We start from the raw sequence: 102,868 nt of genomic DNA on the forward strand, positions 1-102,868 counted from the left end.
AGCGACTTCTGTTCTTCAAGGGCCTTGGAGATCGTCTCACCCGCCGCCAGGGCGATATCGATGACCGACTGGCCACGATTGATGGAGTTCTTGACCGAGTTCAGGGCCCCCATGTCCGCGCGCATATTGGATGCGATCGCGAAGATGGCGCCGTTGTCCTTGGCCGTCGAAACGATCTTCCCGGTGTTCACCCGGTTTTGGGCGATATCGAGAGCACGACTGGTTTCGTTCAGATTTTGCAGCGCGACGAGCGAGCCGACATTTGAGTTGATACTATTTGGCACTTTTGGCTTTCCTTCAGTCTTTGACATGACCGACGCCGTTTTGGCCGTCGGAGGCATTCTACCCGACCGGGGTCACGCAAGGATGGAACCAGCGGCGGGCGGACCGTGCCAGACACCCGTTCGTTGAATTTCTTGCGGTACTTCTCGTTCATACCCTTTCCTGCCCGGCATGTTTTGCCGGGGTCCCGGCAGGATTTGCCGGGTGGTCGGCAGTCCCTGCCGGGGTAGCCACAGCCGAACGGTCGACCGGTTGCCGGATCGGGCCGGCCGCAAAACGAAATCGGCCCCGGCGGACAGGGTCCGCCGGGGCTCGAGGATCGGTTCGGGTCGAAAAGACCCGGACGCTTCCGGATTTAGCGGAACAGGCTGAGCAGGATGGAGCCCGACTGGTTGGCGATGCCCAGGGCCTGGACACCCAGCTGCTGCTTGGTCTGCAGGGCCGTCAGGCGGGCGCTTTCCTTGGCCAGATCGGCATCGACCAGGTTGCCAACACCGGATTCCAGGGCGTCCTGCATCTTGCTGGTGAAGGTCAGCTGCCGCTCCAGGGATTTGGAATGGCTGCCGAGCGACGCCAGTTTGGCATTGAAGGCCGCACCGGCAGTATCGACCGCCGCAACGGTCGCACCGGCCCGGAGAATCGCTCCGGTCGCGGTCGCAACGGTGGTCGCAGCGTCGGTCGTGGAATGCACCGTGTAGGTCCCGGCGATGCTCGTTTGAACCACCAGATTGTTGGCGGCCGAACCGGCGGCGTAGATGTTCGTCCCGTCGAAAGTCGCCCCGGCGAGCGCCGCCGTGATTTCAGTGCCGAGGGCGTTGAAGTCAGCGAGATAGGCCGTTTCGGATGCAGAGCCTGCGGCGGAGGACTGGATGGCGACTGCCAGTGCCTTCTGTTCTTCAATCGCCTTGGTGATCGTCTCACCGGCCGCCAGGGCGATGTCGATGACCGCCTGGCCGCGCTGGATGGAGTTCTTGACCGCGGTCAGGGCACCCATGTCTGCGCGCATGTTGGATGCGACCGCAAAGATGGCGCCGTTGTCTTTCGCGTTTGCCACCGCCAGGCCGGTGTTGACCCGATTTTGCGCGACCGTCAGCTCACGGTTGGTCGCGTTCAGGTTCTGGAGCGCAACCATGGCGCCGACGTTCGTATTGATGCTGTTAGCCATTTTGGCTGTCCCTTTGTCTTTGACATTGTCCGACGCCATTTTGGCTGCCGGGAGCGTTCTGCTCGGGATGACTGGGAGCAAGGACGGGGCCAGCGATCAATTGGACAGGCCGGGGCCTTCTGACGCTGTTTTTATTGATTTTTTTATTCTTCCGGCCCGGTTCCGCCGGGCAGAACCTGCCAAGCCCGGGCACGTTCTGCCGGGTAGTCGGCACTGGGTGCCGGCAGAAAAATGCCGGGCGCAGCACCTGTCAGGGCCGGATCAGCGTCCTGCGCCGGGCATCAGCTTCACCTCGCCACCGGTCCTGCAGCGCCCGTTCGGCCAACAGGGTTGCGACGGCAGAGGCCCGGGCGTTTTCGCAAGCGACCAGACGTTCCCCCCGCACCATATAGGCGACTTCAAGATCGGCGAGGGTCGGGGTCTCCGGCAGCCTCTCCAGGACGCACGGCGTCGTCACCGATGCCGGCAGGATCAACCGGGGCGGCTCCGCAGACGGCAGGCGCGAGACGGCACAGCTCGCGGTCATGAGCGGAAAGGCGAGCCATACGGCCCGGTTCCAGCGGCGTTTCAGCATCATGGGCCCTCCTGGCCTCGGCTGCGGCCCGCGCGGTCGTCCGTGCGACCGCGACGGTCTGTTGATGAAGCCGGTCGAGGCGCTGCATCTGTCCTTCAGCCCCCTCGACCTCGAGTCGGCGTGCGGCAGCCTCTGCCCTGGCGAGCGACGCCGCCGCTTCGGCCGCCTGGAGCCGGTGTCTGGCCAGTCCGAAGGGATCCCAGCGGAAACCGAGCCCCGAGAGAACGATCAGGCTCACCCCCAGAAGCCCGACCAGACCCAATGCCCAACCTCTCGGGGTCAGGATCCGGAGCATCGACAGGACCCTCAAGGGAACACCTTTCGATCCAGCTCGAAATGCGGACCGTCCTTCAGACTGCTCCAGTCACCACCCCAGACAATCGCCGTGCCCTGCCGCACGGCGGCGGCCTTGAACGCGGCGGCGATGCGCGGATACAGGGGCCAGTCCCAGCGCACCTGCCCCTCCACCAAAGCCGCCACATCGACCGCATGGCCCGTCAGGTGACGCGACCGCTTCGTCCGGCTCGCGCCTGCCCTCACGAGCGCGGCCTGACGCTCCGGCGTGCGCAGACCTTCAGTGACCATGAATTCCACCGGGCTCAGGGCCGCGGCTTCGCGCACCAGTGCGACCAGGCGGGGGTGGACCCCCGTCAGCCGCCTGAGCGATCGCTCCGACAACCGAAAGCTCATGCCGGCTCCTCCCCGACAGGGCGCGGCCGCAGGACCGCCAGGGTCGCGATCAACTGCTGGGCCGTCGGCGCGACGAGATAGATCACGAGCACCAGCGCCAGCAGGAGCATCAGGGCCTGCGCCAGCCCCGGCGTGGCCTCGGGCGGCACCGCGGCAATCAGGCGGTCGAGCAACAGCCAGGCGACCGCGCTGGTTGCGAACACATACAGTCTTCGCCACAGCCACCGGCCTTCGGCCAGCAGCGGGGCATCCGGTGTGGAAGGCATGGTCATCGGTCATCCTCCGGGTCATCAAGGGGAGCGGCACTGCGTCGCCAGCCGGGGCTGGCCTCGGCGAACAGATCCAGGTCGGTCAGACGGCCGGGGCTGTCCCAGGCCTCCGCGTCCAGCAGCGAGGCATCGGCGCGTTCATGGGAGAGGGTCATGGTGCGGCTCATCCGACCGCCACCAGCCAGACGACGCCCGGGGCACCGTCACCGCCGACGCCGCCCACGGAGACACCCGCTCCGCCGCCGCCTCCACCGCCGCCATAGGCTCCACCCGACGCGCCGGCATGGCCCGCCCCCGACGCCGCCGCGCCGCCTCCGCCTCCGCCACCCCCCGCCGGGGCCAGGGTCGGCCGGGGGGCCGCCGTCCCGGCCGAGCCCGCGGCGCCCGCCCCACCGGCCCCGCCGGCGGCCCTGATCGTGGTCCAGCCTCCGTCGCCGCCAGAGCCACCCGCCCGGGCCGAACCCGCACTGTCGAGCCCGCCACCGGCCCCGCCGCCGCCCGACGCATCCGGCCGGTCAAGACTTTGGCCCGCCTGACCTGCAGCCGCGATACTGGAGGCACCCCCGGCGTTGGCGGGTGGTGCGCCCCGACCTCCTGCGCCGGCTGCGCCACCCCGGCCGTCACCCAGCCCGCCGCCGCTACCCCCCAAGGCTGCCAGCAGGGTCGTTCCGCCCAGTGCAACACTGCTGCTGCCGCCGCCCCGGCCCGTGGCACCCCGGCCACCGGAACCACCGATCCCCACCGCCACGTCCAGGGTTCCACCCAGCAGCTCGGCCGGCCATTCAGCCCGCCCGATTCCGCCCGCGCCACCGCCGCCGCCGCCGAAACGCGAGCCAGAGGCACCGAAGGCCCCGGCCCCGCCGCCCCCGCCGCCGCCAACCGCAAAGACCTCGACGCTGCGCGCCCACCGGGGCACCGGATAGCTTCCGTTGGCGGTGAAGACCGTCACCGACCGGCGGCCGGCACCCTGGCCGACCGTTAGTCGACCGGTGGCGCGATCGACGGTGAAGACGTCATTCCAGACCGAACCGTCCGCGCTGACCTTCAGCCTGAAATCGTCGTCCCCGATCAGCCCCAGCTCCGCCCGCCCGCCCCAGCCGCTCTGGAACAGCAGGGACAGGACATCGCCGGACGCCTCCTTGTTCAGGGTCAGGCGCAGGTCGCCCGTGCCTCCGGACCCGGCTTCCCGCGCCGTCCAGAGTGCGTTGTTCAGCCGGGCCGCAAAGGGATTCGCCGCATCCGCCGTGGTGCCGAGCCCGAGCCGGCCCAGGGCCTGGGCCACACCCAGACGCTCACCCAGCCTGACCCAGTCGCCGCCATGCCGCACCACGACCTCACCGGCGTCCGCGACCAGGGCAATCAGGCCGTCCCCGGCCGGCACGCGCGTCCAGCCACCGCCCTCGGCCCGCAGCAGCGCGCCGGTCGGCTGGCGGCCCCAGTCCGCTCCCGTCGCTCCCGCCGGCAGGATCCACAGCGCCCCGTCCGCCGGCGCGTTTGGCTGGACGGTCATGGTTCGGCTGACCACGACCGTCTGGACCAGGGCGTCCAGCCGGGTCAGCGCCTCGTTGACGGTGACATGCTTCTGCATCTGCCCGGCCGCCAGATAGGGCAGGGCCAGCCGGGCGCTGTGGTCGTCGCTCATGGAAATCTCCGAAATCGTGTCGGAGATCAGTCTGGCCGGGCGGCTTCCTCAGGCGGGCTCATGACGCTGTCGGCGTCAGGAAACGTCCCGAGATCAGGGACTTGAGACGACGGGATATGCTGGCAATCGGCGAAAGGGTAGCGGAGCGACTCCCGGCTAGAGCCGCTGGAACGCCCCCCGGGCCACCACGGGGCCGTCCGGTCGGTCCGCCGCGGGCGTATGGCCGGGTGCTTCCATGGAGACGGCGACGGCCTTGGCCGCGCCGGCCGGGCCGGACAGGGCCCGACCGAGGCTGTGATGCGAAGTGGTCGAACCATCGATGGCCCCGACCAGCTGCACATCGCCCTCGGGCATGACCAGCCACAGGTGCGGCACACGGGTGTCGCCCGCCATCTCATTCGTCGGGGCCAGGTAGAGCTCCCCGGTGCCGGCGTCATAGGCCAGCGTCATCGCCGCCACGCCGCTCTCCAGCGTCAGGGTCGCCACCCGGACGACCGCCGGCGGCGGGGCAGTGGCCACTTCCGGGGCCGGCACCGGTTGCGCCGCCAGCATGACCACCACTGCCAGGCTCGCCGCCAGCAGACCGGTCGAACCGATCGCCCAGCGCCGCCAGAAGACGACCCTGTTGTCATTCGCCGCAACCGGCGCCGTCAGACCGGCCTCGACCCGCGGCCAGACCCCGGCCGACGGCTCGACCGGGACAATCCCGTCGGCCAGGCCGCCCAGACGCTCGTTCCAGGCCTCGACATGCGTCGCGAAGGCTGGCTCTGCAGACGCCCGGGCGCGGGCTGCCGCCTCGTCCTCCGGCGAGAGGACCCTCAGGGCAAGCTCGCCCGCAAGGGCCAGATCTTCGTCCAGACGGCTGTTTTCGGTGTGATCGGTCATGATTCCAGACACATCCTGAGCCGCATCATGCCTCGACGGATCCAGCTCTTCATCGTGCCCAACGGCACATTCTCGCGCGCTGCCAGGGCGTCATAGGTCATGCCGTCCATGAAGGCCGTGCGGATGGCGCCGCCGGTCCTGTCGTCCAACTGGCCGAGACAGTCGTTGAGGCGGCGCACGTCGTCGCGGGTCTCAAGTGACTCGGCCGGCGAGGGCCCCTCGTCGGCGATCACGGTGACCGCCTCGTCGATCGGTGTCGACCTGCGCATGGCCGCCCCCGACCGCAGGCGGTCAATCGCCCGGTTGCGGGCGATGGTCACCAGCCATGTAATGGGGCTTGCACGGGAGGCATCAAAGCTCGCGGCCTTCCGCCATACGGTCAGATAGGTGTCCTGCAAGACGTCCTCGGCGAGCTGTCGGTCGGCCAAGATACGCAGGGTCACGCCCAGTAGCTTCGCCGAGGTCGCATCATAGACACGGCGGAAGGCGGCTCGATCCCCCTCGCCGGCACGGCCGAGCGCCTGGGCCAGTTCATCTCGGGTCAGGATCGCGCTCATTCAGGGGTCCGGCAATGGAGAGGTTCGACTTGGCGGGCACGCCGGTCGTTCGTCAAGCGGTTCAATCGTGCAGATAGACAATGCGTCGCAGCTTGGGATTTCGGCGCATGTCGGCGACGTGCCCTTCATGCGCCCCGGCCGCACGCGCCTCCCGCTCATTGGCCTCGACCCAGTGGGTGGTCTCGATATCCTTCTGCAACGCCCTTGCCGCCATCAGGTGGCCGGGAAACAGGAGGTCGACGATATCGGGTGCGAACGGTACCACCTCCCCGACTGCCGTGGTCGCAGTGTCCAACCCGAGGTAGCTGACCATCTGCAGCAGCGTCCCCGGCGCGGCCCGCGCCCGCAGTCCCTGCATCAGCAGCCAGGCCGCAGCCCCGACACTGTAGACCGTGCCCACGACGGGGACCCAGGTCAGCAGGCCGTCCAGACCGATGCCGAACGGACCGATGCCCACCGCCCGGTCCGAGAGCTTCTTGACGCCCTCGACATTGGACCAGATTTTCTCGATATCCGCGACCGACCGTCTGGCCATGCCTGCCCTCCCGAAGCGAGACCGTAACGTGCCATGACGAACCTCGTTCAGCCGGAAAGGCAAGGTCCCTTCGCAAAAGCGATCATGTGGGCAGGCAGGTTTTCACTGGCGGGGCTGGTCGCATTGCCGACCTTCATGGCCCTGGTGGCGCTCACCGGAATGCGCAACCAGTACGCTGATCTGATGGCCCAGTTCACCGCGCCCGCCTTCTTCGCCAGCGTGGGCCTGGGGGTCGCCTTCCTGCTCTTCCGTCAACGGCGCTGGGCTGCCGCGAGTCTCGCGCCGGCGGCCCTGCTGTTGCTCGCCGCGTCTCCCCAGTGGTTCCCGCCGGCCGCTCGACCCGAGACCGGTGCGGCCTCGATCCGGCTCTATTCGGCCAATCTCTGGGTCCGCAACCGCGACGTCGAGGCCATCGCCGCCTCCATCCGCCAGGCGGACGCCGATATCGTCATGCTGATCGAGCTGGGCGACGCCACCGCGCCCCATCTGGACGCTTTGATCGGTGACTATCCCCACCGGATCGCCGGCCCCCGGATCGATCGTCCAAACGGCGACGTCCGTTCGGTGATCGCATCCCGATTTCCGCTCGTCGCGCTCCCGCGTCCTGACACGTTCGAAGCGGTCGGTGCCACGGCCATGACCCCGCTCGGTCCGGTCAATCTGGTCAGCGTCCATCTCACCCGACCCTGGCCCTTCGAGGAATCATGGGGCCAGATCAGCCAGACCATGGCCCTCGACGGGATGCTTGAGAACCTGAGCGGCCCCGTTGTCGTCGCCGGTGATTTCAACAGTGTCTCGAGTGCCCGCATCGGCAAGATGGTCCAGCGCGACATCGGCCTGCGTCCGGCCGCGGGGTTCCCCGGGACCTGGCCGGCGGCCTTGCCGTCCCCGCTCGGGATCACCATCGACCAGGTCTATGCCTCGCCCGATCTCGCCTTCATCAGCCGCCGCCTCGGCCAACCCACGGGCTCGGACCACCGCCCCGTGGTGACGGAAATCACCCGCGCGGCGCCCTGACCAGGGCGGCCAGCCGTTCGGCATGGCCCTCTGACGGAAAGTCGTCGGCGATCCAGCCGTCCTCGAACGCCTTCAGGATTCGCCCGGTCTCCGGCCCGGGCTCCACGCCGAGCCTCGCCAGTTCCCGGCCTCCGACCGGCATGGACGGCCGTCGCCAGCCCTCGGCCAGAGCCAGCAACCGCTGCGCATCGGCGTCCCCGGCCGGGTTCTCCGCCCGACGACGGTTCAGGGCGTCAGCCACCGCACGCACGCCGAAACGATAGGCCGCGGCGCGGACGTCGGGATCGCTCATCACCAGGCTGACCACGGGGTCTGCCACGGCGGCGGCGGCCAGCCGGTCGCGGGTTGAGTTTGGCAACCGAAGCCGCGTCGCGGCCTCCCTCACGACTCGCTCGTCGCTCGGGAGCAGGGTCATCAGCCGGATCACCGGATCGCCGCCCTGCGCCACGGCCGCATCGAACTGCGGACCGGCCGCGGCCTCCGGCAGGATCTGCGCCAGCACCCCGGCGGCCGACATGGCCGCCATGGCCTCGCGGGGGTCAGGGGCCGCCAACAGGGTCATCAGCTCTTTTGAGACCCGCTCGGCCGACAGCCGTGTCATTCCGGCTGCCAGCGCCCCGCAGGCCGTCAGGGCCGCAGCATCGGGTTCACCCCGACCGTACCAGGCGAAGAAGCGGAAGAACCGCAGGATCCGCAGATAGTCCTCCCGAATCCGCGTCTCCGGATCGCCCACGAAGACGATCCGTCCTGCGACCGCATCCGAAACCCCGGCTCCGGTCGGATCGAACACCTGCCCCTCGCCATCGGCATAGAGGGCGTTGAGCCGGAAATCCCGGCGAGCGGCGTCCTCGGCCCAGTCGTCGGTAAAGGCCACGGTCGCATTGCGGCCGTCCGTCGTGACGTCGCGGCGCAGGGTCGTGATCTCGAACGGCTGGTGCGCCGACACCGCCGTCACCGTGCCATGGGCCATGCCGGTCGGCACGGCCTTCAGCCCGGCGGCGCGGATCGCCCGGTCGGTCTCCTCGGGCTTCAGCGTCGTGGCGATATCGATGTCCGCGACCGGGGCCCCGATCAGGGCATTGCGCACGCATCCGCCGACGAAGCGCGCGCAGTCAGGACCACCCGCCGCCTCCAGCGCCGCCATGACTGCGCGCGTGGCCGGGGCCGTCAGCCATGGCTGGTCGTCGAGCCGCCTCACGCCGCATCCTCCGCCACCGCGACCTGCGGCAACGCCTCCTCGCCGTAAAGCCGCGTCCGCAGCGCCCGCACGATCCCCGCCGTCACGCCCCAGATGTAGCGCTGCCCATGCGTCATGGACCAGTACCACCGGCGGGGCTGACCTTCGCGGTCATAGGAGTCGCGGCTGTGGTTGGACGGGTCCATCAGGAAATCCCACGGCACCTCAAACACCTCGGCCACCTCATCCGGCGACGGTGTCGTCTGGGGCCGGGCGGTCAGCCAGCCGACCACCGGGGTCACCAGAAAGCCGGTTCCGGTCTCATAGGCATCACCGACCCCCAGCACCTCGACCAGCGCCGGGTCCAGCGCCACCTCCTCGAAGGCCTCGCGCAGGGCGGCCTCGACCGCCGTCTCGCCGGGGTCCAGCCGCCCGCCCGGAAAGGCGATCTGGCCGGTGTGGCTGGCGAGGCTGTCGGAGCGGCGGGTCATCAGCACCGTCGCCCCCTCCGGCCCTGCGATGACCGGAATCAGGACGGCTGCGGGGCGCAGGGTTCGCTCGGGCCGCTCGGCACCCGGGTTGAGATCAAAGTCCGATCGCGCAGGCGGACGACCGGGCGTCCAGGCGGCGGCCGGCTCAAGCTGGTCGATCAGCCTTTCCCTCAGGCTTGAGAGACTCATGCCACGCCCGCCCCATCCGGCCCCAGCGCAAAGCCGACGCCGCCCGACCGAACCGTCAGCCGCCCGTCCTCGACTTCCGCCATCTCGACCAGTTCATAAAAGACCGGCCGTGTGATCCGCGCCCACAGGTCCGCCCGGACATGCACCGACGGCGACGGCTCGCCTGTCTCCGGGTCGGTATCGACGCGGATCGGATGCTCCGGGCCCGCCTCGGCCTCGTCACCGACATCGGTGGTGAAGACCAGCCCGTCCCCGCGCCGCACCACACTGACAGCCCGGAACGGCAGGTCCTCAACCCGGATCGACAGCTTCTCGCCCGGCGTGACCAGCACATAGCCGTCGTCGTCCTTGCGCAGCACGGTCGAGAACAGTCGCACCAGCTCCGCCCGCCCGATCGGCGAGCCCTCGTGCATCCACAGGCCGTCGCGGCGGATGACGATGTCGATCTCGCCACAATGGGCCGGGTGCCAGAGGTGCACGGGCGGCAGGTCACGACCGGGCGCCTGCTTCGCCGCCGCCGCGACGCCCGCCAGTCCGGTCTTGCTGTCCGCGGATTCAGCCATGCGCCAGACTTAGGCTGCGTTTCCCTGTTCGGAAAGGCGCGGGATCCGCCGTCAGGCGGGCGCGACCGGTCCCGACGGCTCGCCCGCGCCACGCCACAGCACCCGACGCTGATCGACCGGACCGGCCAGGCTGACATCCGCTGCGGGCCGAAAGCCAAACCGGCCGAACCAGGGAAGATCGCCGACCAGCAGAATACCGGCGTCCCCGGCATGGTCGACGCAGGCCTGCACCAGATCGGCACCCAGCCCTGCCCGACGGCTGGCGGCTGAAACCGCGATCGGACCGAGGAACAGGGCGGGCTCCCCGCCGATGGTGATGGCCCACAGCCGCACCGAACCGATGACACGCCCGTCCTCACGCGCGACAAGGCCGACAGCCACTCGCGCCCGCTCCCGCAGCCGTTCCGCCGTCTTGGCGAAGCGGCCGGGGCCGAAGGCGGCCAGAACCAGCGCCTCGACCGCCGATGCATCGGCGGGGGCTTCGATCTCGATGCGCCAGGAGGCTTCCCGGAGCGTTTGTCTGGCTGGGGCGACGATCATGAGGGCGCGCAACTAGGGCTCGCCGCTCCGTGAATCAACCGGCTTTCGAGAAATCCGGCGCGCGCTTCTGGCTGAAGGCCATGAAGGCCTCCATCGCCTCGGGGCTCGACATCTGGCTGCCGAAGGCCTCGCCCTCGCGCAGCATCAGCGCCCAGAGGTGTTCGGCGTCCCGCATCAGCCGCTTGGTCTTGCGGATGGAATTGGGGGCCCGCGCCGCCAGCCTGCCTGCGAGATCGGCCGCCACGGCATCGACCTGGTCCGCCGGCACGGCCCGGTTCGCCAGGCCCCAGGCCATGGCGGTTCGACCGTCGATCGGCTCGCCGAGGGCGAAAATCTCGAACGCCCGTTGATGGCCGACGACCGCCGGCAGCAGCATCGACGATGCCGCCTCGGGGGCCAGCGCCAGATTGATGAAGGGGGCCGAAAGCAGGGCATCCTCGGCCACCACCACCATGTCGCAATGCAGCAGCAGGGTCAGGCCGATGCCGACCGCCCGGCCCCGGACAGCGGCCACCGCCGGCTTGTCGAGATCGGCCAGGGCCCGCAGGAAATGGAATACGGGCGCGTCGATCACCTGCCCCCCGCCCTGCGATCCGATGGCGATGAAGTCGGCGATATCGTTGCCGGCGGAGAAGCTGTCGCCCTCACTCCGGAACATCAGCACCCGAACGGCGTCGTCCGTCCGCGCGCGCTGCGTCGCCTCGGCCAGCGCCGCATACATGGCCTGGGTGATGGCGTTCTTCTTCTCCGGCCGCGCCAGGGTGACGGTCAGGACGCCGCCTGCCAGCTCGGTCTGAATTTGGTCGGTCACGCTGCCTCTTCCCCTTGGATCATTGTCCACCAGTCCACGCCGTCTGCATCGCGCGTCCGGCTCACCCGGCCCCGATGCAGCAGATAGTTCAGATGCGCGATCGCTTCGCCCGTGGCCATACCGCGCGCGCCGTCCCCGACCGTCCGCGCGAACAGGGCGCCGAAGACATCGACCGCCCGCTTCGGGGTCTGCAAGGTCTTCTCCAGCCGCTTCAGCGACACCTCATGGCCCCGGATCAGGGCGTCCAGCCGCGTATGCACACCGAAAAACGGCTCACCATGTGACGGCAGGATCAGGCCGTCATGGGGCAGGATGCCCTTCATCCGCTCCAGCGAGTCCAGCCAGTCGCCCAGCGGATCGGCGGCCGGCTCGGTCGGCCAGACCGACACATTCGACGATATCCGCGGCAGGATCTGGTCTCCGCCCAGCACCACGCCGTCGGCCTCGCGCCACAGACAGGCATGTTCGGGGCTGTGGCCCTCGCCGATCACGACCCGCCAGTCCTGCCCGCCGATCTTCAGCCGATCGCCCTCGCGCATCCGCACATAGCCCGTCGGCATCGGTGACACGGCCCGGCCGAACTGCCCGAACTCACGCCGCCAGGTCTCGACCTGCCCCGCGTCCCAGCCGGCGGCGCGATAGTGGATCGCCCCCGCCTCCGGTGCCGGCTGTCCGGTGTCCGCCAGCAGCATCCGCGCAGTGACATATTCGACCCGCGTCATGACCAGCGGCGCGCCCGTCCGCTCACACAGCCAGCCGGCCAGGCCGATATGGTCGGGATGCATATGGGTGCAGATCACCCGCGTGACCGGCTTCCCGCCCAGGGGGCCCGCCAGCATGGCGTCCCAGCGGTCGCGCGAGTCCGGAATGTTCAGCCCGGTATCGACCAGCACCCAGCCGTCACCGTCCTCAACGGCATAGACATTGATGTGGTTCAGGGCGATCGGCATCGACAGCCGCATCCACAGCACACCCGGCGCGACCGTCACGGCCTCACCGAAGCCGGGCGGTACGGGATGCGGATAGGTCAGCCCGCGTCGGTCGCGCGCCGCCTGATCGCTATCCACCGGGGCGACTCCGTCCGCCAAGTCCGTCTCCAATTGCAACGCATCGACCTGATACCCTCAAGCGGCGGGTCCCGTCCAGCCGCTCATGCCCCCGACCGCTCGCCTGACGCCTTGACCCCGCCACATCACCCCGCCAAGGGTGGGCGAAACGGTTTTCCTGCCCGGAGTGTTCTCGTGTTCCACAAAAACTTGCTCGCACTGGCGGGCGGAGCCCTGGCCCTCGCCCTGATCGCGACCCAGCCCGCCTTTGCGCAGGACGTCCCCGATAATCCCGATCCGGGCGGTCGTTCGGAATCCGACCGGGCCTCCGGCAACGTCCGCGGCGAAAGCGTGCTGCCGGGCCGGATCGGCGGCGGTCGCCCTGACCGCCCCCAGGACAACCGTGCGACCCGCAATCGCAACGCCCCGCCGCCCCCGCCGACGCCCGAGCAGATCCTCGCCGAGGCCCAGGCCATCGTCACCGCCGCCGGCTCGACCTGTTCCGTGACCGAAGCCATCCAGCCCGGCGTCGATCCCGAACGGCGGAAAATCTACGAAGCCGCCTGCGCCGAAGGCCCGGGCTACATCCTGGTCGCGGCCACCCCGGCCCAGGCCTTCGACTGCCTCGAGCTGGCCGGGACGGCCGCGACCGCCCGCCTGCGCGACCCGGCCGCCGACGTCGGCCAGCAGTGCACGCTCCCTGCCAACCAGAACGGCCTGGCCGTCATCGGTGGCTGGGCCCGCACCGCCGGCGTCAGCTGCACGATCGATCAGGCCATCGCCATCGGCAAGAGCGACGCCGACAACATCGTCTATGAGGTCGGCTGCGCCGGGGTGGACGGCTACTGGCTCGAAAAGGTCGGCACCGGCTGGAAGCTTCAGGACTGCCTGCAGATCGCCTCTGTCGGCGGAACCTGCCGCTTCACCACCGGTCAGGAGCAGGCCGACGGCTTCGAGCCCAAACTGGCCGGCACCGACGCCGCCGCCTGCGACGTCACCCAGGTTCGCCTGATGGGCCAGAATGCCAACGGCCGCTTCTATGAGGCCAAATGCGCCGCCGAGGGCGAGGGCTATATCGCCCGCATCAACGCCGAGGGCGTGACCCAGCAGATCTATCCCTGCGCCACAGCCCAGCGCATCGGCGGCGGCTGCCGCCTCACCCCGGCCCCGGCGGCACCCGCCCCGACCGAGTAACCGGACGGCAGTTCCATCGAAACGACGCCCCGGGGTTCGCTCCGGGGCGTTTTTCGTTACAGCGATCCCCGCTTCACAGACCGCCCCGACGCGCCTTAAGCAGGGCCTATGCGTATCGCCACCTGGAACGTGAACTCCGTCAACGCCCGCCTGCCGACGGTGCTGGCCTGGCTGGAGGCGGCCCGGCCCGACGTGGTCGGCTTCCAGGAGATCAAATGCCTCGACGAGAAATTCCCCCGCGAGGCCTTTGAGTCGCTCGGCTACAATGTCGAGACCAACGGCCAGAAGACCTACAACGGCGTCGCCCTGCTCTCGAAATACCCGCTCAGCGACGTGCGCCGCGGCCTGCCCGGCGTCGACGCCTCGGGCTTCGAGGCGGAATTTGAACAGGCCCGATATATCGAGGCCGTGATCGAATGCCCGCGCCCGGTCCGCGTCGGTTGCCTCTACCTGCCCAACGGCAACCCGATCGGCACCGAGAAATTCGCCTACAAACTGGCCTGGATGGACCGGCTGCAGGCCCATGCGAAGGCCCTGCTCCGGCAGGAAGAGGCCTTCACCCTCTGCGGCGACTACAATGTCATCCCGACCTCGGACGACGCGAAGAACCCGGCCGCCTGGACCGGTGACGCCCTGTTCCAGCCCGAAAGCCGCGCCGCCTTCCGGGCCCTGACCCATCTCGGCCTGTCCGAGGCCGGCGCCCTGGGCAAACAGCCGCCCGGGACCTACACCTTCTGGGACTATCAGGCCGGGGCCTGGCAGCGCGACCACGGCATCCGTATCGACTTCCACCTGCTCTCGCCCCAGGCGGCCGACCGCTTCATCGGGGTCGAGACCCATCGCGACGCCCGCGACATGGACAAGCCGTCGGACCACGTCCCCGTGGTCGTCGAGCTGGAGGACTGAGCTTGGCCGATGTCCTCAGGGTCATACTGCTGGTCGCCCTTGCGGCCGCGGCCCTGACCACGGGGGCCCTGGTGCTGAACTGGTGGATGGAGCCGGTCCGCCGCATGCGCCGGGCCCTGCTGAAATCGCTGGGTGTCACCCCCGAGGCCGAGGCCCTGTCCCCCGCCGAGGGCCGCGCCGCCGGCCTCGACTTCGACGGTGCCCAGGTCGCCGTGCTCTGGAACCGCGGCAGCGCCGGCCTGGTCTATGCCTTCGAGGAGATCGAGGGCGGCGAGATCATCGTCGACGGCCACGTCGTCGCCCGCGTCCGCCGCGGCGAGGCTCGCAAGGCGCTGGACCTCATGGCCCCCGAAGCCGAACAGGTGGTGCTGCGACTGATGTTCGCAGATGCCCGCCATCCCGAGTTCGAACTGGCCCTCTGGGACGCCACCCTGCCGGTCCAGACCGGCTCCCCCGGCGAAGCCCTCCGCCTCGGCCGCCGCTGGCTCTCCCATCTGGAAGCGCTGCTGAAGGGCTGACCAAAGACCCCGCGCGTCAGCGCGTGAGGGTTCATCACAACGGGCACGGCGAGGGCACAACGGACACGACGGGACCGTGGGCTCGTCGAGGCCGGCGGCATTCGCCATAGCCATGGTATCGCGGCGTTCGCCGCATACGCTGATCGAGGCCTTGGCCTCGATCCAGAGGCTTCCCGGTGTTCGGGAGCGAGTTCGGCCCTGTCCATCATCTCCGGACCCGTCGTGTCCGTTGTGCCCGCGTTGTGCCCGTTGTGAAGAACCTGCCTCCGCCAGGGCGAGGGCACCAAGGGGCCACGCAACTCACACGGTTGACAGCGGCAGCCCTTCCGCCCCCGCCCCCGGCCCGCTAGAAACCCCCATCCCCGTTCCCGAGTTCCCTGAGGAGCCCCCGTGGCCCGCCTGTTCGACGCCTACATCATCGCTGACTGGACCGCCGCCGAGGGCAAGAAGCTCGGTGATACGTCCCTGTGGATCGGCGTGGCCAAACGCGACGTACGCTTCCGGCTCTATTCCGAGACCCACAATGTCGCGACCCGGGCCGAGGGCGAGGCCCTGCTGGCCTCCCTGCTGGCCGAGCACCGCAAGCGCGGCGACCGGGTGCTGGTCGGCTTCGACTTCAATTTCGGCTTCCCCGCCGGCACGGCCGAACGGCTCAAACTGACCGGGACCCCATGGTCGGCGATGTGGAAATTCCTCGCCTCGAACGTGGTCGACAAGCCCGACAACACCAACAACCGCTATCAGGTCGCGGCCAAGATCAACCGTCTGATGACCGATGAGGCCTGGCCCATGTGGGGTGCCCCGGCCAATCAGGCCCAGCGCTGGCTGACCACCACCAAGCCGCCCGCCGGTTCAGGTGCCGACATCCCCGAATACCGCGCGACGCAGGACGCCGTCCGCAAGGGCAAGCTCCAGCCCAAATCGGTCTGGCAGATGCACGGCGCCGGCGCCGTCGGCGGCCAGACCCTGGTCGGCGTCCCCGCCGTTCGCCGTCTGCTGGAAAAGCTCGGCCCCTCGGGCGCCGTCTGGCCCTTCGGCACCGGCTGGCGCGCCCTGGACGCCGCCGACGTCGAGCCGCTCTCGGCCCTGCTGGTCGAGGTCTACCCCTCGATGTTCGACGCCAGACCCAATGAGGGCGAGTTCAAGGACCAGGCCCAGGTCCGCGTCACCGCCGAACATTTCGCCGCCCTCGACGAGGCCGGCACCCTGTCGACCGCCTTCGCCCCGCCCAAGGGCGCAGACGAGGCCCTGATCGCGAAGGTCGAGCAGGAAGAAGGCTGGATTCTGGGGGCGTAGCTGCCACCCCGTCACTGCTATCGTCATTCCGGGCGCAGAGTCGCGCAGCGGCTCGGAGACCCGGAACCCAGCGGCGCCGCGACGGCGGCGAAACGCCGGCCTGTGCAAAGAGATCCTCGCCATCGGTGCTCCCGACAGCTTCGCGCTCTCGCGCGCCGCTGGGTTCCGGGTCTTCGCTGCGCTTCGCCCGGAATGACGAAAGCAAAAACAGCCGCCGTCATCCCCCCGTCACCGCCCGCCCCTATCCCCGGCGCATGATCCGGCTCATCCTGCTCACCATCGCCCTCCTCACCGCGAGCCCCGCGCTGGCCCAGACATCCCATCCCCTCATCATCGCCCACCGCGGGGCCTCCGGCGAACGCCCGGAGCACACCCGCGCGGCCTATGACCTCGCCATCCGGCAGGGGGCCGACGTCATCGAGCCCGATCTGGTCATCAGCCGCGACGGCGTCCTGATCGTGCGCCATGAGAATGAGATCGGCGGCACCACCGACGTCGCCGACCGTCCCGAATTCGCCGCCCGCCGCGCCACCAAAGCCATCGACGGCGAGACCCTGACCGGCTGGTTCACCGAGGACTTCACCCTGGCCGAGCTCAGGACCCTGCGCGCCCGCGAACGCCTGCCCGAGCTCCGCCCCGCCAACACCGCCTTCGACGGGCAGGAGCCGATCCTGACCTTTGACGAGGCCCTCGACATCGCCGCTGCGGCGGGCGTCGGCATCGCCCCCGAGCTGAAACACCCGACGTATTTCGCCGCCCTCGGCCTGCCGATGGAGGATGCCTTCGTCGCCGTGCTGGAAAGGCGCGGCCTGACCGGCGCCGACGCCCCCGTGATCGTCCAGTGTTTCGAGGTCGGCCCCCTGCAACGCCTGCGCGCCCGTATCGCGACGCCGCTGCTGCAGCTGGTCGCCGCCGGTGGCGGCCCGGCCGACCGCCCGGACCTGTCATATGCCGCCATGACCACGCCGCAGGGACTCGCCGACATCGCCAGATACGCAGACTGGATCGGCACCGACACGGCCCTGATCGAACCGACCCCCGGCACGCCCTCAGCCCTCATCACCGACGCCCACAGAGCAGGCCTCAAGGTCGCCGCCTGGACCTTCCGCGCCGAAAACGCCTTCCTGCCCGAAGCCGACCGCCTCGGCACAGACCCCGCCGCCCACGGCCGCCTGCGCGAACGCCTCGCCCGGTTCGCGGCCTACGGCCTGGACGCCGCCTTCATGGACCAGCCGGTTCTGGGCCGCTGAAGCCACCCTTCCCGCCCCCAATCCTCCGTCCCCTTCCGACCCCCAACCGTGCCTTCTCGCCCCTGTTCGAAATTTTTTTCCTCAGCGCGCGTTGCAGCCCCCGTACAATAGACACCGTCGGTCCCCGAACCGCCGCCGATCTTTGACAATCCACCCCCCCGCGACCGCCCCAGGCGCGGTGAACCCCCGGCCCAGCTGTGCCTGGCCGACGCCCCGAGAGGGTCGAGAAGACAGCTTTTCGGCATTTTTCGGGGGGCGCGTCGGGCAGCAGACCGGAAAGAGGTTGGCTCTTGTCATCCCGGCCGAACCCCGGCGAAAGCCGGGGGGAGAGCCGGGACGGGCCAGCACACAGACTTTTTGCTCCCGGACGCTGCGTCAGCAGCGAGCCGGGAGACAGGTCAGGCCAAAGCGCGGCACCCACCCGTCTCCCGGATAATCGAAGGCGATTTCCGGGAGGCTTTCTTAAGTGGGGGCCGCCGTCCCGGCTCTCCCCCCGGCTTTCGCCGGGGTTCGGCCGGGATGACAAGCTCTCACCGGGAAAGGATTACCCCCCGACCCTCCCGAAGTCCGCCACCCGGCCCATCACGCTGCGAACCTGCCCCAGCAGTTTCAGCCGGTTGTCCCGCTCTTCGGCGACGTCCGAATTGACCATCACCTTGTCGAAGAAGGCATCCACCGGGGCCCGCAGCCGCGACAGCGCGGTCATGGCGGCGGCGAAATCCTCGGTCTCCAGGGCGGCGTCCACGGCGGTCGCAGCGGCGGCGGCGGCCAGCGCCAGGGTGGTCTCCGGCTCCGGCTGTCCCGGCAGGCCGGTCCGCACCTCGCCGGTCGGCACGCCCCCCTTCTTCTCCTCGGCCTTGAGGATGTTGGACGCCCGCTTGTACCCGGCCAACAGATTGGCCCCGTCGTCCGTGGCGAGGAACCCGTCCAGCGCCTCCACCCGCCGCACGATGCGGACGAGGTCATCGTCGCCCAGCGCGAAGACCGCATCGACGAGATCATGGCGCTTGCCCTGATCGCGGAGGAGAACCTTCAGGCGGTCGGCGAAGAAGGCGAGGACGTCGTCCGCGACGCCACGGCTCATTTCCCAGCCCGGCATACGCTTTCCGTCGGCGACATCGGCAATCTCAGTTGAAAACTCTTGCCCAAAATCTTCGTCGTTTCGGACCTTGAACCAGCGACGTTGGAAATCGCGGGCTTCACGCAGTCCGGGCTCCTCACCCGAGTAGTTGGCCAGCACCCGCTGGGTATGGCCCCAAAGATTCGTCCAGAACAATCGGGCTGCAGGTCCACGACTGAATCGAACCGTATTCTCCAACACCAGCCGGATCACCCCCAGCGCCGCCCGTCGCAGCGCGAACGGGTCCTTCGACCCCGTCGGCTTTTCATCAATCGCGAAGAACCCGACCAGCGTGTCCAGCTTGTCCGCCAGCGCCACCGCCACCGTCAGCGGCGCGGTCGGCACGGAGTCCGCCGGTCCCTGCGGCTTGTAGTGATCCCGCACGGCGTCGGCGACGCCCTCAACATAGCCCTCCCCCTCGACGGGGGAGGGTTGGGAGGGGGTGGAGGCAGGCGATCGGTCGGCGGGCGCGGATGGGCTCGGGCGGTCAGACGACGACGCCTCCTGCGCCCTGTCCTGACGCGACGCGGCTCCACCCCAGCCCCCGACCCCTTCCCCGTCGAGGGGAAGGGGAGAAGAAAGGGCGCGGGCGTAGTAGCCGCCCATGACCCCCTGCAGTTCCGGGAACTCCCCGACCATGGCCGAAGCCAGATCGGCCTTCGCCAACCGCGCGGCAACCTCCGCCTGATCCGGATCGGCCCCCACCAGCGGCGCGATCTCCCGCGCCAGCGCCGCAATCCGCTCGACCCGCTCGGCCAGCGTCCCCAGTTTGGCGTGGAAGGTCACGCCTTCCAGCTTCTTCGACCAGACGTCGAAGCCGGTCTTCAGGTCCTCGTCCCAGAAGAAGCGGGCGTCATCCAGACGGGCCGACAGGACGCGACTGTTGCCGGCGGCCAGCGCCTTGCCGCCGTCCGTCGCCTCGACATTGGCCACCACCACAAAATGCGGAGCGAGGCCGTGCTTGGCCGGATCACGCACCGCAAAGTATTTCTGGTGCACCTTCATCGACAGCCGGACCACCTCGGGCGGCAGGCTGAGGAAGGCCGGGTCCATGTCGCCCAGGATCGGCGTCGGCCATTCGGCCAGCCCCGCCACCTCGTCCAGCAGGCCGTCGTCGTCTACCAGCGCCAGACCCCGGTCGGCACAGACCTTCTGCGCCGCTTCCAGGATCTTCAGCCGCCGGTCGGCCGCGTCCAGCAGGACGAAATCGCTCTCCAGCTTCGCGCGATAGTCGGCGAAATCCTTGACCGCGAACGGCCGGCCGCAGCCGAGGAAACGATGCCCCTCGGTCAGGTCGCCGCTCTCAATCCCGTCGATCCCGAACGGCACGACATGGCCGTCGAACAGGGCGACGATCCGCTTCAGCGGCCGCACCCAGCGCAGGCTGCCCGAACCCCAGCGCATCGATTTGGGCCAGGGGAAGCCGCGCACGATCTGGTCGACCATCTCCGGAATCAGGGCCGCCGTCGGCTGGCCCTGGCTGCTGAGGACGGCGAAGAAGACGCCGTCCCGCTCGACCAGCTGGTCCCTCATCAGGCCGGTCTTCCGCAGAAAGCCCTCCAGCGCCTGCTCCGGCGCATTGGCCCGCGGTCCCTTGACCTCTTCCTCGCGGTCCGGCGTCGCCTTGGGCAGCCCCTCGACCACCAGCGTCAGCCGCCGCGGCCCCGCAAAGGTCGTCAGCGCCTCATACGTCAGCCCGGCGGCCTTCAGCCGCTCGGCGGCCATCCGCTCCAGATCACGCGCCGCCCCGCCCTGCATGCGGGCCGGGATCTCTTCGGAGAACAGTTCGATCAGCAGCTGGGCCATCAGACGCGCCCCCTTTCCTGCTCGACCCATTCGGTCGCGCAAGCCTTGCAGAGATCGCGGATGCGCCCGATGTAGCTCTGCCGCTCCGCCACCGCGATCGCCCCGCGCGCGTCCATCAGGTTGAACAGGTGACTGGCCTTCAGCACCTGGTCATAGGCCGGCAGCACCAGCGCCTGATCCTGCGGCCCCTTCATCGCCAAAAGGCGCGAAACCTCGCCGACCATGTCCTCGAACCGCCGCTTCAGCCCGTCGACGTCATAACCATGAAAATTGGCCTCTGACTGCTGGCGCTCGTTCTCGAGGAAGACCTCCCCATAGGTCAGCCCCTCCTTGGTGAACTTCAGGTCGTAGACGTTGTCGACGCCCTGGACATACATCGCCAGCCGCTCCAGCCCATAGGTCAGCTCGCCCGAGACCACATCGACCTCGATCCCGCCCACGCCCTGGAAATAGGTGAACTGGGTCACCTCCATCCCGTCGCACCAGACCTCCCAGCCCAGCCCCCAGGCCCCGACCGTGGGGTTCTCCCAGTCGTCCTCAACGAAGCGGATGTCGTGCAGTTTCGGATCGATCCCGATCGCCTCCAGCGACCCCAGATACAGGGCCTGAAGGTCGTCCGGGTTCGGCTTCAGGATCACCTGATATTGGTAATAGTGCTGTAATCTATTGGGATTTTCGCCATAGCGCCCGTCGCCCGGCCGCCGCGACGGCTGCACATAGGCCGCCTTCCACGGACGCGGCCCCAGCGCCCTTAGCACCGTCGCAGGATGCAGGGTCCCCGCCCCGACCTCGATGTCATAGGGCTGCAGGATCGCGCAGCCCTGATCGCCCCAGTATTTGTGGAGCGTCAGGATGAGGTCCTGGAAGGCGAGCGGTTCGGTGGTCACGTCAGGCTGTTCGCAGTCGCAAAATGAGAGGCGCGGACCCTAGACGGGCGGCCCTTTGGCGGCAAGGCAAAGCCCCGCCAAACCCTTCCTTAAGCGCGCCCGGGCTATGACCGCGCCATGAAGCAGATCGACCAGATGCGCCGGCGGGCCGCGCGCTATCTCGACATCGACCCGGTGACCATCGCGCCGGCGCGCGGCGTGTTCTCGCTGAGCTTCGACGACTTCCCGGCCAGCGCCTGGACGGAGGCCGGGCCGGTCCTCGCCGCCCATGGTGTGAAAGCCACCTACTACGTCTGCGGCGGCCTCGCGGACGGGCTCAATATGGACCGCGACCAGTTCCGGGTTCCGCATCTGCAGGCCCTGCACGCCGCCGGTCATGAGGTGGGCTGTCACACCTTCGGCCATACCAGCGCCCTGCGCATGGATACCGAAGCCCTCCGCCTCAGCCTCGACGCCAACGCCGCCTGGGTCGCCGAGCGGCTGGACGGCCACCGCATGACCACCTTCGCCTGGCCGTTCGGCGATGCCACGGTCGGGGCCAAGCGGGTCGTCCGACAGCGCTTCGCCATGGCCCGCGGCGTCCGCGACGGCGTCAACGCCGGCCCCGAGGACCGGGCCCTGATCAAGAGCATCGGCCTCGAAAGCCGCCGCCTCCCCGGCTACGACCTCGAAGGCCTGATGGCCGAAACGGCCGCGTCGAAAGGCTGGCTGACGGCCTACGGGCACGATGTGAGCGACAGGCCCACGGACTACGGCTGCACCCCGGCCGATCTAGACCGGGTGCTGCGGGCTGCCAAGGCGGCCGGGTTGGAGATCGCGCCGGTCGGCGAGGCCTGGGCCAGCATCACCCGATAGCGAAAGAGAGCTAGGCCGCTTCGCGCATCATCGCCGCCTTGCGCCCCTCCGCCCACTTGATCAGGGCGGCGCGCGGGAAGGCCACGATCCAGGAACGCGCCGTGTATTCGTCCTTTTCGATCAGGGCGGCGCGGGTCGGCGAGCTGGTGGCGGCACGCTGGGTGTGAATCTCGCCCGGCCCCTGATGCACCAGGAAGGCCCCGTGCTTCAGCAGGTTGAGCCGCAGATAGGCCAGACGCGGGCTGATCTGCTCCAGCGGCGGATCATAGAACCAGCTGGAGCCCAGCATGCCCGCCATCTCGGGGCGGCGTTTGCAGATCTCGGCCGCGGTGGCCCAGGCGCGGTCCCAGCCGGCCTCGTTGAAGTCCGACAGTTCGCGGCTCTCGGTATGAACCTCCAGCCACGGCTTCCAGGCCTGGGCGGCGGCATAGGCCGGGATCACCGACCAGCCCCAGCCCTCGCGGGCGTGGCGCAGCACCTGCCCCGGCCCCAACGGCGAGCTCAGGTCGATCATCTGGGTACGCGCACCGGGCACGCTGAGGACCAGCGAGATGCGCACATCCTTGGCCCAGAAGTCGCGGTCATAGGGATCGGCGGCGGCCGTCAGGAAGTCGGCCAGACGGCCGATCCACTCCGGATAGAGCTCCAGCACAGCGTCCGGCAGGTCGGCGGCCTGAATGCGCGCCGGCATCTCCAGCGCCCACAGCGCGACCAGCGCGCGGCGGTGATCGTCGGTCAGCGCGGGGCCGAAGGCCTCGGCTAGGGCCGCTTCGGCACGATGGCCCGGCTGGTCGAAATCCCAGTGCGTGGCTGAGGCGGCGGCCGCAGCGGCGGCGGCGTCCTTGAGGGCGTGAAGCCGGACTCGATCCTCGATCGGGACCTTGTTGAGCACGGCTTCAAAGGCGGCGATCCGAGCAGGCGAGAGCGTTTCCATACGACCAGTCTGCCAGAGACGCGTTTGCCTGCGGTTAAGGCGACGACCGGCGGCTATCGCAGCGTGGTCGCGCGAATCCACCAGCCCGGCTGAACCGCCGAAAGGGCCTCCCCAGCGGCCTTCGCGGCGGCGATCGTGTCGAACAGGGCGAAGACGGTGGCCCCCGAGCCCGACATCCGCGTCAGGCGCACGCCGGACAGGGCAGCGGTGACCGAAAGGGCCTCGCCGATGGCAGGAGCGAGGGTCACGGCCGGTGCCTGCAGGTCGTTTCGCTGGCCAGCCAGCCAGTCGATGACGGAGGAGAGCCGCCAGTCCGCGGGCGGCGCGGGGCGGTCGGCGCGGCCTGACGGTTCGGCGTCAAAGGCGCGATAGACCGCACCGGTCGCGGACGGAACGCCGGGATTGACCAGCAAGGCAGGGAGCGGCGGCAGGCCGGTTTCGAACGTCAGGACGTCACCCCGCCCCTCGGCCCAGGCGGCACGGGCATGCAGGCACATGGGGCCGTCGGCACCGATACCTGCGGCGATCCCCGCCAGCGCCGCATCGTCCAGCGCCAAGCCCAGCACATCGCGCGCCAGCTTCAGCGCGGCTCCGGCATCCGACGAGCCACCGCCCAGCCCGGCGGCGACGGGCAGTTGCTTGTCGAGAGTGATGGCCAACCCCGGTTCCCCGATCCCGGCCGCGGTGCCCAGCGCCCGCGCCGCTCGCAGCACCAGATTGTCATCCGTGCCGTCGAGCGCCCCGGCGAAGGATCCGGCAACGGTCAGCGACAGCCGGTCCGCGCGCTCCACCGTCAACCCGTCGCCGACGTCCGCGAAGGCGACCAGACTGGCCAGTGGGTGATAGCCGTCCGCCTCGAGCGGCCCGACATGCAGGAACAGATTGACCTTGGCAGGCGCGAGCCCGCTGACCTCGGCCATCCCTCAGAACTGGCCGGCGGCCACCGGCGGCGCGATCGACAGGCCGTTGGCCAGCTTCTGCTCGACCTCGGCCCGGCGCTCGGCGTCCGGCTCCAGGGTCAGGACCCGGTTCCACTGCCACCGGGCCTCACGACGGCGACCGACCTGCCAGTAGGCATCGCCGAGGTGATCGTTGATCTCGGCGCTGGCCGGCTCCTTGCTGACGGCACCCTCCAGCGTCTCGACGGCGATATCGTACTGACCCTGACGGAATTGGGCCCAGCCTAGCGAGACCTGGATGTTGCCGTTCTCCGGCTCGGCCGCATGGGCCCGGGCCAGCATCTCGGCACCCTGTTCGACGCGTCTCCCGGTATCGACCCACATATAGCCGAGAGAGTTGAGCAAGGAGGCATTGTCCGGGGCGGCCTGCAGCGCCGCCCATAGCTCGGCCTCGGCCTCCTCAACCCGGCCGAGCGACAGGAGCGTGAGGCCGCGGATTTCGCGAATCTCCGGACGGGCCCGGGCAGCGTTCGCGCTCGGGTCGTCGATGACGCCAAGCGCTTCCTCATGACGGCCGAGGCCTTTCAGCTGGATCGCCAGCAGTCTGAGAACCTGCGCATCGCCCGGTGCCGCCCGGTTCGCGCGTTGGAAGGCCGCGAGAGCCTCGATCGGGCGCTGCTCGCTCGCATAGCTCAACCCGATGCCGAACTGCGCCTCGGAATAGCGGATCGGGTTGTCCGGCCTGACACGTTCAAACGCCGTGCGAGCCTCGTCCTGCTGGGTTCCAGCAGCCAGCACCTGCCCAAGCTGAAGGGCGATCTCGTCGTCGTCGTGAAGAGCCTCCGCCATCCTGAGGTAGGCCACAACATGCGAACGGGCCTGAGGGTTGGGGCCGAGAAAGATCGCCGCATATCTGAGGCCCTGGGCCGCCAGCTCGGTCGCCGTGGGCGCAGCCGGAGGGCGGGTCTGCATCAGTTCACGGGCTTCCGCTGCTGTATCCGCCCCGGTCGGCGATACGGAGTCAAACACATGCTGATAGTAGGCAAGCGCCTCGGCATTCCGGCCGCGGCGTTTCAGGAAGTCGGCATAGTCCCTTGCGAACAGCTGGGTGGCAATCGGAACCTCGAGCAGGGTCTGAAAGGCCGCCTCCGCCTCGGCGTAGCGGCGGCGTGCTTCCAGCAGACGGGCATGTTGATGCAGCAGGATCAGGGTGGCCGGGTCGCTGGTCGACAGCGACACCGGCCGGAGGGCTGCGGTCCAGTCGTTCGCTGCGGCGGCGACCGGTGCGCGCATCAGGCGCGCCGCAAGGGCGAACGCCGGATCAAAATCACCCGAGTCCAGGATCGCCAGTCCGGACTTCGCATCGCCGCGTTGAACGGCAAAGACCGCGCCGGCCAGCCTGGACGCATCAGCGAGTTCCGGGTCGCTCAAAAGCTCGGGTGAAATCCGGACGATGACATCAAGGTCACCGGCCAGCAGGCCGGCGCGGAAGGTGTCGAATCCGACGCGCGGCTGCTCCGGGACCAGACTCTGGCTCTGCGCCAGCAGGTCCGTGCCCTGGGTGTAGTCGCCACGGTAACTGGCCAGCAGACCTGACAGATAAAGGCCATAGGCGGACTGCCCCGCCGCATCGACGGGCACCGGTGCCCAGACCAAAGGAATGGGCAACGTGGCGGGTTCGGCGGGCTCTTCCGCAGCCGGCCCGGCCGGACTCGCGAGGGGCACCGCATCCTGTGCAGAAACAGGCGCGGCCAGCGCCGTCAGGGCGCAGGCGGTCAGGAGCAGGGTCAGGCGGGAAAGGCGCATAACCACGAACCTTCCCGCTTTATGAGGCGGCGACAAGGCCTCTCGCCCGCCCCATGAAGTTTTGGCGTCACATATTCGGATAGTTCGGCCCGCCGCCGCCCTCGGGGGTCGTCCAGACGATGTTCTGCGACGGATCCTTGATGTCGCAGGTTTTGCAGTGGACGCAGTTCTGGGCGTTGATCTGGAAGCGCGGATTGGACTTGCCGTCCTCGTCGTAGAGGACCTCGTAGACGCCTGCCGGGCAGTAGAGCCGCGCCGGCTCGCCGTATTCCGGCAGATTGACCCGGATGGGGATGGACGGGTCGAGCAGCCTCAGATGGGCCGGCTGTTCCTCGGCGTGGTTGGTGTTCGAGATGAACACCGACGAGAGCTTGTCGAACGAAAGCTTTCCGTCCGGTTTCGGATAGGCGATCGGCTTGTGCTTCGAGGCCTTTTCGGTCGAGGCGGCGTCGGTCTTTCCGTGCTTCAGCGTCCACGGCAGGTTCACGCGGAAGATCGACGAGAACCACATGTCGATGAGGCCCGCGGCCCCGCCGAGCGTGGTTCCCAGCTTCGACAGATAGGGTTTGGCGTTCCGGACCTGCTTCAGTTCCTTGTAGACCCAGCTCTTCTCGTACGCGGTCTGGTATTCGACCAGCTGGTCGCCCGCGCGCCCGGCCTGCACGGCGTCATAGGCGGCGTCGGCGGCCAGCATGCCGGTCTTCATGGCGTTGTGGCTGCCCTTGATGCGCGGGACGTTCACGAAGCCGGCCGAACAGCCGATCAGGACGCCGCCGGGGAAGCTGAGCTTCGGCACCGACTGGAAACCGCCCTCGGTGATGGCACGCGCGCCGTAGGAGATGCGGGTTCCGCCCTCCAGGTGCTCGGCGATGGCGGGGTGATGTTTGAACCGCTGGAACTCGTCGAACGGCGACAGATGCGGGTTCTTGTAGTTCAGGTGCACGACATAGCCGATGGCCACGTAGCGGTCGCCGAAATGGTACATGAAACTGCCGCCGCCGGTGAACTCGTCCAGCGGCCAGCCGGTCGTGTGCTGGGCCAGGCCGGGGCGGTGCTGTTCGGCCGGGACCTGCCACAACTCCTTGAGGCCGATGCCGTATTTCTGCGGCTGGGCCTCATCACACAGCTTGTGGCGGGCCATGATGGTCTTGGCCAGCGAGCCACGAACACCCTCGGCGATGAAGACGTATTTGCCGTGCAGTTCGATGCCGGGCTGGAAGTCGTCGGTCGGCTTGCCGTGGCGGTCGATGCCGAAGACGCCGGCGACGACGCCCTTCACCCGGCCGGAGGGCTCGCCCCAGACCACATGGCTGGCGGCCATGCCGGGATAGACCTCGACGCCCAGCGCCTCGGCCTGTTCGCCCAGCCAGCGCGCCACATTGCCCAGCGAGGCGATGTAGCAGCCGTCATTGTGCATGATCGGCGGCAGCAGGGGCATGGGCAGGGAGGCCTGGCCCATCGGTCCCAGAATCATGAACCGGTCCTCGGTGACCGGCGTCTCCAGCGGGGCCCCGCGTTCCTTCCAGTCGGGGAACAGCTCGTTCAACGCCTTCGGATCGATCACCGCACCGGACAGGATGTGTCCACCGACCTCAGCCGACTTCTCCAGCACCGCGACGGAGATCTCCTTGCCGTCCTTCTCCGCCCGCTGCTTCAGGCGGATGGCCGCGGAAAGGCCGGCCGGGCCACCACCGACGATAACGACGTCATATTCCATGACCTCGCGCTCGACTCCGGCCAGAGCCTCGGCCGGCGGCAGCTTGTCGATTACGGCCTCCTGCCAGGCGTTGGTTGCGCCGCCTTCGATGGCGTTGTCGGCCATGACCAAAATCCTCGGTGCCGGCCATTCCTGCTTTGGATTTGATCAAATCAAATCCCGGGAATGGCCTCGTTGAACATGCTGGAGCGAAGATCTGAGATCATCCGCGAGGCGGATGATCCGATTTCGCTCCGGGGGTCTTGCTGTTTTCCGCTTATCCGAAGGTGACGCAAGGGTGGTCAAGGACTATCCCTGTGCTGACCACCATGAACCCTCATTCTCTTGACCTCGCAAAAGCTGAAAGCCTGCTCGCCTTCTGGCGCGACGCAGGGGTCGACGCCTGCTTCGAGGACGCCCCGGTCGACCGCACCCACGTTGCCCCGCCCCCGGCCGTAAAGGCTGTGGCAAAGGCTACGGCCTCGGTCACGCCGATCGTCGCAACCGGTGACGCCCTGTCCGAGGCGAGACACCTGGCGGCCGGGGCGGACACGCTGGAGGCGCTCGGCCTGGCCATCGCGGGCTTCGAGGGCTGTCCGCTGCGCGGCATGGGCGCGAAACAGGCGGTGTTTTGTCGCGGCAATCCCGAGGCCGAGGTACTGATCATCGGCGAGGGCCCCGGCGCCGAAGAGGACGAGCGCGGCCAGCCCTTCATCGGCAAGGCGGGGCAGCTGCTGGACCGAATGCTGGCTGAAGCCGGTCTGGAAGGCCGGGTGTTCATCACCAATACCGTCTTCTGGCGTCCGCCCGGCAACCGCACACCGACGGCGGCTGAACAGGCGGTATGCGCGCCTTTCGTCGAGCGGGCCTTCGCCCTGCTCAAGCCCAAGGCCGTGCTGCTGCTGGGCGCGGCTGCGGCGAGGTCGGTCCTGACGACCGATGAGGGCATCATGCGGATGCGTGGACAGTGGCGCGAATGGCGGCTGGCGGAGGGTGCCGTCTCGGCCCCTGCCCTGCCGACCCTTCACCCCGCCTTCCTGCTGCGCCAACCCATCGCCAAGCGCGATGTATGGGCCGATCTGCTGTCATTGGCGGCACGGATTGAGCCCTGACCCCCGGGCTCGCTCAACCCTCAGACTCAAAACCGCCCCAAAAGGGGTGAAATCTTGACTCGGGTCGAGGCCGTGGTGCCTTTCTGGCCTCACGACCAAATGACCAGCGTGGGCTGACCCGGTTCAAAACGGGTCGTTCGATGCTCTCAGGGGGGCCGCCTCAGGTGCGATCTTGTATTCGTCGCGCGATTTTTGCACCGACCATCGCATTGGCGCTGGCTGCCCTGGCCACTGCGGGTCACGCCGAAGACGGCCAACGCCGCGTTCCATCCACGCTCAGCGCAGCGGACCGGCTGAACTACACCACCGCCTTCGACGCCCTGCGCCGCGGTGATCTGGAAGTCGCACGCGAGTCGGCGCGGCAGGCCAATGACCACGTGCTGTTGGGACAGGTCGAGTTCGAGCGTCTTTTCCACGCCGACTATACCGCCACCTTTGAAGAGCTTGCCGCCTGGCTGGAGGCGTATTCCGATCTTCCCGTGGCGCAACGGGCCTGGAACCTGGCCATGCGCCGCCGGCCCGACGGGGCACCCGAGCCGCGTCAACCTTCCCGGACGGACGGTGGACTCTACTGGAACCGCCTGGGGCCCGCCGGTGGAAACACCGAGGCTGATCCGACCAAGGCGGCCCGTGTCGCCCTGAACCGCGACGACCTTGCCGGCGCAATCAGGATCGGCGAACAAATCGGCGACTGGTGGACGGTCGGCCTGGCCCAATACCGGCTTGGCGACCTTGCTGCGGCCAGGGTCGCCTTCGGACGTGTTCTGGATGATCCGACCGAAGACGGCTGGGTCCGCTCGGGTGCAGCCTTCTGGGCCGCCCGTTCGGCGGGCGGTTCAGGCCAGCAGGACCAGGTGCAACCTCTGCTGCGTCGCGCAGCCTCCTGGCCGGCAACCTTCTATGGCCAGATCGCCCTGCGCCAGCTGGGCGAGGAGCCCGCCATCGAGAACATGGGGCCGACGCCCTATCTTTCCGGGGCAAACACACGCGTCCCTTCCCCCGTCGAGGAGCCCATCGGCGTCGACGCGGCCGAGCTGGACGATTTCATCCGCTCGGAGCCTCGCGCGCGGCGAACCGTGGCCTTTTTCGAGGTCGGTCGTCGCGCCGACGCCCGCGACGAACTGCGCACCGGTCTGCGCGCTGCAGTCACCGATCGAGGCCGACAGCTATGGGCCGCCCTGGGCCGGGCCCTGGGTCCGCGGGTGACCGGTTCGGGCGACGACCTGCGCCGCATCGACGCTGACCATTATGCCCAGCCTGTGATCGAGCCGGAGGGTGGCTTCACCATTGAGCGGTCACTGGTCTATGCCATCGCGCGCAAGGAAACCGGGTTCAACGCCCGCGCCCGGTCGGACGCCGGTGCCTATGGCCTGATGCAGGTGATGCCGACGACCGCCGCCGAACTGACCGGCGACCCCGCCTTCGTGAGCGAGCCCGAACGCCTTTTTGAGGCCAACCTCAACGCCCGTCTCGGACAGGCCTATGTGAACCGAGTGCTGGCCATGCCGGCGATCAATGGCGACCTGCTGCGCGCAACGGCGTCCTACAATGCAGGGCCGGGTCCCATGGTCAGCGCCGTGCGCAAGCTCGGCCCGGACGCCGATCCGCTGCTGCTGATAGAGACGATCGACGTGCCACAGGCCCGGGAATATGTGGAAAAGGTCGTAGCGGCCTACTGGATCTACCAGCGCATGAACGGTCGTCCGCTGAACACCCTTGACGCCGTGGCCTCAGGCGCCGCTGTGATCCCGCTGTCGCTGGACTATGTCCCGCCGCCGCCAACGCCGACAGAGGCACCCGCCATCGAGGTGGCCTCGACCGTGGCCGAAGGCTCCCGCTAGATATTGACGAGCAGCAGCGCCGGCAGGCAGCAGGCGATCACGATCATCAGGCCGTAGACCAGCAGGCTTGGACGGCGTGCACCGGGCTGTTCGACGGGCATGGACATCGGCGGTCCCCTGGGCGCTTCTGCGTTCCTTGACGAAGTTGCATACCGTCGTTGTCTTAAGACCGGGTTCCACCGGGCGGTTAACGCTCCGACAGCGCCTGCGCAGACCATTCGAGGAAATCCGGCTGGGCCAGCAGGGCGTCGCGATAGGCCGCAGCCGTCCCGTCGTCCCCATGGGCGGCGAGGTCGATCTGATAATGGCGGAACCGCGCGGCTACCGGGGTGAAAAAGGCGTCAGGCACGGACCATTCGCCGAACAGCCACGGACCACCGGCCCCGAAGCGGCGACGCATCTCCTGCCACAGGCTGACGATCCGCCGGATATCACGGGCGACGGCCTCGCCAGACGGCGGCGATGAACGGTCCGGTCCGACCATGGTGTGATCGGGTCCCATGCCGCATTCCGTCCTGAGCGCCATGAAGCCCCCATGCATCTCGCAGGCGGCTGACCGGGCAAGCCAACGGGCATGCGGATCCGCGGGCCACAGCCGGGCGTCCGGATAGCGTTCAGCGCACCAGACCGAAATGGCCATGGAATCCCAGATCGTCTCGCCGTCGACCTTGAGCAGCGGCACAAGCCGCGAGGGCGAGATCAGCGCAAGCTCTGCCTGACCTTCGGGCGAATAGATGTCGATCTCGCGCACGCTGAAATCGGCTTTGCAGTGTTTCAGCACCAACCAGGGCCGCAGCGACCAGGTCGAATACAGCCGGGGGCCGATGATCAGTTCCATGGCAAACACTCTCGAGCTCAGACGGGGGCGAAGATCGAAGTGCGATCACGCCAGCTGCCTTCGGTGAAGTCCGGGAAGTCGACGGTCCTGTTCCCTGCGGCGATGGAGGCCTCGGACAGCGGCGTGATGGCGCTCCAGGTGACGGCGTCATAGATGTCGATCGGCATCGGAGCGCCGGCCTTCAGCGCCTCGATAAATGCATGGATGACAAAGAAATCCATGCCGCCATGGCCCGCCCCCTCGGCTTCGGCGGCATGCGCCTTCCAGAGCGGGTGGTCGTACCGGTCCAGCCAGGCCTGCGCCTCCTCCCACCGGTGCGCCCTCGGACTCTGCCCTTCGACATAGATGGACTTGTTGACGTCCATCCACAGACCCTTCTCTCCCTGAACCCGAAAGCCGAGGGAGTAGGGCCGCGGCAGGTTGGTATCGTGGCTGAGCAGAACGGTCTCCCCGTTCTCACAGCCGATCATCGTCTGGACCACGTCGCCGAGACGGAAATCCACCCGCGCGTTCGGGTGATCCGGACCGCCCTTCGCCACGACGTGATTGTGCAGGCCCCGCGCCTTGGAGGCATAGCTGGTCAAATGGGTGAAGCGGTTGCCGCGATTGATGTTGGCCCACATGGCGCAGGGCCCGATGCCATGGCTGGGGTAGAGGTCGCCGTTGCGGTCGACCGAATGCTGGGTGCGCCAGCGCGCCTCGGACCAGCCGCTCCGGCCGAACTCAACCCCGCCGCCGTAGGCTTCTCCGGGGATTCCGGCATTGAACTTCACCTCACGCAGATCGTGCTGATAGCCGCCTTCCAGATGGATCATCTCGCCGAACACACCCTGGCGGACCATGTTCAGGACCGCCATCACATCCCGGCGGAAGCAGACGTTCTCCAGCAGCATATAGGGCGTGCCGGTCTCCTGCTGGGTCCGTAACACCCGCCAGTGGTCATCCATCGTGATTCCGGCCACGACCTCGCAGGCCACGGCGACACGCGCGCGCATGGCACCGATGGCCATCGGTGCGTGAAGCTCCCACGGGGTGGCGATGATGACACCGTCGAGATCCGCCGTGGCCAGCATCTCACGCCAGGCCTCGTTCGACCCGGTGTAGAGACGGGGGGTCGGACGGCCGGCCTCGGTGAATTGCGTCAGCGCCTCATTGAGCGTGAAGGCCTCAATGTCGCACAGGCCCACGACCTCGACGTCGTCGCGGCGCACCAGCTCGCGCAGCAGGACCCGGCCCCGCATACCGACACCGATCATGCCCAGCCTCAGGCGACCCGAGGCCCGCGTCGCTCCGGTAGCGCCCGTGGGGAGGGTCAGGGCCCCACCGGTCACAGCGGTGGCAGTGGCGATCAATTCGCGCCGATTCATCGAGTCCTCCGGGCAGCCTGGGCCATCGGACCAGACCCGAATTCACGCACCCGAACAAGCCGCCGGTTGACTCAGGGCCGCTTGAGACCGACACCCCGCGCCCATGATCAGCCGCTATTCCCGCCCCGCCGCCGTCGCCATCTGGTCGCAGGAGACCAAATACCGGATCTGGTTCGAGATCGAGGCGCATGCCGCCACGAAGATGGCCGAACTGGGCACGATTCCCGCCAGCGCCGCCGAGGCGATCTGGGCCAAGGGCAAGGATGTCGTGTTCGACGCCGACCGGATCGACGAGATCGAGCGGACCACCAAACACGACGTTATCGCCTTCCTGACCCATGTGTCCGAGATTGTGGGCGAGGAAGCCCGCTTCCTGCACCAGGGCATGACATCTTCCGACGTGCTCGACACCTGTTTCGCCGTCCAGCTGGCGCGCGCGTCAGACCTGCTCATCGAAGGCGTCGACCGCGTTCTGGCCGCACTCGAGACCCGGGCGAAGGAACACAAGTTCACGCCGTGCGTGGGCCGCAGCCACGGTATCCATGCCGAGCCGGTGACCTTCGGACTGAAACTGGCCGGCTATCACGCCGAGTTCCAGCGTGCGCGCCGCCGTCTGGTTACGGCGAAGGAAGAAATCGCCACCTGCGCCATCTCGGGTGCCGTCGGCACCTTCGCCAATGTCGATCCGGCGGTGGAGGCCTATGTCGCCGGGCAGATGGGGCTTCAGGTCGAGCCGGTCTCGACCCAGGTGATCCCACGCGACCGCCACGCCGCCTTCTTCGCAGCACTCGGAATCGTCGCCTCGTCGATCGAACGTCTGGCGACCGAAATCCGCCACCTGCAGCGCACCGAGGTGCTGGAGGCCGAGGAATTCTTCGACAAGGGCCAGAAGGGCTCGTCGGCCATGCCGCACAAGCGCAACCCGATCCTGACCGAGAACCTGACCGGCCTCGCGCGGCTGGTCCGCTCGGCCGTGGTCCCGGCAATGGAGAATGTCGCCCTCTGGCACGAGCGCGACATCAGCCATTCCTCGGTCGAGCGCGGCATCGGCCCGGACGCCACCATCCACCTCGACTTCGCCCTGCACCGGCTGGCCGGCGTGGTCGAGCGGCTGAACGTCTATCCGGCCAATATGGAAAAGAACCTCAACCTGCTGGGCGGACTGGTGCATTCCCAGCGGGTGATGCTGGCCCTGACCCAGGCAGGGGTGTCGCGCGAAGACGCCTATGCCGCGGTGCAGGAGAACGCCATGAAGGTCTGGCGCGGCGAGGGCCGGTTCCTCGACTTCCTCAAGGCGGATGCGCGGGTCACCCTGCCGGAACCGCAGCTCGAGGCGCTGTTCGATCTGGGCTACCACACCAAACACGTGGACACGGTGTTCGCGCGGGTGTTCGGAGCCGCGTGAGCCTGAAACGCGCCTTCGATCCGGTCGTCGACGCGCACACGCGACTCCTGATCCTCGGCAGCCTGCCCGGTGACGCCTCGCTGAAGGCCGGCCAGTACTATGGCCATCCGCAGAACGGCTTCTGGCGACTGATCGGCGGCGTGACCGGGCTCGAACTGGTTTCACTGCCCTACCCCGACCGGCTGGCGGCCCTGAAGGCGGCGGGCGTCGGTCTGTGGGATGTGATTGCCAGCGCCGAGCGGCCGGGCAGTCTGGACGGATCCATTCGCAGGGCCGAGGCCGCCGATCTGAACCGGCTCATTGACGACCTGCCGTCCCTGCGAGCCGTGGCCTTCAACGGCGGAACCGCCGCCCGCCGCGGCAGGCTGACCCTGATACCCCGCCCCGGACTCGCCCTCATCGACCTGCCGTCATCAAGTCCGGCCTATACGCGGCCCCTGATCGAAAAGGCCGTCGCATGGGCCGTGCTCGGCAGATTCATCCTTCGCCCCTGACCGGGGTGCGGTCACCTGTCGCAGCCGAATCCGCCGCGAGGCTGCATCCTTTCCGGCGTTGAGCAGTAACTCCCTCTCGAACCGCCCGCACGGCGGTCGCCCAGGAGAGTCAATGCCATGAAAACTGCCAGAACTGCCACGTTTGCAGGCGTATCGATCGCCGCCCTGCTGGCCCTCACGGCCTGCAACAGCGCCGAGGAAGCCGCCCCGGCCGATGCATCGGCAACCGAAGCTGCCGCCACGACCCCGGATGCCGCCGGCACCGTCGTCGCTGTCGCCCAGGGCAACCCTGACTTCAGCACCCTCGTCTCCGCTGTTGTCGCCGCCGATCTCGCCGGCACCCTCGGCGGCACCGGACCCTTCACGGTCTTCGCCCCCACCAACGCCGCCTTCGCCAAGCTCCCGGCAGCCACGCTGTCGACCCTGCTGACCCCGGCCGGCAAGGCCGACCTGACCAGGATCCTGACCTATCACGTGGTGGCGGGTCGGGTAGACGCTGCGGCCCTGACGCAGCAGATCCAGGCCGGTGGCGGCAGCGCCGCCCTGACCACCGTCCAGGGCGGTACGCTCACGGCCCGGGTCGGCACCGACGGAGCCGTGACGCTGACCGATAGCAAGGGCGGCGTCTCGCGCGTCGTTCAGGCCGACGTCCCCGCCTCAAATGGCGTCATCCACGCCATCGACACGGTGGTGATGCCCTGACCTTCTGACCTTCCGGTGAGAAGTCCATGGGGGCCGCAGCTGGCGACAGCTGCGGCCTTCGTTTTGTTTAATCGATTGTTTTTTAACATTTTTTAATGTTGCGCATCTCATCCGTCGCGCCGGTCAGGCCGTAGATTGAAGGCCGCTCATCGGGAGCGGACCCAGCCCAGAGAGCCCTGACCATGACACGCCTCAATTCCGGATTCTGCCTTCTTGCCGCGACGCTCGCCATCACGGCGGGAACAGCCACTGTCGCCGTCGCCCACGACCGCCAGCATTCGCCCGCCCGGGCCGACCATCACCACCGCGCCGCCCAGACTCTCGTGGGCGTTGCTGCCGGCAATGCCGACTTCTCCACCCTTGTCACGGCGGTTCAGGCAGCCGGACTGGTAGACACCCTGAACAGCGCAGGTCCGTTTACGGTCTTTGCACCGACCAATGACGCCTTTGCCGAACTCCCGGCCGGGACGGTGGACAGCCTGCTTCGCCCGTCCCAGCGAGCGGCGTTGTCACGAATCCTGACCTATCATGTGGTGCCCGGCCGGATCACGGCGGCAGACCTGACCACTGCCGTGCGCGTCGGCGGGGGCTCCGCGACCCTGACCACGGTAGAAGGGGGCCGACTTGTGGCCACGGTCAGGCGTGGGAAGCTGACCCTTACCGACGCCGCGGGCAACCGTATCGGCGTCACGGCCGCCGACATTCCGGCCTCGAATGGCCTGATCCATGTTCTTGACGGCGTGTTGACGCCGCACTGACCGGTGCAGCCCCGGGGTCACAGACCTGCGGCCCCGGCGGCTTATCCGTCGTTGCGGATCTGCTCGCGCGCCACCGAGGACAGCTCGTCCATCTTGCGGCGGATTTCCCCTTCGGAGACGGTCAGGCCGGCCCCTTCGAGGTCCTGGGCGATCTTGCGGTAAACGTCTTCCTCGCCCGGCTGTTCGAAGTCAGCCTTGACGATGGCCCGGCCGTATTCCTCAGCGCGATCAGCGTTCAGCCCCATCTTCTCCGCAGCCCAGAGGCCCAGCAGCTTGTTGCGCCGGGCAACCGCCTTGAACTCCTGCTCCTGATCGAGGGCGTATTTGGACTCGAAGCCTTTTTCCCGATCGTCAAAGGTCGTCATGGGCTTGGCCGGGCTCCGTTTGGGCGGCCGGAACGCACGGCCGCAGTCGAGCTGGTCTATAGCCGCCCCATGGACGAACGCAACTGCAACTCGCGGGGTTGCGACACCGCGGCGAACGGCACGGTCGCGACGCCCCCGGTTTGTGTCGCGGTGTCGCATCCGCTAAGGGTTCGCGCGACTTTTTCCAGCCCGCCCGATTCCGGATTGAGCCGCCCAGATCTCCGTCTGGTCGAGCGATAGCCGTTTCCGTCGCCCCCGCCCGGACCAACCATCATGAACGTCAAGCGCAAGAAGATTTACGAGGGCAAGGCCAAGATCCTCTACGAGGGACCCGAGCCCGGCACCCTGATCCAGTATTTCAAGGACGACGCCACCGCCTTCAACGGCGAGAAAAAGGCCCAGCTGGAAGGCAAGGGCGTCATCAACAACCGTATCAGCGAGTTCATCATGTCGCGCCTGAACGGCATCGGCGTGACCAACCATTTCATCAAGCGGCTGAACCTGCGCGAACAGCTGATCCGCGAGGTCGAGATCATTCCGCTTGAGGTCGTTTGCCGCAACATCGTCGCCGGTTCGATGAGCCAGCGGCTCGGCATCGACGAGGGCACGCCCCTGCCCCGCTCGATCATCGAATTCTATCTGAAGAAGGATGAGCTCAACGACCCCATGGTCACCGAAGAGCACATCACCGCCTTCAACTGGGCCACGACCCAGGAGCTCGACGACATGCTGGCCATGACCGTGCGGGTGAACGACTATCTGTCGGGCATGTTCGGCGCGGTCGGGATCACCCTCGTGGACTTCAAGATCGAGTTCGGCCGGGTCTGGGAGAACGATTTCTCGCGCGTGTTGCTGGCCGACGAGATCAGCCCGGACTCCTGCCGCCTTTGGGACACCAATACGGGCGAGAAGCTGGACAAGGACCGCTTCCGTCGCGATCTGGGCAATGTCATCGAGAGCTACACCGAGGTGGCCCGCCGCCTCGGCATCATGAAGGATATGCCGACCGTGATTCAGGGGGGATTGCACTGATGGCGAAGGTCAGGGTTCACGTCTTCCTCAAACCCGGCGTGCTCGACGTCCAGGGCAAGGCCGTAGAAGGGGCCCTGCACGGCCTGGGCTGGGCTGATGTTTCGAACGCCCGCGTCGGCAAGTTGATCGAGTTCGACCTCGGCGACGGCGTCGAGGACAAGGCCGCCGAGGTCAAGCGCATGTGCGACACCCTGCTGGCCAACACCGTGATCGAAAGCTACCGCATCGAGGTCGCATGAAGCGGCTGATCCGATTCTCGGTCGCGGCCTTCGTTCTGGTCGGTGTGCTGATCTTCGCCGCCGCCCTGGCGGGAGGGCTGACGGACGATTCGGCCTTTACGCCTGCAGCCAGGGAAGCGGCCCACTAGCGACGCACGGCGCGATGATTCGCCCGGGCCAGCCCTATTGAGGAACACGCCATGACCTTCACCGTCACCTCAACCAGCTTCACGGATGGCAGTACCCTGCCCGATGCCCAGGTTTACGCCAAAGGCAACCGCTCGCCGCAGCTGAGCTGGTCCGACGCGCCGGAGGGAACCCGCAGCTTCGCCATCACCTGTTTCGACCCCGATGCGCCGACGGGCTCGGGTTTCTGGCACTGGACGGTCGCCAATATCCCCGCCGATGTGACCGCACTGGCCGAAGGCGCATCGTCCGCCGGCCTGCCGAATGCCGCGGTCGAAGGCCGCACCGATTTCGGACCTCCGGGCTTCGGAGGGGCTGCCCCGCCGCTGGGCCATGGCCCACACCGTTACATTTTCACGGTCTTCGCGGTCGATGCGGAAAGGCTTGATGTGACGCCCGATAGCTCGGGAGCCATCTTCGGCTTCAACCTGCATTTCCACACCCTGGCCCGAGCCTCGATCACCGGGATTTACGAGAACAGGGGCTGAGTCGGCCGCCACCGCCTGACAAGCCGTCCGAACGCTGCTAGAGGCCCCCGCCATGAGCGCCGCCGTCATCGTCTTTCCGGGTTCCAACTGCGACCGTGACTGCAAGGTCGCCGTCGAACGCTCCACCGGCGAGCGGGTCGACATGGTCTGGCATCAGGAGACGGAACTCCCGTCGGGCCTCGACCTGATCGTCCTGCCGGGCGGCTTCTCCTACGGCGACTATCTGCGCTGTGGCGCCATGGCGGTGCAGTCGCCGGTGATGCAGGCGGTCAGGAAGGCCGCCGACGACGGTGTGGCCGTGGTCGGCATCTGCAACGGCTTCCAGATCCTGTGCGAGGCCGGAATGCTGCCCGGTGCCCTGTTGCGGAACGCGGGGCTGAAATATGTCTGCAAGCCCATCGCCCTGACCGTCGCCAACGGCCAGACCCGGTTCACCGCCGGCTATCAGGGCCAGCGCGAGGTGGTCATGACCCAGGGCAATGGCGACGGAAACTATTTCGCTGACGCAGAAACCCTGGCCCGGATTGAGGGCGAGGGACAGGTGGTGTTCCGCTATGTCGACAATCCGAACGGCTCGGTCGCAGACATCGCCGGCCTCCAGAATGCGCGCGGCAATGTGCTGGGCCTGATGCCCCACCCCGACCGGGCGTTCGAGGAAGAGCTTGGCTCCGCCGACGGTGCGACCCTGTTCCGCAGCATCTTCGCCGCCGCCTAGGTCGACTGCGGGCTTGACCCGCGCTGTCCGAACGTTCGATCTCACCTCACCGGGGCGGGGACAGACCGATGTTCATGAGCGAACGCCAGAAGATGATTTCGGGCCTGCCGTACGATCCCGGCGATCCCGAGCTTCAGGCCGACCAGACCGCCGCCCGGCAATGGATGGCCCGCTACAACGCCGCCATGGGGGCCAGCCCCGCTGAACGACGCGACCTGTTGCGTCAGAGGATGGGCGAAGTCGGCGAGGGCGCGATCATCCGCCCGCCGTTCCACTGCGACTATGGCTACAATATTCGGCTGGGCCGCGGCGTCTTCCTGAATTTCAACTGCATCATCCTCGACGTCTGTGAGGTCGGGATCGGCGATCAGACGCAGATCGGTCCGGCGGTGCAGATCCTCACGGCCGACCACCCGCGCGACGCCGTCGAGCGGGCCGCTGGCATTGAGTTCGGCCGGCCCGTCACCATCGGCCGGAACGTCTGGATCGGCGGCGGAGCCATCATCCTGCCCGGCGTCACGATCGGCGATGACGCGGTGATCGGTGCCGGCTCGGTCGTGACCCGTGACGTGCCCGAGGGCGCGACCGCCGTGGGCAATCCGGCCCGGGTGAGGACCTAGACCCCCCAGGCCTGACCGCCCGCGCCGTAGCCGTCGACAGCCTGGAACAGGGCCGAGACGAGCGCCCGCTCCTCCTCACTCATCTCCGGTTTCCAGACATCGAAGATCAGGATGGTGCGATCCTGACCGCTGTCATTGGCGGCTTCATGCTCGATCGTGTCGTCAAAGGCCCAGGCCTGGCCCTCGCGCCAGTCGCGGACGTCATTGCCGACCCGGAAGCGGCTGCCGGGCGGGGCTATCAGGGGCAGGTGGCAGATCAGCCGGGTATTGATCAGCCCGTGGTGCGGCGGGATGCGAGCCCCCGGCGTCAGTTTTGAGAACAGGATCGACGGCGTCCGCCCCGGCACCCGACACAGCGGCACCTCGGCGAGCGCGGCCAATGTGCGCGGGCAGCGTCGGGCGAGCTCCGGCTGTTCCACCCCGTCCTTCCACAGAAACAGGGCGCTCCAGTCGGGGTTGGCCAACATGCCCGAGGCGTCGGTATTGGGCCGGTCAACGCGCGGTTCGACATAGGGACGGAACAGCGCCGGCTCGGCCAGCAGGCCGTCAAGTTCAGCGCGAATCTCCCCCGTCGCCGCCTCGATCGCCGCCAGCCAGGGCAGGGTCTCGCGCGGCTGGAACTGGACCTGCGGCAGGCCGGGGAACAGATAGAAGCGCGGCTCCTGCTGATACAGCCGCTTTCGCCCCGCCATCAGGTCCAGCGACAGGGCGAACCGGTCGCTTGAGGTTGCCGCATCAAAGCCGGCCGCGGCGAGACTCGTCGCCAGATGCGCCTCAAACCGCTGCGCCTGGGCCTGGACGGCGGCCTGGGCGCGCCGCAGCTCGGTGATGACCGAAGGCGCCAGTCCCTTGCCGTCCCCCGCTACGCGCAGGGCCGAACTGTAGAAGCTGGCGGCGGCGCGGCCATCCCCCAGGCCGGCAAGGGCGTCCCCCTTGGCGATCAAGGCCGCAAGATTTCTCGGATCAGCGACCAGCGCGCGGTCTGCCGCTTCGAGGTCGGCGCGGTGGCCCTGTTCGGTTTTCGACATGGGGTGATCGGAAGCGTTCAGGACCGCGTCCGTCAAGCCGAAAGCGTCAAACCCGGTCGACGCATTTTCGACGACAAAAAACCGGGCGGAGTTGAACCTTCGCCGTTCCGGCGCGTAGTCATGGTCAACAGCTGTGGAGCCGCCATGTCTATTCTCCGTCCGAACGCTTCCCAGAAGGCCCGTCGCCTGATGGTGCTGGCCGCCACCGTCTTCGCCATCGTGATCGGCCAGGCCCAGGTGCTGCTCGGCTGGGGCCAGTCCCCCGCCGAATTCTCGGCCGACAGCGACGCCACACTGCGGGTCGCGGGCTATGCCTTCGCCATCTGGGGGGTGATCTATCTCTGGCTGCTGGTTTACGCCGTGCGCCAGGCGCTGCCGCAGACCGGCGAAAGCCGGTTGATCAACCGGCTGGGCTGGCCCTCGCTCGCCGCCCTGCTGGGCATCGGCGCATGGGTCGTCGCGGCAGCCTATGACTGGGAGGCAGCGACGGTTGTCCTGATTTTCGGCTCGCTGCTGTTCCTGCTGTTTCCCCTGCTGGCCAACGCCGGCACGATCCGGGCGCTCCCCCGCGGGGACCGCGACCGCTGGATGACGGTCTGGCCGCTCAGCCTCCTGGCAGGGTGGCTGACCGTGGCCTCTCCCCTGAACCTGATTACGGTGGTTACCGGTGACGGCCTCCTTCCGGAAATGCTGCCTCCGACGGCCTGGGCGATCCTGGCGGTCATCGCGATTGTCGCGGTAGCGCTGGCCGTCACCCAACGACTCCGGACCCTCGCCTACAGCCTGCCGATCGCCTGGGGTCTTGCAGGGGCGTTTGTGGCCGAGCAGACCCGCAATCCGACCCTGTCCTATGCCGCTCTTGCGGCGGCGGTGACCGTACTGGTCGGTGCCGCCATCCTGACCTTCACCGCGCGACGCCCGGCTCCGCAGGCCTTCGGCCTCGATGATGTGTCCGCCGGTGGCTGACACGACTCTGTTCAGGGGCTAGAAGGCGCGCCCATGACCGCGCCCCAGAACACCGCCCCGAAGACCATGGCCGAACTGGCCGCCGAATACGGCCTGGCCCCCAATGAATACCAGGTCGTCCTCGACCGGCTGGGACGAGAGCCCAACCACGTCGAGCTGGGCGTCTTCTCGGTGATGTGGTCCGAGCACTGCTCCTACAAATCCTCGAAGGTCCACCTCGGCAAATTCCCGACCAAGGGCCCGCGCGTCATCTGCGGCCCGGGCGAGAACGCCGGGGTTATCGACATCGACGACGGCGACGCCTGCATCTTCAAGATGGAGAGCCACAACCACCCCAGCTTCATCGAGCCCTATCAGGGCGCGGCGACCGGCGTGGGCGGGATCATGCGCGATGTCTTCACCATGGGTGCCCGCCCCGTAGCCCTGCTGAACGCCCTGCGCTTCGGCGATCCGTCGCACGAGAAGACCCGGCGGCTGGTCAAGGGTGTAGTCTCCGGCATTGGCGGTTACGGCAATTGCGTCGGTGTGCCGACCGTGGCCGGCGAGACCAATTTCCACCGGGGCTACAACGGCAACATCCTGGTCAACGCCATGTGCGTCGGCATCGCCAAGGCCGACGCCCTGTTCTATTCGGCCGCGCCCGCTCCGGGCCTTTCGGTGGTCTATTTCGGCTCCAAGACCGGCCGCGACGGCATCCACGGCGCGACCATGTCCTCGGCCGAATTCGACGACGAATCGGATTCGAAACGCCCGACGGTCCAGGTCGGCGATCCCTTCGCCGAGAAGCTGCTGATCGAGGCGACCCTGGAGCTGATGGCCTCGGGTGCCGTCGCCGCCATCCAGGACATGGGAGCCGCGGGCCTGACCTCTTCGTCGGTGGAAATGGCCGGCAAGGGCGGGGTCGGCATCGAGCTGATCATGGACCAGGTGCCCCAGCGCGAAACCGGCATGACGGCCTATGAGATGATGCTGTCGGAAAGCCAGGAGCGGATGCTGGCCGTGCTGAAGCCGGGCCGCGAGGAAGACGGCCACCGGATCTTCAAGAAGTGGGGACTGGACGCCGCCGTCATCGGCCAGACCACCGACACCGGCCGGCTAGTGCTGAAGCATCACGGCGAGACGGTCTGCGACGTGCCGCTGGCCCCGCTGTTCGACGATGCACCGCTGTATGACCGGCCCTGGGTCCAGCCCGCCCTGCAGCCGCGCCTGGCCCCGGCCGATGTGCCTGCGCCGGAAAGCTGGGTCGATGCGGTGATCAAGGTCCTGACCTGCCCGGACATGGCCTCCAAACGCTGGATCTGGGAGCAGTACGATCGCCACGTCATGGCCGACACCCTGCACGACTCCGCCACCGCCGCCGACGCCGGCGTGGTGCGGGTGCACGGCACGGACAAGGGTCTGGCCATGACCTCGGACTGCACCCCCCGCTATGTGCTGGCCGATCCCTATGAGGGCGGCAAACAGGCCGTGGCCGAGGCCTGGCGCAATCTGACCGCCGTGGGTTCACGGCCCATCGCAATCACCGACAACCTGAATTTCGGTAATCCGCAGCGGCCCGAGATCATGGGTCAGATCGTGCGCGCCATCGACGGCATGGCCGAGGCCTGCCGGGTGCTGGACTTCCCGGTCGTGAGCGGCAACGTCAGCCTCTACAACGAGACCAATGGCGCGGCCATTCCGCCGACCCCGACGGTCGGGGCGGTCGGCCTGCTGACCAACTATGACATCGTCGTCGGCTTCGGCGGCATGGTCGAGGGCGATGTGCTGGTCCTGATCGGCGAGACCCGGGGCGAACTGGGCTCCTCCCTCTATCTGCGCGAAGTGCTGGGCCGCGAGGACGGCGCCCCGCCCCCGGTCGATCTGGCGCTGGAGCGGAAGACGGGTGACTTCGTGCGCGAACAGATCGAGGCGGGTGCCCTGACCTGTGTGCACGACCTGTCCGATGGCGGCCTGATCGGGGCGGCGGCGGACATTGCCCTGGCCTCGGATTGCGGCGTCGAGCTGGACGGCGGCCCGGACGCCCATGCCCACGCCCGGCTCTTCGGTGAGGATCAGGCCCGCTATCTGGTCGCTGTAGCCGATGCGACCGAGGTCATCGCCGCCGCCCAGGTGGCCGGCCTGAGCGCCTCGGTGGTCGGCCGCGCCAGGGGCCGCGACTTCGCCGCGATTGGCCCGGCCGGCGATCTCTTCCGCCTGCCGCTGGATCACCTTCGCGAGATGCACGAGGGCTGGATGCCGACCTGGATTGAAGGACACGCCTGATGCGCTTCGCACCGATCGCCCTGACCACCCTCGCCCTGACCCTCGCCGCCTGTGAAGGCGGCGGCGATCCTGTCGAGCAGGCCCTGCGCGACACCGCGTCCAAGAACCACGCCGCGAGGGTGCAGGAGGGCGTCGTCTCGGCCCCGGCCCACACCGGCGCTCATGGTACGGGCACCACCACCGCGGGCGACGCAGCCTTCGCCGCCTCCGAGGCTGCAATGCACGCCGGCATGGCCCGGGCGTCCGGCGAGACGGTCGATGAGGCCTATATCGCCAAGATGATCGAACACCACCGCGGTGCCGTGGCCATGGCGGAGGTTGCGCTGAAGGAGTCTCGCGATCCGGAGGTCCGGCGCATGGCTCAGGTCGTGGTCGACACCCAGACCCGCGAGATCGCGGAAATGCAGGCCTGGAAGCCGGCCCCGGCGAACTGAATCGGGCCGCCGACGCGGCTCCGCCCCAAGGGACAGGCCCCAGGTCCTGCCGTGCGCGTGGAACGGGGTGACGCCCGTCACAATTCCGGTCTAGGTCGGGTTATCCAGTCTGGAGGTCTTGATGCTGCGCCCGTTCGAAACCCTGTCCCGTCGCGGCCTGCTGCTGACCCTCGGCGCGGGCGGAGTCCTTGCCGGCTCGGGCCGTCAGGCGCTCGCCGATCCGGTGTTCGCCGAATATCCCTTCCAGCTCGGGATTGCGGCGGGCGACCCGACCCACGACGGCTTCGTCATCTGGACCCGCCTCGCGCCCCGCCCGATGGAAATCGGCCACGGCATGCCCTCCGCCCCGGTGCCGGTGAAATGGGAGGTCGCGACCTCGCGCGGCTTCGGCAACACCGTGGTTCGCTCCGGCGAGGCCGTGGCCCGCCCCGAACTGGCCCATGCGGTCCATGTCGAGGTCGAGGGGCTGGAGCCCGCCCGCGAGTATTTCTACCGCTTCAGTGCCGGCCTCGAACGCACCCCCAGCGGCCGTGCGAAGACCGCGCCGGCCGCCGGTGCCACGACCGCACAGGCGCGCTTCGGCGTGCTGGGCTGCCAGGCCTATGAGCAGGGCTTCTACACCGCCCACCGCAAGGCGGCGGAAGAGAACCTCGACTTCATCTACTGCTACGGCGACTACATCTATGAGGGCCGTGGCAACCGCACCTACACCGGCTCCGGCGGCACGATGGAAAACCCGCGCCAGCATGTCGGGGGCGAGGCCTACAGCCTCGACGACTATCGTCGGCGCTATGCCCAGTACAAGCTCGACGCCGACCTGCAGTCCAGCCACGCCTCCACGGCCTGGTTCTGCACCTGGGACGACCACGAGATCGACAACAACTGGGTCCAGGCGCTGGATCAGGATGGTACGCCGCCCGAAATCTTCATGCTGCGCCAGCAGGCGGCGATGCAGGCCTGGTACGAGCATATGCCGGTCCGGCGCTCGGCCTTCCCACGGGGCGCGGTCACCCAGGTGTATCGCCATGCCAGCTGGGGAGACCTGCTGGACCTGAATTTCCTCGATACGCGTCAGTATCGTTCGAACCAGCCCTGCAACGAGGCCTGGGCATCGACCTGCCCCGGTGTTTCGGCCGCCGATGCCCATGTGCTTGGCCAGGCACAGGAGGCCTGGCTCTACCAGAACCTCGACCGGTCGCAGGCGCACTGGAAGGTGCTGGCGCAGCAGATCATGGTGATGGACCTCGACCGGAAGGAAGGGCCCGAGCCCGGCTTCAACCTCGACAGCTGGGCCGGCTATGCGATCCCGCGCCAGCGCCTGCTGGACCGGCTGCGTGAGCGCCGCATCGGCAACACCGTCATCCTGACCGGCGATGAACATCAGAACTACGCCGGGGAACTCTACCGCGACAGCCGCAATCCCGAGGGCGCGCCGGTCGCCACCGAGTTCGTCGCCACCTCGATCAGCTCGTCCGGCGACGGTCAGGATCAGCGGGCCGACGGGCGGCGCTACCTCGCGGACAATCCGTTCCTGAAGTTCAACAACGCCCAGCGTGGCTATGTCGTCTGCGACGTGACGCCCGAGCGGTGGCAGACCGAGTTCAAGGTGCTGGACAAGGTGTCGGAACGCGGCGGGACCCTGACGACGCGGGCGAAATTCGCGGTGGCCAGCGGCGACGCGCGGGTGGTGCCGGCCTGATCACAGGTCGAGCCGGTCCGCCAGCAGGGCGACAAGGCGGTCCGGTTTGCCGTCAAACAGCCGGTCCAGCAGGTCCTGGACCTCGCCCTCCACATAGGCCTGACGGTCGAACACAGCGTGGTAGCGCTGGCGGCCGTCTTCCTTCTGCGATCGCACGGCCCCCTTCTGCATCAGGCGATGCAGAAGGGTCTTGATGGTCGCGTCGCCCCAGGCGTTGGCGGCCTTCACCTCCTCGATCAGCGAGGCGAAGGACAACGGGCCGCGTCGCCAGAGCGCGGCGAGCACGGCGCTCTCGGCCTCAGTGACCGAAATGCGCGCCGGGTTCAGGATTGCAGCACCGTGCGGTCGATGCGGGCCTCAATGATCCAGTGGCAGACCACGCCGACAACGCCCGCGATCAGGCCGAGAAGGAACAGCAGGGCCGCCTCGGCGAAGCCCGGGGCCAATACCGGCATCGGGACCGGTCCGAAATTGGCGATGCCGATAAAGCCCATCAGCACCACGAAGGCTGCACCGACCAAGCCCATCAGGGGCCCGCCCAGTCGAAGCGCGGAGACGAAGGCCGAGCCTCCATTCAACCGCTTTCCGGACGCCAGCTTCAGGCCAGTGACGACGATCGCAGCCAGGGAGGCCGCGACGAGCGCGATCATCAGGAACTGCATTGTCTCGTCAGCATCGAGGAAAACCTTTGCGATGGTGAGGCGCGGCGCCGCGGCGGCGGTGATCGGGAGAGACGCAAGCATCAGGCCGGCGACGACGGGAGACAGGGATGGACGCACGGCGAGACCTCCAGACTACATTTGTAATCCTATAAGATTACGTGCGTAAACTTTCTCGTCAAGCCAGAACGGGAATCGCCTGGCTCAGCCGCCCCCCGACCCGGATCGGCTCGACCCGCGTGGCCAGGCCGGTCCTGTCATCGGTCTCGACATAGACGCCGCAGATCGTCGCCGGCCCATGCGCCGGAACATACCGCCCGCCCGACAGCCGGGTGGTGAAGCGCCGCAGGGGCTCTTCCTTCTCGTTGCCGATCACGGAGTCATAGTCGCAGCAGCCGCCGGCGTCGGTCTGGTAGGCCGTGCCGCCCGGCAGGATCTGGCAGTCTGCGGTCGGCACATGGGTATGGGTGCCGACCACCAGCGAGGCGCGGCCGTCGCAGAAATGACCCATGGCCATCTTCTCGGAGGTCGCCTCGCAATGCATGTCGACGATGATGGCGTCGGCGGCGACGCCCATGGGACAGGCCGCCAGCTCTTTCTCGACGGCGCTGAAGGGGCAATCCATCGGGTCCATGTGAATTCGGCCCAGCACATTCATGACCAGCACCGTCTTGCCGCTCTGGGTCTCGAACAGATTGGCCCCGGCACCGGGGGCATCCATCAGGCGCGGATAGTTGGCGGGGCGGATCAGGCGCGGTTCGCGCACGATATAGGTCAGGGCCTCGCGCTGGTCCCAGCTGTGGTTGCCGAGCGTCAGACAGTCGGCCCCGGCCATGAACAGCTCGCGCGCCGTGTTCTCGGTAATGCCGAAACCGCCGGCCGCGTTCTCGGCATTGACCACGACGAAATCGAGTTTCAGGTCGCGCTTCAGACCCGGGAGGTGATCGCTCAGCCCGTCCCGTCCGGACTTGCCGACGACATCACCGAAAAAAGCCAGTCTCATGCGAAGGGTCTATAGCCGGTCTCGGTCAGAACGCCATGCAGACGGATATCGTGGGGCTCGGCCGGCAGGTCAGCGATTTCCTGGCCCGCATAGGCGAATCCGATCCGGGTGACATCGGGCCGCGCGGCAAAGGTCCGGTCGTAATAGCCGCCGCCCTGCCCCAGCCGGCCGCCCCGGGCGTCAAAAGCCAGCAATGGGGCAAGGATCAGGTGAGGATCGACGACCTCGGCCAGCGGGAAGGGCGCGGGAACCCCCGCCTCGTCCAGCTCGAGCGGCTCGCCGGGAGACCACCGCCGGAAGATCATCGGCGCGTCCCGCTCGATGACGACCGGCAGGCAGAGTTCGCGACCGGCCTCGATCAGCGCCAGCGAAAGGGCCTCAACGTCCAGTTCCGAGCCGATCGCGCGATAGACGGCGACGATACGGCCCGACGGCAGGGCATCCGCCTGTTCAGCGGCGCGGTCGGCCGCGCCGGCATCCAGCGCGGCCAGACGCTTGCGCATCGCCCGCATGACCGATCTGAGTTCGCGCTTATCGATCATGGGAGAGAAAAATGTTGGCGGCGCCACAAGAGCCGTGAAGGGCGTTTAAATCCTCTCGACCTGGGTAGCCAGGTGGGCGCCGTGTGCCCAGGCCCACGGGCCTGATCAGGGACAGCTCCCTTCGAGTGAATTAAGGTCGCGAGGAAATGTTGCCTTCGACGAGAGCCGCAGCAGGACCCGCCGCGGAGGAAGATAGTCCCTAAGCCCGGACGGAACAATGGCCGGGGGTCAAAGACCCTGGGCGATCTTCTCCAGCCGGGCCGCCACAGCATTCAGCGCCTCGGCCACGCCGTCGGTGGAGGCGGAGGCGGCAACCGGGGACGCCACCGGATTGCCGAGCCGGACCTCATGCAGTTCGTCGGCCAGCATCAGGCCGGCCATCAGGAACAGCCGGAGGTCGCCGACATGGCCGACCTCCGCCGAAACCTGGCGCACATGGCCATCGAACTGTTTTGCCAGGATGCGGACCCGCTCCTCCTGGCCGTCGGCACAACCGACAGCATAGGAGCGGCCGTTGATCTCGACGGTCACGGTCGCCATCAGCGCGCCTCCTGTTCCGCCAGGGCGGCGCGGATGGCGTCGGCGGCGTGGGACAGGGTTTCGGCAGCATCGCGGCCCGCGGCCTCCAGCTCGTGGATGCGCGCGCGGTCGGTCTCGGTCGAGGGTTCAGGCGCGAACAGGTCGTCGTCCGGCACCCGGCTGGCCCCGGCCGCCCGACTCTTGAGATCGAGCAGGCGGCGCTCCAGCAGCGCCAGCGCGCGGTCGACACGGTCCTTGGCGGCCGATGCAGCGTCCATTCCGGTCACATCCTCCAGAATCCGTATAGAACCCGCCGACGCGTCGGGGTAAAGCGGCGCGCCTCCCTTTTTCCGCCTCTCGACGAAAGTGCCGCCCGTGGCCGACAGCAAGACCGTATCCGAAAAAGCCACGCCCAGGCAGATGGCCGACGCCATCCGGGTGCTCTCGATGGACGGTGTCGAAAAGGCAAAAAGCGGCCACCCCGGCATGCCCATGGGCATGGCCGATGTGGCTACGGTGCTTTTCTCGAAATTTCTCAAGTTCGACGCCAGCCGCCCGGACTGGGCCGACCGCGACCGCTTCATCCTGTCGGCGGGCCACGGCTCGATGCTGATCTACAGCCTGCTGCATCTGACCGGCTACAAGGCGGCGACCAGGGAAGAGCTGTCGAACTTCCGTCAGTGGGGTTCGAGGACAGCGGGTCACCCCGAGTTCGGCCATATGCCGGGCGTCGAGACCACCACCGGGCCGCTGGGTCAGGGCCTGGCCAACAGCGTCGGCTTCGCCATGGCCGAGCGCCATCTGGCGGCCAAATACGGGGCTGACCTCGTCGACCACCGCACCTGGGTCATCGCCGGCGACGGCTGCCTGATGGAGGGCGTGTCGCAGGAAGCCATCGCCCTGGCCGGGCGCTATCAGCTCAACAAGCTGACCGTGCTGTGGGACGACAATGCCATCACCATCGACGGGGCCGTGTCCCTGTCGGACGCCACCGACCAGAAGGCGCGCTTCAAGGCCGCCGGCTGGGCGGTCAAGGTCATCGACGGCCACGACATGAAGGCCATCAAATCGGCCCTGCAGTGGGCGACCCGGCAGGACAGGCCGACCCTGATCGCCTGCAAGACGAAGATCGGCCGTGGTGCCGCCACCATGGAAGGCAGCCACAAGACCCACGGCGCGGCGCTCGGCGCGGCGGAAGTCGCCGCCACGCGGCTGGGCCTGGCATGGACGCACGCACCGTTCGAACTGCCCGAGGCGATCGACAAGGCCTGGAAGAAGGTCGGCCGGCGCGGCGCGAAAGAGCGGAAGGCCTGGGAGGCCCGGTTGAAAGCCTCGTCACAGGCGGCGGACTTCACCCGCGCCATGAAGGGAGACCTGCCCGCCGGGGCCTTCGACGCCCTGCATGCGAAGATCGCCGAACTGGTCGAGACGAAGCCGGCCCAGGCCACGCGCCAGTCGTCGGGTGCGGCGCTGGACGAACTGTTCGCCGCCATCCCCGAACTGGTCGGCGGCTCGGCCGACCTGACCGGCTCGAACAATACCTTCGTCAAGGGCACGCCGATCTTCGACGCCCCGACCTATGAGGGTCGATACGTCAACTGGGGCATCCGCGAGTTCGGCATGGCCGCAGCCATGAACGGCATGGCCCTGCACGGCGGCATCATCCCCTACGGCGGCACCTTCATGGTGTTCTCGGACTACAGCCGCCCGGCGATCCGCCTCGGTGCCCTGATGGGCGTTCGGGCGATCCACGTCCTGACCCACGACAGTATCGGCCTCGGCGAAGACGGGCCGACCCACCAGCCGGTCGAACATCTGGCAGCCCTGCGCGCCATCCCGAACCTGCTGGTCTTCCGCCCTGCCGATACGGTCGAGGCGATGGAGTGCTGGCAGGCGGCGCTGGAGCACAAGCATGCCCCCTCGGCCCTGGCCCTTTCGCGCCAGAAGACCCCGGCGGTGCGCACCGTGGCCTCGGACGGCAATCTGTCGGCGAAGGGTGCCTATGAGATCCGCGCCGCAAAGGGCGCGGCGAAGGTCACCCTGTTCGGCACCGGCACGGAACTGGCGCTGGCGCTGGCCGCCGCCGATGTTCTGGAGTCCGAAGGCGTGCCGACCCGCGTCGTCTCGGTCCCCTGTTTCGAGCTCTTCTTCCAGCAGCCGAAGACATACCAGGACAGCGTCATCGGCCGCGGCACCGTCCGCGTCGCCGTCGAGGCCGCCGTCCAGCAGGGCTGGGAACGGTTCATCGGCGAGGACGGGGCCTTCGTCGGCATGACCGGCTTCGGCGCCAGCGCCCCGGCCGAGGTCCTGTACGAGAGATTCGGCATCACGACGGACGCGGTGGTCGCGGCGGTGAAGGGGCGGCTCTGACCATGCGCCTCGGCACGCCCCTCTCCGACTCGGCCGTCCGCGTCATGCTTCTCGGCGCCGGAGAGCTCGGCAAGGAAGTCGCCATCGAGCTGCAGCGGCTGGGTGCCGAGGTCATCGCCGTCGACCGCTATCCCAACGCCCCGGCCATGCAGGTGGCGCACCGCAGCCACGTCATCCCGATGACCGATCCGCATATCCTCAATGGCGTCATCATGGCCGAGGCCCCGCACATCATCGTGCCGGAGATCGAGGCGATCGCCACGGATGTGCTGGCACAGATCGAGGCGGCGGGGCTGGCGACCGTCATCCCCACCGCGCGGGCAACACAGCTGACCATGAACCGGGAAGGAATCCGGCGGCTGGCGGCCGAGGAACTTGGCCTGCCGACCAGCCCCTATGCCTTCGCCACGTCCGCCGCCGAACTGGCCGAGGCCGCGCACCGCATCGGCCTGCCTGTCTTCATCAAGCCGGTCATGTCGTCCTCGGGCAAGGGCCAGTCGATGATCGATGCGATCGAGGACGCCGCCAACGCCTGGGCCTATGCCCAGTCCGGCGGACGGGTCGAGACGGCGACCGTGATCGTCGAAGGCCGCATCGATTTCGACTTCGAGATCACCCTGCTGACCGTCCGCTCGCTGCGGGACGGCACCGTGTGCACCGACTTCTGTGCCCCCATCGGCCACCGTCAGGTCAAGGGCGACTATGTCGAGAGCTGGCAGCCGCAAGCCATGACGCCTGCCGCCCTCGCCTCGGCCCGGGACATCGCCCGCAAGGTCACCGATGCGCTGGGCGGCCTCGGCGTGTTCGGGGTCGAACTGTTCGTGAAGGGCGACCAGGTCTGGTTCTCGGAGGTGTCGCCTCGCCCGCACGACACCGGTCTGGTGACCCTGGCCACCCAGACCATGAGCGAGTTTGCCCTGCACGCCCGCGCCATCCTCGGCCTGCCCGTCGATGTCAGCCAGCGCGACATCGGCGCCAGTGCGGTCATCTATGGCGGCATGGACGCGGTCGGGGTGGCCTATGAGGGCGTGGCTGAGGCCCTGTCGGTGCCGACAGCCGATCTGCGCCTGTTCGGCAAGCCCGAAAGCTTCGTCACCCGCCGCATGGGCGTGGCCACGGCGCGCGGCGAGACGGTGGAGCAGGCCCGCGAGCGGGCGCGAGAGGCGGCATCCCGGGTCAGGGTCGTCGCGGGCTAGAGCGCCGGGGCGGCCTGAAGTGCCATCGCGGGCTGGGAACGGGGCTCGGCCAAGGCCGCCAGGGCGGCGTCCAGACCGGGATCCCGACCGGCAAGCCGATCCTCCAGAGTCACAGGCGCGTCCACATCGGGCGTGACGCCGCGCTTTTCCAGTCGGACCCCGCCCGAGGTGACGAAGTCGGCACGGCTGAGGCTCAGGCGTCCGCCGTCCGGCAGCCGCGTTTCCTGCGATATCAGCACAGCCCCTGCGGTCGGGGCTCCAACAACGATCGCCCGGCGCGCCTCCTGAAGGGCAGCGGGGGTCAGTTCAGCGGCGCTGCGGCTGTTGCCGTCGACGAGCACGGCCACGTCATTCGCGACCGGCACCTGCAGCGTCCCGCATCCACCCGCCGTGCGCAGCTCCATGCGCCGACCCGACCGCCCCGTCCGGGCGGCCCACGGCCGGTCAAGCGGCAGGAAGCAGCTGAGCACCGCATCTGCCTCGGCCAGCCGTCCGCCGGGATTGCCCCGCAGGTCGATGACGACATCCGTCTCAGGCGACAGGTCTTGCAGCTGCTCGCCCATCCAGCGACCCAGCCCCAGCTCAAAGCCTTCCACCGTCAGCACCAGCACACCCGGTCGTGAACGGTCGGCAACGAAGGCGGGGGTCGGCTCCATCATGCGAGGGGTCAGGGCGATGGGCCGCGCGGCACCGTCGCCGTCGATCAGCGACAGGGTCACGGACTGGCCCTCGGCGATATCCTGATCCGGCGTCCAAAGCGCCCCCTCGCCGGTCATCAGCCTCCAGCCCGCCTCCACCCCCGCCTCGGCGGCCGGTGAACCCGGCCGGACCTCCTCAATCAGCCAGGTCTCGCCCGAGGGTTCCGCCCGCAGGGAGAGGCCGATGGCCGGGCGGCGCTTGCGCAAGCTGTCCTGACGGCGGGCCACAGCCGGCGAAGCGGCACCGGCATGATCGTCATCCAGCAAGTCCAGCATGTCACCGATCGCCCGATACAGGGTCCGGTCGTCCGGGGCTGCGAGCGCAACCGGCCGCCAGGTCCGGCGTGCGGCGTTCCAGTCCACCCCATGCAGGCCGGGATCGTAATACTGGCTGCGCACCTCGTTCCAGACCCGGTCGAAGACCCGCTGGTTCATCCGCGCCCGCTCAGGGCTGACGGCGGCAGGGGCGGTCAAGACAACAGTGGGCACCCCCGAGCCGGCCGCAGAAACGGGCGCGGCGATGAGCGCAAGACTCATCGCCGCCGGGACCATCAGCATCCGAAAGAGGCGTCGCAGGATCATGGCGCCATTAGAAGGCACCGGGCCCTTGGTTCAATCCACCAGGCCGCCGTACGGATCAGTCTTCACTATTCTGTCGCATTTCAAAGCGGTGAACGAAGACCTCGGTGCCATTACCGGAGCCGCGCTCGCCCGGCTCGATGAAGCCCGAACGATCCGCGTCCATCCGCGCGAACGCCTCACGCACAGGCGCACTGAACTCGGCCTCGCTGACCTTGCCGTCGTTGTCGGAGTCCATGTCGTTCTCACCGCCGGGGCCACCGACGCGCCTGATCTCGATCCTTTGGCCGGGCCCGCCCTCGCCCGGGGTCCCGATGAGCTCAGCCAGACCCTCGGGGCCCGAGAAGACCATCACCCGGGGCTCACCGCCCGATCCGTCTGCGCGGCGCAGCTCGATCCGTGGCGGTGCGCCGGCTGGCCCGTGACCACCGCCCGGCTGTTGACCCCGACGGGCCGACCATTCGGCCCAGGTTTCGCGGCGCCCCTCTGCACCGGGGGGGGCTTCCGGACCGCCAGGTCCGCCGTGGATCACGATCTCACGCCGGCCGTCTGCACCGGGCTCGCCATCGACGAAGATTGTCTGGGTTACCACCCGCTCGACGCGGGAACCCGGTTCGCCACCATCGACACGACGCATTTCGATATGCCGTTCGCCCGGGCCACCCGGACCATGCATCATCATGATGTCGTGACCCTCGCCTGCCATCGCGACATGACCGGCAGACAGTTCCTCGGTCGACAGGCGACCGTCGCTGTTCGCGTCCATACGGTCGAAATGATCGTTCATCGGCGCAGCGAACTCCTCGCGCGTGATCTGGCCGTCGCCGTCCTTGTCCAGGGTGCCGGGTCCGTCAGCGCCCATCAGCATGATCCGGGTACGGACCTCGGGCGGTGCCGGCGGAGCCGGCGGGGCCGGTGTCTGCTGCATCAGGGCGGCGGAAAGGGCGATCAGGGTCAGCATGAGCGGTCGGCTCCCGTTGTTGGTCTGCCCCTGTTCGACCACAGCCGGCTTGCCGGAGTGTTTCAGCCGTCGCGCCGATTGTTTCAAAGCTGAAATGACGGCGAGCGTCAGGTTCGTCACAATGGGTCCATGTCAGCCGACACCGCTCCTCGTATTCTCGTCGTCGACGACGACCCCGGCATCCGCGAGGTGCTGTGCGACTATCTGGTCCTGCACGGCTATGAGGCCGTCGGCGCGGCCTCGGCCGCCGAGATGGACAGGGCCCTGGCGCAACAGGCCCCCGACCTGATCGTTCTGGATCTGATGATGCCGGGCGAGGACGGGCTGTCGGTCTGCCGTCGCCTGGCCGGCAAGGGGCCACCGATCGTCATGCTGTCGGCCATGGGCGAGGACACCGACCGGATCATCGGGCTGGAGCTGGGGGCCGACGACTATCTGGCCAAGCCCTGCAACCCCCGCGAACTGCTGGCCCGGGTCCGCGCCGTACTGCGCCGCCCACGCGATGAGGCCGTCGCCGAAGGGCCGGCTCTCACCTTTGCCGGCTGGCGGCTGGACCTCCTGCGCCGCGACCTTACTAGGCCGGATGGCCGCGCTGTCGCCCTGTCGGCCGGGGAGTTCGCCCTGCTGCGCGCCTTTGCCGAGCGCCCGGGCCGGTTGTTGACGCGCGACCAGTTGCTGGAACGGGCGCGCGGTGCCGACGCCGATGTCTTCGATCGCGCCATGGACGTGCAGATCAGCCGCCTGCGTAAGAAGCTCGACGACGGCTCGGGCCTGGCGATGATCCAGACCCTGCGCGGTGAGGGCTATATGTTCGATGTGCGGGTGGAGCGCCAGAACGGCCCGGTCCGGGGTGCCGCATGAGGCGGCCGTCATCCTTCCCGGTCATGGTGCAGGTGGCTGCCCTGGCCGTGCTGGCGGTGATCATGTCCCAGGCGGTGGCCTTCGGCGTGGTGGTTCTGGCCCCCGAGCCGCGTCCCGCCGGCTTCAGCATCGGGGCTGCGGCAGACGCCCTGAAGGGCGAGCCGGCCGAGACCGCCGACGGCCGCGCCCTCCGCCGCCGGATCGTCGACCGCCCGCCGGAGCCGGAGATCGACAATGGGCTGGATCCCATGGCCCTGGCGATCCGCGCCGGGCTCGCGCAGCGGCTGGGGGTGGAGCCGGAGGCTGTCAGGGTCACGGTCGACCACGGCCAGGGTCGCCGACGCGCGCCGGGCCCGGCTGAGGACGTCTCCGTCAACGGGCGCGTGGACTTCGTCCTGGTGCGCCCTGAACTCCGCCCCGACGAAGGTCCGGACAGGGCCGGGCCGGAAGCGCCACCCGCCCCATCGGCTCCAGCGACCGGTGTCGTGATCCCTGTTCCGCCACCCTCGTCCGAACCGACGGTGATCGTGCGGCGCGGTGCCGACATCGAGGCCCGGCTGCGGATGCACCACAACGGGCCGCCCGGTCCGGAGGGCGAGGCCTTCATCATCGACCGGGAGACCCGTCAATTCACCGTCCGGGCCGACCGCCTGACCTTCGCCCCCTTCTCGGCCTCGGTCCGTCAGCCGGATGGTCGCTGGGCCACCGTCGAGCCGCCGCGCGGCCTGCTGTCGCCCTGGCAGCAACGGATTCTGCTGGCCCTGGCCATCTCCCTGCTGCTGCTGGCTCCGCTGGTTTGGTGGATGGCGCGACGGCTGACCCGGCCGATCCGGGTGTTCGCCGAGGCTGCCGAACGCCTGGGTGCCGACCCCGAGGCCGAGCCCCTGACCCCGTCCGGCCCGTCCGAGGTGCGCACCGCCATCCATGCCTTCAATGACATGCAGGCCTCGCTCCGAGACCACATGCGCCGGCGCACCCAGACCGTCGCCGCCATCGCCCACGACCTGCGCACCCCCCTGACCCGTCTCCGCTTCCGCGCCGAACAGGCCCCCGGGGCCGTGCGCGACCGCATGGCCGCCGATATCGAGGAGATGGACGCCCTGATCGGCCAGGCCATGGCCTATGTCCGCGGCGAGGCGACGCCGGACCGGTCCGAGGCCTTCGACCTCGACGCCCTGGCGGCCGACTGCGCTGAGGGATTTTCTGAAACCGGCGGTGCCGTGACCTTCGACGGCGGCGGCGAACTGCCGGTCGAGGCCGATCCCGCCGCCCTGCGCCGCGCCCTCGCCAATCTGATCGCCAACGCCGTCAAATACGGCGGCGCGGCCCGGGTGAAGGCCTTCGCACAGGACGACTGCGCCGTGGTCACGGTCGAGGATGACGGCCCCGGCCTGCCCGACGACGAACTCGAGGCCGTGTTCGAACCCTTCCACCGGGCGGAACGCTCGCGCAGTCGCGAGACCGGCGGGGCGGGGCTCGGCCTGACCGTCGCCCGTCAGGCGGCACGCGCCCACGGCGGTGACGTGACCCTTGCGAACCGGAGCGAGGGCGGCCTCGTCGCGCGGCTGGAACTGCCCCTCCGCACCGGCGACTGACCGCCGAAAGCGTTACAGTCGATCACGCCTTGTTACAGGCGCGGGGTTGATCACCGCGCCCGTCGGCTTCATTGAAGCGCCAACCCTGACACCGCTTCTTCCGGAGACCGCCCCATGACCGTCCGCGTCGCCATCAATGGTTTCGGCCGCATCGGCCGCCTCGTCCTGCGCTCGATCGTCGAGCACGGCCGTCGCGACATCGAGGTGGTGGCGATCAACGATCTGGGCCCGGTCGAGACCAACGCCCATCTGCTGAAGTATGACTCCGTCCACGGCCGCTTCCCCGGCACGATCGAACACGGCGACGGCTGGATCGATGTGGGCATGGGCAAGATCAGGGTCACCGCCGAACGCGACCCGTCCAGGCTCCCGCACAAGGAACTGAACGTCGACATCGCCTTCGAATGCACCGGCATCTTCACGACCAAGGAAAAGGCCTCGGCCCACCTGACCGCCGGCGCCAAGCGGGTGCTGGTCTCGGCCCCCTGCGACGGTGCCGACAAGACCATCGTCTACAAGGTCAATCATGAGACCCTGACCGCCGAGGACATCATCGTCTCCAACGGCTCGTGCACCACCAACGCCCTGGCCCCGGTGGCCAAGGTCCTGCACGACCTGTTCGGCATCGAGCGCGGCTATATGACCACCATCCACGCCTACACCGGCGACCAGCCGACGCTGGATACGATGCACAAGGACCTCTACCGCGGCCGCGCCGCCGCCCTGTCGATGATCCCGACCTCGACCGGCGCCGCCAAGGCCCTCGGCCTGGTCCTTCCGGCCCTGAAGGGCAAGCTGGACGGCTCCTCGATCCGCGTCCCGACCCCGAACGTCTCGGTCGTCGACCTGAAGGTCGTCGCCGGCCGCGAGGTCACGGTCGAAGAAATCAACGCTGCCATCCAGGCCGCCGCCGACGGCCCGATGAAGGGCGTTCTGGCCACCACCGACGAGGCCCTGGTCTCCACCGATCTCAACCACATCGCCGCCTCCTCCACAGCCGCCCTGCCCCAGACCCAGGTCGTCGACGGCAAGCTGGCCCGCGTCCTGACCTGGTACGACAACGAATGGGGCTTCGCGACGCGGATGGCCGACACGGCGCTGGTGATGAGCAAGCTGATCTGATGGGCCGCATCGGCCCGAATGGCCGACGCGTTCTCGAGGCCGTCATCCTTGCGATGGCCGGCCTTATTGCGAGCATGGGCGTTACGTTCGGCTGCCTGATCCGCAACATTATCCTTTGGCCGGCGGAGTTTGCGCACATTTTCGGCGCGTCTGACCCGGCCGGGTCCCGCGCCTTACTGCATGGACGCATGCCTGGCACGAGTTTGTTCGACATGGGGATGACGCTTGTCTTCGCCCTGCTGATGCTGGTCTGGATCTGGGCCTTCGTATCGTTCGTGCGCCGTGAACCTCGGTCGCCCTTCACCTGGGTTTCCGGGTCTTTGATTGGCGCTGGCTTTGTCTGGTTCTGCTGGCAGAACTGGCTCATGGCCTATCCCGTCTGCAATGCCTTTTGATTGACCACCGGCGGTGCCGGACGAATCTCGAGAAATATGATGACCTTCCGCACCCTCGACGACGCCCGACTACAAAGCCCTTCCCCTCGACGGGGAAGGGTTGGGATGGGGTGGAGGCAGGATGGTTGTCGTGTTGCTCCGATGGGCTCGATCCAGGGAACCGACGCTGCCGCCCGCGCCCTGTCCTGAAACACACTGCCACCACCCCATCCCCGACCCTTCCCCATCGAGGGGAAGGGAGAAGGAACGAAACACCCATGACCTTCCGCACCCTCGACGACGCCGCAAAACCTGATGGGGGCCTCGCCGGCAAGACCGCCCTCGTCCGCGTCGACTTCAACGTCCCGATGGAGGACGGCAAGGTCACCGAGGACACCCGGCTGCGCGTCGCCCTGCCGACCATCAACACGCTGCGCGACGCCGGGGCCCGGGTCGCCCTGCTCGCCCATTTCGACCGGCCCAAGGGCAAGGTCGTCCCGTCCATGAGCCTGCAGCCCGTGGTCGATGACCTCGAACACCTGCTCGGCGCCCCGGTCCGGTTCGCGACCGACTGCGTCGGCGATGAGGCGAAGGCCGTGATCGCCGACCTGCCGCTGGGCGGCGTGGTCCTGCTCGAGAATGTCCGCTTCCACGCGGGCGAGGAAGCCAACGACCCCGCCTTCGCCGCGCAATTGGCGGAACTCGGCGACGTCTATGTCAATGACGCCTTCTCCGCCGCCCACCGCGCCCACGCCTCGACCGAGGGCCTCGCCCGCCTGCTGCCCGCCTATGCCGGCGAGTCGATGCGCCGTGAGCTCGACGCCCTCGACGCCGCCCTGGGCCGGCCGCAGAAGCCGGTCATCGGCATCGTCGGCGGGGCCAAGGTCTCGACCAAGCTGGACCTGCTCAAGAACCTCGTCGGCAAGCTGGACCGCCTCGCTATCGGTGGCGGCATGGCCAACACCTTCCTGTTCGCGCAAGGCATCGACATCGGCGGCTCCCTGGCCGAGCGCGACATGGCCGACACCGCCCTCGAAATCCTGGCCGAGGCGAAGGCCCGCGGCTGTGAAATCCTGCTGCCCGTCGACTTCGTCGTGGCCACTGAGGTCAAGCCGGGTGCCGCCGCCCGCGCCGTTGCAGCAGGCCAGCCACTGTCGGCCGAAGACAAGATCCTCGACGCCGGCCCGGCCACGGTCGCCCGCCTGACCGCTGCCATCGACGCCTCGAAGACCCTGATCTGGAACGGCCCGCTGGGCGTGTTCGAGGTCCCGCCCTTTGACGCCGCCACGGTCGCCGTGGCCCACCATGTGGCGGCGCGCGCCCGGAGCGGACATCTCGTCGCAGTCGGCGGCGGCGGCGACACGGTCGCGGCCCTGCATCATGCGGGCGTGGCCGACGACATGACCTTCGTCTCCACCGCCGGCGGGGCCTTCCTCGAGTGGATGGAGGGCAAGCCCCTGCCCGGCGTCGAGGCGCTGCGGGCCTGACATGGGCTGGAACCAAAAGTACTGGGACTTGATCGACCAACTCTACTGGACGCCCGGCTACATGGGCCTTCAATCGATCAACCGACGTGAATGGCGGCTCGAAGGTGATCGCATCAGCGTGCCGGCTTCGCTGGTCAACCGGTCTGGTCCTCTCTACTCGCGAGGCCTTCGGATTGATGCCCTTGTTGGCGATCTCCACCGCATGGAGGAGCCGCTCAATCAGATTTTCAACCTCACATTCGCTCTGGCACCGGACGCGCTGATTCAGCGGATGTTTGTCCAGAGTTTGGGCTTTTCTGATTCGGGGCCGTTCGAAAGCATCGGCCGCGAAACCCATGTCCGTTACGGCTGGAATCCCAATGAGAACATCACTCAGCATGATGCGTTGTTTGTCAGTGCGACCTCGGCAATTGCGGTCGAGTTGAAGCTCGGCTCGTCGACCTGGCCCGGCCAGGTGATGAAATACGCCGCCTTGCTCGCATGGGAGGAAATGGTCTGTGGTCCAAAATCCAACCTAGGTCTGCTCTTTGTCGCACCTGAACGAGCGCGATCGAGCCATTGGAAGAAGTGCGGACTGTCATCATCCGCAATCGACCGGTCTTTCATGGACCAAAGCTGGGCCAAGCCGCTGCCCGCGCCCATTCGGGGCTTGATGCTGGATCACCGTGAACGAGTAGCTTCTGTCCTTGATCGTTTGCAGTTGGGATTCATGAGTTGGCCAGAAGCTGCCGCGCGAATGAGCGCCTTTTCCAATGAAATCTCGTCAGAAAGCCCCGGCGACCAAACCCTAAGGAAACTCATCGCTGGTTTCTTGGATCAGTTGATCCGGCATGAGATGACTGGTTACGACAAAGCCTCGGCCCTGTAACAATGCGTGACTTCGCGCGCCTGTGACGCTAGACCACCGGCAAAACAGACGGTCCCAGGAGACACCCCATGGCGCGCATCACGCTGCGACAGCTTCTCGATCACGCGGCTGAAAACGACTACGGCCTGCCCGCCTACAACATCAACAATATGGAACAGGGCCTGGCCATCATGGAGGCCGCCGAGGCGGTCAACGCCCCGGTCATCATCCAGGCCAGCCGCGGCGCACGCAGCTACGCCAATGACATCGTCCTGGCCAAGCTGATCGACGCCCTCGCCGAACTGTATCCGCACATCCCGGTCTGCATGCACCAGGATCACGGCAACGGCCCCGCCACATGCGCCACCGCCATCCAGTACGGCTTCACCTCGGTGATGATGGACGGCTCGCTGGAAGAGGACGCCAAGACCCCCGCCAGCTACGAATACAATGTCGACGTCACCCGCCGGGTGGTTCAGATGGCCCACGCCTGCGGCGTCTCGGTCGAGGGCGAACTGGGTGTGCTCGGCTCGCTGGAAACCGGGATGGGCGAGGCCGAGGACGGCCACGGCTTCGAGGGCAAGCTGGACCACTCCGCCCTGCTGACCGACCCGGACCAGGCCGTGGACTTCGTCGGCCAGACCAAGGTCGACGCCCTCGCCATCGCCATGGGCACCAGCCACGGGGCCTACAAATTCAGCCGCAAGCCGGACGGTGCCGTCCTGGCCATGAATGTGATCGAGGAAATCCACCGTCGCCTGCCGGACACCCATCTGGTCATGCACGGCTCGTCCTCGGTGCCGCAGGACCTGCAGGACATCATCAACGCCTATGGCGGCCAGATGCCCCAGACCTGGGGCGTGCCGGTCGAGGAGATCCAGCGCGGCATCAAACACGGCGTGCGCAAGATCAACATCGACACCGACAACCGCATGGCGATGACCGGCGCGGTGCGCAAACTGCTGGCGGAAAAACCGGGCGAGTTCGATCCGCGCGCCTGGCTGAAGCCCGCCAAGGAGGCGATGCGCAAGGTCTGCCAGCAGCGCTTCCAGGAGTTCGGCTGCGAGGGCCAGGCCTCAAAAATCCGGCCGCTCTCCACCGCCCAGATGGCCAAACGCTATGCCAACGGCGAGCTGAATCCGCATTTCGGGGCCTCCGCCACCAAGGCCGCCTGAAGTCAAAGGGCGTTCGCTTGTAAGCAGCGACGGACTATGATTATCTCGTAACCCGCTGTTATTGTGATCTGTTCGCAGTCATGAGGGGGTGGGGGAATTGTCAGACCAGAAGCGACCGGATCGCCGATCCTTCCTTGCACGCATCCTCGGCGGAGTGGTGGTGGCCGGCGGTGCCATGGGTGCCGTGACCGGCACCGCCTCAGCCCAGTCCTATACGGGCCGGACAGACTCTGACAGTCGCGACGCCGCCAACTATGGCCGCGGATGGACAGGCCGGACCGACTCGGACTCGAGCGACGCGTCCGGCAGTGGCCGGGGCGGCAGAACCGGCCTGACCGACTCGGATTCCGGTGACACCGCCGGCAACGGCAGGGGCAACCGCACGGGTCTGACCGACTCGGATTCGAGTGATTCCGCCGGCAACGGCAGAGGCAACCGCACCGGACTGACCGACTCGGATTCAAGCGATTCCGCCGGCAACGGCAGGGGCTACCGCACCGGCCTGACCGACTCGGATTCGAGCGATTCCGCCGGCAACGGCAGAGGCAACCGCACCGGCCTGACCGACTCGGACTCCAGCGACGCTGTGGGCAATGGCCGGGGCAGGCGGACCGGTCTGACGGACGCAGATACGTCCGATACCAGCGGTAACGGACGCGGCACCGGCCTGACCGACTCTGATGCAACCGACGCGGCCGGCAATGGACGCGGTGGGCGTCGGTCGCCCAAATGATCGCCATCAAGGCGTGACGGTCGCGGGGCAACACCATCTCGAAGACCCGCTTGGATGGCTCCTCGGTCCGGCGGCGAAGGGATTTCTCGGCGGCGCATTCGAGCGCGAACCGGTCATCGTTCACCACGATGACCCCCTGCGTTTCCGGTCGCTCCTGTCCGTCGCAGCTGTAGATCGCAAGGTTGCTGAACAGGACCTGCGCGAAGGTATGCTCGCCATGGTCGACGCATCCCGATCCGTGGATGCCTCAGATTTCGTGGCGAGTTCCGGTGCGATCGACCGTGTCGCCGTTGCGCGACTCTACAGTCGCGGCGCCACGATCATCCTGAACCAGGTGCACCAGTCCGACATCGCACTGGCTACGTTCTGCCGGTCTGTGGAGCGGGTTTTTTCCTGTCACGTCCAGACCAACATCTATCTCACCCCCCCGGGCTCCCAGGGGTTCCATACCCACTATGACAACCATGACGTCTTCGTCCTGCAGATCGAGGGCGAAAAAACCTGGCGGCTCTACGATCAGGCGATCGAGGCACCCTACCGCGGCGAGCGGTTCGAGCCGGGCAGACATTCCATCGGCGAACCCAGTCACAGCTTCGTTCTGAAAGCGGGCGATTGCGCCTATGTGCCTCGCGGCCTGATGCATGATGCCTCTGCATCCGGCGACTCGGCTTCGCTGCACGTCACATGCGGCCTGTTGGCCCGCACCTGGGCAGACCTGGTGCTGGAGGCGATTTCGGAGGTCTGTGTCAATGATCCGGCGTTCCGGAGAAGCCTGCCTCCGGGGTTTGCCAATCGCGATTTTGATCGGGCCGGGGCACGGGAACATTTTCGGGCGCTTGTCGCGGATATTCCGATGCGGGCGCGGCTCGACGGTGCGCTCGACCTGTTGACCGACCAGTTCATCCGGTCGCGCGAACCGGATGTTCTGGGCGCTGTGGAGAGCGGGTCGGGTCCGCGCGGAGGCCGCTATCAGGCCCGCCCCTCGCTCTGGCGACTTCTCGATGAGGACGGCGGCCTGCGCCTGATCGCGCCCGGCGGCGACATGACCTTCAGTCGCGCGCCGCGCGCAGTGATTGAACGCGCCCTGTCAGGCCAACCCTTCAGTCACGAGGATATGGGTCCTGACCAGGCCGACGAATTGATCCGCCGGCTGACCGTAGCCGGCCTGATCGAACGGATCGATTAAGCGCGCAATCCGTCTCTACCAGGGGCCGTACTGCCCCTGAAACCGCCGACGCACATCGCGCACACCGAATTCGGCCTCATCGACCGCATCCTGCGCCCGGTGCCAGTCGCGTTCGGTGTCCGCACGCTCGCGGCGGATTTCCTGAATCCGGTCGCGGATCGCGCCGCGCTGTTCGTCGGTCAGACCTTCAGCGCGCGCTTCGGCCTGTTTGGCCCTGATCTTGTCGTCCAGCTCTTCGAGCCGGGAGCCGAGGCTGGAGACACTGCTGCGGGCGCTGCTCAGTGCCTGCTCAGCCGCATGGACGATCTGGCCGTCGCGATAGGCGGGCAGGAATTCGTCCTCCTGCGCGGGTGTACAGACCCCATGATAGGTGTCGCCGTTGCGTCCCTCCTCGAAGCCGCGCTCCCAACGGCAATAGCCGTTCAGCCCGTCCGCGCGGGCAGAGCGATAGGCCACCGGATCCGGCGCCACGCCATATTCGGCGCAGGCGCTCTCATGGTCCGCCAGCACGCTCATCGGCCGGCCTTCAGAGCCGTCCCGGTAGCCGACCTCGCCCCAGGCACCGGCGAGGCACTGGTCCTTGGACATGGTGGCGCAGCTGGCGACGGCGAGCGCCGCGCCGCCGGCGGCGGCAAGAAGCAAAAGTCTCATGGCTGGCTCATCTCCGTCATCATGGTGTGACCATGGCCCAGCTTGGCCGTTCCGCCAAGCACGTCCATTGCCCGCAGGGGCTCACGCCATGCTAGACCGCCCTGCCGCCCGACCTGAGCGGCGGAGCGCGCCGTGTCCGACGACCCCCTGATCGAAGATTTCGCCGTCGACGAAGACCTCCCATCGGTTCTGGAGGCCCGTCTCGAGACCGGTGGTGCCCGGCTCGACAAGGCCCTGTCGGACCTTTTTCCGTCCCTGTCCCGCGCCCGCGTCCAGGCCCTGCTGGCCGAGGGCGTCGTGACCCGCGACGGCCAGCCCGTCACGACCGCCTCGGCCAAGGCCCTGCCCGGCCTCTATGCCGTCGCCCTGCCCGCCGTCATCTCCGCCATCCCCCAGCCGGAGGACATCCCCCTCTCCGTCCTGTTCGAGGACACCCATCTGATCGTGATCGACAAGCCGGCCGGCATGGCCGTGCATCCCGCGCCGGGCAGCGAGACCGGCACCCTGGTCAACGCCCTGCTGCACCATTGCGCCGCGTCTCTGTCCGGCATCGGCGGCGTCGCCCGTCCCGGCATCGTCCACCGGCTCGACAAACACACCTCCGGCGTCATGGTCGCGGCCAAGTCCGACGCGGCCCACGCCGGTCTCTCGGCCCTGTTCGCCGCCCACGACATCGAGCGGACCTACATCGCCCTGGTCCGTGGCGCGCCCCAGCCGGAACGGGGCCGCATCATCTCCAACCTCGGGCGCTCGACCGGCGACCGCAAGAAGATGGCGGTGCTTCGGGTCGGCGGTCGCGAAGCCATCACCGACTATGTTGTCGACGCCACGTTCGGCGCGGCACCGAGAAAGGGCAGTCGCCCGGCCGCTCCACCGCTCGCCGCCCGCGTTGCCTGCACCCTGCACACCGGCCGCACCCACCAGATCCGGGTGCACATGGCCTCGAAGGGTTCGCCGCTGCTGGGCGACCCGGTCTATGGCACGGGCAGTCCCGCGCAAGCCGTGCGGGAGGCGATCACCGCCGCCGGCCTGACACGGCAGGCGCTGCATGCGGCGATTTTGGGCTTCGTGCATCCGGTCACAGGTGCAGCGCTGCGGTTCGAGACGGCCCCGCCGGAAGACATGCGCTTGCTCGAAGAGGGCCTTGCCGGACTCTAGAAACAGGGTCCGTCTTGATTAAGGACTGACCATTCGGTAAGGTGTCGTCATCTGGTGCCGTGGCGCCGGGGCCACGGTCACGCTTTCGTGTGACCATCCGCCACTGACAAGTGCGGAAACCCGACCCTATGTCATCCGTTGAGGGGTGAGGCGGCGGTGCACATCGGGTGGCCGTTTCCGAAGGACCCGCTCGTTTACACGGTCGGAGGGACCAAATGGCTGTTGCTAGATCACTCGCGGTTATGTCGCCTGAACAGGGGCTGTCGCGATACCTGACGGAAATCCGCAAGTTTCCCATGCTTGCGAAAGACGAAGAATTCATGCTCGCCAAACGCTGGACCGAGCACCAGGACCCCGAGGCCGCGCATCGCCTCGTCACCTCGCACCTGCGCCTCGTGGCCAAGATCGCCATGGGCTATCGCGGCTACGGCCTGCCGATCGGCGAAGTGATTTCCGAGGGCAACGTCGGCCTCATGCAGGCCGTCAAGAAATTCGATCCCGACAAGGGCTTCCGCCTGGCCACCTACGCCATGTGGTGGATCCGCGCCTCGATCCAGGAATACATCCTGCGCAGCTGGTCGCTTGTGAAGATGGGCACCACCGCGGCGCAGAAGAAGCTGTTCTTCAACCTGCGCAAGGCCAAGAGCCAGATCTCGGCCTTCGAGGAAGGCGACCTGCGGCCCGAACATCTCTCGGCCATCGCCACCAAACTGGGCGTGTCGGAGGAGGAGGTCACCAATATGAACCGCCGCCTCGGCGGCGACGCCTCCCTCAACGCGCCCCTGCGCGCCGACGGCGAGAGCGAGTGGCAAGACTGGCTGGCCGACGACACGGCGGTCTCCCAGGAGACCCACCTGGCCGAAAGCGAGGAAAAGTCGATCCGCATGGGCCTGCTTCAGGAAGCCATGGAAGAACTGACGGACCGCGAAAAGCACATCCTGACGGAGCGTCGCCTCAAGGACGATCCTGTCACGCTTGAGGAATTGGCCGGCCAGTACGGCGTGTCGCGCGAACGCGTCCGCCAGATCGAGGTCCGCGCCTTCGAGAAACTGCAAAAGGCCATGCGGGCCGCGGCAGAAGAGCGGAACCTGGTCGACGCCTGATCCCCGGGCCGGGCGATCCCGACGGGTCGCCCGGACTCAGGTCACCGTCGCAACGGTCTGATAGCGCGGGTCACGCCAGCTCTCCGCATCCAGAACCTCGCCCAGCACCTCGACGGCATCCCAGACGTCGACCCGGCGCACATAGAGCGGCGCGAAGCCGAACCGGATCACGTCCGGACTGCGGAAATCGCCGATGACCCCGCGCGCGATCAAATTCTGCATCACCGCCCACCCCTGCGGATGCCGGAACGAGACCTGCCCCCCTCTCGTCGTCGCATCTCGTGGACTGGCCAGCGCCAGACCCTTGCCGGCGCATCGCGCCTCGACCCGTTCGATGAACAGATCGCCCAGCGCCCCCGCCTTGGCCCGGACCACCGCCATGTCCAAGCCGCTGAAGGCATCCAGCGCAGCGTCGAGGGCGGTCAGGCTCAGAATCGGCGGCGTCCCGCACAGCCAGCGATCGATCCCCGGTGCCGGTGCATAGTCATCCACGAAATCGAACGGCCGTGCATGACCCATCCAGCCGGACAGGGGATTGCGCAGCGCCGCCTGATGCCGCCTCGCCACAAACAGATACGCCGGTGCCCCCGGACCGCCGCTGAGATATTTGTAGCCGCAACCGGCTGCAAGATCGGCCCCCGCGCGGTTCAGGTCGACATCCAGAACGCCGGCACTGTGGCTCAGGTCCCAGAGGCTCAACGCGCCGGCGGCCCGGATTGTCGTGCTCAGTCCCGCCATGTCGCGCACCGCGCCGCTGCGATAGTGAACATGGCTCAGCAGGACCACGGCCACCCGGTCGTCGAGGGCCGCCTCGATTCCGCCCGGCTCAACCACCCTCAACTCGACCTCCGGCATCATCCCGGCGAGGCCCTGGAGGATGTACAGGTCCGTCGGAAAGTCTCCGCCTTCGGTCAGCACCACCCGCCGCCCGCCCCGGGCACCGACCGCCGCTGCCGCCAGCTTGAACAGGTTCACGGATACGGAGTCCGCCGCCACGACCTCGTCCGCCCCGGCACCGATCAGGGGCGCGATCCTGCCCCCGACCCTTTGCGGCAGACCGATCCAGCCATGCTTGTTCCAGCTGGCGATCAGGTCTTCGCCCCACTGCCGCCTGACGGCCTCATCCACGGCCCTGGCAGCCGCAACCGGCAAGGCTCCCAGCGAATTGCCGTCCAGATAGATCACCCCGTCCGGCAGGCTGAACCGTTCCCGCACCGCGCCAAGCGGATCAACGGCGTCCAGTTCGACACAGTCCTGTCGGGTCGTCATTCTCTCTGGCTCCGGTTGCCGAACGGCCCCTGCTCTCTACAGTGAGCCGCCGCGCCGGTGAAACGGTGACTTCGACAGGATCGCCTGATGCGCCTGATGACTGCCGCCCTTGCCGGCCTTCTGGCATCCACCGCCTGCGCGCCCTCACCGGCGCTGATCGCCCCTGTCGAGACCCGCGCGCCCATCACCTTCAGCCAGTTGCTGGCCCATCCCCGCACCGTCGCCGACGAACGCGTCGCCTACGGCCCGGACGCCCTCCAGTTCGGCGAACTCTGGCTGCCGCGCCGACAGGGTCCTCATCCCGTCATTGTCCTGATCCATGGCGGCTGCTGGCGCGCCGACCTGCCGGGCCTCGAGCTGATGGACTATATGGCCGCCGACCTGCGCGACCACGGCTATGCGGTCTGGAACCTCGAATACCGTCGCATCGGTCACCCCGGTGGCGGCTATCCGGGCACCTTCCGGGACGTTGCTGCGGGCGTCGACCATCTGCGCACGATCGCCGCACAACACAGCCTCGACCTGCGCAGGGTGGCCCTCGCGGGCCATTCCGCCGGCGGCCATCTGGCGCTCTGGGCAGCCGCGCGGGATCGCCTGCCGGCCGAGAGTCCGCTGCACACGGCGCGCCCCCTGCCGATCCGGGGCGTCGTTTCCCTCGCGGGGATCGCCGACCTCGACGCCTACCGGCAGACGGGGCCCGATGCCTGCGGGGGGCCTTCAGTCATCGACGGGCTTGTGGGGGTTCAACAGCCCGGAGGCCGGAACGTCTTCGCGGACACCTCACCGCCCGCCCTCCTGCCGCTGGGCGATCGTCAGGTGATCATCTCCGGCGCACGGGATGCGATCGTTCCGCCCCGCTTCGGCCAGGACTACGCGGCTGCGGCGGCCCAAAGGGGCGATCGCGCCGACTCGATCGTGTTCGAAGGGGCCGGACATTTCGAGCTCATCGACCCGACGTCTGCGGTCTGGCCCCGCGTGCGGGACGCCTTCGCAGGGCTTCTTCGCTAGCGGCTTCCGCCCGCCTTCGCGAGGGGCTCGGCCCTGTGCATGGCCAGAAGGGCTTCGATCGGAGCGGCCAGCGCTGCCTTTGTCAGCGGCGCACCCGCCATCGACATTTCCAGGTCATCGACCGCCACGGCGAGGCCCGGGTCCGCAGGCCTCATGGCCAGCGCCTTCAGCGTTGCCGCCTGCTCGCGGATCGCGCGAGCCGCCTGCATCGGATCGCTGTCGAAGCGTTCCAGCGCCGTCGCCAGAATCCGCATGGCCTGATCCTTGACACCGGCCTGTCCTCCGAAATCCATCTCGAACCGATCGGCCTTGCGCTTTTTCTTGCCCGAGAACTCGCCGGAGTTGAACCGCCGGCGGTCGGGACCAACATAGCCCATCGCCTCGACCCAGCCGCGCGGCTTGAGCGCCACGTTTGTAATCCGCTTGTACAAATCCGTGCTGGTGAATGGCTTGCGCAGGAACTCGTGCACCCCCGAATCCCGGGCACCCCGGATCGCGCGCTCGGTGGCATCGGCTGTGACCATGATGATCGCGGCGCGGCGGCACTGCATGTGCGAGCGCCGCAGCGCCCTCGCCAGGGATTCGCCGTCCAGACCCTCACCGCTGCGTTCGATAAAGATGAGGCCGGGTTCCATTTCCTCCGCCGCCATCAGGGCCAGGGTCTGGTCCGGCTGGACCACGACATCGCGCGAACCCAGACCCTTCATGATCTCGGTCAGCAGGCGTGCGGCGTGCATATTGGGGTCGACAACCAGCACCCGCTGAACCACGGGTTCCAGCTTCGCCAGCGAACGACGATCAACTGCGAACAAGACACACCTCATCCCAAATCGGGAGGATGTTCCTAACCGAAGCCGGTTAAGGTCGCTTGAACAACAACATCCTTGCTTGGTTAACGGTGAGGCCTACCCGCGGAACGGGTCGTGCATCATGATCGTGTCGTCGCGCTCGGGGCTGGTCGACAGGAGCGCCACCGGAGCGCCGATCAATTCTTCGATCCGGCGGACATATTTGACCGCATTGGCGTTCAGGTCGCGGAAACTGCGCGCGCCGGCGGTGCTTTCGCTCCAGCCCTCCATTTCCTCAAAGACCGGCTCGGCGGCTGCCTGCGCCTTGAGGCTCGACGGCAGATAGTCCAGCACCTGTCCATCAATCCGGTAGCCGGTGCAGATCTTGAGCGTCTTCAACCCGTCCAGCACGTCCAGCTTGGTCAGGGCGATGCCGTCGATGCCGTTGATGGCCACCGACTGGCGCACCAGCACCGCATCGAACCAGCCGCAGCGGCGCGCCCGGCCTGTATTGACCCCGACCTCACGTCCCACGGTCGCCAGATGGGTTCCGACCGCGTCACTCAGCTCGCAGGCAAACGGCCCCTCGCCGACGCGCGTGGTGTAGGCCTTGACGATCCCCAGCACATAGCCGACGCCGCGCGGGCCGATACCCGAGCCGGCCGCAGCCTGACCCGCAACGGTGTTTGAGCTGGTCACATAGGGATAGGTGCCGTGGTCCACGTCCAGGAAGGCCCCCTGGGCCCCCTCGAACAGCACCCGTTTGCCGTCCCGTCTAGCCTGCTCCAGCACCCGCCAGGCCGGTTGCACATAGGGCAGGATCCTCGGCGCGATCTCAAGCAGTTGCGCCAGGAGCGCCTCGGGGTCGATCGGCTCCAGCCCCAGGCCGGCGCGCAGGGGATCATGGTGCGAACGCAGCCGGTCAATCTTGACCTTCAGGTCGTCCGCATTCGCCAGATCGCAGACCCGGATCGCGCGCCGCCCCACCTTGTCTTCATAGGCAGGACCAATCCCGCGTCCGGTCGTGCCGATCCGCGCGCCGGGGGCGCTCGCGGCGGCTTCCCGCGCGACGTCCAGTGCCGGATGGATGGGCAGGATCAGACAGGCATTGTCGGCCACGATCAGCACGTCCGGACTGATCCGGATGCCCTGCGCCTCGATCTTCTCGATCTCGCCGACCAGATGCCAGGGATCGACAACCACGCCATTGCCGATGATCGAGGGCTTGCCCTGCACCACGCCTGACGGCAGCAGCGCCAACTTGTAGACCTTGCCGTCGACCACCAGCGTATGGCCGGCGTTGTGCCCGCCCTGGAACCGCACGACCATATCGGCCCGGTTCGACAGCCAGTCGACAATCTTGCCCTTGCCCTCGTCACCCCACTGGGCACCGACCACCGCAACGTTCGCCAAGACTGTTCTCCGCTGTCCGGGATTTCGGAATGCGGGCGCAGCCTATAGCCGGGGAATCAGCGGGTGTCCCGCGATCGGGCGATTATTCCGACAGCGCAGTCTCGAAGGCCCAGTCCAGCCACGGCGTCAGTGCCTCGATATCGGCGGTCTCGACTGTACAGCCGCACCAGATGCGCAGGCCCGCAGGCGCATTTCGGTGGGCCTCAATGTCAAACGCAGCACCCTCACCTTCGACCAGGGCCTTCATCCGCATCACCAGCGCCTGACGTGCCTCATCGGTCATGGCGGTGACGCGCGGATCGACAATCCTGAGACAGACCGACGTCGTCGACCGCGTCGCCGGGTCCACGGCGAGATAGTCGATCCAGGGGGTTCGCCCGACCCAGGCCTCGACCGCCGCCGCATTGGCATTGGTCCGCGCGATCAGGGTCTCCAGCCCGCCGACCGACAGTCCCCACTCGACCGCATCGATCCAGTCCTCGATCGTCCAGACCGAAAAGGTGTTCAGCATGGACCCGGTGGCCAGCAGCCGGTCGAAACCGTTGGCGTCGCGCAGCCGCAGCACCTTCGGCACCGGCCTCGGCGGCGCATAGCGATCCAGCCGCTCGACGGCGCGCGGCGAAAGGGCAGCGACGCCGAGACCGGCCTCCCCGCCCAGCGCCTTCTGGAAGCTGAAGGTCACCACATCCAGCTTGTTCCAGGGCAGAGGCATGGCAAAGGCCGCCGAGGTCGCGTCGCAGATCACGATCCCCTCACGGTCGTCCGCGATGAAGTCCGCATTGGGCGCGCGCACGCCCGACGTCGTCCCGTTCCAGGGAAACACCAGATCCTTCGCCGGATCGACCGCCGAAGTGTCGGGCCAATCGCCCCAGGGGGCCGCAATCACCTCGGGGTCCAGTTTCAGATGCTCGACCGCATCCGTCGCCCACACCTTGCCGAAATTCTCGAATGCCAGAACCTGAACCGGCCGCTCGCCCAGCATCGACCACATGGCGGCCTCGACCGCCCCGGTGTCGGATCCCGGTACATAGACCAGCACCCAGTCGGTCGGGACCTGCAGCAGCGCCTGCGTCTGTCTCAGTCCGTGGGCGAACCGCTCCACCACCTCGGGCGCGCGGATGCCACGGCCCAGCAGATCCTGCGGGATCGCCTGTGAGGACCAACCCGGGCGTTTCGCTGTCGGCCCGGACGAGAACCACGGACGCTGCGGCTTGAGGTTCGGCCGGTTCGCCATCAGTCGCGAAACGGCCTGATCGGCCCCCTGTCGCGTGCGCCCTGCGCCAGCTTCACCAGCGCCGCGCTGTCCTCCGGCAGGATGATCATGAGCTTGGCCAGCAGGTCGCCGCGCCGGCCGTCGGCGAACGCGCCCCGTCCCTTAAGCCGCAACACCTTGCCCGAGTTGGAACCGGCCGGGATGGTCATGCTGACCGTCCCCTCCGGCGTGCGCACCGGAACCTTGCCACCCAGTACGGCGTCATACAGCGCCACGGGCTGATCCATCGTCAGGTCCGCGCCGTCCTGGGTGAAGACCGGATGTTTCGCCAGCTTCAACTCGATCAGGGCGTCGCCGGGGAGGCCACCCCGCCCCGGCGCGCCCTGGCCCTTCAGCCGTATCATCTGGCCGTCGCCTGCGCCCTTCGGGATCGCCACATCCAGCATCCGCCCGTCCGAAAACTGGATGCGCCGCGTGGCGCCCGAGATCGAGTCTTCCAGACTGATTTCCAGCGTCGCCTTGACGTCCTGGCCCTTGCCCGGAAAGCCCCCGGGCCGGGCACCACCCGGCCGCGCGCCGCCGCCGAACATGCCGCCGAACAGCTCATCCAGGTCGATGTTCTCGAAGCCCTGCTGCCGGGCACCGCCCTGGCCGAACGGATTTCCACCCGGACCGCCTCGCGCACCGCCGGGGCCGCCGCCGAAACCGCGGAATTGCTCACGCCCGTCCGCGTCGATCTCGCCCCGGTCGAATTTCGCCCGCTTGTCCTTGTCCCCCAGCAGGTCAAAAGCGGCCGTGATCCGCTTGAACCGCTCGTCGGCAACCGTATTGCCGGGGTTCTTGTCAGGATGGAGTTCCTTGGCGAGCTTTCGGAACGCCTTCTTGATTTCGTCCGCGCTTGCGCCCCTCGAAACGCCCAGTTCCTTGTAGGGATCGCCCGCCACGTCGAATACCGCTCCATCAAAGGCCGAGATCGTCAGTTAGGGCATCGCGTGCGCCGCGCAAAGGGCGATGCGCAAATCAGGCCGTCAGAACAACAGACGCCTCACGCCCCCAGCCGTAGCCGTCGCCCCATTGCGCCACGGCTATGCGAGACCACCCGTCCAGTCCGGCCGGAAAGTCCACGGCCCGGTCGGCGGCGGTATAGGTGGCCGCGTCCGTCCCGACCTCGAACGCCCGTTTCTCGCCCGCTCCGTCCAGCACCCGAATGCGAAAGCGCGGCGACGCGGACGCCAATGCCTCGCCCTCCCAGCGATCCCCGTCAATCCGGGCCCGCGCGATCCAGCCGAGGTCGAAGCCCCCGTCCACGCGCGCCCTCGCCCGCAGGTGCGCCGGCGACCAGGGCCGCTCATACAGGCCGGTGACTGTGAACCCGACCTCGCTCACACCCGATCCCCCGGCGGGTCCGCCCGCGGCACCGGCCCGCCAGATCAACGGCAGGCCGCGCTCGGCCCGGGACGCGTCCACCCGGGCCGGGGCCTGGTCCAGGACCACCACGACCGCCCCACGCGCCGCGCCCATGGCCTCCGTTCCCTGCTGCCCCCGCAACAGGCCGGTCAGCCGCCAGACCCCCTCCCCCACGAGGGTCGCCGACCGGAACTGCACCAGCTCCCAGCCCGCGGCGGTCTCGATCGCCACAGCATTGCCGCCGGCGAACACCGCAGCGTCCGAACGGCTCTCCGGTGCCCGCCCCTCGATCCGGACCATCACGGTATTCACCGTGTCCCAGCGATGCCGCACACCGGCCCCCAGCGCCTCGACCAGCACCCCGACGGTGGCCGGTCGGGCGACATCTCCCCGCACCGTCAGCGCCGTTGCATCCACCCCGGCGAACACACGCATGGGCCGCCAGGGATCGTTCGCCACGACCACAATCGGCCGACCGTCGTCCTCGGCGCCGATCAGCGGCGGCAGTTCCATCATCCGCAGGAAGGGCGCACCGGAAATGCGCGACGCCTCGCCCGAGGCCGGGCGTCCGTGATCCTCGCCGACCCGGACGGCCGAAACCGGCTCCAGCACCGCCGACGGCGTCTCATCCCTGTCCAGCCGCATGATCCGCCAAACGCCGCTCCGACCCTCGACCGTCACCGTATCGCCCGGCTCCAGCGCCAGGGCCTGCAAAGGGCCCGGCGTCACCGACAGCCGCTCCTTTCCCCCGGCCACGAGGGCGCGCTCGGCAGCCGCCCGCGCCAGCGCATCCGAACACACCGCCGGCAGGTCAAGATCGACGCAGCCGCCCTCACCCGCCGTCCGCACGACCGCCGCACCGGTCTCATAACCCGCGTCACCGTCGATATAGCGCACCCGGGCCGTGCCCGGCCTCCGCTCCAGGACACGCTCGGCCTTCAGGCTCTCGCCGTCATCCGGCAAGGCCAGAGATTCCACCTTCAGCGCAGTGCTGGCCGATGTGCCGTCATCCATGACCGCAACCCGGCCGTCCCGTTCCGCCGCGATCAGGCCCAGGCCGGCCAGCAGCGGCTCAAGCGCATCCCTTGTCCGCATGGGCCGATCGATGATGTAGCCCTGCACCGCATCCAAGGTGGCGCAGACCTCGAACTCATCCTCGCCCAGTCCGCCACGCCCGAGGACCGCTGCGATCAGGTCACGCGTCTCCCCGGCCAGTCGCCCGTTCAGCCAATGGCCGGTGCGCCAGGCACCCGCGTCCGCCCAGACGTCCCCCCGCGCGGGAAACGCCGGCCAGGGTCGCGCATCCCAGCACCAGACATCCGCCGCCTCGACCATGGGCCCGCCATAGACCGGCGAGACCGGATTGTTGTCGGCCTCGGCGAAATGCCCCAGCACCGCCTCCAGTGCCCGCCGCTGCATCCGGTCGTCCCGCGCGCCGGTCGAGAACGGCGGCAGGCCGTTTTCAGCGCTCTTCGGGTCCTGGAACAGGTTCGGGGCATTGCCGCCCCGGTCCACCGCCGCGCAACCGAACTCCGTCAACCGGACCGGCTTCATCCCGGCGACCCAGGCCGTCGGCAACGGACTCCGGACGCCGCCCGGCCGGTCATGGTGCGCATTGGCCCACCAGCCCTTCAGATCCTTGATCCGGAACACCCGGTCCTCGCCGTGCGCCGTGTCCGCGATCGGGGTCCGGACCTGCGCCGACCGGTCCGCCTCGGTGGCGTAGAACCAGTCATACCCCTCGCCACCCGCCACCTGCATGGCCAGATAGGCGGGATCGACCGGCCCGGCGAAGGCGGCGCCGTCCAGGCCCCCGTCACCCGCCCGCCAGTCTCCAAGCGGCGGGTACCAGTCGATCCCCACGTAGTCGATATCCGGATCGGCCCACAGCGGATCGAGGTGGAACACCACCTCGCCCCCGCGTCGCACCCCCGCATACTCCGACCAGTCCGCCGCATAGCTGAGCGCGACATCGGGCCCGACGACCGCCCGGCATTCCGCCGCCAGCGCCCGAAACCCTGCCACCGCGGGAAACCCGCCGCCGGCATCCCGCATCATCGTCAGCCCGCGCATCTCGGACCCGATCAGCAGCCCGTCGGCCCCTGTTTCCGCCGCCAGGGCTGCATAGTGCAGCGCGAACCGCCGCAGCCCCCAGCCGCCGGCCGTTCCGAACAGGGCGGCGACCGCCGCCGCAGCGCCCTCGCCGTCAGGACCCGTAACGCGCCCCCGCCAGGGATAGGCCGCCTGGTCCGGCCCTCCGTACGGATCCGGCAAGCCGTTCCCCGCCGGCACATCCATGAACAGGAACGGATAAAGGGTGACCTCCAGCCCGCGCGACTTCAGCTCTGCCACGGCCTGGCGAACGGTCTCGTCCGATGGCGTTCCGCCATAGGCCGGGCCGCCATGGCTCTGCGAGATCCGATGCGCCCCGGTCCGTCCCAGTCCCGCCACCGACCAGCGCAGGGGCTCCGTCGCCTTGTCGATCCGCTCGACCCCGGGCCGGATGGTGCAATGCCCGGCCCGCAGATCATTGCCGAACCAGCCGACCACCAGACTGACCCGCTTGAGGTTCGGGCACTGCGCCTGAAGTTGATCCAGCGACGCCGCCAGGTCCGTCCGCCCCTCGCCTGTATGCAGGTTCTCCGCCGTGGTGCGGGTCAGTCCGTCGCGCCGCATGACCGCTTCGGTCGCGAGGACGAACTCCCCGGCCCCCGGTATCAGACAGACCCCCTCCAGCCGGTCTTCCAGCCGGGGCACCGTCCCGCGCGCCCGGCGGAACACCTCGAATCCCAGTTGCGGCACCCGGTTGCCATAGGGTCCCAGCGGCAAGTCCTCGAACACCACATAGGCCGTGCCCCGATAGGCCGGAGCGGCCCCCTCCACCGCCTCGATCAGCGGATCCGGCGTCTGCCCGGCCCCGCCCCTGTGCAACCGCATCGTCACACCCGACAGGTCCATCGGCTGCCCGTCCGCCCAGACCCGGCCAATCCCGTCGACCTCGCCCTCGCACAGGGCCACCGCGAAGCTCAGCGAATAGTCGTATTCCACCGTCCGCGGGCCACCCTTGCCGGCGGAGGACGTCCGGCGTCCCTCGAGGAAGCGCGCGGCCCAGATCACCTGACCGGTCACCCGCGCCCGCCCGAACACACAGGCCATGGGCGCGCCCTCCGCCGAGCCCTGCACCCTCAGCGTTTCCAGCCGCGGCCCCCGCTGTCGCGCGGGCTCAAGACCGGAAACCACCCGCTGATCGACGACCCGCCCAAGGCTCGCCCCGATGACGGCCCCGACCGGGCCTCCGATCGCCTGGCCGACCGTACCCAGAATCATCTGCGCCATGGTCAGGCCTCTCCCGCAGGTTCAACGCCGGGCAGGCGAAAGGCCGCGACCAGCCTTCGACGCCACCACGAGCCCATCCAGCTCTCCACCACCGACCGCCCCCAATAGGCGTGGATCATCCTCGGCTCGGCACCGGTCATGTCGCTCAGGATCGCGCAATGCTTGGCCGGACAGCCGGGCGCCATGCGGAACAGCAGCACGTCACCCGCAAACGCAGCCTCCACAGGTATCTCCTTGAGCCACCGCCGCGCCGCTGCCAGCAGGGTCTCCTCGCCGCCGACCTCGGCCCAGTCGGGCCGGTAGGGCGGCGGGGCCTCGGGCTCGGGCCCGATCAGCTCGCGCCACACCCCGCGCACCAGACCCAGACAGTCCGCCCCCTCGCCCCGCACACTCGCCTGATGCCGGTAGGGTGTGCCCAGCCAACCGCGCGCCGCCGCCACGATCGCGGCCCTCATCGCCGGCTCCCGCCGTCATGGCGTCCCCCCTCGACCGGCGTTGCGGTCAGGAAGTCGTCGCCGGGCGTATCCGGAAAGCCCTGGAAATTGACCCCATTGGCAAAGGTCCCGACACAGGTCGCCCATCGCTTGTCACAGGTCAGGCCGCGAAAGGCGTCCGGATCAACGCCACATCGCCGGTCCCCGAAGATCGCATCGCAGTCCCGGCCATAGGTTCGGCCGACAACCCGCTCCAGCTTCGCCAGGGGGCCTTCCAGTTCAGCACGGAACCGGCCCCCCTCGCACAGGATCCGGGCCAGTGTCGCCGTCCACAGCCGCACCCGCAGATCCGGGCGATCCCAGTCCACCCGCCACAGCGCCACCGACGCCCCGTCATAGAGCCCGGCCTCGATATCCGCCCCGGTGATGGCCGCATCATCCAGCCCGCCTGCGACCGCCGCCGATCCGGCGCTCAGCCCCACGGCGCTGTCCGCCGCCCCGGTCGTCCAGCCGCTGCTCGCCCGGCACAGGACGCCCTCAAGGGTCAGGTCCCGGTCATGATCGGTGAACCCCAGGTCCAGCCCGTCGGTCCGTCGCAGCACCCAGGCATGACAAAGCATCGCCGCCCCGCCTTCGATGCGGGCGGCCAGTTCGTTCGGTATCGTTCTCATGGCCTAGACCCGCACCTCGATCAGCGGCACGGCCGCCATCCGTCCTGCGTCGAAACTCTCCAGCGTGACCTCGATCCGGTCGGCGTCGAACCGCACCGGGGTGTCGAACTCGAACCCGGCCGTCACGACAGCACCCCTGCCGGGCGCGGCCGCCAGGCGGGCCTCACCCGTCGTCGTATCGACCAGGAACCCCGACGCCGGCAGTTCGACGCCTGCCACCGCAATCCGCACCGTCCCCCCGACCGGCTTGGTGATCCGCCGCTCGGGCGTATCGATCCCGGCCCCGTAGCGTTTGATCAGGGGGAACACCGTCCGCGTCCCGTCACCCTCGCCCAGAACCTGATCCCGCGGACCGATCGCGGCCCCCGGCGCGCAGGATTTGCAGTCCGCAAAATCCCGGAACCGGAAGCCGTACAACCGGCCCCTCCGCGCCTCGAAGAACCCGGTCAGGGCCGCCATATCGTCCAGCGACCGCAGATTGGTCCCGATCAGATAGCGCCGCCGCCCCTGGGCCCAGGGCGTGGACCGCCGCTCGAACCCGGAGCCCAGCGTCACAATCTCCGTCCGCCGCTCCACCCCGCCGGTCGATCCAAACGCCAGCCGCGCGGGCAACCGCACCTCGTGAAAACTCATCCGTCCCTCCCGCACACCGCCCTGTCATCTCCGCGAAAGCGGGGACCTCACCTCATGATTGGCCATCGGCCACCGCCCTGTGCTGCAGGCCCCCCGACATCGGCTTTCGCTTGTCGGGCGAGCAGCGTTCGGTCATCCTCCCGGATACGGACGCGATGTCCGGCGCGCGGGAGAACGACATGACGACGGAAAATTCTCACCAGATTCAGAGCTTTGACTGGCAGAAGCTGCTGTTTTCGTTCGAGGGCCGGACACGACGCTCGCATTTCTGGATCGGCTGGCTGATCTGCCTCGGCGTCGGCGTCGTCGCGGGCTGGCTTCCCCTGATCGGCTTCTTCATCTCGATCGCGCTGATCTGGCCCAACCTGGCCATCGCCGTGAAACGCCTGCACGACATGGGTCAGAGCGGCTGGCTGATCGCCCTGCCCTGGGTGGTCAGCATCGTCGGCATTTTCGTCGCCATCGGCATGATCGGCATTGCGGCCCTCGGCAATGTCGCCGCACTCGAACGCGAGGACCCGGCCGCCATCCTGGCGCTCATCACACCCGTGCTGGGTCTTTTCGGGCTGCTGACGCTGGTCAATCTGGGCTTCCTGCTCTGGATCGGTCTTGCCGACAGCCAGCGGGGTGAGAACCGCTTCGGGCCCAATCCCAAGGGCTACTGACCGCGCAACCGCCGCCACGGCTCAGAGCCGGCGCGCGCCCAGCGATACGGCGCGCGCCAGCATCTGGGCGATCTGCGCCTCGGAGCGCAGCAGCCCCGGCGCCCCGCCGTCCACCCGCACATTGACGGTGACGCCGCCACCGCCCCCGGTGGGCTCGATCATGCCGGCGCCGGCAGGCCGGAACACCTCCGGCCCGCGCTCACCGACCAGATAGGCCCCGCCGCCCAGCACGGCGCCACCGTCAGCCCGGGCCCCGGAAAAGGCCGACTGCACCACCCGGGCGATCGCCTCGCCCAGCCCGCCGCCGCCGCTCGACCCTGACGCCGCATTCACCGCCGCCAGCACCGCCCGCGCCAGCTCGGCCAGGCTGACCTCACCATCCGCCGCCGCCCGCGCCAGCGACCGGACCAGCCCGTCTCCGGCCCGGCCGAAGGCGTCCTCGATCGAGGCCGCCGCCCGCGCCGCCGGCTCGCGCAACGCCTCCAGCGCCGCCGCCGCCTCCGCCGCCTTGCGCGGCACGCCGTCCAGGCCGGTTGGTTCCACTGTCTCAGTCATCCGGCCACGCCTCCGCCATCCGCTCAAAGTCCAGCCGCCCCAACGGTTCCGCACCGCCCGGCCGCTCCGTCAGCATCCGCCACTCCCGCAGCGACAACCGCCAGAAGGCCTCAGGCCCGATACCGAGCCGCACCGCCGCCCGCAGCATCTCACCCCAGTCGGGTCTCCTCCCCGCCTCGCGGGGAGAGGGACCACCCGAAGGGTGGTGGAGGGGCGCCTGCGCCATCCGCACGCTCACCGGGTCGCCGCCGCAAACGCCTTCGCCACCGCCTCCGCGGCCTCGCGCGGATCAATGGCCGCCTGGTCGAGTTCATCCGCAAGCGCCCGCTCGCCCCCGCCCCGCAACAGCGCCGCCAGCACGACCGTCAGATCCCGCGCCGACAGCGCCCGCATCCGCTCCGCCAGGCCGGACAACCCCTCCAGCCCCAGCCCCGTCTCGATCTCCGCCAGCGCCCCCAGCGTCAGGCACAGTCGCCGCTCCGCCCCGGCCAGCACCACGACCACCTCGCCCCGCGCGCCATTGGCCACCATCACAGGGCCTCGAACGAAATCTCACCCGCGCTCGCCAGGCTGATCGCGAACGTCGCCTCACCCTCGTGCTCGCCGGCGTATTCCAGCGCCGCAACCAGAAACGGCCCCTTCAGGACGCCGAAGTCCGGCACGATCAGCCGCCACACGCTCGCCGCCTGGGAAAAGAAGGCCTCACGGATCAGGGCATCGGACGCCACATCGCGGAAGATCCCCTGCCCCGCCACCGCCGCCGACCGGACGCCCGCCCCGCCCAGCAGCTCGCGCCACCGCCCGGCGCTGTCGCCGTCGGTCGCATCCACCGTCCGCGCGTTCAGCGAAATCGTCCTCGCCCTCAGTCCCGCCACCGTCGTGAACACGCCCGGCGCGCCCTCGATCTTCAGCAATATGTCCCTGCCCCGTTGAGCGGTCATTCCGTATCTCCTCGTCATCCTCGGCCAACGGAGCGGGCGCAGGCCCGCGCAGGCCGAGCCGAGGACCCAGCCAGTTCCGTGATGTCCCGATTGTGATCACACCTCTTCTGTCACGGCGCGCACCCGCAGCACCGCAAATGTCCGCGCCGCGTCGGCGCCCGGGAACACATCGGCGAACGTCACCCTCAGGTTCACCGTCCGCACCCCGTCGGCCTCCAGGACCGTCTCGTTCAGCGACAGGCGCACCGCCGCCAGCACCGCCTTGGCCTCCTCGGTCCCGCGGAACCGCGACACCACCGTCAGGGTCAGAGCCTGCTCGACCCCGCCTCCGTCTGCCCCGACCGGCCGGCTCTCGCTCCGCCCGATCAGCAGATGCGGAAAGGCCGCGTCGATCGGCGCTGTGTCCCAGATCCGCGCCGGCTGTCCGAGCAGGGCCTGCACCGCCGCATCCGCCTTCAGATGCCCGAGCAGTGCCTTCTGCAGCGCCAGTTCGTGCGCGCTCATCGCACCCGCTCCAGGTTCAGGATCGCCCGCCCGCCGACCGTCTCGCCCGAGACGATCCGCCAGTCGCCGCCGCCGAATCCCAGCACCCGGCCCTCGGCCAGCCGTGCGTCCGACCGCGTCTCCGCCGTCACCGTCTCGACCACCCGCAACCCGCCCGGCTCGCTCTTCTCGCGCCGCCGCCGCGACCCCAGCTTCAGCCAGGCCCAGCCGAGGGGCTCCCAGCTGACCGCCCGACCGCCATAGGGCGTCTCGCTCTCGACGCCCTGAAGCAACTCCGCCAGCACCTTCACAGCCGCACCACGCGATAAGGCGCGATCCAGCCCTCGACCGGCGCAACCGGCATCTCCGCCTCGCCCCGCTCATAGGCCCTCAGGGCCAGCATCAGGATCGCCAGCCGCAAGGCCGCCGGCGAGGTCGAGCTCAATGTCAGCCCGACATCCCCCTCGACCCGCGCCCGGGCCGCATCGATCAATGTCTGGATCAGCCCGTCCTCCGCCGCATGCTCGACGCGCAGGAACAGCTTCGCTTCCGCCAGCAGGACGGGTGCGGTCATGGGAAACCTCGAATTTCGATAAGAAAACGAGGGCTTAGGGCTTGGGTCGTAGGGCTTGTTCCGCCCCTCTTCCCAAGCCCCAAGCCCTACGCCCTAAGCCCTCGCGAGCGTCAGCTCGCGCTGAACCTCATCACCTTGATCGCGTCGAAATTCTGCACCCCGCCGCCGACGCGTTTGGTGGTGTAGAACAGCACATAGGGCTTGGCGGAATAAGGGTCCCGCAGCACCCGCACCCCGGCCCGGTCGACGATCAGATAGCCGCGCTGGAAATCGCCGAAGGCGATGGCCGCGCTGTTGGCGGCGATGTCCGGCATGGTCTCGATCTCGGTCACCCGATAGCCCAGCAGGCTGGCGGTCTCGCCCGCCCGCTGCGCCGGCTGCCAGATGTAGTTGCCATCGGCATCCTTGAATTTGCGCACCGCCGAGACCGTCTTGCGGTTCATCACGAACCGCCCGTTCGGCCGGAACTGGGCCCTGGGCGCATAGACCAGGTCGATCAGCCGGTCGGTCGGGCTGGTCGGGGCGAAGGCCCCCGCCGCGCCCGAGGCGACATAGCCGAGCTGGCCCCAGACCGCGCTCGCATCCGCCACGATCGGATAGTTGAGGAAGCCCTTCGGCTTGTTGACTCCGTCGCCGTTGACGAAGGCCTGGGTCTCCTGCGCCGCAAAGGCGTCCTCGACCTCGGCTGCCAGCCATTCGTCCAGATCGATCAGGGCGTCATCCAGCAGCGACTGGGTCGCCGCCGGACTGGCGTACAGATCGGCCGACGGGAACTGCAGCAGCGCCAGGGTCGCCGGATCCGTCTCGGGCCGCGCCGCCGTCTCGGCCACCCAGCCCGAGGCCACGCCCGCCGTCGACACCGGCTTCATGAACACCCCGGCTCCGACCGTCCTCACCGTGGCGATCTCGCGCATCGGCGACCCCGCCATCAGCCGCCGCTCGATCGCCCGCTCGGTCTGCTCCGGCACCACAAAGCCGGCCGAATTCGACGCCGTCGAAAGCCCCGCCTTCAACTCCAGCCCGAACGACGCGCCGGTCTTGAGATAGCCGTCAAACGCACTCTTCTCCTCCCCCTTCATGGGGGAGGTGGCGGCGAAGCCGCCGGAGGGGGAGCCGCCGCACAGTTCCGGCCGCCGCCCCTCGCTCACCACCCGGTCCAGCCGTGCCTGCGCCGCCCCGACCGCCTGGTCGATCCGCGCCACCTTCTCCTCGAGCAGCGCATCCACCGAACGCTTCCGCTCGATCTCGTCCAGCCGGGCGTCATTGGCCCCTTTGAACGCCTCGAACGCCGCCATCATCTCATGCATGGCGGCGCGCGCCTCGGGCGTGCCCGAGACGGTTTTGGTCTCTTTCATGGTATCTCCGGTTTCAGTGTCTCCCTCCCCTTCATGGGGAGTAGAGGAAGGGTCAGCGGCGCTGACCCAACCTTGGGCGAGGCGGAGCCGAGCCCGGGTGGGGCAGTGGGCCACCGCTTCGGTCGTTGTGGTTCGTCGTGCCCCACCCGGATCGGCTGTCGCCGATCGTCCCGCCTCGTAAAGGGGAGGGAGAGCCCGTTCCTCGTTCCGGTCATTCGGGTTAGGGTCCGCCCGTGACCCGCTTCACCCCCCTCGAATCCGACATTCTCGACGCCCTCGCCTGGGACCTGCGCGACATCGCGCCCGATCTCGCCGGCCAGTTCGCCGAGTCCCTGCCCGGCTCACGCCGCAACACCGGCTCCGGCCTGTTCACCGAGCTGATCGTCGACCGGTCCCGGCCCCCGCCCCTGACCACCCCGACCGGCCGGTTCGGCACGGTCCACGCCATGGTCGGCGACCTGCCGGACCCCATCGCCTTTCAGGCCGAGCTGCGCGAGGGCCGGCTGCTGGCCCTGCATGGTGACGCCTATGGCCAGGACACCCGCGCCATCGACTTCGCCCGCGTCCCCTTCGACCAGGTCTTCACCCTCGACGAGCAGGGCGAGTCCATCGCCTTCGATCCCGCGGCCCTGATGCCGCCCAGCCCCCTGCTGGACCTGCACCGGCACACCGACCACGAGCCGCCGCTTCCCGTCTCCCGCCCAGCACCCATGACGGTTGCCGAGGTGCAGAAGCTCCAGAACGAGAAGCTGCAGGGCCTCATCGCCCTGTTCGGCAAGGTCGTACCCGCATCTCCCGAGGCCGCGGCCGACGAGAGCCCGCCGGACAAGACCGACCGGACCACCGTCCTCATAGGCCTGTGGGTCTTCCTGGGCGCCTTCACATTTCTGGCCGTCGTCCTCTTCGACGTTCCGTTCCTCTTCGCCCTCTTCCTCGCCGGTGTCCTCGGCCAGACGCTGCACAAGCCGAAGGTCCTGGACGCCCTCACCCGGGCGACCCGTCGTCTCGGCCAGTACGAATACCGCCCGCCCGAGCGCTGAAATCCGCGAGCCTGCGCGCGATTGACACCCACCGGACGTCGTGGTCTCCGTTAACCACGGTCAAGTTTGGGATGGCTTTAATGTCCAGAGTTCTCGCCGCGACGGCCACGGTCGCCGCCCTCCTCTCCGCCGGTGCCGTCCAGGCCGCCGACCGCTGCGGGGCCGCGACGCATATGCGGTTCGGCGAGACCCGCGCCTATTTCGGCCATACGCTCGCAGCCTGCCGCCCCGACGGCTATTGCTCGGCCGTCGTGGCCATCGCCGACCCCACGGGTCAGACCGCCTGGCGGCATCAGCTGCGCGTCGCCCGGCCCAGCCCCGGCGCCGACTATCTGGTCGAGCTGGCCGCGACCGACCCCATGCCCGTCGCCGGCGTCATGCGCTTCACCACCCCCGGCCAGACCGTCGACCCCGGCCCCTGGCTGGTCCCCACCTCGCCCGGCTCCAATGAATACCGCGTCAGCGATCCGATCCTGACCCGCTCCCTCGTTTCCGGCCTGCGCCGCCAGCGCATCGCCCGCTGGAACTACCAGTCGGCCGACGGCCCGGCCGAGGCCTATTTCTCCCTCATGGGCATGACCGCCGCCCTCAACTGGATCGACTGCCGGGGCGCCGGAAGCGCGTCCTGATCCGGACTGGCGGCCGCCCGCCAGGCCCGGCATAGTCGGCCCCTCACGTCAGGGATTTCCGATGCGCCTTTCGATCCTCACGACCGCCCTGCTCCTGGCCTGCGCCACGCCCGTCGCTGCGCAGACGCCCCCTGCCTCGCCACCAGCCGCGCCGGCCGCGCCCGCCCCCGCACCCGCACCCGCACCCGCCGATGTGGCCTCGCCCGAGGCCATCGTCGCAGCCCTCTATCAGGTCATCTCCGGCGATGCCGGCGTGGCCCGCGACTGGGATCGCTTCCGCGCCCTGTTCCATCCGACCGCCCGGCTCATGCCCTCGGGCCAGAACGCCCAGGGCGTCGGCGTGGTCCGTTCGATCACCCCGGACGAATACATCGCCCTCGCCGAGTCCGCCCTCGTCGGCCAGGGCTTCCATGAGCGCGAGATCGCCCGACGCAGCGAGCGGTTCGGCCATATCGTCCACGTCTGGACCACCTACGAAGGCCTGCACAGCCTCTCGGATCCCCGGCCCTTCGTCCGCGGCATCAACAGCATCCAGCTGTTCCATGACGGCACCCGCTGGTGGATCCTCAGCGTCTACTGGCAGGGCGAAACCCCGACCGAACCGATCCCGCCGGAATATCTCCCCGCCGCGGGCTGACGCTCAGCCCGTCCGGAACCGCGCGCCCGGCAGCATTGGAAACGTCACCAGCGACACCTCCCACAGCTCGACCTCGACCAGCACCCGCAGCCGCCCTTCCCGGCGCGCCCGGCGGCTGCGGAAGCCGATCGACAGCCCGTCCAGCGCCCCCGCCCGCGACAGCGCAAAAGCGAACCGGCTCTCGGCCGACCAGTCCATGATCCGTCCACGGACGAACAGGCCGCGTTCGTCCTCGACCATAAGGTCCCAGACCCCGACCGCCGCCCGGCCCTCGTGCTGATGCAGCATCCGAACACCACCGGCACCCGTCTTCGCCAGACTGGCCGCAAACGCACCCCGCGAGACCACATCCCCGTTCAGATCGGCCACGCCCCACAGGGAGGCATAGCCATGGACCGGCAGGGACGAGGGTCGGAGGTCAAGGGTCGAAAGCGAGCCCGCATCCACCTTGCCTTCCCCGCCCCTCACTTCGCCCCCTCCAGCCTGCGCTCCACCCGCTCCACCGCGGCCCGCGTCGCCAGACTCTGCTCCTCCAGCCGGGCCAGCCGCTCGGCCACCAGCCGCTGCTCCCCGACCTGTTCCTCCAGCGTCGCAATCCGCGCCGCCGCCCCCCCGGCCCAGACCAGGCCGCCGACCGTCTGCACCGCCAGCGCCGCGATCACGGCGACGGGGATTTTCCGCAGCGCCTCCGTCACGCCCCCACCCCCGCCATTCGCCGCCGCTCCTCGTCCGTCAGGAAAGTCGCCGCATTCAGCCGCGCCCAGAGCGCATCGCGCTCCGGCTGCAGCGCCGGCAAGCCATCCAGATCAGCCTCAATCCGGGCGACTCCCGATCCAGCCGTCGCGAACCTTTCCCCCAGCCATCCTGTCAGCGCCGCCGCCGTCTTCCTCACCAGGGGCACCACCGTCCCCCGCCAGAAGGCCGCATTGGCCTCGCGATAGTTGGCATAGGTCGCGTCCCCGGGAATGCCCAGCAGCTGTGGCGGCACGCCGAAGGCCAGGGCGATCTCGCGCGCCGCAGCGTGTTTCCCGGCGATGAAATCCATGTCGGCCGGGGTCCAGCTCATCGGCTTCCAGTCCAGCCCGCCCTCCAGGATCATCGGCCGTCCGGCGTTCAGCGTCCCCGCATGGCTCGCCTCGACCTGCCCGCGCAGCGCCTCGAACTGTTCGGCGGTCAGCCGCTCCCCGTCCTTCGCCCCATAGACCAGCGCCCCGCTGGGCCGCGCCGCATTGTCCAGCAGCGCCTTGTTCCAGGCCCCCGAGGCGTTGTGCACATCGATCGCGAACGCCGCCGCCTCGAGCGGCGAAAACCCGTAGTGATCGTCCGTCGGATGAAACAGTTTCAGCTGCATCACGGGCGACCAGCCGTCCGCCGCCCGCCCGATCCGCACCGACCGTCCGTCTACGGAATACTCCCAGGCCTCGGGCCAGCCGGCCCGACCCGGCACCACCTTCACCCGGTCCGGCCGCAGGGTCCAAAGCTCCTCGGGTGCCTCATCCCCGACCGCCTCTGCATAGGCATTTCCCGCCGTCTGCAGGGCACCGTAAAGCGCCTCCAGCCACTCAGCCCCCGACTGCTCCGGGTTCGGCCTTGCCAGCAGCGCCGCCAGCGGATGATCGTCGCGCCGCACCCCGTCGGCGAACACCACCAACGGCGTCGACGCCGCCGCCTCCGCGATCATCCGCACACAGCGATAGGCCACCGCGTTCCTGGCAAACCCTTCCTCGGCCAGATGGGCATAGTCCCGCGGCGTCCACCGCGCCCGCCCGCCGGCCGTCAGCGCAATCAGCGGCCCGACCCGGCTGTCCTTGATCTCGGGCGCAGAAGCGCGCCGCCGGCCCTCGAAGGGCCGTCGCCAGTTCAGCATCACAATCTCCGTAGTTGGACCAACACAGTCCGGTCAGTTGGACCAACTCGTGATCCATGTTAGGTTGGCGTCATGACGCTTCAGGTCAACATCGCCGAGGCCAAGGCCCGCCTGTCCGAACTGGTCGCTCGCGCCGAGGCCGGCGAGGAAGTCGTTCTCGCCCGGTCGGGAAAGCCCATTCTTCGCCTTCAAACCCTGTCGCGGCCTGTCCGGAAGAAGAAACATCGTTTCATCGGTGCCCTGGCGCATCTGGGGCCTCTCACTGACGAGGAAGCGAACCTTTTTCTGGAGCCTGATCCAGAGTTCGAGGCTGCGGCCCGCTCCGAGGATGAGGATCACCTCTACAAGTGAGTGCGGTCCTTCTCGATACCCACGTCCTTGTCTGGAGCTTGTTCGATCGCCCCGAACTGACGGCCTCCGCGCGCGGGTGGATCGAGGATGCATCCACCATCTATGTCAGCGTGGTCAGCATCTATGAGATCGACTTCAAGCGACGGCGAGGTGGGCTGCGGGCGAAGGACTCGTTCCTTCAGCGGATGCCGCAGAATATGCCGGAGGCCCTTCCCTCGTTTGGCTTCAGGATTGTGGACATCTCCGCCGAAATCGCCTGGCGCGCCGCCCGGCTTCCCATCGACCATCCGGACCCTTGGGACCGAATTCTGGTCGCCCAGGCCATGGCGCTGGAAGCACCCCTGATCAGCAACGACAAGCCCTTGCGCGCCTCCGTCGATGGCCAGCCGAAGACTCGCGGCGTCATAGTATTCTGACCCGCGGCCCCGCCCTCGGCGCGGGAAGCAGATGCGTCACCGCCCACACCAGGGCGTCGGCCCGGTCGGGACTACGCCCGCCACCGTCCGCCGACCCCAGCGCCATCAGTTCCTCTTCCAGCGCCGGAAACGCCCCGCAGTGGACGACCCGGCCCTGTTCATAGAGCGCCGCCACCGGCTCGGCCCGCGCCGTCTTGCCCCGGCTGGCATGGACCAGTCTGATCGGGACCTCACAGCCGCCGTGGGCCAGCACGGTCCGCACCATTTCGCCACCCTGGTTCTTCTCGGCCACAATCTCGCGCGCACCGAACTCCCGCGCCGTCTGCGCCACGAGGGTGGCCCAGCCCTGCGGCGACTCCCCGCCCCTCGACCGGTCGGCCAGCACATAGGCGCATCTGTCCCTGCGTCCGACGACCACGATCCCGCAGGCATCACCGCCCGCGCTCGCCGGCGGATCGACCGCCACCACGATCTGCTCCAGCGACGCCGGCCGATGGCCGCGCGCCCGCGCCAGATCCTCGGCCCGGAACAGCGCCCCCTCGGCCTCGACCATCAACCCCTCCAGCTCCTGAGCCTCCAGCCGTGTCCCGGCGTAGAGCGCGCGCAGATGCGCCAGAAACCCCGGCGACAGATGATCGGCATTCGCCTGCGTCCCGGCCCGGTCCACCACCACGCGTGTCTCCCCCAGCAGCCGGCGCAGCGCCGGGATCGGGCGCGGCGTGGTGGTCACCACCAGGCGCGGATCATCGCCCAGTCTCAGCCCCAGCCTCAGATTGCCGAGCACCAGCTCCGGCCTCCGCCAGGCGCAGAATTCATCGGCCCAGCCATGGTGGAACTGCGGGCCTCTCAGGCTGTCGGGGTCCTCGGCAGAAAAGGCGTGGGCCTCACTGCCGTTCGGCCAGACCAGACGCCGCCGCCCCGCTTCCCAGCGCGGGCGTTTCGCCCGCTCCGGCAAGGCTTTCAGCCCCGAGGGGCCCTCCACCATCACCTCGCGCACATCATGCAGCGTCGCCCCGACGAGGGCGAACCGCCGGTCCTTTATCTCGGCAAGGTGGTTGATCCACCAGGCCCCGGCAAACGTCTTGCCGGCCCCGCGTCCGCCCAGCAGCACCCAGGTGCCCCAGTCCTTTGACGCAGCCGGTGCCTGATGTTCATGCAGGCTGAACCGGCTCGCGCACACTTCGTGCAACTGGCCAGCATCCAGGCTCGACAACGATTCCCTTCGCTTCCAGAACGGCGTTGAGGCGATCGAGACGGGTCTCCAGTTCGGCCCGCATGCGTTCGAGATTTTCGGGGGTATCGTCACGATGTTTCATCTCACCCTCTTCCAGCTGACGACCGCCTGATTGCAGCGGTGGCGACAGCGCCACGACGGCCCGACCCGAACGGGCGAAGACGCCCACGGTCCGCACCCGTCGCTCCGCCGCGGCCAGGTCGCCCGACGTCGGGGCGGCCGCCTTCACGACCGCCAGGTCCGCATCCATGATCGCCATAAGGTCATCCTGCAGCGCGTCGGACCATGCCGCCGCCCGCGCCGCCCTGTCCTGATTTCCCGTCATGCCCAAAGAATAGGCGACCAGCGGAGTCCGGCGGGCAAATCGCCGGAACAAAACTTCAATATCCTGATTCAGAACAGTTTTATTGCGCAAACCCGACTATGGATTCGCGAAAGGTCAGCACAGCGTCATACCGCTGGACGGCGGATCTTCAGGGCCTTGCCCGGGCCGGCTGTCCGTCTGCGGAGTCATCCGGCGTGAGGGCTGCGCCCAGGGCACCGAGCAGCGTGCTCACCTGGATCGGCTTGCCGACATGCCCGTCCATGCCCGCCTCCCGGCATCGCTGAACCTGCTCCGGCTGAACATTGGCCGTCAGGGCAATGATCGGCGTCCGTCCGATGGCACCGCCCAGGGCCCGGATGGCCCGGGTCGCATCCAGCCCGTCCATGACCGGCATATGCACGTCCATCAGGATCAGGTCATAGGCGCCGGTCCGGGCGGCCTCGACCGCCTCGGCTCCGTTGCACACCGTCTCCATCGCCAGACCAAGCCCGCCCAGGATCGCCGTCACCAGTTCCCGGTTCGGCGCCGCATCATCGGCAATGAGGATTTTTATCCCGCCCGGGATCGCGCGGGCTGTCGATTCCGGTGCGTCCGGCGTCGCCACGGTTTCAACCATGGGCACTTCGAACCAGAAGGTCGACCCCAGGCCCGGCCGGCTGTCCACCCCGATCTCGCCCTCCATCATCTCGATCAGGCGGCGCGAGATGGCCAGGCCCAGCCCGGTGCCGCCATAGACCCGCGTGGTCGAGGCGTCGGCCTGGATGAACCGGTTGAACAGGGCGTCGATCTTGTCCGGGGCAACCCCGATGCCGCTGTCCGTCACCGCGACTCTCAGACGGCCGTTCGCCGCCACCGACATCTCCAGTCGAACGCCGCCGGCGGCCGTGAATTTCAGGGCATTGGACAGGAAGTTCAGCGTCACCTGCCGCAGTCGGCCCGCATCCCCCATCAGTCGGGCGGGCAGGTCGGCGGCAATCACCGTCTCCAGCTTCAGACCCTTGGCCTCGCACTGGGTTTCCACCATGGCGACAGCGTCCTCGGCCAGGGCACGCGGATCAAACGGCTCCGGGTCCAGATCAACCGCATCGGCCTCCAGCTTGGAATAGTCGAGAATGTCGTTGATCACGCCGAGCAGCACCTCGCTGGCCGTAGCGATCCGGTCCGCATATCTGCGCTCGGTCTCAGGCAGGTTCGGGCTGTCCTGCAACAGGCCCGAGAAGCCGATCACACTGGTCAGCGGCGTCCTCAGCTCATGGCTCATATTGGCCAGGAACTCCGACTTGGTCCGGGCTCCGGCCTCCGCGACATCGCGTGCCGCGATCAGCTGGTCTTCCAGCGCCTTGGTCTGCGACACGTCGCGAACAACGTCCTGAAACTCCAGCGCCCGACCCTTGGCGTCTCGGATCACCTTCGGATGGGCCTCCAGCCAGACCGTCCCGCCGTCCTTGCGCAGGCCGCGATAGGGCACGCGCGGCGAGGGTGCGCCCGGTCCCGCCTTGGCATAGGCGGCGAAGGCACGCCGCGCGCCGGCGACGTCGTCAGGGTGCATGAACCTCCAGAACGGGCGGCCCACCAGCTCCTCGGGCCGATAGCCCATGGCCTCCTCGAGGGAGGGCGAAACATAGCGGAAAACGCCGTCCATCCCGTAGGTGGCAATGATGTCCGTCGCATTGTCCGCCAGCAGCCTGAACCGCGCCTCGCTGGCGGCGATCTGCTCGTGGGCACGGAGGCTGTCGGTGACGTCCTGGAAGACGCCGAACAGGGCAACGACCGCACCCGTTTCATCGCATTCCGGGCGACACTGGGACGATACAATCCGCGTTTCTCCATCCTCCCGGATGAGTCGCAGCTGGAACCCTCCACCGATCCCGGTCTCGATCGCCTGCCGGCAGCAATCCGCCACCGTCTGGCGATCGTCCGGGTGGTAACAGCCGATCGCGTCATCAAGATTGGGATCGAAGCTGTCCCGGCTCTTGCCATGGATCCGGTAGACCTCGTCTGACCAGGTGACCGCCCCGCTCGCCGCATCAAGCCGCCAGCTGCCGACGCCCCCCAGCGCCTCCGCCATGCCCAGGGTCTCGACCAGTTTGGTCTGCACCCGTTCGGCTTCCTTTCGGGCCGTGATGTCCCGGACATGGTCGTGAATCTCGAACAGCCCGCCGTTCGGATCGAAAATCGGCCGGGGTGATGCCTCAAGCCAGACGACAGACCCGTCCTGTTTCAGGGCCCTGTATTCGAACCGCGGCTTTTCGGCGGGACCGGCCGCCACACTGTTTGCAAGATCGGCGCGGACCTGCGGAAGGTCATCGGGGTGGACGAAATCGGCCCAGTTCCGGCCGATCATCCCGGCGGGCGCCCGGCCCAGAACCGCTTCCACCGAAGGCGAGAGATAACGGAACGTCCCGTCCGGCCCATAGCAGGCAATGATGTCCGTCGCCGTCTCGCTCATCAGCCGGAACAGGGATTCGCTGCGTTCCAGCCGCTCCCTCGAGCGCACCGCCTCGGTCACATCCTGGAACACACCGAACAGGGCGACGGTCCGGCCCGCCGGATCCTGCTCGGTCGCGGCCCGGGTCACGACGAGACGTTCCCCGAGAGCGGGGGTCCGGAGCCGCAATTCGAGGTCATAGCCCTCACCGGTCGCGATGGCCCGCGACACGGCGTCGGCCAGCACCCTGGCATCGTCGGGATGATAGGATGCCAGAAGGGCCTCGCGGTTGGGCGCGATCTCCTGCGGCGCATAGCCGTGGATTCTGTAGACCTCGTCTGACCAGGTGACCTCGCCGGTCTCGACCTCGTATCGCCAGTTGCCGACCCCGGACATCTGCTCTGCGAGGCGAAGGAGATTCAGCTCCTCTGTCTGACCCCGCTGGGCGGCCGTCTGTTCGAACATTCTTCCGGCGATCGCCGCGATCTGGTCGAGCGTCGCCAGTTCAGAGGCGACCGGGGCCGGCCTCGGCTTCGAATCCATGATGCCGACCGCACCCACCGGTTCACCCTTGCGGGTGCTCACCGTAGCGCCCGCAAAGAACCTCAGGAACGGCTCTCCGGCGACCATCGGATGATCCTTCAGGACCGGATGAAGCGTCAGATCCTCAATCACCAGATGAGCGCCCGGCCCCATCCCGACCAGAAGATTGCTGACGCTGAGGTTCCGCGGCAGGACGCCTTCTCCCGCCGCGCCCCCTGAACGAAACACCGCAAGGTCGTACTGGATGAAGGACACAAGCCCGAACGGAACCTCGAACTGGCTGCGGAGCAGGGCCGTCAGATGGTCGAACGGCGTATCGAGTTCCAGACTGTGCTGTCGATTCACCTTGGCCGCCTCGTCCCGGTTACGGATCACAGAAGACCACAGGGAAGCGAACGTTTGGTTAGCGGCCGGGCGGAATCACCCGCCCCGTTCCAGGTTCCACTCCGGCGCCTCGAAATCCAGCGCATCCTCGGGATCCTTCAGGGCCAGTTCCGACACGGTCTGACCACGGACGGAAACGCCCGCCGCATGCACACTCTCGGGATCGCCCGAGATCAGCGGATGCCAGTCGGCCAGTCCCCGCCCCTCATGGATCCGCCGATAGCCGCATGACTTCGGCATCCACCCCAGCTGTTCGATGTTCCACGGCGTCAGCTTGATGCAGTCAGGCACCTGGGCGCGCCGGTTGGCATAGTCGACACAGGTGCACCGATCGCTGTCGAACAGTTTGCAGTGCACCCGGGTGGGCACGACCTTGCCAGTATCCTCGTCCTCGAACCGCACCAGGCAGCACAGGCCACAGCCGTCGCACAGACTCTCCCACTCCTCGCGGGACATCTGTTCCAGACGCTTGGTTTGCCAGAAGGGCCGTTCCATCGGCGGCCTCTTACCCGGATCGGTCGGCCCTGTCGCCGTCCGCGCGCCCGGACACCCCGGGGCGCACAGCCGGTGGCCACAGGACCCTGCACCGCCTATATGGCCGCCTTCAGCCGCGCAGCCTCCCCGCTGTGCCGCCTATCCAGGTTTCGCATGGCTCCCCGTCCTCCGCTCGTCGCCCTCAAGAACGTCCGTCTCCAGGACGGCCAGCGCCCGCTGTTCGACGGGGTCGACATCGCCATCGAGCCGCGCACCCGGGCCGCCCTCGTGGGCCGCAACGGGGCCGGCAAATCGACCCTGATGAAGATGGTCATGGGTCTGATCGAGCCCGATGCCGGTGACCGCTCCGTCCAGGCCGGCACCCGCTTCGCCTATGTCGCCCAGGAGCCCGTCCTCACCGGCGAGACCCTGCTCGACTACGCCGCCTCGGAAGGGGCCGAGCGCTGGACCGCCGAGGCCTGGCTGGCGACCTTCGGCCTCGATCCGGCAAAGCCTGCCGTCAACCTGTCCGGCGGCGAGATCCGCCGCGCCGCCCTGGCCAAGGCCTTCGCCGAAGAGCCCGACCTGCTGCTGCTCGACGAGCCGACCAACCACCTCGACATCCTGGCCATCGAACTGCTGGAGGAGGAGCTGCTCCAGGCCCGCTTCTCGGTCCTGGTCGTCAGCCACGACCGCGCCTTCCTCAACCGCGTCACCCAGTCCTGCCACTGGCTCGAAGGCCGCCGCGTCCGCACCCTCAACAAGGGCTTCGCCGCCTTCGACGAATGGGCCGGCAAGGTCATGGAGGAGGAGGCCGAATCCCTGCGCCGCCTGAACAAGGCCATCGAGCGCGAGACCTACACCTTCTACCGCTCCATCACCGCCCAGCGCACCCGCAACGAGGGCCGCGCCCGCGCCCTCAACGCCATGCGCGAGGACCGTGCCGAACGGGTCAGGGACCTCCCGCGCGAGCTCAACCTCGGCGTCGATTCCGGCGGCCTGTCAGGCAAGCTGGTGGCCGAACTCAAGGGCGTGACCAAGGGCTTCGGCGAGCGAACCGTCATCAAGCCGTTCAGCACCCGCGTCATCCGCGGCGACCGGCTGGCCATCGTCGGCCCCAACGGCGCGGGCAAGACCACCCTGGTCAAAATCCTGCTCGGCCAGCTCAAGCCGGACGAGGGTTCGGTCCGCCTCGGCGCCAATCTGGAGCCCGTCTATCTCGACCAGTCGCGCGAGGGCCTGCGCAGCGACATGACCCTGTGGGACGCCCTGACTCCCGGCGGCGGCGACAGCGTCCTGGTGCGCGGCGTCTCCAAACACGTCGCCGCCTATGCCAAGGACTTCCTGTTCCAGGAAGGCCAGCTCCGCCAGCCGATCTCGACCCTCTCGGGCGGCGAGCGCAACCGCCTGCTGCTCGCCCGCGCCCTGGCCAAGCCGGCCAATATGCTGGTCCTCGACGAGCCGACCAACGACCTCGACATGGACACGCTCGACAAGCTGGAAGAGCTGCTCGAGACCTATGACGGCACCCTGATCCTGGTCAGCCACGACCGCGACTTCGTCGACCGTCTGGCCACCTCGACAATCGCCATGAACGGCCGCGGCGACATCGTCGAAACCCCCGGCGGCTGGACCGACTTCATCCGCCAGAACCCCGGCTTCCTCCAGCCCGGCGCCAACCCCCGCCCGCAGGACAAGGATGCCGCCCAGCGCGCGGCCGCCGCCGACGAGGCGCGTCGGGTCGAGAAGGCGGAGCCTTCTGACCGCGCCTCAACAAGGAAGCCCGGCAAACTGACCTTCAAGGACGCCCACCGTCTGAAGGAGCTCGAGGGCCTGCTGGTATCCCTGCCCGAGGACATCGCCCGCCACGACGCGACCCTGTCCGACCCCGACCTCTACGCCCGCGACCGCAAGGCCTTCGACCGCGCCACCGCCAACGCCGACCGCGCCCGGTCGCTGCTGGCTGCGGCTGAGGAAGAATGGCTGGAGCTGGAGGCGAAGCGGGAAGCCCTGGCAGGTTGAGCCCTGGTCGCCTGTCCGGGATGCCCGAGGTTGATCGGAGGAAGCCGTCCTGTCGCGTGACGTCTCGGCTGGGCTTCCGTAGAGTCCCGCCATGTCTCTGACGGTTCATTCCCTGGAACTGACTCCCGCTCAGGCGAGGGCCGCCCGGCGGATCAATGCGGCTTTGGCGCTCGCCCCCCGACTCAAGACCGACGGCTGGCAACTGGCCGTCGGCCAGCGCCTGAACGGCGTGCTCAGCCGCGCGGCGGGCACCGTCACTGAAGCGGCCCTGAAGCGGCGTGGTGTCACGGTCTCCAATACGTCGATCACAGGTCCGGACGGTCCCCTGCCCCTCAGGATTCTCCAGCCGTCCGGCCCTTCCCGCGCCCTGATCGTGGATCTGCACGGCGGCGGCTGGGTGGTCGGCAGCGCCGCCCTGAACGACCGCTTGACCGGCCATCTCGCGGAGGCCGGCCTCGCTGTCGCCTCCGTCGACTATCGGCTGCTGGATGAAACGCGCGGCGTGTTGATGCCGGACGCGGTCGCCGACTGCGAGACGGCCCTTCGCTGGGCCCTGGGAGCAGGCTCGCAAAGCTTCGGCACCGATCGTGTTTTCGTCGTAGGCGAGTCTGCGGGCGCGCACCTGGCCGCGCTGGCGGCGCTGACCCTGCGCGACCATGCCCCCGCCACCGGCCTGTCCGGGTGCATCTTCGTACAGGGCGTCTTCGATCTGTCGGCGACCCCGTCAGTGCGTGCGGCGGATTCTGAAACCCTGTTGTTTGACGGTCCGAACCTGGCCCGGGACCTTGGGCGGCTTACCCCGGGCCGGGACGAGACGGCTCGACAGCATGCGGACGTCTCGCCCCTCTACGCCGACCTGTCCGGTATGCCGCCGGCACTGTTCATCATGGGCGAGGCCGATCCCTTCCGCGATGACAGCCGGCTGATGGCCGAGGCCTGGGCATGTCATGCGCCGGCCACCTTGTTGTCCGTTCCGGACGCCCCCCACGGCTTTCAGCATTTCGGCGCGCCCACGGCGGCGCTCGCACAGGCCTTTGTTCGCCGCTGGATCGCTGAGATCAGCGCCTGAATCCACTTTTTCGACCCGTTTTCGCGCGCCTGTGCAGAAGTCACAAGACTTTCACATGTCGAAGAAAATTCGAAGAATGACACAGGTCTCTGCCCGCCCTGCACGATTTATCCCCAAGACCGCCCACAGACGGTCGTTCCGGACCGCTTGCCACATCTGCGGATCGGAGCGAGCTTGATCAGGCCGAGGGACACGGCGGCGCGGAAACCCGGGGAGACCCGGGGATCAAGGCGGACCGGCCCGGCTCTCTGATCGAACGCACCGGGGGGTTTCGACCCTGACGGACGGGAGACAGGATCAAGGCCCAAGGGACCCTTCAAAGGCTTCGGCCGGAGAAGACCGGAGGGAACCGGATCGGGATCGATGGACGGCGCGGGGCTCGACCTCGTGGAACGCCGGAGACCAGGAGCGCGACAGGATACAGCTGACCATCACCGGGGTTCGCCTCGCTGATGCCGAAGCCAGGGCCCTGAACCTCAATGGCCAAGTCCAACCCGGACTTGGCGAGGGGACGAGGAAAACCGGTTCGCCGGGGCTCTTCGTCCCCTCGCTCAATTCTGGTTGGCGCTATCGCTCGCCGCGCGGCGGCTCGCTGCTTGAGCGCGGTCCATCGTCATCCCCCGACTTGATCGGGGGATCGCGACGCGGTCGCTCGCCGCTTGAGGGCGGTCCATCGTCATCCCCCGACTTGATCGGGGGATCGCCGCGCGGCGGCTTGCTGCTTGAGCGCGGTCTTCTCCTCCCCCTCCCGGGGGAGGTGGCACGGCGCGCCTTCGCGCCGTGACGGAGGGGGCAGGGCCGCACCGTCCTTCCATCGCCCCCCTTCCCCTTCGCATGCCCGGGCCGTAAACCTCGGCCATGACCTTGCGTGGGAATCGCCCAGCCTCGCCTCGCCGCCGCGCCCTTCTGGCCGGTGCCGGAGCCCTCGCGGCCACGGCAGCCCTCACCGGCTGCCAGCGCGCCGAGGCGCCCGTCGACGAGGCGGGCCGCGTGCGCCTGCGCTTCGCCACCGACTGGCGGGCCCAGGCCGAGCACGGCGGCTTCTACCAGGCCCTGGCCTCGGGGGCCTATGCCAGGCGCGGCCTCAACGTCGAGATCATCCAGGGCGGCCCGGGCGTGAATGTGCCCCAGCTTCTGGCCTCGGGGGCCGTCGAGCTGGGCATGGGCTCCAACAGCTTCATCCCGATGAACCTGGTCGCCGAGGGGGCTCCGGTGAAGGCCGTCGCCGCCTTCTTCCAGAAGGACCCCCAGGTCCTGATCGCCCACCCGGACCCGGCGCTGGAAACCATCGCCGACCTCGCGGACCGCCCGTTCCTGCTCGCCACCGCCTCGCGCGACGCCTTCTGGGTCTGGCTCAAGGCGAAATACGGTTTCACCGACGATCAGGTCCGGACCTATAATTTCAACCCCGCGCCCTTCCTCGCCGACGAGCGGGCGGTGCAGCAGGGCTATCTGACCTCCGAGCCCTACAGCATTGAACAGGCCGCGGGCTTCGCCCCCAGGGTCTTCCTGCTGGCCGACGAGGGCTATCCCTCCTACGCCGCCATGGTTCTGGCCCCCAATGCCTTCGCCCGCGACAACGCCGCGGCCCTGCGCAGCTTCATCGCCGCCTCGGCCGAGGGCTGGCGCGACTATATCCAGGGGGATGGCCAGACGCCGCAGAACCGGGCCGCCGACACCCTGATCCGCAAGGCCAATCCCGAGATGACCCAGGCCATCCTCGACCAGGCCCGGGCCAGGCTGAAGGCCAACGGCATCGTCGACGGCGGCGACGCCGCCCTCTACGGCCTCGGCACCATGACCGCCGAACGCTGGCAGGCCTTCTTCGATGTCACCGCCCAGGCCGGGGTCTATCCGCCCAATCTGGACTGGCGTCAGGCCTTCACCACCCAGTATCTGCCCGGCCGTGGCTGAGGCACGGACGGGTGCCGCGGCGTCCCTGGACGGCGTCCGGGTCCACTATACCGGCCGCCCCCCGCTCGGCCCCCTGGACCTGACCATAGCCCCCGGTGAGATCGTCGCCATGGTCGGCGCCTCGGGGGCCGGAAAGTCCACCGTCCTGCGGCTGCTGGCCGGGCTCGAGCCGCCTTCGGCGGGCACGGTTCACCTGACGGGCGGACGCACCGGCTTCGTCTTCCAGTCGGCCACCCTGATGCCCTGGGCCGACGCCCTCGCCAATGTCGCCCTGCCGCTTGAGCTGGCCGGCATGGCGCGCGCCGAAGCCCGCGACCGCGCAGCCGAAGCCCTGACCGCCGTGGCACTCGGCGACCGGCTCAACGCCCGCCCGCGCCAGCTGTCCGGCGGCATGGCCATGCGCGTGGCCCTCGCCCGCGCCCTCGTCACCGAACCGGATCTCCTGCTCCTGGACGAGCCCTTCGCCGCCCTCGACAGCGTCACCCGCCGCCGGCTGATCGAGGATCTGCACCGCCTCTGGGCCGCCCGCCACCCGCGCCCGGCCATCGTCTTCGTCACCCATGACGTCGAGGAGGCCGTCTATCTCGCCGACCGGGTCGTCGTGCTCGATGCGGCAACCGGCCGGGTGGCTGCGACGCGCGTTTCACCCGGCTCGCTGCCGAGGCCGTCCGGCTGGCGTGCCGACGCCGGCTATCGCGCGGCCGTTGAGGCGCTGGCGGCCGACCTGGCCGAGGCCATGCCGTCCCTTTCGGAGGTCGGCAGATGACCCGGCTTCTGCCACCCCTGCTCCTGACCGCCGCCATCCTGCTGGGATGGGAAATCGCCTGCCGCCTGCTGCAGGTCCCGCCCTGGTTCCTGCCCCCGCCCAGCGCCGTGGCGACCGCCCTGATCGCGCGCGCGCCCCTCCTTGCCGCCTCCGCCGGCGCCACCTTCTGGATGGCCTTGCAGGCCCTGATCCTCGCGGCAGTGCTCGGCGGCGGTCTGGCCCTCGCCGTCTCCCTGAGCCGCCCGGCCGAACAGGCGGTCCGCCCCCTCGCCGTAGCCCTTCAGGTCACGCCCGTGGTCGCCATCGCCCCGCTGGTCATGATCTGGGCCGGACTGGACAACGCCGACCGGGCCGTGGTCGCGCTCGCAGCGGCCGTCGCCTTCTTCCCGCTGTTTTCCGGGGTCCTGACCGGGCTGAAGTCCGCGGATCCGGACCTCGAGCGGCTGTTCGACCTCTACGGTGCCACCCCGGTCCAGCGCCTGATCCGCCTGCGCCTGCCGACCGCCCTGCCCTTCATGCTGGAGGGTCTGCGCGTGGCCGCCGGCCTGGCGGTGATCGGTGCCGTAGTGGCCGAGTTCGTCTCCGGCTCCGGGGCCACCCAGGGGCTGGCCTGGCGGCTGCTGGAAGCCGGAAACCGGCTGCGCACGGCCGACATGCTGGCCGCCCTGACCTGTCTGATGATCATGGGCCTCTTGCTCAACGCCGCGGTCGGTCTGCTGGAACGGGCGGTTCGGCGCAGACTTGCCTGAGCCGGACCCGGGCGTGGAGAGAAACGGCGTTAGCGGTGGGTTAAGCGGCGCGTGACTATAAGACCGCTCCCTCCCCAGGTCCGGAGCGCCTCCCTTGCGCCGCCAACTGCATGTGACGACTGCCCTGCTCGCCGCCGCAGGCGGGGTGCTGTTTGCCGGCCATGCCTCGGCGCAGAGCGTTCCAGCGCCGACGGGTGAAGTCCACAGCCTGCGCTATGTGGCATGGAGCGGACGCGACGAGACGGTTTCGGCACCCCGCCCGGCCGCTGTTGCATCGGCCGGCCCGATCCGGCGTGACCTCAGACGCCCCAACCCCGTCATTCCGCACGGCGGCACGACCTCGAACGCCCCCGCGGCTCCGACCCGGCCCGGTCTGACGCCCGCCCCCGGCTTGCGCCGCACCCTGACCCCCGCCGGCGACTGGACGAATCCCGTCGCCCCGGCCCCGGCTCCCGCACCCCGGCCCCGTGCGGCCCCCGATGCCCTGCCCGATACCCGCTACCCGGTGGTGTCGGCCGAAAGGATTGAGGCGCAGCCTGCCCCGGCGGCCCCGCTCGCGCCTCCGCCGCCGCCGGCCCGGACCGAGCCCTTCGACCCCATGGCCCCGCGACGCGACGCGCCGATCTTCAGAATGCAACAGGACGGGCCCGTCCCCGTTCCGACCGCCGCCCTCCCGGGCAGCCGGCCGGACGCCATCGCGCCGCCCGAGGAGCCCCAGCCCCCTCGTGTCACTGACGTCCGCGAGAGCGGCAACCGTCCCCAGACCCAGGGCGGCCGCTACTATTCGGTGCACCGGCAGAATGGTCGGCAACCGGACAGACTCGAGATGCCGGCACCGAACTATGTGGACGCCCTGGCAGTGACCATGCCCGAAACCATAGCCTCGCAGGACCTCGCCGCCCCCCAGCCGGGACCGACCCTGATCCGCGACGCCCAGGGCCGTGTCCGCCCGATGCCTGCAGCCACCGACGGGGACTATCAGTGACATCTCGTCTGCCTGAATTGATCGCCATGGCCGAGGAGGGGTCGAGCGAGAAACGCCGCGCCCTGTTGCGCGAACTGACCGAGCATTTTTTCGGTTCTGCGACCCGCACCGCCTCCGAGGACGCCCTCTATGGCTCGGTCCTGGCCCGGCTGGCGACCGACATGGAGGCCGCGGTTCGCACCGAACTGTCCGTCCGGTTCGCCCAGGCGTCCGACGCCCCCCATGCCCTGATCCACCACCTCGCCAATGACGATGCCGCCGTCGCCTCGGCCGTCCTGACCGCTTCGCCGGTCCTGACCGATGAAGACCTGCTGGGTGTTGTCCGCAAACACGGGCAGGAGCATCTGCGCGCCGTCTCGTCCCGCCCCTCGGTGTCCGAGGTCCTGTCCGAGGTCATCGTCGAACGCGGCGACGACGAGACCCTGGGCACCCTGCTGCGCAACGACGGAGCCCGGCTGTCCCGCAAGTCGTCGGAGGTCGCGGTCGAGCGGGCCAAGGTCAATCCGGCGCTGCATGAGGCGGCCGTCTCGCGCGTCGGCCTGCCGCCCGACCTGCTGAATGAGATGTATTTTGTCGTCGAGGCCCGGTTGCGGACCCGCATCCTCGAACAGAACGCCCGCATGGACCCCGCCCTGCTGGAGAGCGCTCTTGCCGCCGGCCGCGACCGGATCGCCACCAACGACGGTGCCCTGCCCGCCGACTACGCCGAATGCTTCGCCTATGTTGAAGAACTGAGAGCCGCCGGTCAGTTGACGCCGCAGATGCTGGCGCGGTTCCTGCGCTCGGGCAGCCGGACCTCGTTCCTGATCGCCCTGGCCCAGATGTCCGACATCGACTTCCATACCGCCCGCCAGATCATTGAGCGCCGGGACCTGGACGCCCTGGCCGTGGTCTGCAAGTCGGCCGACCTCGATCGTGCCCTGTTCCTGACCTATGCCCTCGTGCTGCTCAACGACGACGGCGGGGCCATGGCCAAGGCTCAGTCCTTCGCCGGGATGTATACCGAGTTGACGAAGGACGCCGCGCTCAGGACCCTGCGCTTCTGGCGCATGCGCCGCGGAGCCGCCGCAGCCTAGAGCAATCGGCGCTCCAGTTGACGCATTGGCCTCCAGCGACAAGGGTTCATCACAACGAGCACAACGGGCCACAGCGGACACGACGGGATCGAGACGGTGGCACCATCGGGGATCGCTTCCTTCAGGCTCGATTTTTCGTCGGAGGAAGGTTCGGCGGCAAAGCCGCCCTTGTCTCGTTTCGTTGCCGGGAAGGATCGACACACGCGGCAACCGCACGGTCCCGTCGTGTCCGTTGTGACCGCGTTGTGCTCGCCGTGATGAACCT

At 68.5% G+C, this 102,868-nt stretch carries 110 protein-coding genes and 1 other RNA gene; 50 read left to right on the forward strand and 61 right to left on the reverse strand.

Annotated elements, in window-relative coordinates:
• From Q0053_RS09825 to Q0053_RS09870, 10 genes are all read right to left on the reverse strand, one after another.
• The coding region (locus Q0053_RS09825; RefSeq protein ID WP_367276684.1) for a flagellin at positions 1–311 on the reverse strand (311 nt) is incomplete at its 3' end.
• A gap of 326 nt (positions 312–637) precedes the next feature.
• Entirely contained in the window at positions 638–1,447 is an 810-nt protein-coding gene (locus Q0053_RS09830; RefSeq protein WP_298099456.1) for a flagellin, read from the reverse strand.
• A gap of 250 nt (positions 1,448–1,697) precedes the next feature.
• The gene (locus Q0053_RS09835) at positions 1,698–2,024 is read right to left on the reverse strand and encodes a hypothetical protein (protein WP_298099460.1); all 327 of its coding nucleotides are present in this window, start codon (positions 2,022–2,024) and stop codon (positions 1,698–1,700) included.
• 303 nt (positions 2,025–2,327) lie between these two features.
• Entirely contained in the window at positions 2,328–2,711 is a 384-nt protein-coding gene (locus Q0053_RS09840; RefSeq protein ID WP_298099463.1) for a M15 family metallopeptidase, read from the reverse strand.
• Positions 2,708–2,983, reverse strand: coding sequence for a hypothetical protein (locus Q0053_RS09845; RefSeq protein WP_298099465.1), 276 nt, complete (start codon positions 2,981–2,983; stop codon positions 2,708–2,710). Before Q0053_RS09845 ends, Q0053_RS09840 begins: the two co-directional genes overlap by 4 nt.
• Positions 2,980–3,135 (reverse strand): hypothetical protein, encoded by a 156-nt coding sequence (locus Q0053_RS09850; protein ID WP_298099467.1) that lies wholly within the window; start codon positions 3,133–3,135, stop codon positions 2,980–2,982. Before Q0053_RS09850 ends, Q0053_RS09845 begins: the two co-directional genes overlap by 4 nt.
• Positions 3,136–3,143: 8 nt before the next feature.
• Positions 3,144–4,622: a DUF2793 domain-containing protein gene (locus Q0053_RS09855; RefSeq protein WP_298099470.1), complete on the reverse strand. Its 1,479-nt coding sequence runs from the start codon at positions 4,620–4,622 to the stop codon at positions 3,144–3,146.
• Between the two features lie 156 nt (positions 4,623–4,778).
• Positions 4,779–5,507 (reverse strand): anti-sigma factor, encoded by a 729-nt coding sequence (locus Q0053_RS09860; RefSeq protein ID WP_298099473.1) that lies wholly within the window; start codon positions 5,505–5,507, stop codon positions 4,779–4,781.
• Positions 5,504–6,064, reverse strand: coding sequence for a sigma-70 family RNA polymerase sigma factor (locus Q0053_RS09865; protein ID WP_298099476.1), 561 nt, complete (start codon positions 6,062–6,064; stop codon positions 5,504–5,506). The genes Q0053_RS09860 and Q0053_RS09865 overlap by 4 nt, the downstream gene beginning before the upstream one ends.
• 61 nt (positions 6,065–6,125) lie before the next feature.
• Positions 6,126–6,599, reverse strand: coding sequence for a DUF4112 domain-containing protein (locus Q0053_RS09870; RefSeq protein ID WP_298099479.1), 474 nt, complete (start codon positions 6,597–6,599; stop codon positions 6,126–6,128).
• Between the two features lie 84 nt (positions 6,600–6,683).
• On the opposite strand from Q0053_RS09870, the gene Q0053_RS09875 reads away from it, so the two are divergent.
• On the forward strand, positions 6,684–7,616 hold the full coding sequence (locus Q0053_RS09875; protein ID WP_298099482.1) for an endonuclease/exonuclease/phosphatase family protein: 933 nt from the start codon (positions 6,684–6,686) through the stop codon (positions 7,614–7,616).
• Here the strand turns inward: Q0053_RS09875 and Q0053_RS09880 are convergent.
• From Q0053_RS09880 to Q0053_RS09905, 6 genes are read right to left on the reverse strand one after another with little or no spacing between them, the layout of a single operon-like run.
• Entirely contained in the window at positions 7,597–8,814 is a 1,218-nt protein-coding gene (locus Q0053_RS09880; RefSeq protein WP_298099484.1) for a CCA tRNA nucleotidyltransferase, read from the reverse strand. The genes Q0053_RS09875 and Q0053_RS09880 overlap by 20 nt on opposite strands.
• A complete protein-coding gene (locus Q0053_RS09885; RefSeq protein WP_298099487.1) occupies positions 8,811–9,473 on the reverse strand; it encodes a CoA pyrophosphatase in 663 nt (220 codons plus the stop codon). The genes Q0053_RS09880 and Q0053_RS09885 overlap by 4 nt, the downstream gene beginning before the upstream one ends.
• On the reverse strand, positions 9,470–10,036 hold the full coding sequence (locus Q0053_RS09890) for a DUF1285 domain-containing protein (RefSeq protein WP_298099489.1): 567 nt from the start codon (positions 10,034–10,036) through the stop codon (positions 9,470–9,472). The genes Q0053_RS09885 and Q0053_RS09890 overlap by 4 nt, the downstream gene beginning before the upstream one ends.
• Positions 10,037–10,087: 51 nt before the next feature.
• Complete coding sequence (locus tag Q0053_RS09895) at positions 10,088–10,576, reverse strand: GNAT family N-acetyltransferase (protein WP_298099492.1); 489 nt, start codon at positions 10,574–10,576, stop codon at positions 10,088–10,090.
• Between the two features lie 34 nt (positions 10,577–10,610).
• A complete protein-coding gene (locus tag Q0053_RS09900; RefSeq protein ID WP_298099495.1) occupies positions 10,611–11,387 on the reverse strand; it encodes an enoyl-CoA hydratase in 777 nt (258 codons plus the stop codon).
• On the reverse strand, positions 11,384–12,475 hold the full coding sequence (locus Q0053_RS09905; RefSeq protein ID WP_298099497.1) for an MBL fold metallo-hydrolase: 1,092 nt from the start codon (positions 12,473–12,475) through the stop codon (positions 11,384–11,386). The genes Q0053_RS09900 and Q0053_RS09905 overlap by 4 nt, the downstream gene beginning before the upstream one ends.
• A 153-nt stretch (positions 12,476–12,628) precedes the next feature.
• Between Q0053_RS09905 and Q0053_RS09910 the strand changes: the two genes are divergently transcribed.
• From Q0053_RS09910 to Q0053_RS09930, 5 genes are all read left to right on the forward strand, one after another.
• Positions 12,629–13,627, forward strand: a complete 999-nt coding sequence (locus Q0053_RS09910; RefSeq protein ID WP_298099500.1) for a hypothetical protein — start codon at positions 12,629–12,631, stop codon at positions 13,625–13,627.
• A 108-nt stretch (positions 13,628–13,735) separates the two neighbouring features.
• A complete protein-coding gene (locus tag Q0053_RS09915; protein WP_298099503.1) occupies positions 13,736–14,533 on the forward strand; it encodes an exodeoxyribonuclease III in 798 nt (265 codons plus the stop codon).
• Positions 14,534–14,535: 2 nt separating this feature from the next.
• Positions 14,536–15,051, forward strand: coding sequence for a hypothetical protein (locus Q0053_RS09920; protein ID WP_298099507.1), 516 nt, complete (start codon positions 14,536–14,538; stop codon positions 15,049–15,051).
• A gap of 390 nt (positions 15,052–15,441) precedes the next feature.
• The gene (locus Q0053_RS09925) at positions 15,442–16,347 is read left to right on the forward strand and encodes a cobalamin biosynthesis protein CbiG (protein ID WP_298099510.1); all 906 of its coding nucleotides are present in this window, start codon (positions 15,442–15,444) and stop codon (positions 16,345–16,347) included.
• A gap of 254 nt (positions 16,348–16,601) precedes the next feature.
• Positions 16,602–17,597: a glycerophosphodiester phosphodiesterase family protein gene (locus tag Q0053_RS09930; protein WP_298099513.1), complete on the forward strand. Its 996-nt coding sequence runs from the start codon at positions 16,602–16,604 to the stop codon at positions 17,595–17,597.
• A gap of 544 nt (positions 17,598–18,141) precedes the next feature.
• Here Q0053_RS09930 and glyS read toward each other — a convergent pair.
• Both glyS and Q0053_RS09940 read right to left on the reverse strand, forming a co-directional pair.
• Positions 18,142–20,523, reverse strand: coding sequence for a glycine--tRNA ligase subunit beta (glyS, locus tag Q0053_RS09935; RefSeq protein ID WP_298099515.1), 2,382 nt, complete (start codon positions 20,521–20,523; stop codon positions 18,142–18,144).
• Positions 20,523–21,410: a glycine--tRNA ligase subunit alpha gene (locus tag Q0053_RS09940; RefSeq protein ID WP_298099518.1), complete on the reverse strand. Its 888-nt coding sequence runs from the start codon at positions 21,408–21,410 to the stop codon at positions 20,523–20,525. The genes glyS and Q0053_RS09940 overlap by 1 nt, the downstream gene beginning before the upstream one ends.
• 117 nt (positions 21,411–21,527) lie before the next feature.
• Between Q0053_RS09940 and Q0053_RS09945 the strand changes: the two genes are divergently transcribed.
• Positions 21,528–22,265 (forward strand): polysaccharide deacetylase family protein, encoded by a 738-nt coding sequence (locus Q0053_RS09945; RefSeq protein WP_298099521.1) that lies wholly within the window; start codon positions 21,528–21,530, stop codon positions 22,263–22,265.
• Between the two features lie 10 nt (positions 22,266–22,275).
• Here the strand turns inward: Q0053_RS09945 and Q0053_RS09950 are convergent, their stop codons facing one another.
• From Q0053_RS09950 to Q0053_RS09965, 4 genes are all read right to left on the reverse strand, one after another.
• Complete coding sequence (locus Q0053_RS09950) at positions 22,276–23,199, reverse strand: hypothetical protein (RefSeq protein WP_298099524.1); 924 nt, start codon at positions 23,197–23,199, stop codon at positions 22,276–22,278.
• 53 nt (positions 23,200–23,252) lie between these two features.
• Positions 23,253–24,119: a 4-(cytidine 5'-diphospho)-2-C-methyl-D-erythritol kinase gene (locus Q0053_RS09955; protein ID WP_298099526.1), complete on the reverse strand. Its 867-nt coding sequence runs from the start codon at positions 24,117–24,119 to the stop codon at positions 23,253–23,255.
• 3 nt (positions 24,120–24,122) lie between these two features.
• Entirely contained in the window at positions 24,123–25,904 is a 1,782-nt protein-coding gene (locus Q0053_RS09960) for a tetratricopeptide repeat protein (protein ID WP_298099529.1), read from the reverse strand.
• Positions 25,905–25,971: 67 nt separating this feature from the next.
• A complete protein-coding gene (locus Q0053_RS09965; RefSeq protein ID WP_298099727.1) occupies positions 25,972–27,621 on the reverse strand; it encodes an electron transfer flavoprotein-ubiquinone oxidoreductase in 1,650 nt (549 codons plus the stop codon).
• Positions 27,622–27,929: 308 nt separating this feature from the next.
• Between Q0053_RS09965 and Q0053_RS09970 the strand changes: the two genes are divergently transcribed.
• Together Q0053_RS09970 and Q0053_RS09975 are read left to right on the forward strand one after the other, a co-directional pair.
• Entirely contained in the window at positions 27,930–28,712 is a 783-nt protein-coding gene (locus Q0053_RS09970) for a uracil-DNA glycosylase (protein ID WP_298099532.1), read from the forward strand.
• Positions 28,713–28,876: 164 nt separating this feature from the next.
• The gene (locus tag Q0053_RS09975; protein WP_298099535.1) at positions 28,877–30,553 is read left to right on the forward strand and encodes a lytic transglycosylase domain-containing protein; all 1,677 of its coding nucleotides are present in this window, start codon (positions 28,877–28,879) and stop codon (positions 30,551–30,553) included.
• A gap of 187 nt (positions 30,554–30,740) precedes the next feature.
• Here the strand turns inward: Q0053_RS09975 and Q0053_RS09980 are convergent, their stop codons facing one another.
• On the reverse strand, positions 30,741–31,391 hold the full coding sequence (locus Q0053_RS09980) for a glutathione S-transferase (RefSeq protein ID WP_298099538.1): 651 nt from the start codon (positions 31,389–31,391) through the stop codon (positions 30,741–30,743).
• 17 nt (positions 31,392–31,408) lie between these two features.
• Positions 31,409–32,758 (reverse strand): Gfo/Idh/MocA family oxidoreductase, encoded by a 1,350-nt coding sequence (locus Q0053_RS09985; RefSeq protein WP_298099541.1) that lies wholly within the window; start codon positions 32,756–32,758, stop codon positions 31,409–31,411.
• A gap of 103 nt (positions 32,759–32,861) precedes the next feature.
• Between Q0053_RS09985 and purB the strand changes: the two genes are divergently transcribed.
• From purB to Q0053_RS10005, 4 genes are all read left to right on the forward strand, one after another.
• Entirely contained in the window at positions 32,862–34,163 is a 1,302-nt protein-coding gene (gene purB / locus Q0053_RS09990) for an adenylosuccinate lyase (protein ID WP_298099544.1), read from the forward strand.
• The gene (locus tag Q0053_RS09995) at positions 34,160–34,657 is read left to right on the forward strand and encodes a DNA-deoxyinosine glycosylase (RefSeq protein WP_298099546.1); all 498 of its coding nucleotides are present in this window, start codon (positions 34,160–34,162) and stop codon (positions 34,655–34,657) included. Before purB ends, Q0053_RS09995 begins: the two co-directional genes overlap by 4 nt.
• Positions 34,658–34,774: 117 nt before the next feature.
• Complete coding sequence (locus tag Q0053_RS10000; protein ID WP_298099549.1) at positions 34,775–35,359, forward strand: fasciclin domain-containing protein; 585 nt, start codon at positions 34,775–34,777, stop codon at positions 35,357–35,359.
• Positions 35,360–35,541: 182 nt separating this feature from the next.
• A complete protein-coding gene (locus tag Q0053_RS10005; RefSeq protein ID WP_298099553.1) occupies positions 35,542–36,117 on the forward strand; it encodes a fasciclin domain-containing protein in 576 nt (191 codons plus the stop codon).
• Between the two features lie 41 nt (positions 36,118–36,158).
• On the opposite strand, the gene Q0053_RS10010 is transcribed toward Q0053_RS10005, so the two are convergent.
• On the reverse strand, positions 36,159–36,482 hold the full coding sequence (locus tag Q0053_RS10010) for a DUF1476 domain-containing protein (RefSeq protein WP_298099556.1): 324 nt from the start codon (positions 36,480–36,482) through the stop codon (positions 36,159–36,161).
• Between the two features lie 273 nt (positions 36,483–36,755).
• On the opposite strand from Q0053_RS10010, the gene purC reads away from it, so the two are divergent.
• The 6 genes from purC to Q0053_RS10040 all read left to right on the forward strand — a co-directional run bounded on the left by purC (position 36,756) and on the right by Q0053_RS10040 (position 39,741).
• On the forward strand, positions 36,756–37,514 hold the full coding sequence (gene purC, locus Q0053_RS10015) for a phosphoribosylaminoimidazolesuccinocarboxamide synthase (RefSeq protein ID WP_292030714.1): 759 nt from the start codon (positions 36,756–36,758) through the stop codon (positions 37,512–37,514).
• Positions 37,514–37,753, forward strand: coding sequence for a phosphoribosylformylglycinamidine synthase subunit PurS (gene purS / locus Q0053_RS10020; RefSeq protein WP_298099558.1), 240 nt, complete (start codon positions 37,514–37,516; stop codon positions 37,751–37,753). Before purC ends, purS begins: the two co-directional genes overlap by 1 nt.
• Positions 37,750–37,881, forward strand: coding sequence for a hypothetical protein (locus Q0053_RS10025; protein WP_298099561.1), 132 nt, complete (start codon positions 37,750–37,752; stop codon positions 37,879–37,881). Before purS ends, Q0053_RS10025 begins: the two co-directional genes overlap by 4 nt.
• A gap of 51 nt (positions 37,882–37,932) precedes the next feature.
• Positions 37,933–38,406 carry a YbhB/YbcL family Raf kinase inhibitor-like protein gene (locus Q0053_RS10030; RefSeq protein WP_298099564.1) on the forward strand — a complete coding sequence of 158 codons (474 nt, stop codon included), beginning with the start codon at positions 37,933–37,935 and terminating at the stop codon, positions 38,404–38,406.
• Between the two features lie 52 nt (positions 38,407–38,458).
• Positions 38,459–39,121, forward strand: a complete 663-nt coding sequence (gene purQ / locus Q0053_RS10035; protein WP_298099567.1) for a phosphoribosylformylglycinamidine synthase subunit PurQ — start codon at positions 38,459–38,461, stop codon at positions 39,119–39,121.
• 74 nt (positions 39,122–39,195) lie between these two features.
• On the forward strand, positions 39,196–39,741 hold the full coding sequence (locus Q0053_RS10040; RefSeq protein ID WP_298099570.1) for a sugar O-acetyltransferase: 546 nt from the start codon (positions 39,196–39,198) through the stop codon (positions 39,739–39,741).
• On the opposite strand, the gene Q0053_RS10045 is transcribed toward Q0053_RS10040, so the two are convergent.
• The gene (locus Q0053_RS10045; RefSeq protein WP_298099573.1) at positions 39,738–40,769 is read right to left on the reverse strand and encodes an aspartyl/asparaginyl beta-hydroxylase domain-containing protein; all 1,032 of its coding nucleotides are present in this window, start codon (positions 40,767–40,769) and stop codon (positions 39,738–39,740) included. The two genes, Q0053_RS10040 and Q0053_RS10045, sit on opposite strands and share 4 nt — an antisense overlap.
• Before the next feature lie 144 nt (positions 40,770–40,913).
• Between Q0053_RS10045 and Q0053_RS10050 the strand changes: the two genes are divergently transcribed.
• The 4 genes from Q0053_RS10050 to Q0053_RS10065 all read left to right on the forward strand — a co-directional run bounded on the left by Q0053_RS10050 (position 40,914) and on the right by Q0053_RS10065 (position 46,130).
• On the forward strand, positions 40,914–41,735 hold the full coding sequence (locus tag Q0053_RS10050) for a hypothetical protein (protein WP_298099574.1): 822 nt from the start codon (positions 40,914–40,916) through the stop codon (positions 41,733–41,735).
• Positions 41,736–41,768: 33 nt separating this feature from the next.
• A complete protein-coding gene (purL, locus tag Q0053_RS10055) occupies positions 41,769–43,997 on the forward strand; it encodes a phosphoribosylformylglycinamidine synthase subunit PurL (RefSeq protein ID WP_298099577.1) in 2,229 nt (742 codons plus the stop codon).
• Entirely contained in the window at positions 43,997–44,431 is a 435-nt protein-coding gene (locus Q0053_RS10060; RefSeq protein ID WP_298099580.1) for a DUF305 domain-containing protein, read from the forward strand. The genes purL and Q0053_RS10060 overlap by 1 nt, the downstream gene beginning before the upstream one ends.
• A 121-nt stretch (positions 44,432–44,552) precedes the next feature.
• Positions 44,553–46,130, forward strand: coding sequence for an alkaline phosphatase D family protein (locus Q0053_RS10065; RefSeq protein WP_298099582.1), 1,578 nt, complete (start codon positions 44,553–44,555; stop codon positions 46,128–46,130).
• Here the strand turns inward: Q0053_RS10065 and Q0053_RS10070 are convergent, their stop codons facing one another.
• The 7 genes from Q0053_RS10070 to Q0053_RS10100 all read right to left on the reverse strand — a co-directional run bounded on the left by Q0053_RS10070 (position 46,131) and on the right by Q0053_RS10100 (position 49,131).
• Complete coding sequence (locus tag Q0053_RS10070; protein WP_367276687.1) at positions 46,131–46,460, reverse strand: BlaI/MecI/CopY family transcriptional regulator; 330 nt, start codon at positions 46,458–46,460, stop codon at positions 46,131–46,133.
• Positions 46,454–46,909, reverse strand: a complete 456-nt coding sequence (locus Q0053_RS10075) for a hypothetical protein (protein ID WP_298099585.1) — start codon at positions 46,907–46,909, stop codon at positions 46,454–46,456. Before Q0053_RS10075 ends, Q0053_RS10070 begins: the two co-directional genes overlap by 7 nt.
• A gap of 58 nt (positions 46,910–46,967) precedes the next feature.
• On the reverse strand, positions 46,968–47,792 hold the full coding sequence (locus tag Q0053_RS10080) for a TIGR00282 family metallophosphoesterase (protein WP_298099587.1): 825 nt from the start codon (positions 47,790–47,792) through the stop codon (positions 46,968–46,970).
• Complete coding sequence (locus Q0053_RS10085) at positions 47,789–48,334, reverse strand: 5-formyltetrahydrofolate cyclo-ligase (RefSeq protein ID WP_298099590.1); 546 nt, start codon at positions 48,332–48,334, stop codon at positions 47,789–47,791. The genes Q0053_RS10080 and Q0053_RS10085 overlap by 4 nt, the downstream gene beginning before the upstream one ends.
• A gap of 16 nt (positions 48,335–48,350) precedes the next feature.
• A non-coding RNA gene (ssrS, locus tag Q0053_RS10090) (6S RNA) lies at positions 48,351–48,511 on the reverse strand.
• A 51-nt stretch (positions 48,512–48,562) separates the two neighbouring features.
• On the reverse strand, positions 48,563–48,874 hold the full coding sequence (locus Q0053_RS10095) for a cell division protein ZapA (RefSeq protein WP_298099592.1): 312 nt from the start codon (positions 48,872–48,874) through the stop codon (positions 48,563–48,565).
• A complete protein-coding gene (locus Q0053_RS10100) occupies positions 48,874–49,131 on the reverse strand; it encodes a hypothetical protein (RefSeq protein WP_298099594.1) in 258 nt (85 codons plus the stop codon). Before Q0053_RS10100 ends, Q0053_RS10095 begins: the two co-directional genes overlap by 1 nt.
• Positions 49,132–49,273: 142 nt before the next feature.
• On the opposite strand from Q0053_RS10100, the gene tkt reads away from it, so the two are divergent.
• Positions 49,274–51,223: a transketolase gene (tkt, locus tag Q0053_RS10105; protein WP_298099733.1), complete on the forward strand. Its 1,950-nt coding sequence runs from the start codon at positions 49,274–49,276 to the stop codon at positions 51,221–51,223.
• Positions 51,224–51,225: 2 nt separating this feature from the next.
• Positions 51,226–52,419: a formate-dependent phosphoribosylglycinamide formyltransferase gene (gene purT, locus Q0053_RS10110; protein ID WP_298099597.1), complete on the forward strand. Its 1,194-nt coding sequence runs from the start codon at positions 51,226–51,228 to the stop codon at positions 52,417–52,419.
• Here purT and Q0053_RS10115 read toward each other — a convergent pair.
• Both Q0053_RS10115 and Q0053_RS10120 read right to left on the reverse strand, forming a co-directional pair.
• Positions 52,416–53,699: a S41 family peptidase gene (locus Q0053_RS10115; RefSeq protein WP_298099598.1), complete on the reverse strand. Its 1,284-nt coding sequence runs from the start codon at positions 53,697–53,699 to the stop codon at positions 52,416–52,418. The genes purT and Q0053_RS10115 overlap by 4 nt on opposite strands.
• Before the next feature lie 55 nt (positions 53,700–53,754).
• Positions 53,755–54,777, reverse strand: coding sequence for a hypothetical protein (locus tag Q0053_RS10120; protein WP_298099600.1), 1,023 nt, complete (start codon positions 54,775–54,777; stop codon positions 53,755–53,757).
• 9 nt (positions 54,778–54,786) lie between these two features.
• Here Q0053_RS10120 and Q0053_RS10125 point away from each other — a divergent pair, with 9 nt between their 5' ends.
• The 9 genes from Q0053_RS10125 (at position 54,787) to Q0053_RS10165 (ending at position 64,037) form a co-directional block, all read left to right on the forward strand.
• Positions 54,787–55,518, forward strand: coding sequence for a response regulator (locus Q0053_RS10125; RefSeq protein WP_298099603.1), 732 nt, complete (start codon positions 54,787–54,789; stop codon positions 55,516–55,518).
• A complete protein-coding gene (locus tag Q0053_RS10130; protein WP_298099606.1) occupies positions 55,515–57,113 on the forward strand; it encodes an ATP-binding protein in 1,599 nt (532 codons plus the stop codon). The genes Q0053_RS10125 and Q0053_RS10130 overlap by 4 nt, the downstream gene beginning before the upstream one ends.
• Before the next feature lie 114 nt (positions 57,114–57,227).
• A complete protein-coding gene (gap, locus tag Q0053_RS10135; RefSeq protein WP_298099609.1) occupies positions 57,228–58,235 on the forward strand; it encodes a type I glyceraldehyde-3-phosphate dehydrogenase in 1,008 nt (335 codons plus the stop codon).
• Entirely contained in the window at positions 58,235–58,630 is a 396-nt protein-coding gene (locus Q0053_RS10140) for a hypothetical protein (protein WP_298099612.1), read from the forward strand. Before gap ends, Q0053_RS10140 begins: the two co-directional genes overlap by 1 nt.
• Positions 58,631–58,887: 257 nt before the next feature.
• Positions 58,888–60,096, forward strand: coding sequence for a phosphoglycerate kinase (gene pgk / locus Q0053_RS10145; protein WP_298099615.1), 1,209 nt, complete (start codon positions 58,888–58,890; stop codon positions 60,094–60,096).
• A gap of 28 nt (positions 60,097–60,124) precedes the next feature.
• Positions 60,125–60,964 (forward strand): hypothetical protein, encoded by an 840-nt coding sequence (locus Q0053_RS10150; protein ID WP_298099618.1) that lies wholly within the window; start codon positions 60,125–60,127, stop codon positions 60,962–60,964.
• Between the two features lie 68 nt (positions 60,965–61,032).
• Positions 61,033–62,118, forward strand: a complete 1,086-nt coding sequence (fba, locus tag Q0053_RS10155; protein WP_298099623.1) for a class II fructose-bisphosphate aldolase — start codon at positions 61,033–61,035, stop codon at positions 62,116–62,118.
• 97 nt (positions 62,119–62,215) lie between these two features.
• Positions 62,216–62,851 (forward strand): hypothetical protein, encoded by a 636-nt coding sequence (locus tag Q0053_RS10160; protein ID WP_298099626.1) that lies wholly within the window; start codon positions 62,216–62,218, stop codon positions 62,849–62,851.
• A gap of 217 nt (positions 62,852–63,068) precedes the next feature.
• Positions 63,069–64,037, forward strand: a complete 969-nt coding sequence (locus Q0053_RS10165; RefSeq protein ID WP_367276685.1) for a cupin domain-containing protein — start codon at positions 63,069–63,071, stop codon at positions 64,035–64,037.
• Between the two features lie 15 nt (positions 64,038–64,052).
• Here the strand turns inward: Q0053_RS10165 and Q0053_RS10170 are convergent, their stop codons facing one another.
• On the reverse strand, positions 64,053–64,688 hold the full coding sequence (locus Q0053_RS10170) for a DUF2799 domain-containing protein (protein ID WP_298099629.1): 636 nt from the start codon (positions 64,686–64,688) through the stop codon (positions 64,053–64,055).
• Positions 64,689–64,820: 132 nt separating this feature from the next.
• Between Q0053_RS10170 and Q0053_RS10175 the strand changes: the two genes are divergently transcribed.
• Both Q0053_RS10175 and rpoH read left to right on the forward strand, forming a co-directional pair.
• Positions 64,821–65,846, forward strand: a complete 1,026-nt coding sequence (locus tag Q0053_RS10175) for an RluA family pseudouridine synthase (protein WP_298099631.1) — start codon at positions 64,821–64,823, stop codon at positions 65,844–65,846.
• A gap of 215 nt (positions 65,847–66,061) precedes the next feature.
• Positions 66,062–66,949 (forward strand): RNA polymerase sigma factor RpoH, encoded by an 888-nt coding sequence (rpoH, locus tag Q0053_RS10180; protein ID WP_298099633.1) that lies wholly within the window; start codon positions 66,062–66,064, stop codon positions 66,947–66,949.
• A 36-nt stretch (positions 66,950–66,985) separates the two neighbouring features.
• Here the strand turns inward: rpoH and kynU are convergent, their stop codons facing one another.
• On the reverse strand, positions 66,986–68,218 hold the full coding sequence (kynU, locus tag Q0053_RS10185) for a kynureninase (protein WP_298099636.1): 1,233 nt from the start codon (positions 68,216–68,218) through the stop codon (positions 66,986–66,988).
• A gap of 87 nt (positions 68,219–68,305) precedes the next feature.
• Here kynU and Q0053_RS10190 point away from each other — a divergent pair, with 87 nt between their 5' ends.
• A complete protein-coding gene (locus Q0053_RS10190; protein WP_298099638.1) occupies positions 68,306–69,226 on the forward strand; it encodes an alpha/beta hydrolase in 921 nt (306 codons plus the stop codon).
• Here the strand turns inward: Q0053_RS10190 and Q0053_RS10195 are convergent.
• The 8 genes from Q0053_RS10195 to Q0053_RS10230 all read right to left on the reverse strand — a co-directional run bounded on the left by Q0053_RS10195 (position 69,223) and on the right by Q0053_RS10230 (position 79,121).
• A complete protein-coding gene (locus Q0053_RS10195) occupies positions 69,223–70,038 on the reverse strand; it encodes a response regulator (RefSeq protein WP_298099641.1) in 816 nt (271 codons plus the stop codon). The two genes, Q0053_RS10190 and Q0053_RS10195, sit on opposite strands and share 4 nt — an antisense overlap.
• Before the next feature lie 93 nt (positions 70,039–70,131).
• Positions 70,132–71,427: an adenylosuccinate synthase gene (locus Q0053_RS10200; RefSeq protein WP_298099644.1), complete on the reverse strand. Its 1,296-nt coding sequence runs from the start codon at positions 71,425–71,427 to the stop codon at positions 70,132–70,134.
• A gap of 82 nt (positions 71,428–71,509) precedes the next feature.
• On the reverse strand, positions 71,510–72,661 hold the full coding sequence (locus Q0053_RS10205; RefSeq protein ID WP_298099647.1) for a phosphoserine transaminase: 1,152 nt from the start codon (positions 72,659–72,661) through the stop codon (positions 71,510–71,512).
• The gene (locus Q0053_RS10210) at positions 72,661–73,584 is read right to left on the reverse strand and encodes a DnaJ C-terminal domain-containing protein (protein WP_298099649.1); all 924 of its coding nucleotides are present in this window, start codon (positions 73,582–73,584) and stop codon (positions 72,661–72,663) included. Before Q0053_RS10210 ends, Q0053_RS10205 begins: the two co-directional genes overlap by 1 nt.
• A gap of 76 nt (positions 73,585–73,660) precedes the next feature.
• Positions 73,661–77,383 (reverse strand): glycoside hydrolase/phage tail family protein, encoded by a 3,723-nt coding sequence (locus tag Q0053_RS10215; protein WP_298099652.1) that lies wholly within the window; start codon positions 77,381–77,383, stop codon positions 73,661–73,663.
• A gap of 2 nt (positions 77,384–77,385) precedes the next feature.
• Positions 77,386–77,838: an NlpC/P60 family protein gene (locus tag Q0053_RS10220; RefSeq protein WP_298099654.1), complete on the reverse strand. Its 453-nt coding sequence runs from the start codon at positions 77,836–77,838 to the stop codon at positions 77,386–77,388.
• Positions 77,835–78,488 (reverse strand): DUF2163 domain-containing protein, encoded by a 654-nt coding sequence (locus Q0053_RS10225; protein ID WP_298099656.1) that lies wholly within the window; start codon positions 78,486–78,488, stop codon positions 77,835–77,837. The genes Q0053_RS10220 and Q0053_RS10225 overlap by 4 nt, the downstream gene beginning before the upstream one ends.
• A 3-nt stretch (positions 78,489–78,491) precedes the next feature.
• Positions 78,492–79,121, reverse strand: a complete 630-nt coding sequence (locus Q0053_RS10230; protein WP_298099659.1) for a DUF2460 domain-containing protein — start codon at positions 79,119–79,121, stop codon at positions 78,492–78,494.
• Positions 79,122–79,300: 179 nt separating this feature from the next.
• Here Q0053_RS10230 and Q0053_RS10235 point away from each other — a divergent pair, with 179 nt between their 5' ends.
• Positions 79,301–79,786, forward strand: a complete 486-nt coding sequence (locus Q0053_RS10235) for a DUF805 domain-containing protein (protein WP_298099661.1) — start codon at positions 79,301–79,303, stop codon at positions 79,784–79,786.
• Between the two features lie 21 nt (positions 79,787–79,807).
• Here the strand turns inward: Q0053_RS10235 and Q0053_RS10240 are convergent, their stop codons facing one another.
• From Q0053_RS10240 to Q0053_RS10275, 8 genes are all read right to left on the reverse strand, one after another.
• Entirely contained in the window at positions 79,808–80,341 is a 534-nt protein-coding gene (locus tag Q0053_RS10240) for a phage tail tape measure protein (RefSeq protein WP_298099663.1), read from the reverse strand.
• The gene (locus Q0053_RS10245; protein WP_367276686.1) at positions 80,334–80,567 is read right to left on the reverse strand and encodes a phage tail assembly chaperone; all 234 of its coding nucleotides are present in this window, start codon (positions 80,565–80,567) and stop codon (positions 80,334–80,336) included. Before Q0053_RS10245 ends, Q0053_RS10240 begins: the two co-directional genes overlap by 8 nt.
• An 8-nt stretch (positions 80,568–80,575) precedes the next feature.
• Positions 80,576–80,872, reverse strand: a complete 297-nt coding sequence (locus Q0053_RS10250) for a GTA-gp10 family protein (RefSeq protein WP_298099666.1) — start codon at positions 80,870–80,872, stop codon at positions 80,576–80,578.
• Entirely contained in the window at positions 80,872–81,282 is a 411-nt protein-coding gene (locus Q0053_RS10255; protein WP_298099668.1) for a phage major tail protein, TP901-1 family, read from the reverse strand. Before Q0053_RS10255 ends, Q0053_RS10250 begins: the two co-directional genes overlap by 1 nt.
• 96 nt (positions 81,283–81,378) lie before the next feature.
• Positions 81,379–81,786 carry a DUF3168 domain-containing protein gene (locus tag Q0053_RS10260; RefSeq protein ID WP_298099671.1) on the reverse strand — a complete coding sequence of 136 codons (408 nt, stop codon included), beginning with the start codon at positions 81,784–81,786 and terminating at the stop codon, positions 81,379–81,381.
• Entirely contained in the window at positions 81,783–82,076 is a 294-nt protein-coding gene (locus Q0053_RS10265) for a phage head-tail adapter protein (protein WP_298099673.1), read from the reverse strand. Before Q0053_RS10265 ends, Q0053_RS10260 begins: the two co-directional genes overlap by 4 nt.
• The gene (locus tag Q0053_RS10270; protein ID WP_298099675.1) at positions 82,073–82,339 is read right to left on the reverse strand and encodes a head-tail connector protein; all 267 of its coding nucleotides are present in this window, start codon (positions 82,337–82,339) and stop codon (positions 82,073–82,075) included. The genes Q0053_RS10265 and Q0053_RS10270 overlap by 4 nt, the downstream gene beginning before the upstream one ends.
• A 110-nt stretch (positions 82,340–82,449) precedes the next feature.
• Positions 82,450–83,694: a phage major capsid protein gene (locus Q0053_RS10275; protein ID WP_298099677.1), complete on the reverse strand. Its 1,245-nt coding sequence runs from the start codon at positions 83,692–83,694 to the stop codon at positions 82,450–82,452.
• 233 nt (positions 83,695–83,927) lie between these two features.
• On the opposite strand from Q0053_RS10275, the gene Q0053_RS10280 reads away from it, so the two are divergent.
• From Q0053_RS10280 to Q0053_RS10290, 3 genes are all read left to right on the forward strand, one after another.
• A complete protein-coding gene (locus Q0053_RS10280) occupies positions 83,928–84,734 on the forward strand; it encodes a hypothetical protein (RefSeq protein WP_298099680.1) in 807 nt (268 codons plus the stop codon).
• A gap of 80 nt (positions 84,735–84,814) precedes the next feature.
• On the forward strand, positions 84,815–85,363 hold the full coding sequence (locus Q0053_RS10285; RefSeq protein ID WP_298099682.1) for a hypothetical protein: 549 nt from the start codon (positions 84,815–84,817) through the stop codon (positions 85,361–85,363).
• A 61-nt stretch (positions 85,364–85,424) separates the two neighbouring features.
• Positions 85,425–86,000: a hypothetical protein gene (locus tag Q0053_RS10290; RefSeq protein WP_298099685.1), complete on the forward strand. Its 576-nt coding sequence runs from the start codon at positions 85,425–85,427 to the stop codon at positions 85,998–86,000.
• A gap of 3 nt (positions 86,001–86,003) precedes the next feature.
• On the opposite strand, the gene Q0053_RS10295 is transcribed toward Q0053_RS10290, so the two are convergent.
• From Q0053_RS10295 to Q0053_RS10305, 3 genes are read right to left on the reverse strand one after another with little or no spacing between them, the layout of a single operon-like run.
• Positions 86,004–86,447 (reverse strand): HK97 family phage prohead protease, encoded by a 444-nt coding sequence (locus Q0053_RS10295; RefSeq protein WP_298099742.1) that lies wholly within the window; start codon positions 86,445–86,447, stop codon positions 86,004–86,006.
• Positions 86,448–86,464: 17 nt separating this feature from the next.
• On the reverse strand, positions 86,465–86,695 hold the full coding sequence (locus Q0053_RS10300) for a hypothetical protein (protein ID WP_298099687.1): 231 nt from the start codon (positions 86,693–86,695) through the stop codon (positions 86,465–86,467).
• Positions 86,692–87,867 (reverse strand): phage portal protein, encoded by a 1,176-nt coding sequence (locus Q0053_RS10305; RefSeq protein WP_298099690.1) that lies wholly within the window; start codon positions 87,865–87,867, stop codon positions 86,692–86,694. Before Q0053_RS10305 ends, Q0053_RS10300 begins: the two co-directional genes overlap by 4 nt.
• A 72-nt stretch (positions 87,868–87,939) precedes the next feature.
• Here Q0053_RS10305 and Q0053_RS10310 point away from each other — a divergent pair, with 72 nt between their 5' ends.
• Positions 87,940–88,218 (forward strand): type II toxin-antitoxin system Phd/YefM family antitoxin, encoded by a 279-nt coding sequence (locus Q0053_RS10310; RefSeq protein ID WP_298099692.1) that lies wholly within the window; start codon positions 87,940–87,942, stop codon positions 88,216–88,218.
• Positions 88,215–88,634 (forward strand): type II toxin-antitoxin system VapC family toxin, encoded by a 420-nt coding sequence (locus Q0053_RS10315; protein ID WP_298099695.1) that lies wholly within the window; start codon positions 88,215–88,217, stop codon positions 88,632–88,634. The genes Q0053_RS10310 and Q0053_RS10315 overlap by 4 nt, the downstream gene beginning before the upstream one ends.
• Here the strand turns inward: Q0053_RS10315 and Q0053_RS10320 are convergent.
• From Q0053_RS10320 to Q0053_RS10335, 4 genes are all read right to left on the reverse strand, one after another.
• A complete protein-coding gene (locus tag Q0053_RS10320) occupies positions 88,621–89,814 on the reverse strand; it encodes a terminase family protein (protein ID WP_298099744.1) in 1,194 nt (397 codons plus the stop codon). The two genes, Q0053_RS10315 and Q0053_RS10320, sit on opposite strands and share 14 nt — an antisense overlap.
• On the reverse strand, positions 89,786–90,193 hold the full coding sequence (locus Q0053_RS10325; RefSeq protein ID WP_298099697.1) for a hypothetical protein: 408 nt from the start codon (positions 90,191–90,193) through the stop codon (positions 89,786–89,788). Before Q0053_RS10325 ends, Q0053_RS10320 begins: the two co-directional genes overlap by 29 nt.
• A 148-nt stretch (positions 90,194–90,341) precedes the next feature.
• On the reverse strand, positions 90,342–93,509 hold the full coding sequence (locus Q0053_RS10330) for a PAS domain-containing protein (protein WP_298099700.1): 3,168 nt from the start codon (positions 93,507–93,509) through the stop codon (positions 90,342–90,344).
• 75 nt (positions 93,510–93,584) lie between these two features.
• Positions 93,585–94,043 (reverse strand): YcgN family cysteine cluster protein, encoded by a 459-nt coding sequence (locus Q0053_RS10335; RefSeq protein ID WP_298099703.1) that lies wholly within the window; start codon positions 94,041–94,043, stop codon positions 93,585–93,587.
• Positions 94,044–94,196: 153 nt separating this feature from the next.
• Here Q0053_RS10335 and Q0053_RS10340 point away from each other — a divergent pair, with 153 nt between their 5' ends.
• From Q0053_RS10340 to Q0053_RS10370, 7 genes are all read left to right on the forward strand, one after another.
• On the forward strand, positions 94,197–96,044 hold the full coding sequence (locus Q0053_RS10340; RefSeq protein WP_298099706.1) for an ABC-F family ATP-binding cassette domain-containing protein: 1,848 nt from the start codon (positions 94,197–94,199) through the stop codon (positions 96,042–96,044).
• A gap of 91 nt (positions 96,045–96,135) precedes the next feature.
• Positions 96,136–97,113: an alpha/beta hydrolase fold domain-containing protein gene (locus Q0053_RS10345; protein ID WP_298099709.1), complete on the forward strand. Its 978-nt coding sequence runs from the start codon at positions 96,136–96,138 to the stop codon at positions 97,111–97,113.
• Positions 97,114–97,971: 858 nt separating this feature from the next.
• Positions 97,972–99,027, forward strand: a complete 1,056-nt coding sequence (locus tag Q0053_RS10350; RefSeq protein WP_298099711.1) for an ABC transporter substrate-binding protein — start codon at positions 97,972–97,974, stop codon at positions 99,025–99,027.
• The gene (locus Q0053_RS10355; RefSeq protein WP_298099714.1) at positions 99,020–99,793 is read left to right on the forward strand and encodes an ABC transporter ATP-binding protein; all 774 of its coding nucleotides are present in this window, start codon (positions 99,020–99,022) and stop codon (positions 99,791–99,793) included. Before Q0053_RS10350 ends, Q0053_RS10355 begins: the two co-directional genes overlap by 8 nt.
• Positions 99,790–100,542 carry an ABC transporter permease gene (locus Q0053_RS10360; RefSeq protein ID WP_298099715.1) on the forward strand — a complete coding sequence of 251 codons (753 nt, stop codon included), beginning with the start codon at positions 99,790–99,792 and terminating at the stop codon, positions 100,540–100,542. Before Q0053_RS10355 ends, Q0053_RS10360 begins: the two co-directional genes overlap by 4 nt.
• A gap of 94 nt (positions 100,543–100,636) precedes the next feature.
• Positions 100,637–101,527, forward strand: a complete 891-nt coding sequence (locus tag Q0053_RS10365; RefSeq protein WP_298099718.1) for a hypothetical protein — start codon at positions 100,637–100,639, stop codon at positions 101,525–101,527.
• Complete coding sequence (locus tag Q0053_RS10370; protein WP_298099721.1) at positions 101,524–102,603, forward strand: DUF2336 domain-containing protein; 1,080 nt, start codon at positions 101,524–101,526, stop codon at positions 102,601–102,603. The genes Q0053_RS10365 and Q0053_RS10370 overlap by 4 nt, the downstream gene beginning before the upstream one ends.
• On the opposite strand, the gene Q0053_RS10375 is transcribed toward Q0053_RS10370, so the two are convergent.
• A partial coding sequence (locus Q0053_RS10375) for a hypothetical protein (protein ID WP_298099724.1) occupies positions 102,600–102,868 on the reverse strand: 269 nt, incomplete at its 5' end. The two genes, Q0053_RS10370 and Q0053_RS10375, sit on opposite strands and share 4 nt — an antisense overlap.

Origin of the sequence: Brevundimonas sp. (assembly GCF_027487935.1) — a bacterium.
GTDB lineage: Bacteria > Pseudomonadota > Alphaproteobacteria > Caulobacterales > Caulobacteraceae > Brevundimonas.

Bases quoted from the DNA above. Each gene is read 5' to 3' on its own strand.
- Q0053_RS10030 (WP_298099564.1), top strand. From the start codon at position 37,933: ATGACCTTCACCGTCACCTCAACCAGCTTCACGGATGGCAGTACCCTG.
- Q0053_RS10100 (WP_298099594.1), bottom strand. From the start codon at position 49,131: ATGGACGCTGCATCGGCCGCCAAGGACCGTGTCGACCGCGCGCTGGCG.
- Q0053_RS09835 (WP_298099460.1), bottom strand. From the start codon at position 2,024: ATGATGCTGAAACGCCGCTGGAACCGGGCCGTATGGCTCGCCTTTCCG.
- purB (WP_298099544.1), top strand. From the start codon at position 32,862: ATGATCAGCCGCTATTCCCGCCCCGCCGCCGTCGCCATCTGGTCGCAG.
- Q0053_RS10350 (WP_298099711.1), top strand. From the start codon at position 97,972: ATGACCTTGCGTGGGAATCGCCCAGCCTCGCCTCGCCGCCGCGCCCTT.
- Q0053_RS09930 (WP_298099513.1), top strand. From the start codon at position 16,602: ATGATCCGGCTCATCCTGCTCACCATCGCCCTCCTCACCGCGAGCCCC.
- fba (WP_298099623.1), top strand. From the start codon at position 61,033: ATGGCGCGCATCACGCTGCGACAGCTTCTCGATCACGCGGCTGAAAAC.
- Q0053_RS10325 (WP_298099697.1), bottom strand. From the start codon at position 90,193: ATGACGGGAAATCAGGACAGGGCGGCGCGGGCGGCGGCATGGTCCGAC.
- Q0053_RS09980 (WP_298099538.1), bottom strand. From the start codon at position 31,391: ATGGAACTGATCATCGGCCCCCGGCTGTATTCGACCTGGTCGCTGCGG.
- gap (WP_298099609.1), top strand. From the start codon at position 57,228: ATGACCGTCCGCGTCGCCATCAATGGTTTCGGCCGCATCGGCCGCCTC.
- Q0053_RS10270 (WP_298099675.1), bottom strand. From the start codon at position 82,339: ATGACCGCACCCGTCCTGCTGGCGGAAGCGAAGCTGTTCCTGCGCGTC.
- Q0053_RS10130 (WP_298099606.1), top strand. From the start codon at position 55,515: ATGAGGCGGCCGTCATCCTTCCCGGTCATGGTGCAGGTGGCTGCCCTG.
- Q0053_RS10010 (WP_298099556.1), bottom strand. From the start codon at position 36,482: ATGACGACCTTTGACGATCGGGAAAAAGGCTTCGAGTCCAAATACGCC.
- Q0053_RS10285 (WP_298099682.1), top strand. From the start codon at position 84,815: ATGTCCAGAGTTCTCGCCGCGACGGCCACGGTCGCCGCCCTCCTCTCC.
- Q0053_RS09850 (WP_298099467.1), bottom strand. From the start codon at position 3,135: ATGACCCTCTCCCATGAACGCGCCGATGCCTCGCTGCTGGACGCGGAG.
- pgk (WP_298099615.1), top strand. From the start codon at position 58,888: ATGACCTTCCGCACCCTCGACGACGCCGCAAAACCTGATGGGGGCCTC.
- Q0053_RS10245 (WP_367276686.1), bottom strand. From the start codon at position 80,567: ATGGCGCAGGCGCCCCTCCACCACCCTTCGGGTGGTCCCTCTCCCCGC.
- Q0053_RS10260 (WP_298099671.1), bottom strand. From the start codon at position 81,786: ATGAGCGCGCACGAACTGGCGCTGCAGAAGGCACTGCTCGGGCATCTG.
- Q0053_RS09885 (WP_298099487.1), bottom strand. From the start codon at position 9,473: ATGAGTCTCTCAAGCCTGAGGGAAAGGCTGATCGACCAGCTTGAGCCG.
- Q0053_RS10085 (WP_298099590.1), bottom strand. From the start codon at position 48,334: ATGATCGATAAGCGCGAACTCAGATCGGTCATGCGGGCGATGCGCAAG.
- Q0053_RS10360 (WP_298099715.1), top strand. From the start codon at position 99,790: ATGACCCGGCTTCTGCCACCCCTGCTCCTGACCGCCGCCATCCTGCTG.
- Q0053_RS09945 (WP_298099521.1), top strand. From the start codon at position 21,528: ATGAAGCAGATCGACCAGATGCGCCGGCGGGCCGCGCGCTATCTCGAC.
- kynU (WP_298099636.1), bottom strand. From the start codon at position 68,218: ATGACGACCCGACAGGACTGTGTCGAACTGGACGCCGTTGATCCGCTT.
- Q0053_RS09845 (WP_298099465.1), bottom strand. From the start codon at position 2,983: ATGACCATGCCTTCCACACCGGATGCCCCGCTGCTGGCCGAAGGCCGG.
- purQ (WP_298099567.1), top strand. From the start codon at position 38,459: ATGAGCGCCGCCGTCATCGTCTTTCCGGGTTCCAACTGCGACCGTGAC.
- Q0053_RS09895 (WP_298099492.1), bottom strand. From the start codon at position 10,576: ATGATCGTCGCCCCAGCCAGACAAACGCTCCGGGAAGCCTCCTGGCGC.
- Q0053_RS10140 (WP_298099612.1), top strand. From the start codon at position 58,235: ATGGGCCGCATCGGCCCGAATGGCCGACGCGTTCTCGAGGCCGTCATC.
- Q0053_RS10065 (WP_298099582.1), top strand. From the start codon at position 44,553: ATGCTGCGCCCGTTCGAAACCCTGTCCCGTCGCGGCCTGCTGCTGACC.
- Q0053_RS09985 (WP_298099541.1), bottom strand. From the start codon at position 32,758: ATGAATCGGCGCGAATTGATCGCCACTGCCACCGCTGTGACCGGTGGG.
- Q0053_RS10000 (WP_298099549.1), top strand. From the start codon at position 34,775: ATGAAAACTGCCAGAACTGCCACGTTTGCAGGCGTATCGATCGCCGCC.
- Q0053_RS10045 (WP_298099573.1), bottom strand. From the start codon at position 40,769: ATGTCGAAAACCGAACAGGGCCACCGCGCCGACCTCGAAGCGGCAGAC.
- Q0053_RS10040 (WP_298099570.1), top strand. From the start codon at position 39,196: ATGAGCGAACGCCAGAAGATGATTTCGGGCCTGCCGTACGATCCCGGC.
- purL (WP_298099577.1), top strand. From the start codon at position 41,769: ATGACCGCGCCCCAGAACACCGCCCCGAAGACCATGGCCGAACTGGCC.
- Q0053_RS10340 (WP_298099706.1), top strand. From the start codon at position 94,197: ATGGCTCCCCGTCCTCCGCTCGTCGCCCTCAAGAACGTCCGTCTCCAG.
- Q0053_RS09860 (WP_298099473.1), bottom strand. From the start codon at position 5,507: ATGACCGATCACACCGAAAACAGCCGTCTGGACGAAGATCTGGCCCTT.
- glyS (WP_298099515.1), bottom strand. From the start codon at position 20,523: ATGGCCCAGCTGCTGATCGAACTGTTCTCCGAAGAGATCCCGGCCCGC.
- Q0053_RS10080 (WP_298099587.1), bottom strand. From the start codon at position 47,792: ATGAGACTGGCTTTTTTCGGTGATGTCGTCGGCAAGTCCGGACGGGAC.
- Q0053_RS09965 (WP_298099727.1), bottom strand. From the start codon at position 27,621: ATGGAATATGACGTCGTTATCGTCGGTGGTGGCCCGGCCGGCCTTTCC.
- tkt (WP_298099733.1), top strand. From the start codon at position 49,274: ATGGCCGACGCCATCCGGGTGCTCTCGATGGACGGTGTCGAAAAGGCA.
- Q0053_RS10205 (WP_298099647.1), bottom strand. From the start codon at position 72,661: ATGGCGAACCGGCCGAACCTCAAGCCGCAGCGTCCGTGGTTCTCGTCC.
- Q0053_RS10170 (WP_298099629.1), bottom strand. From the start codon at position 64,688: ATGAGACTTTTGCTTCTTGCCGCCGCCGGCGGCGCGGCGCTCGCCGTC.
- Q0053_RS10220 (WP_298099654.1), bottom strand. From the start codon at position 77,838: ATGAGGGCCGCGATCGTGGCGGCGGCGCGCGGTTGGCTGGGCACACCC.
- Q0053_RS10060 (WP_298099580.1), top strand. From the start codon at position 43,997: ATGCGCTTCGCACCGATCGCCCTGACCACCCTCGCCCTGACCCTCGCC.
- Q0053_RS10215 (WP_298099652.1), bottom strand. From the start codon at position 77,383: ATGGCGCAGATGATTCTGGGTACGGTCGGCCAGGCGATCGGAGGCCCG.
- Q0053_RS09855 (WP_298099470.1), bottom strand. From the start codon at position 4,622: ATGAGCGACGACCACAGCGCCCGGCTGGCCCTGCCCTATCTGGCGGCC.
- purS (WP_298099558.1), top strand. From the start codon at position 37,514: ATGGCGAAGGTCAGGGTTCACGTCTTCCTCAAACCCGGCGTGCTCGAC.
- Q0053_RS10275 (WP_298099677.1), bottom strand. From the start codon at position 83,694: ATGAAAGAGACCAAAACCGTCTCGGGCACGCCCGAGGCGCGCGCCGCC.
- Q0053_RS10255 (WP_298099668.1), bottom strand. From the start codon at position 81,282: ATGACCGCTCAACGGGGCAGGGACATATTGCTGAAGATCGAGGGCGCG.
- Q0053_RS10190 (WP_298099638.1), top strand. From the start codon at position 68,306: ATGCGCCTGATGACTGCCGCCCTTGCCGGCCTTCTGGCATCCACCGCC.
- Q0053_RS10310 (WP_298099692.1), top strand. From the start codon at position 87,940: ATGACGCTTCAGGTCAACATCGCCGAGGCCAAGGCCCGCCTGTCCGAA.
- Q0053_RS09960 (WP_298099529.1), bottom strand. From the start codon at position 25,904: ATGCGCCTTTCCCGCCTGACCCTGCTCCTGACCGCCTGCGCCCTGACG.
- Q0053_RS09830 (WP_298099456.1), bottom strand. From the start codon at position 1,447: ATGGCTAACAGCATCAATACGAACGTCGGCGCCATGGTTGCGCTCCAG.
- Q0053_RS10230 (WP_298099659.1), bottom strand. From the start codon at position 79,121: ATGAGTTTTCACGAGGTGCGGTTGCCCGCGCGGCTGGCGTTTGGATCG.
- Q0053_RS09875 (WP_298099482.1), top strand. From the start codon at position 6,684: ATGTGGGCAGGCAGGTTTTCACTGGCGGGGCTGGTCGCATTGCCGACC.
- rpoH (WP_298099633.1), top strand. From the start codon at position 66,062: ATGGCTGTTGCTAGATCACTCGCGGTTATGTCGCCTGAACAGGGGCTG.
- Q0053_RS10305 (WP_298099690.1), bottom strand. From the start codon at position 87,867: ATGCTGAACTGGCGACGGCCCTTCGAGGGCCGGCGGCGCGCTTCTGCG.
- purT (WP_298099597.1), top strand. From the start codon at position 51,226: ATGCGCCTCGGCACGCCCCTCTCCGACTCGGCCGTCCGCGTCATGCTT.
- Q0053_RS09840 (WP_298099463.1), bottom strand. From the start codon at position 2,711: ATGAGCTTTCGGTTGTCGGAGCGATCGCTCAGGCGGCTGACGGGGGTC.
- Q0053_RS09970 (WP_298099532.1), top strand. From the start codon at position 27,930: ATGAACCCTCATTCTCTTGACCTCGCAAAAGCTGAAAGCCTGCTCGCC.
- Q0053_RS09870 (WP_298099479.1), bottom strand. From the start codon at position 6,599: ATGGCCAGACGGTCGGTCGCGGATATCGAGAAAATCTGGTCCAATGTC.
- Q0053_RS10225 (WP_298099656.1), bottom strand. From the start codon at position 78,488: ATGAGAACGATACCGAACGAACTGGCCGCCCGCATCGAAGGCGGGGCG.
- Q0053_RS10095 (WP_298099592.1), bottom strand. From the start codon at position 48,874: ATGGCGACCGTGACCGTCGAGATCAACGGCCGCTCCTATGCTGTCGGT.
- purC (WP_292030714.1), top strand. From the start codon at position 36,756: ATGAACGTCAAGCGCAAGAAGATTTACGAGGGCAAGGCCAAGATCCTC.
- Q0053_RS10235 (WP_298099661.1), top strand. From the start codon at position 79,301: ATGACGACGGAAAATTCTCACCAGATTCAGAGCTTTGACTGGCAGAAG.
- Q0053_RS09890 (WP_298099489.1), bottom strand. From the start codon at position 10,036: ATGGCTGAATCCGCGGACAGCAAGACCGGACTGGCGGGCGTCGCGGCG.
- Q0053_RS09955 (WP_298099526.1), bottom strand. From the start codon at position 24,119: ATGGCCGAGGTCAGCGGGCTCGCGCCTGCCAAGGTCAATCTGTTCCTG.
- Q0053_RS10165 (WP_367276685.1), top strand. From the start codon at position 63,069: ATGGTCGACGCATCCCGATCCGTGGATGCCTCAGATTTCGTGGCGAGT.
- Q0053_RS10115 (WP_298099598.1), bottom strand. From the start codon at position 53,699: ATGATCCTGCGACGCCTCTTTCGGATGCTGATGGTCCCGGCGGCGATG.
- Q0053_RS09950 (WP_298099524.1), bottom strand. From the start codon at position 23,199: ATGGAAACGCTCTCGCCTGCTCGGATCGCCGCCTTTGAAGCCGTGCTC.
- Q0053_RS10335 (WP_298099703.1), bottom strand. From the start codon at position 94,043: ATGGAACGGCCCTTCTGGCAAACCAAGCGTCTGGAACAGATGTCCCGC.
- Q0053_RS10125 (WP_298099603.1), top strand. From the start codon at position 54,787: ATGTCAGCCGACACCGCTCCTCGTATTCTCGTCGTCGACGACGACCCC.
- Q0053_RS10005 (WP_298099553.1), top strand. From the start codon at position 35,542: ATGACACGCCTCAATTCCGGATTCTGCCTTCTTGCCGCGACGCTCGCC.
- Q0053_RS10025 (WP_298099561.1), top strand. From the start codon at position 37,750: ATGAAGCGGCTGATCCGATTCTCGGTCGCGGCCTTCGTTCTGGTCGGT.
- Q0053_RS10250 (WP_298099666.1), bottom strand. From the start codon at position 80,872: ATGGTGGCCAATGGCGCGCGGGGCGAGGTGGTCGTGGTGCTGGCCGGG.
- Q0053_RS10290 (WP_298099685.1), top strand. From the start codon at position 85,425: ATGCGCCTTTCGATCCTCACGACCGCCCTGCTCCTGGCCTGCGCCACG.
- Q0053_RS10345 (WP_298099709.1), top strand. From the start codon at position 96,136: ATGTCTCTGACGGTTCATTCCCTGGAACTGACTCCCGCTCAGGCGAGG.
- Q0053_RS09865 (WP_298099476.1), bottom strand. From the start codon at position 6,064: ATGAGCGCGATCCTGACCCGAGATGAACTGGCCCAGGCGCTCGGCCGT.
- Q0053_RS10240 (WP_298099663.1), bottom strand. From the start codon at position 80,341: ATGACTGAGACAGTGGAACCAACCGGCCTGGACGGCGTGCCGCGCAAG.
- Q0053_RS10050 (WP_298099574.1), top strand. From the start codon at position 40,914: ATGTCTATTCTCCGTCCGAACGCTTCCCAGAAGGCCCGTCGCCTGATG.
- Q0053_RS09915 (WP_298099503.1), top strand. From the start codon at position 13,736: ATGCGTATCGCCACCTGGAACGTGAACTCCGTCAACGCCCGCCTGCCG.